Raw genomic sequence first — 113,520 nt, forward strand, 5'->3', positions numbered from 1 at the left:
GGCCCACCAGCGATGGTGTATTGGGCATGCTGCGAACCAGGCGGACTTCGCCCAGCCAGCGCTCATAACGACTAACCGGTAAACCGGCGGCTACGGTGACAAAGAGCTTTTCTTTAATTTCCGGTGCTCGCTCAATCAATTGCTGACAGACATCACCCATCATTTGCGGTTTTACCGCCAGCACAATGACATCTGCTTTTTGAACAGCTGCAAGATTATCCAGCGTGGTCTGAATGCCATAATCGGCAGCTAAAGCCTGTAATTTTGGTTCGGTTCGGTTGCTGGCAATGATGTTGCTGGCCGGGTAACCCGATTTCACCATGGCTGCGATCACGCAGCGTGCCATATTGCCGGCACCAATAAAGGCAACCATGTTGTCATTCATGTCGTTCATAATTCCTTGCGCCAAAAATTGCGGTGCCTAATCGTATCATAGTTGCGCCATATTTTAGAGCCAATGGCCAGTCATCGCTCATGCCCATCGATAGCTCCTTGGCCTGAGGTAAGATGGCTCTTAGAGCCAGACTAAGTTGCTGCATGCGGGCAAACGCTGGTTCTACCGGTTCATGCGCATCGGGCGCAGGGATAGCCATCAAACCTTTGAGCTCAAGGCCGGGCAGGGCAGCCACTTCTGTTGCCAGTGCTAGCACCTGATCTGGATTGATGCCTGCTTTGCTGGCTTCACCACTGATATTAACTTGCAGCAAGACCTTTAATGGCGGGAGTTGCTCCGGCCGCTGGGCAGACAATCGGCTGGCAATTTTTAGTCGGTCCAGGCTATGACACCAGGTAGCATGCTCTGCCACCAGCTTGGTTTTATTGGACTGCAAAGGGCCAATAAAATGCCAACAGATCCCTTCCTGTTGTGACAAAGCAACCGCTTTTTCTGCCAGCTCTTGCGGGTAATTTTCGCCAAAATGACGCTGACCGGACTGATAAGCAGATAAAATATCGGCAACAGCTTTGGTCTTGCTGACGGCAATTAATTGCACATCCGCTGGCTTTGAACCAAGCTTAGTGCATTGCTGTGCAATTTGTTGGTAGGCGCTTTGCAAGCGTTCTGCTATGGTGTTCATACATTCAATCGTACTAAGTGAGAATTGTCATGGATATTACTGAGTTACTGGCATTTAGTGTGCAACATAAAGCATCGGATTTACACCTCTCTGCCGGTGTGCCGCCATTGATTCGGGTGGATGGCGATGTTCGAAAACTCAATATTCCAGCCTTAAATCATAAAGAAGTTCATGCCTTAGTGTATGAAATTATGACTGATAAACAGCGAAAAGAATACGAAGAAAACCTGGAAACGGATTTTTCTTTTGAAGTGCCCAACCTGGCCCGTTTCCGGGTGAATGCCTTTGTGCAAAATCGTGGCGCTGCTGCTGTGTTTCGTACTATCCCCAGCGAGGTGTTAACCTTGGATGATTTGGCTGCGCCAGATATTTTTAAGAGCATAGCTGAAAATCCGCGTGGTCTGGTGTTGGTGACAGGGCCGACCGGCTCAGGTAAGAGTACCACCCTGGCGGCGATGATTGATTACATCAATACGACTCGTTATGACCATATTCTGACCATCGAAGATCCGATAGAATTTGTGCATCAGAATAAACTGTCGTTGATCAATCAACGGGAAGTCCACCGCGACACCCATAGCTTTAAAAATGCATTACGTTCTGCTTTACGTGAAGATCCGGATGTGATTCTGGTGGGTGAGTTGCGGGACCTGGAAACCATTCGACTGGCGATGACCGCAGCAGAAACCGGTCATCTGGTGTTTGGTACTTTGCATACCACCTCGGCACCGAAAACCATTGACCGTATTATCGATGTCTTTCCGGGGGAAGAAAAAGATATGGTACGTTCGATGTTGTCTGAGTCTTTGCGAGCTGTTATTTCTCAGACCTTACTTAAAAAAGTAGGTGGGGGCCGGGTGGCTGCCCATGAAATTATGCTTGGTTTGCCGGCTATCCGAAACCTGATCCGGGAAGATAAAATTGCCCAGATGTACTCGGTGATCCAGACTGGCGCAGCACATGGCATGCAAACCATGGATCAATGCCTGGTGAATCTGGTAAATCGTGGCATGGTGTCGCAAAGAGATGCCCAAAGCAAAGCTCAGGATAAAAACACTTTTGGCACCATGGGACGGATGTAAGGAGCTTGTATGCAACTGACTGAATTTTTGCAGACCATGGTGACGAAAGGGGCTTCCGATCTCTTTGTTACCGCAGGTATGCCGGTAGCGGCCAAAGTCAATGGCGAGCTGATCCCTATTGATGAACAACCACTGACGGAAGATGACTCCTTTCAGTTGGTTGTATCGGCGATGAATGAGAAGCAAAAGCAGGAATTTGTTACCAGCAAGGAATGCAACTTTGCCATTGCCAATCAGGCCGGACGTTTTCGGGTGTCTGCTTTTTGGCAGCGCGATCAGGCGGGGATGGTGATCCGGCGCATTGTGACAGACATTCCCAAAGCCGATGAGCTGGGGCTGCCGCCGATTTTAAAAGAAATCATCATGTCCAAGCGTGGTTTGGTGCTCTTTGTGGGGGGGACAGGTACTGGTAAATCCACCTCGCTGGCGGCGCTGCTGGGCTATCGAAATCGCAATGCCAAGGGCCATATACTGACCATAGAGGATCCTATTGAATTTGTGCACGAGCACCATAAAAGCCTGATCACCCAGCGTGAAGTTGGTATTGATACCGAATCTTTTGCTGCTGCGTTGAAAAGCTCATTGCGTCAGGCTCCGGATGTGATCCTGATCGGTGAGGTGCGCGATATGCAAACCATGGAGTATGCTTTGTCTTTCGCCGAAACCGGCCATTTGTGTGTGGCTACCCTGCACGCCAACAATGCCAACCAGGCTATTGACCGTATTATGCACTTGGTGCCGAAAGAAATGCATCAAAAGCTCTTATTTGATTTATCATTAAATTTACGTGCTATTGTAGCCCAGCAACTGGTGCCGACTGCTGACGGTATGGGTCGGGTTGCTGCTATAGAGGTACTGCTTAATTCGCCTTTGGTCGCGGACTTGATAGCCCGGGGACAGATTGGGGAAATTAAAGCTGTGATGACCAAGTCGCGTGAGTTGGGCATGCAGACCTTCGATCAGGCACTGTACGATTTATACGAACGTGGGCGGATCAGCTATGCCGATGCCTTGCATCATGCCGATTCACCCAATGATCTGCGTTTGATGATTAAATTACGCAGCAACGATACCCGGGGCTCTGGTTTATTATCCGGCGTCACTATCGAAGGCTTCGAAAAACCAGATGCATAAGCCCTGGAGCTTTGTTGAGGAGAGCTATGAGCCGGATTGGTGCTATTATGAGTCGGAAAGTGCTGACTACCAGCGAGGATGCCAGTTTGTCCTCGCTCAGAGAGGTGTTTTCTGCAGCAAAGTTCCAACACCTGCCAGTGGTGGATAGTTCAGCACGGTTGCAAGGTATTATTTCGGTGAAAGATTATTTCCGGGCGTTAAGCCCGGTCATGGATTCAGCTTTTGAAACCAGTGTAGAGAGTTATATCCGTAGTCGTAAAGTGCGGCATGTTATGACCTCACCGGTTGTTACCGTCACTGATAAAACCAGCATTAAAGAAGCTGCCAACCTTTTGCTGCAATACAACATAGGCTGTTTGCCCGTAGTGGATGCCGAGCATCGACTGCTGGGTATTGTATCGTGGAAGGATGTGCTGCGCTTTGCTCTGCAGCCGAAGACCACAGCACAACCGGCAGACCCATAGATAGTATGCAAAGCTTTGCAGACAGCTCTGACTTTTCAGCCGTTTCCGATATACTAACAAGGTTAGCCAACATTTTCTGAGATCTCCATTTCATGTCTGATACCAATTTGAAAACGCTGGTACTTGCAGTGCTTAGCGTATTACTGGCCATGGTTTGTATTCAATCTGGAGCCTCCATTGCGAAGCAGCTATTTCCGCTGATTGGTCCGGAGGGAACAACAGCACTGCGTGTTGGTTTTTCTGCTCTTATTCTCTGGTTGGTATTCCGGCCCTGGCGGCACTGGCCTAAGGGCCGCCAATGGCAAGCCCTGATTATTTACGGTGGTTGCCTGGGTGGCATGAATATCCTGTTTTATATGGCAATTGAACGGATCCCACTTGGTGTTGGGGTGGCGCTGGAGTTCACCGGGCCTTTAGCCGTGGCTCTGCTTTCATCCCGTCGGAAACTGGATGTTTTGTGGGTGGCTTTTGCACTGGCTGGGGTGTTGCTGCTGATGCCAGATATGCGTGGGGCGGATGCTCTGGATCCCGTTGGTGTGATGCTGGCTCTGGCTGCTGGTGGCTGTTGGGCTGGCTACATTCTATTTGGGCAAAAGGCGGGCAATTTAGCGCCTGGTGGTGCCACTGTTGCGTTGGGGATGACCATTGCTGCATTGTATCTGTTTCCTATCGGACTGGTGACTGCGGGCAGTGATTTATTCCAATGGCAGATCTTGCCGCTGGCACTTTTGGTGGCCGTGATGTCCAGTGCTTTGCCTTATTCCCTGGAAATGGTGGCATTAAAGCGTTTACCAGCTAAAAACTTCAGTGTCTTGATGAGTGTGGAGCCAGCAGTTGCGGCGCTGGCGGGACTCTTACTACTGGCTGAGTTTCTCAGCCTTTGGCAATGGCTGGCGATTGCCATGGTCATTACGGCATCTCTTGGTAGCAGTTTGACGAAGCCGAACAAAGTTTGATCTGTATCGGGAAAATTGTTTTGGAATTGACTAAGCTAGCACTAAGTCTGAACGAGGAGACCAGAGCATGACTGCAAAAACGGTAGCGGAGTTGATGACCGCGAATCCTTTATTTGTGCGCCGTGAGCAAAGCCTGAAAGATGCGCATGATCTAATGCGGAACAAGAATATCCGGCATATTCCTGTGCTGGATGAACAAGATAAATTGGTTGGGGTGCTGACCCAAAAAAAGATGATTGCGACGGTGATGGGGCTGCTGGCTAAATACGGCACCAGTGCGCTGGAGCGTAAAGAAAAGCAGCAAATCATTGGTGAGCTCATGGATACAGATTTTGCTACAGTGCAACCAGAACAGGCACTGGCAGAGGTCATCAGTTATTTTTTAAAAAATAAACACGGCTGCCTGCCAGTGGTGGATGCGGACGACCAGCTACTTGGTATACTCACGTCTTCAGATTTTGTCCGTTTGGCGGGGCAATTGCTCGGTGATTAGAGTACTAAAAACACATTTTCCAGATTAAATGACTTGTTTTTATTTTTAGATTGGCTATTATTTGCGCACTTTGCGTGACAACGTTGTCATTGCGCAGCAAAAGGAGTTCTTACCAATGCGTCTGATACAAGGATTGTTTGCAGTTTTCTGTTTAACTACATCGTCGCTGTCTGTTGCCAGCGTGTTTGATGTTGGCTCGCTGGCTGAGTTTGCGCTCTTTGCCGGAGCCAATGGCCAGAGTTCCCAGGCAGGCTACCTTGGTTTTGGCTCGGAAAGTGATGTGCATGGAAATGTGGCAGCACGAAACCCAGAGTTTGGTGCAGGAAGTCATATTCATGGGTATGCAGCAGGTGTTCAGGCCGGGGTCGGTGAGGGCGTAAGGTTAGATGGTGGTTGGCAGCAATGGCAAGAACATCACTTTAGCCTGCTGAATCAGCAATTGTTGCACTTGTCCCAACAGTTGCAGTCGTTGGGAGGACAGCAGACAAGTCTTCAGGCGCTCCATGGATACCAGGGAGTTGGTGGTTTAAATGTGTTTCAGTTAACCCCGGTGCAAATGGCGCATCAAAGGGTAGAGATCTATGGTAACGCCGATGATATTTTTGTTTTTAATATTGCCGACTTTTTTCTGATGGATGGCGGCGGTATTCTGCTGCATGGCATCAACCCCAATCAGGTGTTTTTTAATTTCCATCAATACAATACGGCAACTGAATACAGCCATCTGGCGGCTGCCAATATCGGTACCAGTTCCATTCAGGGCAACTGGCTGGCACCTAACATGATGTTCCAGATTGGTGATGGGGCTACTCTGGACTCAACCCGAGTCTGGGCTGGCGCTATGCAGCTAAATATACAAACTTTTACTCCTCCTGCGACAGAGCAACCGACTCCAGTTCCAGTGCCAGCGACTTTGATGTTGATGCTGTTTGGACTTCCTGCTGTACTGTGGCGTCTCAAGCGTTAAATTTTGGTGTTGAGCTTCGTTTTTGAAGGTGACCAGCGCAGGCCACCTTGTAATGATGGTTACAGGATTTAATCATACCAACTGGTTAGGCTGTGCTGTTTTTTGGCGGCATACATGGCAGCATCAGCCTGGCGTAACAACTCATCGCTACTGCTTTCTCCCATAAACAATACCAAACCGATGCTGCAGCTGCACTGGTGCATGCTGCCGCCAGGTAAAGGGTAAGGGTGCAGCAACCGTTGTTGGATTTTGCTGGCCAGTGCCTCCAGTTGCTGACGGGCTTTGTGTTTATCAGTATCCATATCGCGCAGCAGAACCACAAACTCATCACCGCCAAAGCGTGCTACGGTGTCGGCACTGCGGACGCTTAGCTGCAAGCGGCTGGCGACTTCGATAAGCAAGGTATCACCGGTTTTATGGCCATAAAGATCATTGACCGGTTTAAAGTTGTCCAAATCAATAAACATCAGGCCGGCAAATTTCTGGCTACGCTGGCTGGCTGCTATCACCTGCAACAGATGCTCTTCCAGCAAACGCCGGTTAGCCAGTTTTGTCAGGCTGTCGTAGAACGCCAGTTGGCGAATTTGCTGACTGCTAAGGCTGCGGCTAATGGCAAGTTCGGCCAACTTGCTGTAGCTGTCGATTTTTTGAAGCAAGGCTTCGGATGGCTCTGAGGGTTGCTGGTAATAGATGGCAAAAGTACCGAGCACTTTGCCCTCCGGGTTCAGCACGGGTTGCGACCAGCAAGCCTGAACGCCGGCCAGCTCCGCCAAAGCCAGGTAGGATTGCCAGTAGGGATGCTGCTGAATATGGCTGACTATCACCGTTTTTCTGGTAAAGGCAGCAGTGCCGCAAGAGCCGACCCCTTCCCCGATACGAACCCCATCAAGTGCCCGATTGTAAGCTTCGGGCAGCGAGGGGGCGGCGCCATGGCGCAGGGTCTGGCCATCGTTATCAAGCAACAAGATGGAACAAATCGCGCCTGGGTGCAGTGCTTCGACTTGCTGCACCAGATGCAGCAGCACAGTGGTAAGTGGGGCTCCCTCACTTATTTGCTGCAAGATGGCGTTCTGCATTTGCAGCTCCTGGGTTCGGGCAGTCACCAGTTGCTCGGTTTGCTGCAGACTTTGCTGGTAGCGGCTATTAAGCAAACTAAGCTGACTGATTTGCAGGGCCAGGGCCGAGAGCATATTGAGCAGGGCGGGCAGTTTGGCTTCATCCAGAATCGGCACTTCGTCAATGGCAGCTAAATATTCCGTGACATCAAAGCCGGCTTGCTCAGCTTGCTTGGTAAAGTAGGCGATATCAGGCTCGGTGGTAAAAAACTGACCGATAAAGAGGTTGGCGATATGGCGGTCTTCGAGCAAGATTGGGGTGGCGCAGTCAATCAGTCCATTACGGCAGCGGTACACCGAATAGTTTTTACCTTGCTCCAACTGCAACGCAAGATCCCGGTCACTTTCCAGGCAGCGGTTTAAGGTGGTGGGGGACTGGCGATGAAAGTGAGCACAGGCCTGTTGCCAGCGTGATGATGCCAATACCTTGCCTTGCAGGTCTATGAGTGCAATGGGAATGCCCATTACCTGCAAAAAATTATCGAACAGACTATTTAATTGGGAAAAGTCGATGGCGGCTACCAATTCTTCGGCAACCGTTTCATCGGGTGCAGCCAAAGCCTGATTCCAGTCGCTGTCTATTGGGTCTAGCATCTGGATCAGGTTGGCCTCACGGTGCAGGTGGGATTGTTTTTTTGTCATGACTTGTAAATTCTAGCCCAAGCTGAGCGCAAGGGAGCGATGCAAGCATTTTTACAGTGCGGCCTTTTGCGTGTAACTGTATGCCTTGCTTGCCAGTTAAGCAGTGTTATTTGCTCAGCGATGACGCTCTTTTAACACTGTCAGGACATCGTTTAACTCAAGCTGCTGACTTTGCAGCAACACCAGCAAATGAAACAGTAAATCGGCGGCTTCATTTTTCAGCTCTTCCCGATCGCCGGCCATGGCCGCCAGGGTGGATTCGACGCCTTCTTCACCGACCTTCTGGGCGATGCGTTTCACGCCCTTGGCAAAGAGGCTGGCGGTGTAGCTGCTGGCAGGGTCGGCCTCTTTGCGGCTTTGAATCACCTGCTCCAAATCGTACAAAAAGCTCAGCGCCGGGCTGTTGCTTTGGTTGTCGTGCCAGCAGGTTTCGGTGCCAACATGGCAGGTCGGGCCCTTGGGCATCGCCAGCACCAGGATGCTGTCAGCATCGCAGTCGCTGCTGATGGCAACCAAGTCCAGGGTGTGGCCTGAGCTTTCGCCCTTGGTCCAGAGCCGTTGTTTGCTGCGGCTAAAGAAAGTAACTTTTTCGCTACTCAGGGTGTGGCTGAGCGCTTGCTGATTCATATAGCCCTGCATCAGCACTTTGCCGGAGATGGCGTGCTGAACAATGGCTGGCAGCAGGCCGGTGTCGGGCCATTTGAGTTGGCTGATGGTGTCTTTATTCATGGTCGTTTCTCAAGTTTGTTTCATTTAGTTTATGGTTTCATTGGTTACACACCAAACTTTGCAAGCAACAGGAGCGGGCTGCTAAGCGGAGCTTCTTTGGCATGGATGCCAAAGCAGAGCCTACAGGGATGTATTTACGGCGTCTCCGTGTGCAGTCTGCTCTTGTTGCCAACACCGATGCATTCTAACCGGGCTGACCAATGGTGATTTTTTCGGGAAACGCTGTAAACCCATCCCTGGGCGCTCTTGAGACGCCGTCCGAGCGTCTCAGGTTCCCGGAAAAACACCATCTGGTCATCCCTGCATCGCGGTCTGCAAGCAACAGGAGCAGGCTGCTAAGCGGAGCTTCTTTGGCATGGATGCCAAAGCAGAGCCTACAGGGATGTATTCACGGCGTCTCCGTGTGCAGTCTGCTCTTGTTGCTTTAATAAATATCAAGGCCGAATCGACACCCCAGCCGCAATCAGCTGCGCTTTTAAGTCGGCAATCTCAATCACCGCTTTGTGAAACACACTGGCTGCCAGAGCGCCATCGACATCGGCTTGCTGGAACACCTCGGCAAAGTGCTCAATTGCCCCGGCGCCGCCACTGGCAATCAAAGGCACCTGACACAAAGCGCGAATGGCCGAGAGCTGGGCAATATCATAGCCTTTACGTACCCCATCCTGATTCATGCAGTTCAGCACAATTTCACCGGCACCCAGTTGCTGCACCTCTTGCACCCAGTCGCGGGTCAGCCAGCGGGTTTTTTGGGTGCGGCTCTCATCGCCGGTGAACTGGTACACCTGATACTGGCCACTGGCGACATCAAAGAAACTGTCGATGCCGACCACCACGCACTGCTGACCAAAGGTATCGTGCAGCTCGCGCACCAGCTCTGGCCTAAGCAGGGCAGGGCTATTGACCGAAATTTTATCGGCACCCATTTCCAGTATGCGACCGGCATCTTCGACGCTTTTGATGCCACCAGCGACGCAAAACGGAATATCAATCACTTCAGCGATGCGCTGCACCCAGCTTTTATCGACCACCCGGCCATCGCTCGAAGCGGTGATGTCGTAAAACACCAGTTCATCGGCACCGGCTTTGGCGTAGCGCTCTGCCAAAGGCACGATATCGCCGACAATTTCGTGGTTGCGAAATTGCACCCCTTTGACGACTTTACCATCCCGCACATCCAGGCAGGGAATTATCCGTTTTGCCAGCATGCTATGGCCTCCTCCAAGGTAAACTTGCCTTCCAGTAAGGAGCGGCCCAGGATCACACCGGCTACACCGGTGCCACGCAGGGCGCGGATATCGTCCAGACAGCCAATGCCGCCGGACGCTTGCCAGGCAATCTGTGGGTAGGCTTTGGTGAGCTCCTGATACAAAGCGACATTGGAGCCGCTTAAGGTGCCATCTTTGCTGATATCGGTGCAAAGCACATGCCTGGCGCCGGCGGCAATAAAGCCATCCAGCACCTGCTCTAAGGTCACATTGGAGGCTTCAATCCAGCCATGGCTGGGCAGGGTTTTCTCGCCTTCAGCGTTAATGGCCACATCCAAGGCCAGCACAATGCGTTCGCCACCGTATTCTTTGAGCCAACTTTGCACCAGTTCGGGCTGTCGAATGGCCAGGCTGCCAATCACTACCCGGCTGGCGCCAGCCGCTAACAGCTCTTGCACATCCTGCTCTGAGCGTACACCACCGCCGACCTGGATGTTAAGCGGGGCCTTGGTCATCAGCTCGGTCAGCAAGGCCAACTGGCGTTTGCTGGCATCTTTGGCGCCGGATAAATCCACCACATGCAACATGGGTGAGCCGGCAGCAGCGTATTGATCGCGCAGCGCCAGCGGGCTGAAACTGTATTCGGTGGTTTGGTCGTACGAGCCCTGATACAGCCGGACTATTTGGCCGTCGATTAAATCAATGGCAGGAATAATCATGGTTGCCACTCCAGAAAGTTTTGCAGTAAACGGGCACCGGTTTTGCCGGAGCGCTCCGGGTGAAATTGGGCACCGGCCACATTGCCTTTGCCAATCACCGCTGAAAAATCGTTGCCGTAATCGCACAGCGCTAAGCTGTAGCGGTTGGGAGCCACTCCAAAGCTGTGCACAAAATAGAGGTAATCCTGGGGATCAAAACCAGCCATCAGCGGGTGATCGCTGATGCTGTGCAGGGTGTTCCAGCCCATATGCGGCAGGCGCAGGCCATTGGCCTGCAGCGGCAGCACTTCACCCGGGATCAAATTCAGACAGGGCACATCGCCCTCCATGCTGTGGGCGGTCAGCAGCTGCATGCCAAGGCAAATACCCAGCAGCGGTTGCTGCACATTTTTCTGTACCGCTTGCAGACATTCAATCAGTTCACGCTGTTGCAGGTTCTGCATGGCCTGACGGGCACTGCCAACGCCCGGCAGCACAATGCGGTTGGCGGCTTTGATAGCGCGCGGATCCTTGCTGATGGTGGCGTCTGCGCCCAGCCGTTTAAAAGCAAAATACACCGAGCTGATGTTGGCGCAGCCGGTATCCACAATAACCAAACCGCTCATTACAGCACCCCTTTGGAGCTTGGCAGGGCTTCGCCACTGACAGCAATGGCCTGGCGCAGGGCCCGGCCAAAGGCTTTAAACAAGCCTTCCACCTGATGGTGTTTGTTGCCTTCGGTGATGCTCAAGTGCAGCGTCATCAGCATGGCATCGCTCAGTGAGCGGAAAAAGTGCGGCACCATTTCCAGATTCAGGCCACCGACCAGACCATCGCCCAGCTCGGCGTTGAATTTAAACAAAGGGCGGCCGGATAAATCCATCACACATTCGGCGCGGCACTCGTCCATCGGCAGCACAAAGCCAAAACGGTTGATGCCGCGTTTGTTGCCAAGGGCTTTTTTCAGCGCCTGACCCAGTGCCAGCGCCGTATCTTCCACGCTGTGGTGATCGTCGATGTGCAGATCGCCTTTTACCGTGACCTGCAACGAGAAGTTGCCGTGGGTGGCAATTTGCTCCAGCATGTGATCGAAAAAGCCAATGCCGGTATCAAACTTATTGTTGCCGGGCTGCTCCAGGTCCACCGCCACCCGGATATCGGTTTCGCGGGTGGTACGAACCACTTCGGCGCTTCGGCCCCGGCTTAAAATACGCCGGGTGATTTCGGCCCAACCCAGGCTGTCACGCTGGTATTGGAATGACGGCAGCCCCATGTTTTCTGCCAGCTGCACATCGGTCTGACGATCGCCAATCACATAGGAGTTGGTAAAATCGATTTTGCCTTGCTGCAGATAGTCTTTAACTAAGCCCAGTTTGGGTTTGCGGCAACTGCAGTTGTCGTGCTCAAAGTGCGGGCAAATCAGCACATCGTCAAACTGAATGCCCTGCGAAGTCAGCAGCTGCATCATCTTGTCGTGCGGCGCATCAAAGGTCGGGCGCGGGAAGCTGTCGGTCCCCAGGCCATCCTGATTGGTCACCATCACCAGCCGGTAACCGGCGGCCTGCAATTTCAGCAAGGCCGGCACCAGGCCGGGTTCGTACACCAGCTTTTCCAGGCTGTCTAACTGTTTATCGATGGCGGGCTCTTCCACCATGGTGCCGTCACGGTCAATAAAAAGGATCGGTTGGCCACTCATGCCGTTGCTTCCTGTGAATTGGGGGTGCGTGCACCCGTGTTGCTAAAATAGTCCTGCATCGCTTGTTGCAGTGCCTGCATCTCATCCGGGCTGCCAATCGACACTCGCACCACTTCCGACAAGCCAAGCTGTGCCGATTGGTTGCGGATCAAAATGCCCTGCTGTTGCAGTGCGCTGACGCAGGCGGCGGCATCCGGGACCTGCAGCAGCACAAAGTTGGCCTGGCTCGGCCAAACCCGCGATACACCGGGCAGTGTGCTGGCAAAAACGCTGAATTCAGCGCGCAGTTGATTGATGATGGCGACGCTTTGCTGCATGCGGGCAATGCCCTGCTCTGACAAAGCCTGCACCGCAATTTGCGCCACCGGCTCGGCAATGGGGTAGGGCGCGATCATTTGCTTTAAGGCGTTGATCACCTCGGGCGCAGCCAGGGTAAAGCCACAGCGCAGGCCAGCCAGCGCAAAGGCTTTGGATAGGGTGCGCAGGATCACCAGGTTTGGGTACTGTTGCAGTAAATCGACCACTGACCCTTGCATGGCAAATTCGATGTAAGCTTCATCCACCACCACCAAGGCGCTGCTGGCAAAGTGCTCCAGCACGCTGACAATTTGCTGGCGGCTAATCAGGTCGCCGGTCGGGTTATTCGGGCTGCAAATAAACACCAGCTTGGCTGCGACCTGCGTCAGGGCTTCGACATCCAGGCTGGCATCCGGTTGCAGCGGCACTATGACGGAGGCGACCTGATGGCTCTCGGCGCTGATGGCGTACATGCCGTAGGTCGGCGGGCAGATGGCAATCCGATCTTCGCCTGGCTCACAGAAACTGCGGATCAGCAGCTCAATGCCTTCATCGGCACCGCGACTGACCAGCACCTGCTCCGGGCGAACGCCGGCGTAGCGGGCATAACCTTCAATCAACGCAGCCGGTTGGCAGGAAGGGTAGCGGTTAAACTGCCCGCTGAGCTGGTACTCGCTCGCCAGTGCATTCTCATTGGCATTGAGCCAGCTGGCGCCACCACTCATGCTGCGTCTGGCCGAGGCATAGGGCACAATGGCCTGCACGGAGGCGCGGGCCAGTTCAGATATCTTAACGCTCATTCGAAGACTCCCCTTGTGCCAAGCCCTGCTGCATGTCAGGCTCAGGCAAATCGAGCTGTTGTAAACCCAGTTGTTGCAAACGAAGAGAGACCGCCAGCGCATGGGCACCCAGTTGCTCGGCTTCAGCCAGGGTCACAATGGCCGGGCCTATCGCCTGCATGCCCGCTGCCGTCAGTTTTTGCACGGTAAAGCGGCGGTAAAAATCCGTCAGTGACAAACTGGAAGCGGTTCGGCTGTAGCCATAGGTTGGCAGCACATGGTTGGTGCCACTGGCGTAGTCCCCGGCAGACTCTGGCGTCCAGGGGCCGACAAAGATGCTGGCAGCGCTGGTAAATTGCGGCACCAGGGCATCGTCGTCGTACGTTTGCACAATTAAATGCTCCGGCGCATAGGCATTGGTGACGGCTACCGCTGTTGCTAAGTCCGCAGTGCAAATCGCCCGGCTGTGACTGAGTGCCTGGCGGGCAATATCGGCCCGCGGCAGGATTTTGAGCTGCTGCTCCAGGTGCTGCAGCACTTTGTCGATCAGCGACTGACTGGGGCTGACCAGCAAGACCTGCGAGTCCGGCCCGTGTTCGGCCTGCGACAGCAAGTCGGCGGCGACAAAGGCCGGATTGGCGCTGTCATCGGCCAGCACCAGCACTTCGGAAGGCCCGGCCGGCATATCAATCATGGCGCCTTGCGCATCCTGACTGACTTGCTGCTTGGCTTCGGTGACATAGCGGTTGCCAGGGCCAAAGATTTTGTCGACCTTGGGGATGCTTGCTGTGCCATAGGCCAGGGCGGCAATGGCCTGAGCGCCACCAATGGTAAAGATTTGCTGAATACCACAAAGCTCAGCGGCATAGACAATTTCCGGGGCGATGTCCGAAGCCGAGGGCCGGCCCGGAGGCGTCACCAGCACGGTGCATGGGCAGCCGGCCAGTTGGGCTGGCACACCCAGCATCAGCACGGTGGATGGCAACGGAGCACTGCCACCCGGAATGTACAAGCCTACCGAGCCAATTGGCCGCTGGCGCAATTCACAGAAGACACCTGGCGTGGTTTCCACCTGAATATCGCTGGGCTGTTGGGCGGCATGAAAACGGCGGATATTGCCATAAGCCAGCTCAATCGCGGCTTTGCGCTCGGGCTTAAGCTCTGCTATTAAGGCTGCTCGCTGTGCTTGGGACAGCAATAAGGCATTGTCGGTCAGGCCATCAAACTGGGTGCTCAGACGTTTGAGCGCCGCATCGCCATCGCGGCGTACCTCGGCAATAATGCCTGCCACCGTAGTGGTAAGCCCCGCCGAGTCCGGAAGGCTGGGCCTGGCCAGAGCGGCGGTTTGTTCGGCAGCACTTAGCTGCTGCCAGTTCAGACACTGCGTCATGCCTTACTCCATCATCTTCTCTATCGGTAGCACCAAAATGGAGCTGGCGCCTAAGGATTTTAATTGCTCCATGGTTTCCCAGAACAGGGTTTCACTGCTGACCACATGCACCGCCATCTGATCGTCGTTGCCAGCCAGTGGCAGCAGGGTGGGGTTTTCCGCACCTGGCAGCAGCGCAATGATGTCGCTCAGTTTGGCTTTGGGCGCATGCAGCATGATGTACTTGCTTTCGTTGGCCTGCATCACCGCATTGATGCGTGGCATCAGGGTGTTGATCAGCGTTAACTGGGCGGCGTCGGCCAGATCTTTACGCTGAATCAGCACCGCCTTGCTGCGGTAAATGACTTCCACTTCTTTCAAGCCGTTGGCTTCCAGGGTTGCGCCTGTTGAAACCAGATCACAGATGGCATCGGCCAGGCCGGCCCGGGGCGCTACTTCGACCGACCCTTTTAAGGTGACGATGCGGGCTTGCACTCCTTGCTGCTTCAGGTAACGATTGAGTAGTCGCGGGTAGGTGGTGGCAATGGTTTTGCCGTTCAGGCTGGCCGGGCCATCGTAGGCCGACTCTTGCTGCACGGCGATGGATAAGCGGCAGCCGCCGAAATTGAGCCGGCTAAGCACGGCATAATCGCAAGGCTCGTTATCCAGCTGGCGCTGCAAGGACTCTTCTTCCAGCACGTTTTCGCCGACAATGCCCAGATCGCAAACGCCATCCATTACCAGGCCGGGGATGTCGTCGTCACGAACCCGCAGGATATCAATCGCCATGTTTTCAACATGCGCAATCAACCGCTGCTCACGTAAATTAATTTTCAGGCCGCAGCTGCCAAGCAGTGCCTGAGATTCCTGCGACAGGCGACCGGATTTTTGCATCGCAATCCGTAGGCGATTGGAATTTTGGTTAAACGTCATGCTGGTACTCCGAAATCAATAAGAAAAAACCCCAGGCTCTCCCGGGGTTTTTGCAAGCTGCCACCGGAGGAACCAAACATCAGCCCTCCGACAAAGCCGGATGGCTTAGTAATGATGATGGTGGTGGTGAATGAGATTCAGGCTCATCGCTTGCTCTTTGTTGTCTGGTTTTGATGCTATACAACTTATCGTATTGTGCGGCTGCTGACAAGTTGTTTTTAAAATCCAATGCAGGCGTCTGCTTCATTTAAGTTATTAATTTTAATTGCAATTTATTTTTATTGGTTTTCTGGTTATGAAAAATCAACCCTTTATCAGCGGTGAAACTTATTGGTTTTGTCTAAAAATTGCTCAGGCTGTATAGTCATCGTCTGTTTCCGGCTGCTGGGTTTGATTTTGTATACAATATTCCTTATTGTTTGCTAAGCCAATGCACTTTACGAGATACCAACGAAAATGAAAGACGCTCACTTGCAAAGCAACAGGATGCTCACTCGTGTGTTAAGCGCAGCTCTGTTTTGTATGGCGCTGCCAGTTCAAGCGGCACCTGATCGTGGCAGTATTGAGCAGGCACTGGATTTACGTGAGCGCTGGTTGCCACTTACCAGGGATGTAATGTTGGCCCCTGTTTGGGCATCCGATGGCGATACTTTTCATTACAAGCTGAGTGTCGAGGGGGGCTTCTATTTTTTTCGTCAATCGCTGACTGGCTCAGCACCGCAACTGGCTTTTGATCATGATAAGGTGGCCAGTGGTATATCGGCAGCAACCGGACACAGCTACCAGGCAGAGGTGTTGCCTTTTGAGCAGTTCCAGTTCACCGAGCAGATGGAGGCTATCACCTTTTACCTGAACAACGCCCGCTGGCAATGTCAGTTGCAAACGCCTGATTGTCGGGATATCACAGAACCACGACAAGGCAGTGCTTTTGGCGTCGTGCGGGATTTAAATCAGGATGTCGATGCCAGCCCGCTATGGTCGCCGGATGGCCGCTATCAGGCGCTGGTGCGGGGGCATAATCTGTTGTTGTTGGATCAGCAGGGGCGTTTGCTGCTAAAGACTGACGATGGCAATGGCAGCAACTTTTACGATCCACAGTCGATCCGCTGGGCGCCGGACAGTTCGGCGCTGCTGCTGGTCAGGGTGCAGCCTGGTACAGCCCGCTATGTCACCCGGGTATTGGCGGCACCTGAGGATCAACTGGAGCCCAAGGTCATTCAGCAGCTCTACCCTAAGCCCGGTGATGCAGTGGATATTGATCAGCCGGTGTTGATAAAGCTGCAAGCAAAAACCGTAACGCCGATTGAAAATGCACTCTTTGCCAACCCCTACCGGATTGACCAGTTGGTCTGGCAGCAGGATAGCAGTGCTTTTACCTTTCGCTACACCGAGCGCGGTCACCAGCGGATGCGGATTATCCACGTCGACGCGGCAACCGCGAAAGCCACTGCTTTGGTCACGGAAGATAGCCCCACCTTTGTTAATTTATGGGCGGCTTTTCATCAGCCCTTACAGCAGGGGGTGCAAGGTGTGGTCTGGTTATCGGAGCGAGATGGCTGGGCACATTTGTACCGTACGGACAGGAGTGGCAAGAAGCTTCAGCAACTGACCAGTGGCAACTGGCGGGTGCGTCAGGTGCTGGCGATTGATGAAAATGCTGGCCATGTCTGGTTTACCGCCAGCGGCTATTATCCAGAGCAGGACCCGTACTATGAGCAGCTATTTCGGGTCGATTTGGCTGGCGGCAATCTGACTGCACTAACAGAGCGCAATGCCCATCATGAAGTCGTGTTGTCGCCGGATCGCCAGCACTTTATTGTGCGCTACTCGCGGGTGGATTTGCCCTATGTGACAGAGCTGCGCCAAAGCAGTGATGGGGCTTTAATCCGTACTCTGGCTCAGGCAGATATCAGCCGGTTGACCGCTGCTGGCTTTCGGCCACCACAGCCGTTTGTCGCCAAAGGACGGGATGGTGCAACCGATATCTGGGGCTTAATCGTCAAACCGCAAAATTTTGACCCGGAAAAACGTTACCCGGTGATTGAAAATATCTACGCCGGCCCACACGACAGCTTTGTGCCCAAGAGCTTCTGGCCTTTTGGCTTTCATGCCGGTGGCGATAAAGTGATTGGCATGCAGGCGCTGGCGGATCTGGGTTTTATTGTGGTGCAAATCGATGGTATGGGCACCGCCAATCGCTCCAAGGCTTTCCACGATGTGGCCTGGCAAGACCTGGCGGACTCAGGCTTTCCCGATCGCATCCTGTGGCATCAGGCGGCAGCAGATAGTTTTCCCTGGTACAGCATCGAGGGTGGCATTGGCATTTACGGCGCTTCAGCTGGCGGTCAGAGCACGGTCGCTGCTTTGCTGTTTCATCCGGATTTTTACCGGGTCGGCGTGGCCTATGCCGGTTGTTACGATAACCGGATGGATAAAATCAGCTGGAATGAGCAATGGTTAGGTTATCCGGTGGGGCCCCAGTATGCCGCTTCATCGGTGGTGGAGCAGGCGCATTTGCTGCAAGGGCAGCTGTTGATTATCAACGGCGAGCAGGACAGCAATGTAGATCCGGCCTCGACCATGCAACTGGTGGATGCCCTGATCCGGGCGGATAAAGACTTTGATTTGCTGATTGTACCGGGTGGGGAGCACAGTGTCGGGCGCTCCAGTGGCCCGATTCGCTATGTGCAGCGCCGTCAGTTTGATTTCTTTATCCGGCACCTGCAAGGTGCTGCCACGCCGGATTGGAACCGGGTACACTAATGTTGCGGTAGTTATTAATACCAACAGTTAAACCTGGCTAACAGCAGATGAGGATGATATGGCCTTAGAGTACAAAACCCGTACCCAGGTTGTATTAGAGGAAATCCGCAACAGAATTTTAAGCGGGAAAATTAAAGCTGGAGAACCGCTTAGGCAGGCTGCACTGGCTGAAGATTTAAATGTAAGTCGTATCCCAATCCGCGAGGCTCTACTTCAACTCGAAGCTGAAGGTTTGGTTGTTTTTGAGCCTCACAGAGGAGCAACAGTAACCGAGCTTTCTTCAACGCAGGTTATGGAGTTGTTTGAACTACGGGCTTTGCTGGAAACGGAGTTACTGCGATTAGCAATACCAAAGCTGACTGAAACAGCATTGGCAGAAAGTGAGCATATTTTACAGCAAATGACACTAGCCTATCAGATGGTAGATACTTCAGGGAGTTGGAGTGAGCTGAATAGCCGCTTTCATTTAAGTTTGTACCTGGCAGCTGAGCGGCCAATGATGTTTGAAATTGTCCAGAACCTGAATAAAAACACGGATCGGTACATCAGGTTGCATCTATTGCTGGCTGGTGGCGTCACTAAATCAGATCCAGAGCACTTAACATTGTTAACGCTATGCAGGCAAAAGAATGTCGAGCAAGCTTGCATTTGGCTGCGACAGCACATTTTGGGAGCAGCCAGTGAAATTATTGAGCTGGTTAAGCAGCAATAACATGGAGTGGTATTTTCCTTACCGCTTCAAGGAAAAGAACAGGAGTCACTATGGCAAACGGCATCGGTGGAACAAGTAAAGAAGAAGCTTTGAATACTTTACATGATATGGCGGCCTCGGTGGCACCTATCGAAGTGAAAGAGTATCAACAACGGCTGGATAAAGCCCTGAGCCTGATGCAGCAGCATCAGCTGGATGCGGTGTTGCTAAACGCCGGTACCAACCTGCGTTATTTTACCGGCGTTGACTGGTACGCCAGTGAGCGGCTGGTGGCCGCCTTGCTGCTGCGTGATGGCCGTTTGCTTTATGTACTGCCGCATTTTGAGATTGGCAGCATCAAGCCCAGGATGCAGCTTGCAGGCGAGATCCTAAGCTGGCAGGAGCACGAAAACCCTTACCAGCTCTGTGCTGATGCTATCATGGCTTTGGCCGGCGAGCAGGCCCGGCTGGCGATTGATGAAAGCGCGCAGTTTTTTATTGCGGACGGTATCCAACAGGTGGCGGCCAGCTTTCAGCTGAGCAATGCCAAAGTGGTCACTGCTGGCTGTCGGATGCAAAAATCAGCAGCTGAGCTTGCACTGATACAGCGGGCGATGGATATGACGCTGGCGGTGCATCAGGCCACCGCCAGCATGCTGTATCCGGGTATCAGCACGGCAGAAGTCGAGCGTTTTATCGATCAGGCCCATCGCAAAGTCGGGGCATCGGGCTCGTACTTTTGCATTGTGTTGTTTGGTAGCGATACGGCATTTCCTCATGGCGTGGCCCATCCAAAAACACTGGAAGTGGGGGATATGGTGCTGATTGACACCGGTTGCCGTTTGCATGGCTATCTGTCGGACATTACCCGCAGTTATGTCTTTGGGGAAGCCACGGCCAAACAGCGCGCGGTTTGGCAGCATGAAAAAAATGCCCAACTGGCCGCTTTTGCCGCCGCCACACCGGGCACGGCCTGCCAGCAGGTCGACCGTGCTGCCAGAGCCTACTTGCAGCAGCAGGGCTATGGGCCTGATTATCAGCTGCCAGGCTTGCCGCATCGGACCGGCCATGGCATTGGGCTGGATATTCATGAATGGCCCTATCTGGTTGAAGGTAATAGCACGCCACTGGCAACTGGGATGTGCTTTAGCAATGAACCCATGCTGGTGCTGCCCGGTGACTTTGGAGTGCGGCTGGAAGATCACTTCTACATGGCCGAACATGGCCCGGTCTGGTTTACCGAGCCGGCGCACAGCATCGACAATCCGTTTGGTGTTTGAACCTGCGGAACCAATGGCTTGGTTGTTCTGTCTTAACTTAAGCAACAGTCGATTGAAGGCTGTTGCTTAAGCTTTGTGCTTTGTTGCCGATAACAAGCTAAGCTTGTAACGATTTTATCAACGGAGGCGGGCAATGGATGTCATTATTCCATTTTTGCAGCGCACCCCGGGTACGCCTGTCGAGCAGGAGCCCAGGGTGGTGCCTCCTGTGTTTAAAGAAGCGCGGTTAACCCCGTTAAAAAAAGAACGCGATCAGCGTGATGAGCGCTATGGCGGGAAAAAACGCCAGGCCGGCAGCTTGCCCGAAGCACCGGAAACCACGCCGGAGGAGCAACAAACCGTCGACGAGGACGGCCATGTCGATATCTATATCTAAGCCTTTTCTGCTACCATAGCGCCACAAAATTATCGTTACCTTGGTTAAGGCAGGCATGGCATCCATTCGCGCAGAAGTGGCAGCAGCATTTCGTCCGGCAGGGCCTTTGGCCCGGCAGATCCCAGGCTTTCGTGCCCGCGATGCCCAGTTGCAACTGGCCGATCGCATCGCCCATGCCATTGAAAAGCAAAGCGTGCTGCTGGCCGAAGCCGGTACCGGTACCGGCAAGACCTTCGCCTATCTGGTGCCGGCGCTGTTATCCGGCCAGAAAGTGCTGATCTCGACCGGGACCAAGAATCTGCAGGAACAACTGTTTCACCGCGATTTACCCAGCATGACCGCCGCTTTGGCCAGCCCTTTCCAGTTGGCCTTGTTAAAAGGCCGCGCCAATTATCTGTGCCTGTACCGGCTGGAGCAGCATGTGTCTCATGTGCCGGTGGCCGAGCCGCAGTTGATGCAGGATTTAAGTTTAATCAACAAGTGGGCAGCCGAAACCCAAACCGGCGATATCGGTGAGCTGACCTACATTGCCGAAGACTCCAAAGCCCTGCCCTATGTCACCAGTACCACCGACAACTGCCTCGGCAAAGACTGCCCGGTGTACGAAGACTGCCATTTACTGAAAGCCCGGAAAAAGGCCCAGGCCGCCGATCTGGTGGTGGTCAATCACCATTTGTTTTTTGCTGACTTGGCGATTAAAGACACCGGCTTTGGTGAGCTGCTACCGCAAATGGACGTGTTTGTATTCGATGAAGCGCATCAGTTGCCGGATTTAGCCTGCGATTACTTTGGCGAGCATGTCTCCAGCCGGCAGTTGCTGGAACTGTGTCGCGACCTGGATCTGGCCTGCAAAACCGAGCTGCGCGATCATCCTCAGCTGCGCAAAATCACCGACAAAGTTGCGCAGCAAGTGAAAGACTGGCGCTTGCAGTTCCCGGTAGAGCCCGAACGGGGCAATTGGCGTGAGCGCAGTCTGCAACCGCAGATGCAAAGCATGATGCAGCGTTTAACCGAGAGTATGGAGTTGCTGTATCAGGTACTGAAGGAAAGCCTGGGGCGCAGTGACGCCGTCGATCACTGCTTTGAGCGGTTGGCGCAAAACCGCAATCGCCTGCAAAAGCTGAACGACACCAGCAAGCCGGATGTCAGTCTTTGGTACGACACCAGCCGCCTGCATCTGACCTTGCACCTGACGCCGCTGAGCATTGCGGAAAAATTTCGCGAGGTGGTGTTTGCCGGCCAAAAAAGCTGGGTTTTTACCTCGGCTACGCTCTCGGTTGATGGCGGTTTTGCCCATTATCAGCAGCAAATGGGGCTGGAGCAGGCCGATACTCTGCTGCTGGACAGTCCCTTTGATTACCAGCAGCAGGCACTGCTTTGTGTGCCGCGCTATTTGCCGGAGCCGCATCAGCATCAGGCGATGCAGCAAGCCTTATTGAACACCGCCATACCGCTGATTGAGGCCAATCAGGGCCGCTGTTTTATGCTCTTTACCAGTCACCGCATGCTGAAGTGGATGGCCGAGGTACTGCCAGAGCAGATTCGCCAGCCGGTGCTGGTGCAGGGCCAAACCAGCAAGCGGGTGCTGCTGGATAAGTTTGTGCAGCTGGACGATGCGGTGCTGCTTGGTACCAGTAGCTTTTGGGAAGGGGTGGATGTGCGTGGTGATGCGCTGAGTCTGGTGATTATCGACAAACTGCCCTTCGCCAGTCCGGACGATCCTTTGTTGCAGGCCCGGATGGAAGCCAGCAGCAAGCAGGGCGTGGATCCTTTTGCTGCCGTGCAACTGCCGCAGGCGGTGATCAGCTTAAAACAGGGCGTAGGGCGTTTGATCCGTGATGTGACCGATCGCGGCGTGCTGGTGATTTGCGACAACCGGCTGGTGACCCGGCCTTACGGTGAGGTGTTTTTAAAAAGCCTGCCGCCGATGCAGCGAAGCCGCGATCTGACACGGACCTTGCAGTTTATTGCCGACAAAGCCAGCGCCAGCAAAGACGACTAACGGGCTATTTTCTCTGATGTAGAGCCTGTACTCTAAGGTCTGACCTCTTTATACTGCCAGCCTTTTGCTGTCGACAAGGCTGTATCTATGTTGAAAAAGTCCCCGTTTTCCCTGGCTGTGGTCAGTGCGCTGCTGTGTGGTTCGCTGCAGGCTGAAGGTTATAAGTTGTATGAGCAATCGGTCAGCAGCATGGGCACGGCCTATGCCGGCCGCGGTGCCCAAGTCACCGATGCCAGCCTGGTGTACTCCAACCCGGCGGCCTTAACCCGGTTGCAAGGCGCTCACTTTGCCGGTGGCATCAGCTTTGTTGGTGCCAGCAGCCGTTACTCGGATGCGCAAGCTTTCAGTGCCAATGGCCAGCCGGTGGCCGGGCGCAGCGATGGCAACAACAAGCTGCGTTCCGTGATCCCATTTTTGTTTTACAGCAACCATCTTAACGAGCGGCTGAGCTATGGGCTTGGTCTTTATGTGCCTTTTGGCATCGGTGCCGAGTACGACGATGATTTTGTCGGCCGTTATTTTGCCACTGAAACCGGCGTGCAGGTGGTGAGCGCTCAAGTCTCGCTGGGTTACCAATTGACCACTAACTGGTCGGTGGGCGCTGGTGTTTCGCTGAACCGGGTGAGCGGCGTCTTATCCAAATACAAAGATCACAGTGGCCTGTGCGAGTTAGGGGAAGCCGCAACCAATACGCTTTTTGGCGCGCCGGTCTACAACGATGCGTATTGCCACAGTCACTATGAGGTAAAAGGAGACGATCTGGCGCCTGGTTTTAGCTTAGGCCTGCATGGTGAGCCCTGGCAGGGCACCCGATTGGCCCTGATGTACCAATCGGCCATTCGTTTTACCCTGACCGGTGATTCGGTGATCAGCAATACTCCGATCACAGGTGCCAATGTGCAGGGGCATCCCGGCTATCTGGTGATCGCCCCACAGCTACCGGCCATTGATTTAACTACCGGCAAACTGGCCGCCATGCCACAGCTGACCGAAGCCAGCCAACTGGATTTAACCACGCCAGCCAGTGTTGCTTTTAGCCTGGATCAACAGTTGACTGAACTGCTATCGCTGCAGTTTAGCCTGGCCTGGACTGAGTGGAGCCGCTTTCAGAGCATTGATATCATCAGCGCCGACCAAAGCCCGAGCTTATCGCTGAGCACAGAGTTGCCACAAAACCTCAATGCGCCAGGCTATATTGGTTATATTCCGCAAAAATGGCAAAACAGCTGGTCCGCTGCAGTTGGGTTTAGCTTTCAGGCACAGCCGAACTTGCTGCTCAAAACCGGCCTGGCCTTTGATCAGAACCCGATCCGGCCCGAGCGCAAAACAGCGCGGATCCCAACCGATGACAGAACCTGGCTGACTCTTGGCGCCAACTGGCGTTTTTCTGCCAAAAGCAGCCTGGATGTCGCTATTGGCCATATGTGGATGCCCGGCGTTTCGGTCGATGAGTTTGAGTACAATGTGCAGGACCAGCCGTTGTACCAAAGCCGTTTTCAGGCCAACTACCGCAATAAGGCGCTGTTGATTGGTATGCAGTTCAATCGCAGCTTCTAAGGTGCTCTCATGGTATTTTGCTGCCAGCCAAGGTAAAATCCGCTGTCTTTTTGGCTGTGACCCCTGGAGTATGGCGTGAAATTACTGGCCCTGGATACCTCAACCGAAGCGTGCTCTGTGGCTCTGCTTGATGGCAGTGAGCTGCTTACGCTGGATGAAGTCTGCCCGCAGCAGCACAGCAAGCGGGTGCTGCCAATGGTGCAGCAACTGCTGACCGACAGTGGCCTTAGTTTAACTCAACTCGATGGCCTGGTGTTTGGCAAAGGCCCTGGCAGTTTTACCGGCGTGCGGATTGGCGTTGGGGTGGCGCAAGGGCTGGCCTTTGGTGCCGACTTACCGGTCTATGGTGTTTCGACCCTGGTTGCCATGGCGCAGGCTGCTTACCGGAAGTTACAGGCCAGCCAGGTGCTGGCAGCCATTGATGCCCGTATGGCCGAAATCTATTTTGGCCACTATCAGTTGGATGCCAATGGCCTGATGCAGCTGCAAGGGCAAGAGCAAGCGATTAAACCGGACCAATTGGCCCCGCTTGATTCCGATGAGGATTTTACTGCGGTGGGCACCGGCTGGCAGACTTATGCTGAAGTGTTGCAGCAATGGCAAGCAGCGCAAAGCAGCGATATTTTGTACCCATCGGCGCAGGATATGCTGCCGCTGGCCCGGCAGGCGTGGGATGCCGGTCACTTTGTGGCAGCAGAGCAGGCTGAGCCGAGCTATGTGCGGGATACCGTCAGCTGGCAAAAGCTGCCAGGGCGTTAGTGTTCTTTCTGGTTACTTGGCACTGCCGCCGACACTGGTTATACTTCAGCCAATCATTTATTCTTTGCTGAGCTACTGCCTTGAGTTTTAGTCTGGAAAATAATCTTGCTGCAACAGGCGTTGCCGGGATCTTTCGGGAGACCACGCCACGTCCTGACCGGCCGCAACAGCCAGCTGTTAACTCGGAACTACCGCAAGGGCAGGGCATCCGCCGCTCTGAAAAAGCACTGGATGCACTGGAGCAAAACCGCAGCCGGCAAAATGCCATGCCAGCTGGGGCTCAGGCATCCCAAAAAACTGCACTCTACCAGGATATTGCCAACCAGCAACAACGCTCTGAACTGCAATCCATGCTGGGCATTGACCTGTACGCTTAACTTTCCGTTTAAAGCAATCTGATCTTCTTGCTGGTCCCAATCGTAGAATGTTGCATTGCCTTCTATTGGATTGATCATGCCCTGTTGTTTAATTACTGGTGCCAGTTCCGGCATTGGCCGCCAGCTCGCCCTGGACTACGCCCGGGCCGGCTGGCAGGTGCTGGCAGTCGCCCGCTCAACCGATGCGCTGGAAACTCTGTCCGCTCAGCATAACGGCATCCGTCCCGTGGTGGCCGATCTGACCAGGGCCGAAGATGTGGCAGCGCTTTGTCAGAGCATCGCCGAATCAGGTCAGCCGCTTGATTTGGCGGTTTTAAATGCGGGGACCTGCATTTATGTCGATGCAGCCGACTTGCAGCTGCCAGACTTTGAGCAGACCTTTGCCATTAATTTCTTTGCCATTGTCCGGTTAAGCGCGGCCTTGCTGCCTTTGTTGCAGCAATCTGAGCAAGGGCGGCTGGCACTCGTAAGCAGCCTGGCGCACTATTTTCCTTTTACCCGTGCCGAAGCCTATGGGGCCAGCAAGGCTGCCGTCAGTTATTTTGCCGACAGTTTGCGAGTTGATTGGGCCGATAAGGGGGTGGCGGTGACTCTGATAGAGCCTGGCTTTGTCGATACGCCACTGACGCAGAAAAATGACTTTGCCATGCCGTTCTTACTCAGTGTCGACGATGCCAGCCAGCGGATGCTGACAGGGCTGAGCAAGGGCAAGCCTCGCATTCGTTTTCCTAAACGCCTGGTCTGGTCGCTGAATTTGCTACGGTTGCTGCCTTACCCGCTGCGGATCAGGGTAGCCGGGGGAATGAAACCATGAACTGGCGCGCCGTGATTGGTTTTGAACTTGGTTGGTTGGCACTGGTGTATTTTCAGCATCTGGCGATGCTGCCGGTGGCCATCTACCTGCTGTGGGCCTGGTGGCGCTTGCCGAGACCCAGGCAGATCCTGGTGTTGCAACTGGCGTTGTTAGGGATAGCTATCGACAGCGTCTTGGTGTTTACCGGGGTGTTGCAGTTTACTACTACCATCTGGTTGCCGGCCTGGTTTTTGTTACTCTGGTGTTTGTTTGCGCTGGCGGTAGTGGAAGCCTTTGCTGCCTTGCTCAAACCCCTTTGGCTGGCACCCATCCTTGGAGCTATTGGTGGGCCCCTTTCTTATCTGGGGGGAGCTGTACTAAGTGGTGGTCAGTTGCTGATGCCGTTGGGCTGGGTTTCCTGGGCTTGCCTGGTACTGATTTGGGCAGGGCTGGCCGCTTATTACGGTTCATTAAATAAGGAGCGATTGCATGCGCAAAAACTTGCTTAGTGTTGTTCTGCTGGCGTGGCTGTGGCCGGCTGCCGCCATGCCGGATTTGCAACTGGTTGGCGAGGGCAGTTTTCGCTATCTGTTCTGGCAACTGTACGATGCCCGCCTTAAAACCAGTGATGGTAGTTTCGATGGCTATCACAACAATGCACCGGTGCTGCTGGAGCTGACCTACAAACGCAACATCAGCCGTGACCAGTTTATTGATGCGACGGTGGATCAGTGGCAGCATCTGGGCCACAGCAGCACAGCGCAGCAGCAGGACTGGGCCAATCAGCTGAAAGGCATCTGGCAGGATGTCGGACGGGGCGATCGTTTGGCCGCTTTGTTGCAACCGGATATGACGGTGGATTTTTTCTTAAACGGCGAAGCGATAGGCAGTGTGACGGATACCGAGTTTGGCCCCTTGTTTTTTGATATCTGGCTGCACCCGGATACCAGTGCACCAGCGCTGCGCCGCCAACTGCTGGCGGCGCGTTAACCGGTTATTTGGCCGATTGCTGAATAAAGCTCATGATGCGTTTGGCAATATCAATGTTGTCCATAAAGCCGGTGAACTGCTCTGCGCCGGCGCCATAAGCCATCACAGGTACATCAGCGGCGGTGTGGCCTGAGGTGGTCCAGCCGGTACGGGTAGCCTGATTAATGTAGCCATTTAAAAGGCTGTACAGCTTGGGTTGATCGTGTTGCGCTGCAAGTACGGCAGTCAGTTGCTCGTCAGTAAGTGGCAAGCCGGTCCAATGCCGCCATTGATCGGCCAGTTTAGCCGGCTCCAACGCCATCAGGCGTTCGGTAATTTCCCGAACTGTGTACTGCACACCATAAATTAAATCGGCGCGCCATTCGTAAATGCCATCGGCTGCCAGCGCCAGGCCGCCGGTTTCATGATCGGCGGTGATAATCAATAAGGTATCGGGGTTGGCATCAACAAAGGCCTTGGCCGATTGGATGGCAAGTGCAAAATCGTGCATTTCGGCCATGGCACAGGCAATGTCATTGGCATGGCCGCACCAGTCGATTTGGCTGCCTTCGACCATCAGCACAAAGCCTTGTGGCTGGCCTGATAACAGCTCCAATGCTTTTTCGGTCATTACCTGTAAGGGTGCTTCCATCTCCTGGTTTAACACCGAAGGTAGACCACCATCGGCCAGCAATGCCAGCGCGGGTGCTTGCGACAGCTGTGTCAACTGCTGCCAACTGTCGGCGTACTGGTAGCCTTCGGCCTGAAACTCAGCCACCAGATTGCGATCATCGCGGATAAAGTGCGTCAAACCGCCACCAAGCATCACATCCGGCACCAATTGGCCCTCAATACGAATATCAAAGAACTGATCGGCAATGGCATCCATATTACGACGGCTTGGGTTGTGGGCTAAAAACGCCGCTGGGGTGGCATGGTTGACCTGCGAGCTGGCAACAATGCCGTTGGCTTTACCCAGGCGTTTTGCTTGTTGCATCAGAGTACCAATCGGCAGATGCTGTTGATCGACCGAGATAGCCCCATTAAAAGTTTTCACCCCTGTTGCCAGCGCCGTGGCACTGGCAGCGGAATCGGTGACCAGGGTTTGATCGTCTGGCCAGGTGCTGGAGATGCCGGTCCAGAGCTCATCGTAAATGGTGGGCTTGATTTGTTGCTGTTTGCCTTCGGCCAGAAAATAGCGGTAGGCGGTTAGATAATTGGCACCCATGCCATCACCAATCATAAAAATAATATTGTTGGGCGCTGCCTGCTCTGAAGGCGTTGGGGCTGGGGTTTGGGCGCAGGCACTCAGTAAGGCGATGGCCGCGAGCGGAAGGGTGAAGCGATACATAATGATTCCTGTCAGAAGACACAATGTGTTCAGTGTACAGAATTGTGGGCTATTCGACAAAAACATCGGCTAAACCCCACTTTTGTTGCGATAGTCAGAAAAAATGCAGTGATGTGCTGTATAAAAGTTGGACAGCCTGAACTTTCATGGCATGCTGTACTCAGATGATTTGTAAGAGTTTGTAATCACCATTTGATTTGAATGCAAGTCGATGAGGTTTGTATGACGCTACCAACAAAAATAATTCAAGCGTGCCTGCTTTGTTGTGCCTGCTTGCTGCTGCCACTTAAGGCTGAAATAGCGGCAGAGCAACAATCTTTCTACGAGCAACTTCGCTACTATGCTGAGCATCCGCTTCGCTCTGATGAACACAAAGCCCGAAACCCTCACCGTAACCCAGTGGACACGCTGCTGTTTTTTGATGTTGAGCCACAGCATCAGGTGTTGGAAATTTGGCCTGCTCGTGGTTGGTATACCGAGATCCTGGCGCCTTATTTAACAGAGCAGGGGCAATTGACCATCGCGCATCACCGCCAGTTGCAATTAGATGCGGATAACGAACGGCAACGCTTCTGGGCTCGTATCAGTCGCCAGTTGTCCGATCGCATCCAGCAACAGCCAGAACATTTTGGGGCCGTGAAGCAACTGGCGTTTGATCCGCCGGAACTGCTGCAACTTGGGCAAGAAGGACAGTACGACAGGGTACTGAGTTTTCGCAATGCGCATATCTGGGATCAGAACGGTACCTTGTTGCAGAGTCTGCAGGAGTTTTTCCGGGTGTTGAAACCAGGTGGTATCCTTGGCATGGTGGAGCACCGGGCCAGCCGGATATCCGATATTAGCAGCTTTGCCGGTGAAGGCTACCTGGATGAGGCCTACATTATTATGGTCGCTGAAGTTGCCGGCTTTGAGCTGCTGGATCGCAGTGAAATCAATGCCAATCCGCTGGATAGCCGTGATCATCCTCGTGGTGTCTACAGCTTACCGCCCACCCTAGCATCAGGCTCTGAAGATCGCGAGCGTTTTTTGGCCATTGGTGAAAGTGACCGTATGACATTAAAATTTATCAAACCAGAGTATGCTTCGCCCCCTCCTTATGCAGTACAGCCATAAGTTCTTGCTGAATAACCTTGAGTTGGCTGCGCTTAGTAGCAGTGAAACGCTGTCTGTCCAGCCGATACTCTGTTTGCATGGCTGGCTGGATAATGCAGCCAGCTTTGTGCCACTGGCACACCATTTGCCTCAGTTGCCATTATTGGCACTGGAGTTTCCCGGCCATGGTCATTCATCACACCGCAGCCCGGATGCAGCCTATTATTTTTTTGACTGGGTGCAGGACTTGGTTGTTCTTTGTCGACAGCAGCAATGGCAGAAACTGACCATCATCGGGCATTCGATGGGCGCTATGGTGGCAACAGCCCTTGCTGCCAGTTTTCCGGAGTTAGTCGCTCGGCTTGTGCTGATAGACAGCCTGGGTTTTGTGGTAGCGGACGAAGCAACCGCAGCTCGGCAATTGCGTGCTGGCATCGAATCACGTTTAAAGCCACGCTCAAGACGAAGCCCTTGCTACCCAAGTCTCAAGGCTGCAGCAGAAGCCCGGCAAAAACAAAGTGACTTTTCACTGAGCGAAGCTCTGCTGCTGGCTGAGCGTGGTACCGTGCAGCAAGCCGATGGTTTTCGTTGGCGGGCAGATATGCGACTAAAGCAACAGTCGGTGTATCGGTTAAGCCCGTCGCAGGCCCGCAATTTAATCGCGGCAGTAGCGTGCCCGGTACTGGCAGTTCTGGCGCAAGATGGTATGTTTAACAAGCAGACTGAAGCATGGCAGCATCATTACCAGCAGCTTACCGTAGATAGTGTTCCAGGTGGCCATCATTGCCATATGACTGCAGCCAGGCAGGTTGCCGCCAGTATTCAGCAATTTTTATCTGCCGCATCCTGAGGTAAGATAACAGCAAGCGGATTGTGGCCTGACCACTTTTGTGGGAAGATAATTGGCTAGAGTAAAAACTCTGAATGGGTGTTGCTGCATTGACAGCCAGAGCAAGCCATAATAAAACAGAATAAAACATTATTAAGACAAGAATTTTTAAGGAGAGGACGGTGGAGCAAGTTTGGTTAAAACGTTACCCAGCCGGCGTACCTGCAGAAATCAATGCCGATCATTATCATTCCTTGCTGGATATTATTGAGCAGAGCATCAATAAATTTCCGGACCATACGGCCTTTATTAATATGGGCAAAAGCATCACTTACCGTGAGTTGGATAAGTTGAGTAAAGCTTTTGCGGCTTATTTGCAAAAAGAGCTGGGGCTTGGCAAAGGCGATGCCGTGGCGATCATGATGCCAAACTTGCTGCAGAACCCGGTAGCTATCACCGGTGTATTGCGAGCTGGTTGTACCGTGGTCAATGTGAATCCTTTGTACACACCACGCGAGTTGGAGCATCAGCTCAATGACTCTAAAACGAAAGCCATCATTATTGTCGAAAACTTCGCACATACGTTGGCTGCTGTGCAGAAAAAAGTAAAAGTAGAGCATGTCATCCTGACCCGGATGGGCGATATGCTTGGTACGGTAAAAGGCACTATTGTCAACTTGGTGGTCAAGCACGTTAAAAAACTGGTGCCTGCCTACCAATTAAACAATGTGATTGCGTTCAAAGATGTATTGGAAAAAGGCCAGCATCTGAAGTATCAAATGCCGGATGTTGATGGCAGTGACTTGGCCTTTTTACAGTACACCGGTGGCACCACAGGCGTTTCCAAAGGGGCTATGCTGACACACCGTAACATGGTGGCCAACCTGGAACAGGCTTCAGCCTGCCTGGACCCAGTGCTGGAAGAAGGCAAAGAGCAAGTGGTGACCGCATTGCCGCTTTATCATATCTTTGCACTGACTGCGAACTTCCTGGTCTTTATGAAGTATGGCGGTACCAATTTACTGATCACCAACCCGCGTGACATGCCTGCTTTTGTGAAAGAGCTAAAAGCTTTTTCTTTTACCGCTTTGACCGGGGTGAATACCTTGTTTAATGGTCTGATGAACACGCCGGGTTTTACTGACATTGATTTTAGTCGGCTGAAAATTTCATTGGGTGGCGGTATGGCCGTGCAGCGGCCGGTGGCAGAGCGTTGGCAAAAGCTAACGAAAACCCGCTTGCTGGAAGGCTATGGGTTGACCGAATGTTGTCCATTGGTGACACTGACACCATACGATGTCGATGGTTTTACCGGTAGCATCGGTTTGCCGGCACCATCCACCCTGATCCGTATTGTGGATGAAGAAGGCAAGGACGTAGCAGCCGGCGAGCCTGGCGAAATGATCGTACAAGGGCCGCAGGTAATGAAGGGCTACTACAACCGCCCGGATGAAACCGATAAAACCATCAAAGATGGCTGGCTTTATACTGGCGACGTTGCTCGGATGGACGAGGAAGGCTTCTTCTACATCGTGGACCGCAAGAAAGACATGATCCTGGTGTCTGGCTTTAATGTGTTCCCGAACGAAATTGAAGAAGTGGCAGCCATGAACGATAAAGTGCTGGAAGTTGCTGCGGTTGGAGTGCCGAATGAAGCAGCAGGTGAAGTGGTGAAACTCTTTGTGGTGAAGAAAGACTCATCATTGACAGCCGAGGAACTCATTGCCCACTGCAAGCAGCATCTGACTGGCTACAAAGTACCGAAACAGGTTGAGTTTCGCGATGAGCTGCCTAAAACCAATGTGGGTAAAATTTTACGCCGGGAATTGCGGGAGTCTTAAGTTCTGATAAAGCCATTACTGCAACACAACGACAGCCTGCAGCAATTTTGCGCGCAGGCTGCAACCAAACCGTTTTTGCTGCTCGATACTGAGTTTATCCGCCAGAGTACTTTGCAACCTAAACTGGGTTTAATCCAGTTGTACGATGGTGAGGAACTGGTGCTGGTGGATCCTCTGGCCATCAGCGACTGGCAGCCGCTGCGAAACCTGTTAGCCAATACCCAAGTGACCAAAGTGATGCATGCTTGCATGGAAGATTTGGATGCTTTTCAAACCATAGGTATTGAGTGCATTGCCCCTTTAATCGATACTCAAATGGCTGCGTTATTGTTGGGGCAGGGTAGTAGTGTTGGCTTTGCTGCTTTGGTAGAGCAGGTCACCGGCACCAAACTGGATAAAGGGGAGTCCAGAACCAATTGGTTGGCACGGCCGCTGCGTGATGCACAGCTTAGTTACGCCGCCAATGATGTGCTTTACTTGTTGCCGGTTTATCAGCAGCTTGAGCAGCAACTTACGGCTGAACAGTATCAATTATTGCAGCAAGAGGCGGAGCAACTGCAACTCAGACGCAGTATGCAATGGCCTGATCAGCTTCGTTTTATTGATGTGAAGAATAGCTGGCAATTAGCACCTCGTGCTTTGGCCATACTACAGCAACTGGTGGTGTGGCGGCTGGATTATGCCAGAAGCAAAGATCTGGCCTTGGGGCTGATCTTTAAAGATGCTCAGCTGTTTGATATTGCCCGCAAAGCTCCGGCCAGCTTCGCTGCCTTGCAGGCAATTCCGGGACTGCCAGAGCGCGAGCTTAAACGTCATGGCCAAATGGTGCTGCGTATCGTGGCGCAAGTCTTAGATACCGATCCGGCCTTGTGGCCACAACCGGCTTATCACCGGGAACACTTTGCCGGGTACCGGGAAGTGACCGCACAAATCCGGGATAGCGTGCAGCAGGCCGCCAGACAGCATCAACTACCGGCTGAGCTGCTTGCGACTAAACGGCAACAAACCGAGTACCTGAACTGGTGCTGGCGAGTGTCGGATGCGGAGCGTCAAAGCCTGGCAGTACCAGAAGTAGTGCGTGGCTGGCGCCAGGCATTGCTGCAGCCTTTACTGCCCTGGCCTGCACATCTGAACCAGAGTTAAACGAATTTTATACGTACAAAGGCTGAGTTGGATCAGCCTTTTTTTTGCATTATAACAAGTTAATTTTTCAACTATTTTTCATGTGATCGTCTTTTTGAATGGTGGCGTAAAGTTTGAGCAACCTCCAATCAATAAGGGTATTTATATGAAAGGAATAACACGTCTTGCTATCTCTACAGCGATAGTCACTTCATTGGCTGCATGCAACAGCAGCTCCGATCGTACTGACCCGCCGCCACCACCACCACCACCTCCGGTTGTGGATGCATCTTTACGGGTTATACACGCTGTCTCTGATGCACCAGCGGTTAACATTGTTGCCAATGGCGATGTGGCAGTGGCGGGCCTGGACTACGCCGAAAGCTCAGAGCGGTTGGCGTTGGCGCCAGCTACTTATAGCATTGCTGTCGATGCGCTGTTACCAACTGATGAAGCACTCACTGTGATTGGTCCGGTGGAGCTGGCTTTGGAAGAAGCCACCAACTACAAAGTCTTTGCTGTAGGCTCTGTGGTGGCCGATAGTATTATGCCTGTGGTCGTGACCTCGGACATCGAAGACATCGCAGAGGGCAACATTCGTCTGCAGGTGGTGCATGCCGCTGCTGCCGCTCCGGCAGTGGATATCCATGTCACAGCTCCTGATGACGATTTAACCGCTCCACTTGCAACACTGGATTTTGCTGAATTTACCGGTGCAGTCGATGTACCTGCTGGGAATTACCGGGTGCGTATTACACTGCCTGGTGAAGATACCGTGGTGTTTGATAGTGGTGCTTTGGATTTAGCTGCCGGAACCGATCTGGTAGTTGCAGCCATCAATAGCCGCTTTGCTGGTGACTCACCGGTCTCTTTGCTGGCTGTAGCACCAGATGGTACTTTTTTTGATGTGCTGGATGCGAACAGCAAGTCCGCAGTACGGGTGATCCATGGGGTATCGGATGCACCGGCTGTCGATGTGTTGGTGAATGACAGTATACGGCTGGTCGAAGATTTATCTTTCCCGGATTTCACCGGTTACCTCACTGTTGATCCAGATGAGTACAATGTCAAAGTAGTGGCTAATGCAGATAACAGCATTGAAGCCTTTGGTGCGGACCTGAACTTAGCGGCGGGTGCCTTTTACAGCGTGCATGCTCTGGGTTCCTTCGGTGAAGGAGATATATCGCCTCTGGTATTGGCAGATACGCCGCGTCGTGTAGCAACCGAGGCCAAAGTGCGCATTATTCATGGCTCTTTCCTGGCTCCAAATGTGGATATCTATGTGACACCCACTAACGATATCAGCGATGCTGAGCCAGCCTTCAGTGACGTGCCCTTCCTGGCAGAAACCGGTTATGTATCCCTGCCAGCAGGTTCCTTTGTAGTCACAGTGACACCGACTGGCACCAAAGATGCCGCTATTGGTCCGGTTACGTTGGATCTGCAAGCCAATCGTATCTATACCGCTATTGCGCGTGACGGTGTCGATTTAACGGCAGACTTTGGTTTAATCCTGATGGACGACTTTGTGCCGGAAGATTAATTCTGTGCTGGCATCCTGACTGATGTGCAGTTTGGCCCACCGTAACAAGTGGGCCTTTTTTATGCTGTGTAATAGGAACTAACGCTTTTCATCCGGGAAACTCACGTTGAGTTCAAGCACCGAAAGCTCATCGGAGCGCTGCTCCAGCGAGACTGAGATTTGATCCGCTGGGATATCAACGTATTTGCGGATCACTTCCAGAATATCACGCTCCAGTTGAGGCAGATAATCCGGACCAGAACGCCGGTTACGCTCATGCGCGACAATGATTTGTAGCCGCTCTTTGGCGGTACTGGCACTTTTTTTCTTGGTGGAACGAAAATAATCCAATAATGACATCTAGCTAACCTCCAAAAATCCGTTTTAGCAGTCCTTTTTTCTCCACTGTTAAGAAGCGGAAATCGACGGTATTGCCAAGCAGGCGGCTCACTGTATCAAGATAAGCCTGGCCGGCATCACTGTCTTGATCCAGTGTGACCGGCTGGCCAGAGTTGGATGCGTTCAGAACGGCCTGTGATTCCGGGATCACACCAATTAACGGAATGGCCAGAATTTCCTGCACATCTTCCACACTGAGCATCTCGCCTTTGGCAACCCGCTCTGGGTTGTAGCGGGTGAGTAGCAGATGTTCTTTAATGGCATCTTCACCGCGCTCGGCTCGGCGAGACTTGCTGCTGAGCATGCCTAAAATGCGATCCGAGTCGCGCACGGAAGATACTTCCGGATTGGTGACTACCACGGCTTCATCGGCAAAATACAGCGCCATCATGGCACCGGCTTCAATGCCTGCGGGTGAGTCACAAATAATGAATTCAAAGTCTTTCGCCAGCTCGTGCAAAACTTTTTCGACACCTTCTTTGGTCAGGGCGTCTTTATCACGGGTTTGTGAGGCGGGTAAAATAAACAGGTTTTCGACCCGTTTGTCTTTAATTAAGGTTTGTTTCAGATTGGCTTCACCGTTGATGACATTGACGAAGTCATAGACCACACGGCGCTCACAACCCATAATCAGATCCAGGTTGCGTAAACCAATATCAAAATCAACAATCACGGTTTTGTGGCCGCTAAGCGCCAAGCCTGTGCCAATAGCAGCGCTGGAGGTTGTTTTGCCAACTCCGCCCTTTCCTGAGGTAACCACGATAATTTTAGCCATGGTAAAAGTTCCTTCCTACAAATCGGTCAATTATTAGTACAGCTCGCTAATAGCAATGCTGTCGTCCTGCATACGAATACAGGCTGCTTTATTCCAAAAATCACCCTGCAAACTGTCACTTAGCCAATAATGGCCGGCGATGGACACCAGCTCGGCTTGCAGGTTGTGACAAAAAATACGCTTGCTGGTGTCACCACTGGCACCGGCAATAGCTTTACCGCGCAAACTGCCGTAAATATGGATATTGCCATCGGCGATCACTTCAGCGCCGGCTCCCACCGCGCCGCGTACAATCAAATCCGCACCCTTGGCATAAATCTGTTGGCCAGAGCGAATGTTTTGCTCTACCACCTTGGTATGCATAGGGACCAGCTCGGTAGGTACTTCAGCAGAGTTTTTAACGGGCTCGGTTGCGACAGCCTTGCTGTCCTGGCCCAGCCGTAACACAGCAAGCCCCGCTTGCTGTGCCTGTTGCTTTTGTTCGGTATCGGCACCTGTTACTCCGACCAATACCAGCTTTAATTGTTCAAATAGCTGTTTTAGTGCTATAAAATCAACGGCCTGATGCTCGGGTGTCAGTTGGATCACCATGGCAGCCTGATGAAAAAAACCAGGTGCCTGAGCCAGCTTTTGTTGCAGGGAAGTGCGCAGGCCAGCAACCGACAAGTCGTGGCTACGGATGACCGACAGCGGGAACAGGCTGCCTTTCAGCTCAAAGAATGGTTCGGACATAGTTTGTAATGATCATCTCAATTGGTTGAATGCAGCGCACACTCAAAGTGTTGTTTTCATTGTCATGCAAGAGCAAGGCTGGCACCGCACACAGACATGCTGGAACAGTCGATGTGGTAAGGAACACCCTTTGGGTGAATTTCATCCTGTTAACTCAGCTTCAGGGCGGGAAGCGCGGTACAAGCCAATGGCTTCATGGTATAGTTTAGCGCTGTGTTAGGCAAGTTCGATTAGAGTGATTTTACGCCATGCTGTGTGCTATCTATAAAAGTCCAAACAAAGATCAGACCTATCTCTATTTGGAACGCAGGGATGATTTTGCTGCGGTGCCTGCGGCCTTGTTGGCCAGCTTTGGCAAACCTGAATTGGTGACACTGATTAATCTGGATAATCGAACTTCTTTGGCTTTGGCGGATCTGACTAAGGTAAAGGCAGAGCTAACCAACAAAGGCTACTACCTGCAGTTGCCTCCGCCACCAGAAGATTTGCTGGCAGAGCACAAAGCATTCATGCAAACAAGATCGTAAAAGGGAGTGTTATGCGGATAAATTCCTGGTTTAAAGCCACAGCTCTGAGTGCGTTGTTGGCTTTTCCTGTCCTGGCTAAACCTAGTTTCACCGAATATGCTGAAGGGTTGCAGCAAGAAGCTGTCGAGCGTGGCTATGATGCCGCTCTGATAGAGCAGGTTTTTGCCAGCCTGCAATACCACGAGCGGGTAGTGACGGCTGATCGCAATCAGCCGGAGCGAGTAGAAACCCTGGATACCTATTTACCTAAGCGGGTCAGTGAAACCCGTATTCGTATGGCGCGGGAACGTTATCAGCGCTATGAAGAGCAACTGAAGGAAGTGGAGGCGCGCTATGGGGTGCAAGGCCGCTTTATTATTGCTTTGTGGGGGCTGGAAAGCAGTTTTGGCCGTTTTATGGGCAATCATTCGGTGCCCTCATCGCTGGCGACCCTGGCCTACGAAGGCCGGCGCGAAGCTTTTTTCCGCAGCGAGTTTTTCCATGCGCTGGATATTCTGGCCGCGGGCCATATTGAGCTGGATGAGATGAAAGGCTCCTGGGCTGGCGCTATGGGGCAAAGCCAGTTTATGCCCAGTTCCTTCTTATCCTATGCTCAGGATTTCGACGGTGATGGCCGTAAAGATATCTGGGGCAATCAGATGGATGTGTTTGCCTCCATAGCCAATTATTTGAAAAGCCTGGGGTGGGATAACAGCCAGACCTGGGGGCGGGAAGTAAAACTGCCTGAGAATTTCTCGATGGAATACACCATTCCAAGAGGCACCCCCAACCGGGCAGCCTGGTTGCGGGAGTGGGCCCGGACCGAGCGCACCCTGGCTGAATGGCAAGCATTGGGGGTACGGCGGTTGGATGGTCGCGACTTACCGGAGCGTGATATCAAAGCTGCGCTGATCTTGCCGGATAATGAAGGTGGTCGTGCTTATTTGGCCTATGATAACTACAAGACCCTAATGCACTGGAATCGATCCTATTATTTCGTTACCAGTGTTGGTTACCTGGCCGATTTAATCATAGCGGACCAATAGGTCCTTAAGCAGCGGGTGGTGTATGTACCAGCATCGAACGATTTGTGGCGATAAGATTGACTTGCCCATTGGCAAAGTGATTTGTATTGGTCAGAATTATCAGGACCATATCGCTGAAATGAAAAGCCAGGTTGCTGCTGAGGCCTTGTTTTTTATTAAACCAGCCTCTGCCCTGGCAGATTTAACGCTACCGGTAGCCATTCCTCTGCAGCACGGTGCTGTGCACAACGAAACGGAACTGGCGGTGCTGATTCAAGCCCCGCTTCGCAAAGCGGCTGTCGAGCAAGTAGCACCGGCAATTTGGGGCTACAGTCTGGCACTGGACCTGACGTTGCGGGACATTCAAACCGAGCTGAAGCGGCTGGGCCGGCCCTGGGAAATAGCCAAAGGCTTTGATGGGGCTTGTCCGGTCGGGCCTTTTTTGCCCCAGGCCCAAGTGAAGCATCCGCAGCAGTTGGATTTCAGCCTGGCGGTCAATGGCGAGCTGCGCCAATCCGGCACCACCGCCACCATGATCCGTGGTATTCATCAGATGATCAGTGAAATGTCGCACTGGTTTAGTCTGCAGCCCGGAGATATCGTGCTGACCGGAACTCCTGCAGGCGTTGGGCCTTTGCAACCAGGCGATGAGTTGCAACTGCAACTGGCCGACTTACTGACCATTTCGACCAAAGTGGTGGCGGCATGAATCTGGCAGAGCGTTTCTGGGAGCATAAATCTCTGGCGGAGATGACACCGCAGGAGTGGGAAGCGGTTTGCGATGGTTGCGCCAAATGCTGCCTGAATAAATTCATTGATGATGAGGGGCCAGAGCTGGATTTTGCGCCGACCGATCAGCTGCATGACGATGAAGAAGTGCATTACACCAACATTGCCTGCCGCTATCTGAACTCGCACAAATGCGAGTGTACCGAATACCAAAACCGAACCGTGCTGGTGCCGGATTGCATTGAACTGACCAAAGACAATCTGAAAGACATCTTTTTTATGCCGCCCTCTTGCAGCTATCGTCGCTTGCATGAAGGCAGAGGTTTACCAAGCTGGCATCCACTGCTGAACAATGGTAAAAAAAGCCTGATGCATAAAAAACAAATGTCGGTGCGCAACAAAACCATTTCGGAAGCTCAGGTCGACATGCACGACTTTGAGGATTTCATTGTGCGCTGGCCACTGAACGACCTTGATTGAGGCTAAATGCGCTTAAAGCAGATCCGGCTGGCGGGGTTTAAATCTTTCGTCGACGCAACCTCGGTGCCTTTTCCACAGCAAATGACAGCAGTGGTTGGCCCCAATGGCTGTGGTAAATCCAATGTGATTGATGCGGTGCGCTGGGTGCTGGGGGAAAGCTCGGCCAAAAACCTGCGTGGCGATGCCATGACCGATGTTATTTTCAATGGCTCGTCACAGCGCAAACCCGTGTCTCAGGCCTCGGTTGAGCTGGTCTTCGAAAACACTCAGGGCCGGGTGCAGGGATCGATGGCTGATCGCAGTGAGATAGCCATCAAGCGCTTAGTGACCCGTGATGCCCAATCCAGTTATTTCCTTAATGGCAGTAAATGCCGCCGCCGGGATATCACCGATATTTTTCTTGGCACCGGCCTTGGGCCCCGCAGTTATGCCATCATTGAACAAGGCATGATTTCGCGACTGATTGAATCCAAACCGCAAGAGCTGCGGGTGTTCATTGAAGAAGCGGCTGGTATTTCCAAATACAAAGAACGGCGGCGTGAAACCGAAAATCGCATCCGTCACACCCGGGATAACCTGGATCGCTTATCCGATGTGCGGGAAGAGCTGGGTAAAAATCTCGATAAGCTCAAGCGTCAGGCCAGTGCGGCAGAGCGTTACAAAGAGCTGAAAGCCCGTGAGCGCACTTTAAAAGCGGAGGTGACCGCTTTGCGCTGGCTTAAATTCCATCAGCTGCAAACTCAGCTGGAGCAGCAACTGGCCGCAGAAGAAACCGAGCTGGAAAAATACCAGGCTGCGCAAATGGGCGATCAGCGGGTGTTGATTGAACTGAAAGAGCAGCAGCAGGATTTGCGCCAGCAACAAGCCATCGAGCAGGAAAGCTTTTATCGGTTGGGGGCGGAAGTCAGCCGTATCGAACAACAATTGTTGCACCAACGCCAGCAGCGTCAGTTGCGCAGTACCGAGCTGGATAAAGTGCGGCTGCACTTGCAGGATGCCAAAGCCCACTTGCTGTTGGAGCAGCAACAACTGGCAGAGCAGCAGGCACTGTTGGAAGAGGTACTGCCAGAACAGGCGATCTGTGAGGAGCAGGTCTGTCAGTTGCAGCAACAGCTGGAAACGCTGGAATTGGCACAGCAAGAAGCCGACCAAGGCTGGCAAAGCTGGCAGCAACAGCAGTTTCAGTTACAGCGACAGCAACAGCAGGTGCAACTGCAACTGGCCAATGCCCAGCAGCATTACCGTCAAAGCCAGCAACGCGCAGACAAGCTGCAGCAACAGCAATACGAGCTGCAAAGCCAACTGGCCGCTCAGACAGATACTGGCTTAGAGCAGCAATGGCTGCAGGCCAAAGCAGACACGGAGCTGCACGCAATCCGGCTGGAGCAGGCCAGTCTGGGGTTGCAGCAAACACAGCAGCAGCTGCAACAACTGGAGCGCCAGCACGACCGTCTGCAGTTGCAATGTCAGCAACTCAGGCAGGAGCAGCAGCGACTGGAGCAGGCGCAACAACAGGCCAGTCAGCAGCCATTGCTTAGCCAGTTGCAGGTGGAGCCTGGCTGGGCCGAAGCTGTGAGTCTGGCGCTTGGTGCCTTGCAGCAAGCCGCTTTACGTACTGGCTGGCCAGAGAGCCTGACACAGGCGATGCTGTTAACCGAGCCCCCAGCGCAATCGTTTCGTCAGTCGTCAGGCCCTTGTCTGGCTGATAAAGTGCAGGGTACCGCGATACCCGATTATTTTTACCGTATTCTGTTGGCTGCGGATGATGCCAGTGCGCAGCAGCAACTGGTGACCTTAACCGATGGCTACACCTTGATGACTGCCGCCGGCCATTGGTATGGCCGCAATTGGTGCCTGGTCGCAGGTCTGGATGAGCAGGACAGCTATCTGGCACGGGCTGAGCGTTTAATCGAGTTAACGGCGGAACTGACCAGATCGCAACAACAGGAAGACACTTTATCCGCGGAACTGTTAGCCACTCAGCAGCAGCTAAGTCAGCAGCAGCAAACCCTTGCATCTTGCCAGCAGGCGTACAAAGAGGCCGGGCAGCAAGAGCAGGAAGCCCGTACCCAGTGGTTGTTGCAGCAACAGCAAATGCAGCAATGGCAGCATCAGCAACAGCAGTTGCAGCAGGAGTTGCAACAACTGACCGCGGAGTTGGAAGAGTCTCTGATGCAACAAGAGGGGCTGACTGAACAGTTGCTGCACCATGAAGATGAGCTGCAGCAGCATCAACGCAATGAACAGCCGCTGGAATTGAAACGGCAGACAGTGCAGCACCAATTACGCCAGCATCGATCAGGGCTCGAACAGCAGCAACAACAGTTGCAGCAACTGAATGTGCAACTGGCCAGCAGCCAGCGTCAGCTGCAACTGCTTGAGCAAAGCCTGGTGCGCAGTCGTCAGCAACAGCAGCACTTACTGGAGCAAGAGCAGCAGTTGCTGTTGCACAGTGAGGATGACGAACCCGATATAGCACTGCACGAGGCGTTGCAGGAGACTTTATTGCAGCGTGAAGCCGTGGAGTTGCAGTTGCAACAGCTGCAAAATCAGTTATCGGATTGTGAGCAGCGCAGCCGGGAACTGGAGCAGGGGCAGCACAGTATTCTGCAACTGGTGAACCAAAAGCGTCAGCAGTTGGAGTCATTGAAGCTGGATGCGGAAGGGCATCGCATTCGTGCCAACAACATGCTGGAGCTGTTGCAAGAACAGCAGGTGCAGTTAAAGCAAGTACTGGAGCAACTGGCCACCGATGCGGATGAGAAATCCCTGCAGACGGAGCTGGATAAAACCAGCGATGCGATAGCGCGCTTAGGGGCTATTAACCTGGCCGCTATTGACGAGTACCAGCAGCAGGCCGAGCGAAAAAGTTATCTGGACAGCCAGCATCAGGACTTAACCGATGCACTGGAAACACTGGAAACGGCTATTCGGAAAATTGATCGGGAAACCCGTCAGCGGTTTAAAGACACTTTTGAGCGAGTGGATCAGGGGCTTCGTACCTTGTTTCCTAAAGTATTTGGCGGTGGCAGTGCCTATCTGGAGCTGACAGATGATGACTTGCTGGAAACCGGCGTCAGCATCATGGCAAGGCCTCCCGGGAAAAAAAACAGCACCATTCATTTGCTATCGGGTGGTGAAAAGGCGCTAACCGCATTATCATTGGTGTTTTCGATTTTTCAGCTGAATCCAGCCCCTTTTTGCATGCTGGACGAAGTGGATGCGCCCTTGGACGATGCCAATGTCGGGCGTTTCTGTAATCTTGTACGAGAGATGTCGGAAACGGTACAATTTATCTATATTAGTCATAACAAAATAGCCATGGAGATGGCAGCTCAACTGATGGGCGTGACCATGCAGGAGCCTGGCGTGTCCAGGGTGGTTGCAGTCGATGTTGATGATGCAGTAAAAATGGCTGAAGCCTCTTAGAATCAAAAGGATCCGGGAATGGCGAGTGAATTACGTATAGCGCTTTTTATTTTGATAGCCCTGGCCATCGGGGCTTTGTTGTTGCATGGGTTGTGGACGGTTCGCAAAAATGCCAGCCAGAAACACCGTTTTTATCCCGGTCGGGATGACAGCACGGCCAACGGATCTTCCGATGCAGCCGATGGTTTTGACGAGTTTGGTGTCGGCAAAGTTCGGGTGATTAAAAAAGCTCAACCGGAATCGAGTCCGCAGCAAGCGGCAGTGCAAAGCAGCGAGGATGAGCGGTCTGAAACTCAGAGTGAGTTTGATTTTCAGGAGCCAGCAGAGCCACAATTGAATTTCAGTGCTCTGGATGAAAACGATGAACCGCCGGTTCGTGCTGCGCCTGTTGCCAGCAGCAACTCTGAGTCGTCAGAGCCGGCAGATGAAAGCCAGTCCAAAGCAGAGTCGGCACCTTCTGAAGTGCTGATCCTCTATGTGTTGCTGCCAGAAGGGCGGGAAATCAAAGGTCAGGATCTGCTGCCTTTGTTACTGACGCTTGGTTTTAAGTTTGGCGAAATGGATATTTTTCACCGGCATCAGGACAGTGCGGGCTCGGGTGAAGTACTGTTTAGTCTGGCCAATATGTTTAATCCGGGTACCTTTGATATTGAGCAGATGGATAAAATCAGCACCCGCGGGATTAGCCTGTTTATGGCTTTGCCGGGGCCAGGTGAGCCGTTGCAAAACTTTAACCTGATGAACAATGCAGCCAAGAAAATTGCTGAAGAATTCTCCGGTCAGGTGTTGGATGGCCAGCGCAGTGTACTTACCGTGCAGACGGTACGCCATTATGTCGAGCGAATTCGTGAATTTCAGCGTCAGCAATTGATCCGCGGCGCCCGTTAACTTGCCACAGGCAGCCCAACGGGCTGCCTGTTTTATGCCTGGCTTTATAAGAGTGATCTTCCTGTCATGACAACTCCGACGCAGTTCGATGTCGAGCAATTGCAGCAGCAATTGAATCAATACAGTTATGAATATTATGTGCTGGATCAGCCGAGTGTGCCGGATGCCGAGTACGATCGATTGTTTCGACAACTGCAAAGCTGGGAACAGCACCACCCTGAGTGGGTGCGGCCAGATTCGCCGACCCAACGGGTTGGTGAAAAGCCGCTGGGGCAATTTGCTCAGGTGCAGCATCAGGTACCTATGTTGTCACTCGACAATGCTTTCGCGGATGAGGACTTTCACGCTTTTTGCAAGCGAATGGCAGACCGGTTGGATTACAGCGGCGACTTTCGCTTTTGCTGTGAGCCTAAGCTGGATGGCCTGGCGGTCAGTATACGTTACGAGCAAGGGCAATTGGTGCAGGCCGCCACCCGTGGGGATGGCAGTACCGGCGAAGATATCACCAGTAATGTCAAAACCATTCGGGCAGTACCACTGATGCTACGGGGTAAGGATTGGCCGCCAGTACTGGAAGTGCGTGGCGAAGTCTTTATGCCGCTGGCTGGCTTTGAGCGCATGAATGACATTGCCAGGCGCCAGGCGGACAAAGTCTTTGCCAACCCGCGCAATGCTGCTGCCGGTAGCTTGCGGCAGCTGGACCCGAAAATAACCGCCAGCCGGCCTTTGATGTTTTATGCTTACGGCATCGGTGATGTGCAGGATCCGGCAGCATGGCTGGATAGCCGCAGTCACTACCAGCGGCTGCAACAGCTCAAAGGCTGGGGATTTCCGGTTTGCCCTGAAATTGCTGAAGTGCAAGGGGCTGCTGACGTATTGGCCTATTATCAGCGAATTGCTGAGCGACGGGCTGAGTTGCCCTACGAAATTGATGGCGTGGTGATCAAGGTCGATAGTTTGGCACAGCAACAGGCGTTGGGTTTTGTCGCCCGGGCACCACGTTGGGCCATAGCCTTTAAATTTCCGGCTCAGGAACAACTGACCACCTTACTGGATGTGGAGTTTCAGGTAGGGCGCACCGGCGCCATCACCCCGGTGGCCCGGTTGGCACCTGTGCTGGTGGGGGGCGTCACCGTCAGCAATGCAACCTTGCACAACCAGGATGAAATCAATCGTCTGGGCGTGCGGATAGGCGATACTGTTACGGTACGTCGTGCTGGTGATGTGATTCCGCAACTTGTATCGGTATTGACTGAGCGTCGTCCAGCCAACAGCCAGCCGATTGTATTCCCAACCGAATGCCCGGTTTGTCAATCCAAAGTGGAGCGGGTTGAAGGCGAAGCTGTCGCGCGCTGTACCGGTGGCCTTTACTGTGGTGCCCAGCGGAAAGAAGCACTCAAGCACTTTGTTGCCCGTAAAGCACTGGATATTGATGGCATGGGCGATAAGTTGGTTGAGCAATTGGTCGATCAACAACTGGTGCAAACACCGGCCGATATTTTCAGGCTGGACCTGCCGGCGCTGGTTGGGCTGGAGCGGATGGCTGAAAAGTCGGCCAGCAAATTACTGCAGGCGATAGAAGCGGCCAAGCAGACAACCTTGCCCCGTTTTATTTATGCCTTGGGAATTCGTGAAGTAGGCGAAGCCACTGCACTTAACCTGGCGCAACACTTTGGTGAGTTAAGCGCCATCATGCAGGCCGATGAAGTCGCCTTGCAAGCGGTGCCGGATGTTGGCAGTGTGGTGGCACAGCATCTGGTGGCTTTTTTCCAGGAACCACATAATCAGCAAGTAATTGCTGCACTGCTGGCAGCAGGGGTGCACTGGCCGGTTATTCGTGTGCAAGCAGTCGGTGAGCAACCCTTGGCAGGGCAGACTTTGGTGCTTACCGGCACACTCAGCAGCATGGGGCGGGATGATGCCAAGGCACGCTTGCAACGCTTAGGCGCTAAAGTATCCGGCTCGGTCTCGAAAAAGACCTATGCGGTGATTGCGGGTGAAAATGCGGGCTCCAAGCTCAGCAAAGCGGAAGAGTTGGGCGTTGACGTCTGGGATGAAACCCGGATGCAGGCTTTGTTTGAACAATACGGAGTGCTTTGATGGATTGGTTGCAAGAGATGTTGTTGCAATGGGGCGCTTTGTTTCGTCCTTATGTGCGGGATATTGCGTTGGCCATGGTGGCAACATGCCTGGTGGTGTTTGGTGATGATATCAACCGCTTTATTCGGCGTCAGATCCATAGTCTGCACTTTATCTGGCGTACACTGATTTTTGTACTGGTTTGTGCTTTTGGCTATGGCGCCGTGACCCTGTTTTTGACGCCTATTGTTGCCAAACAGCTGGCAGGGCTCAGTAATCTGTGGTTGCCCTGGGTGACCCTGGGTATCTTTACCTTGCTGGGTATCCTGGCACAGCGCAGGCGTCAGGCCTGATGCCGTCACAGCCCCACTTATGGCCACTGGATGAAGACGGTTTGGTGGTCATTCCGTTGCGGCTCTATTTACTGATTTTGTTGTTGTTACGCCCTATAGTGAGTTGGGTGCTGGCATTGACTATGCCAGAGCAGAAAGGCGAGATGCTGGCTTTCTTTTACCCCGAGCAGCAGCAATTCTGGCTGGCTTGCCTGTTAGCCATACCAACGGTTCTGCTCTGTGTCGCTCTGACGCAGCGACGGCCAAAAGGTCAAGCCGGCTGGTTTCGTCTCTGGCGCTGGGGGAAATGGTTATTATTGCTTAATTTAATCCCTGATTTGCTGTTAACTATCCGTGCTTTACCCCCTTATGTTGCTGTCGAGCAGCCCTGGTTACTGCTGGCACCATCCTTGTTGTTTGTTGCTGGTCTCTGGCTGGTACGAAGCCGCCGTTTACCCCTTATCTTCTCCGAATGGCCAGAGCCTGCCGGCGCAAAGCACTAGCTTTTTTGCATCTTTCTTAGCGACAACTAAACTAAGAGTCTCAGGTCCGATACAGGATGTAGAGGTGAGCACTGCCATTGCTAACACCGATAAAACACTCTTTCAACTGGTTGCCAGGCTTTCTGCTGCATTAACCGGTGCCAGCAGCGCCCGGATGGATGAAGCCATTGAGCTGGCACTGGCAGCTATTGGCGACTATTTTTCTGCTGATCGCAGTTACCTGTTTGCCTTTAGTGCAGATCTGAAGTTGGCAAGAAATACCCACGAATGGTGTGCTGTTGGTGTGTGCAGCCAAAAGGCCGAGTTACAGCAACTGGATACTGCGCTCTTTGCCAGTTGGATGCATCAGATGCAGCAAGGGCTACCTGTAGCAATTGATGATGTGAGCCGCCTGTTACCCCAAAGTGCGGAGCGCTTGCTGCTGGAATCACAACATATCCAGTCGGTCATAATGTTGCCGATGATGGCGGCAGATCAGCTACTTGGTATCTTTGGTCTGGATATTGTTCGCAGCAGAGTGCAGTGGCCCCAGGAAACCATTGCTGCCTTACAGCTTATTGCTGGGAATATTGCCGGTGGTCTGATGCGTCAACAAGTGGAAACCAAAGCTGAGCGACTGGCTTTTTACGACGAGCTGACAGCTTTGCCAAACCGGCGGTTGTTGCATGAACTGGTGCAGCAAATGCTGGCAAGTTCAGCCCGTTCTGGTCAGTATGGTGCATTATTGCTGGTTGATCTGGATCATTTCAAGCGCCTGAATGAGAGCCATGGCCATCAGTCGGGGAATCAGTATTTACAAAGAGTGGCCGAGGTTATTCGTCACAGCGTACGCGACAGTGACGTGTTGGCACGTAGTGGGGGAGATGAGTTTGTTCTGGCTCTCAGTGAGTTGGGTGACACCAGCCAGGATGCAGCTTTGCATGCACGCAAAGTAGCTGATCAGTTGCTTAGCAGCATTAACTGCCCACTGCCGTTGCAGAACCATCGATATCAGGCTTCGGTAAGTATTGGTATCAGCCTATTTCAGGGCGACAAGGGCGGTGTGGATGAGCTGTTGAAACAGGTTGAAATGGCAATGTACCGGGCAAAAGCGGCTGGCAGAAATAGTGTCGAGTTTTTTGATAGCGATATGCAACGGCTGGCACAACAGCGTGGCCAGTTGGCGCAGGATTTACACCAGGCTATTCGGCAGCAGCAATTTCATTTAGTGTATCAACCGATTATCAGGCAACAACAGCTTGCCGGGGTCGAAGCCTTGATCCGCTGGCATCATCCAGAGCAAGGTTTTATTTCACCCGGAGTATTTATTCCATTTGCCGAGCAAACCGGCCTGATTGTTGCGATTGGTGACTGGGTGATGAAAGAGGCCTGTTTACAGCTGGTGCGCTGGCAACAGGATCGGCGTTTACGGCATCTTAACTGTGCCGTGAACATCAGTGCCTTTCAATTTGCACAGGATAATTTTGTCGAGAAAATGATTCAGTGCATGTTGGAGACTGGGGTGAATCCTGAGCGCTTGAAGTTGGAGTTAACCGAAGGCATGCTGGTGAATGATATTGAGGGCACCCGCGCGAAAATGGGTAAGTTGCAGACTCTGGGGGTAACATTTTCGTTGGATGATTTTGGTACAGGTTACTCATCACTAAGTTACTTGCATAAATTGCCACTCAGCCAGTTGAAAATTGACCAGCAATTTATTCGTCATATCGACACCAATGTGCAGAATAAAGCGATCACCAAAGCCATTATTGCACTTGCTACTAGTCTGGAGTTGGAGGTGGTGGCTGAAGGGGTAGAAACCCAGGCCGAACTGACTCAACTACAAGCCTTTGGCTGTGCATCATTTCAAGGGTTCTTGTTTAGCCGGCCACTTAGTCAGGGGGCCATTGCTGCATTGAGCCCATACGCTTTGGCTAAGGTCTTTGCGTAAGAAGGCTGTGGCTATCTATGAATTTAATGGGGTTGATTCCCCAAAGCGGTCCGGGTGCTTTTCTTTAAGTTTTTGGAAGCGTTTTAGCTGCTCAGGATTCAGCTTGCCTTGTTCAATAATATCCAGGCAACGCAGGATCAAGGTTTCCTGCTGGTTTTCGTTCAAGCCAGGTCGCCTGGGTGCAGATAAGATGGTTTGCAGTAAGTTAAGCGAGATAGCAGCACTTTTCGGCATAACCCGCAGCGCCAACTCAAAGGCTTTAAAGGCTTCCTGCCAGTTGCCATGCTGATACAGGTGTACGGCATTGTTGTTCAGCTCGCGTGCGCCATAAGGCATTCTGGCACGTTCCTGTTGTTCTTGCTGCAGGTAGGTACTGAAATAAGGATCAGCGCCTTCTCGCTGGCAGCGTTGGCTGATCTGGCGAAATAGTTTGTTAGCGGCTTCGCTCAGGCCAACTTCATGCAATGCTTTGGCTCTATCCAGCGCATCTTCTATCGAGTCATTATCCGGTACCTTTTGCTGCAGATCTTTTAGCAGTTGCTGCGCTTTATCTTTGTTATCTTTCAGGTACAGCAAACGTGCCTGAATAACTTCCTGCTGAAAGGCTTTATTGTTATCGGCAAACTGTTGGCGAATGGTGCTCAGGCACTGAGTGATTTGACGGTTCAACCGCATGTTTTGCTCATCATCTTGCTCCAGTGTCAGCGCAAAATCAATGCCAGCCCGAGCCATGTTCAAATACAGATCGGGTTGTTCGTGCATGGAATTACGAGAAAACTTCACCATACTCTTTGCTGCCTGGTATTGGGTTTCGTAATCGTGGTTGATGCGGGATAACTGCTGCAACTTTTGCTGACGAAGTAAGTTGCGGGGAGCCAAACTACTGGCTTGCTGTAAATACTGCTGAGCCGTATCAAATTGTTGTTGCCGAAACTCCAGCTCTGCCATGCAATCCAGTGCCTCAAGCCGGGTTTCAGGGCGCTTTGCTAACTGGTGCAGCAAGCCGATGGCTTGTGAGTCTTTATGTTGCAATAACAGTGCCCGCGCTAAGCCAATCCGGGCCCAGGGGAAAGGCTGGATATCCAACATGGAGTTGAAGAACTGTTCTGCGGCTTCAAGCTGGTCCAATTGCAACAATAAATCGCCTTTGACTTTAAGCAGCAGTGGATAAAAAGTACTGTTTGCTGATTTCGCCAGATCGTCGTTGATGCTATCCAGAGCTCGTTCAGGCTGGCCACTATCCAGCAACTGGTAGATAGGTTTAAGCCGTTGTTTGCGTTTTAACACACGCTCGATACGCACTTCCAAATCGCCGATAACAAAAGGTTTGGCTAAAAAGTCGTCTGGCTGCAATTCAATGACACTGTAAACCAGGGAGGGATCTGTATCGGCGCTGATAAAAATAAACCCGGTACTGAGTTTATGCAATCCACGGGTTTTTAACTCTTCGTACAACTGAAAACCATCTTTGCCTTTTTGCAGGTTATGGGCACAAATAATCAAGTCGTAGTGGCGGGTTTTGCACAACTGAATCGCATCCTGAGCCCGGTCTGCCACACTGATTTGTTGATAACCTAACCTTTCCAAAGCAAACTTCAGGTAGCTTTGTGCCAGCGATTGTTCATCAATGATTAGGATCTGCACATCTTGTGAAATTGTGTCTACCATGAAGTTATTAACATCCGGCCAGGAAGAGCAAGGCATGGATCAACTATAGCAAGAGATCGGTAAAGTATTGAAGCAAAAAGATGGTCTGGCTGATAATAAAAAGGTAATAAAAATGGGAAAAGTTCAGCTGCACATTAGGTTGAGAAATAGTGTATTTTAAAATTCGTCATGCGGGAAAAAAGAAAACTGCTTCCCTTGCGTGGGCAGTAGGCATGCGAGAAATGGTTGAGTACAGATAATCTGAAGGTGGTGCATGCTTGCAGTTGAAATGGTGGATGATACTGGGTTCGAACCAGTGACCCCCGCCTTGTAAGGGCGGTGCTCTCCCAGCTGAGCTAATCATCCACTCTGAGAGAAAACTAACGAATTGATGATGGTGGATGATACTGGGTTCGAACCAGTGACCCCCGCCTTGTAAGGGCGGTGCTCTCCCAGCTGAGCTAATCATCCGCTGCATCAATGGCGCTCATTATAGAGTTCGCTGATTGAGTGTCAACAGGAAATTTTGAAATACGAAGCGGTTGCTGTAAAAAGCGTCACTTTGCTGTCATAAAGCACAATTGACTGCTGCGTGAGGTCAAAATGGCTGCGCTGTTGGCAGCAAAACTTGCTACAATAACGCCATTTCATATTGTTTACAGGAATGCGTTATGTCGATTGTTACCCGTTTTGCTCCAAGCCCTACCGGTTATTTGCATGTTGGTGGAGCACGAACTGCGTTGTACAGCTGGTTATACAGCAAAAAAATGGGTGGCAAGTTTATACTGCGCATTGAAGATACCGATCTGGAGCGTTCTACCCAGGCATCGGTTGACGCCATTTTGCAGGGGATGGATTGGTTAGGACTGGATTGGGATGATGGCCCTTACTACCAGACCAAGCGTTTCGATTTGTACAAAGAGGTGATCCAGCAGTTGCTGGATGCCGGTAAAGCTTATAAATGTTTTTGCACCATTGAAGAGCTGGACCAGATGCGCGAAGCGCAGATGGCAGCCGGTGAAAAACCACGCTACAACGGCATGTGGCGAGACAGAACCGATCATCCAACCGATAAGCCTTACGTGATCCGCTTTAAGAACCCGCAGGATGGCACTGTGGTGATTGATGATTTGATCAAAGGCCGCATTGAAATCGCGAACAAAGAACTGGATGATTTAATTATTGCCCGCACCGATGGCTCACCCACCTACAACCTGACGGTGGTAGTCGATGATTGGAAAATGGGCATTACCCACGTGATCCGTGGTGATGATCATGTCAACAATACGCCGCGACAGATGAATATTCTGGCGGCGCTTGGTGCACAGATCCCGCATTATGCGCATGTCCCTATGATATTGGGTGATGATGGCAAGCGCTTGTCCAAACGCCATGGCGCTGTTGGGGTCATGCAATACCGTGATAATGGCTTTTTGCCGGAAGCTCTGCTCAATTACCTGGTACGCCTTGGCTGGTCGCACGGTGATCAGGAAATTTTCAGCAAAGCCGAGCTGGTAGAACTGTTTGATCTGAAAAACTGCAATCGGGCGCCTTCCGCTTTTAATACCGAAAAACTGATTTGGCTGAATCAGCACTACATCAAAACACTGCCTGCCGAGCGGGTGGCAGAGGAGCTTGCCTGGCACCTTAACGATCAACAACTGGATACCAGTAAGGGGCCAGCCATTACCGAAGTGATTAAAGTACAGGCCGATCGGGTAAAAACCTTAAAAGAGCTGGTCCAGGTAAGCCGCTATTTCTACGAAGATTTCCGTAGCTTTGAAGAAACAGCAGCCAAGAAACACTTACGGCCGGTTGCGGCAGAAGCGCTACAACTGGTGCAGCAAAAGCTCACAGCTTTAACTGACTGGACCAGTGAAGCCATTCAGCAGGCAATTCACACTGCCGCAGAAGAGTTGGGGCTTGGTATGGGAAAAGTCGGCATGCCATTACGGGTCGCCGTCAGTGGTGCTGGCAATTCACCATCCCTCGACCTTACCCTGGCACTGGTGGGTCGTGAGCGCACCCTGGCTCGTCTTGATATGGCGCTGTCCTTTATTGCTGAGCGGGCAGAGCAATCCTAATCTGCAAGGGCCGGTATGCCCAAAGTGTGCCGGCCTGCTTATCTTTCAGCCAATATAATTGGCAATTCATCGGTTCGTCAGCAAATTACGGAACCCTGGTGTTGGCGTACTGTCTGAAAAGCTTTACAATATTTCCCTTTTCAGTGGCAAGGATTTCAGGTGGTAGCAGTGCGTAATGTTGCTTTGGCAACAGTGTATATTTTGGGTGCGTTTTCTTTTGCAGTACAGGCTGCAACTGAGCTATCACAAACCGACCAGGCCATGTTGCAACCTAAGCTGGGTGGCGATGTTGAGTTGGGGTTGCTGTACAGCAGTGGTAACACCAAAGCGACTTCGGTCCGTCTAAACACTGAGCTGGTGCATGAAATCCCTTATTTTCGTAACCGCTATCAGGTTCAGGGCTTAACCCGAACCAGCAAGGTGCGTAATGCCGATGACGGTGGCTATAATCGCATTACCTCTGGTCAACGCATAGGTCTCACCGGCCAGAGCAACTACAAGTTTGCTGCCAGTAATCAAAGTGGCTTTGGCCGGGCTGCCTATTTAAATGATCGCTTTGGTGCTTTCCGGGAGCAGGCATCCATCGCGCTTGGCTACGCCAACCGGGTGTTTGACCAAAGTCCCAGTTATCTGGATCTGGAAACCGGCCCGGGTCTTGGCTATCAGCGTCGGCAAAATGGTGACAGTGAAGGCGGCCTGATTTGGTTTGCGGCGGCCAACCTGGAATACAAAGTGTACCAAGGCACCCGCTTCCGCCAGGCGCTGGAAACGATTCTTTCGCTGGATGGTGAAAGCTCCAGCGTACTTAGCCGAAGCAGTTTAACTGCCCAACTAAATGGCCGCTTGTCGATGCGCTTTAACTTTGTGGTGAAGTACGACTCTAAACCCGATCCGGGCCGCTTTAAAACCGATACCGAAACCTCTGCATCGGTGGTCTATTCCTTTTAAAACAATAAAACCGGCGCTGCAGCCGGTTTTATTGTTTAAGCATGTCACTTGTCACTTGTCACTTGTCGCAGCTCTCAATGCAATACCCGCGCCCGCAGGGTGCCTGGAATGGCTTTCAGTTCAGCCAGTGCCAGCTCATAATCAGCCGAGTCAATATCAATCACCACATAACCGATATCAGCGCTGGTTTGCAGGTACTGACCGGCAATGTTGATCTGATGACGGGCAAAGCTTTCGTTGATCTTGGTGAGCATACCAGGCTGGTTTTTGTGAATATGCAGTAAACGGTGGCGGCCGGTATGCTCTGGCAACGACACTTCCGGGAAGTTGACCGCCGACAGGGTGGAACCATTGTCACTGTATTTCACCAGCTTACCAGCTACTTCGTAGCCGATGTTTTCCTGTGCTTCCTGGGTTGAGCCGCCAATGTGTGGGGTTAGCAGTACATTGTCAAAAGCCCGCAGTGGTGAGCTAAACTCTTCGCTGTTGCTTTTAGGTTCAACCGGGAATACATCAATAGCGGCACCGTTCAGTTTTTTACTCTCCAGAGCCTGCGCCAGTGCCGGGATATCCACCACAGTACCACGGGAAGCATTGATCAGAATGGCGCCTTGCTTCATCAAGTCCAGTTCGGCTTCGCCAATCATGTTTTTGGTTTGTGGTGTTTCCGGCACATGCAGGCTGATCACATCGGAGGTTTTCAGCAGGGTAGAAAAATCCACCTGGGTGGCATTACCCAGCACCAGCTTGTCTTCAATATCGTAAAACTGCACCCGCATGCCTAAATGCTCGGCCATAATGCTCAGCTGGGTACCAATGTGGCCATAGCCGATAATACCCAGAGTTTTACCGCGGGCTTCATAGGAGTTGTTGGCGGTCTTTTGCCACTCACCACGATGGGCGGCAGCATTTCGGCCGGGGATACCACGCAGCAGCATAATAATTTCACCCAATACCAACTCAGCGACCGAACGGGTATTTGAGAAGGGGGCGTTAAAGACCGGAATACCACGCTCCAACGCCGCTGTCAGGTTCACCTGATTGGTGCCGATGCAAAAGCAGCCAATGGCCGTCAGCTTTTCGGCTGCGGCCAGCACCTTTTCGCTGAGCTGGGTACGGGAGCGAATGCCAATAAAGTGCACATCGCGGATTTTCTCAATCAGCTCGTCTTCAGGCAGGGAAGTTTTCAGGTACTCAATGTTGCTGTAGCCCTGGTTTTTAAAGCTTTGCACTGCACTTTGGTGCAGACCTTCCAGCAGTAAAATCTTGATTTTGTCTTTCGCCAGCGAAAATTTTTCCATGTTTTAGTCTCTTGTTGCAAAGTGCCTGTGGATGCAGACCCGCGGTTATTTACCCATACTGGCGTTAGCGGTGATGGGTATCATTTATTATTATTTTAAAATCGTGGTGCCGGCAGGGGTGCCCACCAACACTTTATCGGCAGCGCGAATGGCAAAAATGCCATTGGTTACTACCCCGACGATATTGTTTATTTGAGCTTCCAGCTGAATAGGGTGGCGAATCTCCAGATCATGCACATCCAGAATCACATTGCCATTATCGGTAGTGACACCGGCACGCAGCACGGCACGGCCACCAATTTTATTCAGCTCGCGGGCGACATAACTGCTGGCCATCGGAATCACTTCCACCGGCAGTGGAAAGCGCCCCAGCACCGGCACTTGCTTGCTCTCGTCGACGATACAGATAAAGGTCTCAGCCACAGCTGCCACGATTTTCTCGCGGGTCAGAGCGGCGCCGCCGCCTTTGATCATGTGTTTATCCGGGTTGATTTCATCGGCACCATCTACATAGACGGAAAAGCGGTCAATGCTATTCAGATCCAACACCGGAATGCCTAAGTCTTTTAGCTTGGCTGTCGATTGCTCGGAGCTGGAAACAGCTCCTTTGATCTCATGCTTGATGGTTGCCAGGGCATCAATAAAGTGATTGACGGTCGAGCCGGTACCAACGCCGACTACGGTATGGCGGGGGATAAATTCAAGCGCCGCCCAGGCCGCTTTGCGCTTCATATCATCAAGCATAAGGACACCTTAATTAGCCGTACAGATGGATATTTTTTAACTGGGCTATTATAGCGAACTGCGCGTCAGACAACAGCAGAATCGGGTCGATTATCGTAGAAAAATTGCATCCGGGGTACAAATGGCTGGCAAAGGAACATCCCAGGGTTCACTGGGGACAGCTGCTACTTGCTGACAGCTGTGGGCCAGGCCAATCAGCTTTGGCCGCTTATGGTTGCTCTGGTCATCGCTGTTTTGGGTAGGGTAATGTGCCAGGGTACGGTCATAAAAGCCGCCGCCCATACCCAGACGATTGCCAAGGGCATCGAAGGCAACCAGTGGGGTGCAAATCAGATCCAGTTGCGCCACCGGGCGTACATCCGGACAGCTCCAGTCTGGCTCTGGAATACCAAAACGGTTGGCACGCATGGGAGTATTGGCCTGAAAATACTGAAAAATAAGGTGACCGGATGTAAAAGGATGCAGCAATGGCAGGTACAGCTGTTTGCCTCGTTGCCACAAGGCATGGATCAGTGGCCAGGTATCGAGCTCACCATCATTGCTTAAATACAGGGCAATATGCTGACAGTCGGGCAAAAAAGACAAGCCACAAAAGCGTTCTGCCAGCTGATGCGCTGCCTGCTGCTGCTGTATGGTACTGAGTTGTTGGCGCCGCTGGCGGATCAGTTGGCGGAGTTCATGGCGACTTGGCACCCTTTGCTTCCCTGAAATTGCGAAGGTTATGTTCTCCGAAGCTGCCGTGTCGGATGGTAGCCCTTGAACCCTGGGTTCAAGGCGGGAGTCTGATGCCGCCGTAGGCTTCCCGGTACGGGCCGGGCTTGCACAAAAGCGACAAGGTGAATCCCTTGGCAATCTGAATATCGGCTCAGGGACGTCGATCCAATCACCAACAGCTCAGAGAACAATTCCAGTATAGCACTGGCTATGGTGACTACGAAAGGGGAGGGGGCTGAAAAGCTGTGCAATTAACAGTGACTTTTGGCAAGACTCTACGGAGCTAACTGAGTGTATTCACTTTGCCTTCGCGTGGTATGCTAGTAAGCTCGGTGTAGCATTACGACTGTGGAGTCAAACACTGCACCAATGTTTGACGGGGTAGCAGAATGAAATGGAAAGCGGGCTTTCGCACTATCCGGCTGCAATCAACTGGGTTAGCGACCTTGCAAGTAAATCAGGTACACACTTTAAAACCTCTTAAGTTAGGGATCCCTCAGGTAATTCACGATGAATGAACTACAGGTTATTGTGCTATCCATCCATTGTAATTTGGCCAGTCTTAATGTTCTGGTGAATGAGATCCCTTTGTATCAATCGTCTCCTTCCGAGCATAAGTTTTATGCGTCTTTTGTTCTGAACCCCCATCTGAAAGAGCATACAAATAGCCTGACCTTGACGGTTAAAAACGACTGGAGCGAGCCGGAGCGTGTCCATGCATTTTGCGCTATCGAGCTAATTGAGCAAATTGGTGACTCGACTAAGGTGCTGGAGACATGGCGTTACGCTGAGCTGGAAAGATCCATAAACTTTAAACCATTGACGGAAACCCTTACGTTTTCAACCGACACGGAAGTGTCCTCACTTTCGGTTGAAAGTATCTCAGCGGACAGCATTGACTTACTAATAGATGGCATAGCCGCTGCGATTGAAAGAAAAGATATTGATTTACTTTTAAATGGCTACCTGATTTCCGGGCTTTACAGTAAGTATCATCACTCTGGCTTAACATCTTCTCAATGGATGACCGCTGAAACTGCCTTATGGCGACATTGGCTAAGCGAACCCTTTAGCCTTGTGCAGAGCCGGGATACAAGGCTTGATTTCAGCCATGGCTTTTACACCCGGGTTGCTGGCGAAAATGGCAAAGAGCCGATTGTCTTGCAGTTTGATTGGGGAGCCATTGGTCTTGGCTTTATTACAAGCATGGACCATGATGCGCATCGTATCATCCGGCTTGATTACGCCATTACAGAGATTTGGAAAAAATGACAACAAAATTACTGATGGTTGTTTGTTTGCTCCTGATCACCCTGTTGGGGTTTTATGTCTGGCTATATTCTTTAAAAAACACAACTGTTCAGCTGGATAATTACGTCAAAACAAGCGGCTTGATTGTGTCGGTGACACTCTATCAGGAAGCCATTCAGAATCAGCTTCGTTCCTTTAACAGTGGTATCGCCCAAACCTCAACAACAGCGCACTGGAAGCTTACAGTAACGTATTCATACGACGTGAACGGTGACACTTTTTTCGCAGTCAAGACGATAATGGCCAATGAGTTAACCAACGCTTTAGTTAAAAAAGTGCTTGGAAAACCTGACGTTCGTGAGCTACAGCAGAAGATGTTGGCTTACACCCCGGGTTCTGCAATAGATGTGTATTACCGTTCAAACTGCAGCAAGACCTCGTACTTGCCGGGTATGGGCCAGCCGGTGTCAGCCAGGCAGGCGTCATTTTAATTTTTAGCTGCCTTGGCCTGACTAGTGCTCAAGTGGTAGGATAAGGCCATGCAAGCTTTTAGGTGATGTCAAAATGCCAACCCCTTATGTGTTGCCGTACGAGCAGTGGCTGCTTCGGATGGAAGAATCGCAGCTAATGGCCTCCCCAGCCGAGTTGCATGGCTTGGTCAGTGGTTTGTTGTCGGCCGGAGTACAGGCCGAGCAAAAGCAAATTCTGCCGGTATTGTACGATTTCCTCAACGACAGCCAGGCGGTACCGGTCGCGGTGCAAAAGCAGATTGTCGAGCTGATTGAAAAAACAGCCGAGCAATTGCAACACAGCGATTATTCTTTTGCCTTGCTGCTGCCAAGCGATGACGACAGTCTGATCGAGCGGTTGGAAGCGGTGGTGGAGTGGTGTCAGGCCTTTTTGGTGGGCTTTGCTGTACTGCAAACCGACTTATCGCTGGTGCCGGAGGATATTCGCGAAGCCATCGACCAACTGACCGAAATCACCCGGCTCGATGTGCACAGCAGCAGCGACTTTTCCGAGCAGGAAAACGAAGAGTCCTACTACCTGGTGCTGGAGCATATCCGCATTCTGGCGCTAAATTGCTTTCACGAAGTCGGCCTGAAGTACCAGCAAGGTGCGGCGCCGAAAAAGACCCTGCACTGAGCCGGCACTTATACCGGTGCTAAGGAAGAACCATGAACAGGCCCCAGGCTGAGCGTCGCCAGCGATTGCTGGCTGAGTTACCTGCCTCCTCGGTCGCGGTAATTGCCGCTGGCCATGAACAGACTCGTAGTCGCGATACAGAGTATCCCTTTCGTAGCAACAGTGACTTTTGGTACCTGACCGGTTTCCCGGAGCCTGATGCGCTGCTGATTTTAGCCAAAGATGCGGCCGGGAAGGGCAGCGAGCTGTTAGTGTGCCGCGATAAAGATGTAGAAAAAGAAGTCTGGCAGGGCCGGCGTTTTGGCCCCGAGCAGGCAGAGCAGCAATTTGGCATCGCGGCAGCCTCCATCAGCGAGCAGCAGGCGCAGTTAGTGGCTGCGATGAAAGGCAAACAGCAGTTGTGGTTTTGTTTTGGCGACGATCAAGCACTGATACACTTGCTGAACGAATGCCAGCAGCAGATCCGTACTACGCCACGCCAAAGCGAGCTGGCACCCCAACAACAGTGTAATTTACGGCCGCTATTGAGCGAGCTGCGGCTGTTTAAAGATGAACACGAAATCAAGCTGATGCAGCAGGCCGCCAGCATCAGCGCAGCCGCGCACCAGGCTGCTATGCAGTTGTGTAAGCCCGGCATGCAGGAATACCAACTAGAGGCCTGCATACAGTACCACTGCGCTATGCAAGGCGCTCGTCACCAAGCCTACAACGCTATTGTTGGCGGAGGCGAGAATGCCTGCATTTTGCATTACACCGAAAATAACGCCGAGCTTCGCGCTGGCGATTTGGTGCTGATAGACGCCGGCTGTGAATTTGGCGGCTATGCCGCCGACATTACCCGTACTTTTCCGGTGAATGGCCGCTTTAGTACTGAGCAGGCTGCACTCTATCAATTGGTGCTGGATGCTCAACTGGCTGCGCTGGCTGAGATTAAGCCCGGCAGCAGTTTTGCTCTGGCGACCAAAGCCTGTTACCAGATATTGACCGAAGGCCTGCATCGGCTTGGCATTCTTCAAGGCGAGCTGACGGAGTTAATCGAGGCCGAAGCCGCCAAACCCTGGATGATCCACAGCCTGGGCCATTGGCTGGGGCTGGATGTGCACGATGTTGGTTCTTATCAACCCAAAGGAGCCACGCCAGAGCCCGGCGCAAAAAACCGCCTCTTTGAGCCAGGTATGGTGCTGACGGTAGAACCCGGCCTGTACATTCCTAAAGGCAGTGATACCGATCCCAAATGGTGGGGCATCGGCATTCGCATTGAAGACGATGTGCTGGTCACCGCAGAAGGCCATCGCAATCTCACTGTCGCTGTGCCTAAAACCATCGCTGAGATTGAAGCCCTGATGGCCATGAATACCGCAGACGCAGGAAAGCAGTATGGCCAGTTTGACTGAGACTGCTGTGGCTGGAGCTGCCGTGTCGGAGGATATTGGTTCGAAAGTCGATATCGCCATCGCTGGTGGTGGTATGGCGGGGCTGACGCTGGCCTGGGCCTTGTTGCAGGCCCGGCCGACGCTGCGTATTGCGGTGATTGAGCAGCAGGCGGCGGTAGAGCGCTCGGTCAGTTTCGATAGTCGCAGCATTGCGCTGGCTGCCGCCAGTGTGCAGCAATTACAGGCCTGGCAACTCTGGCCGGAGCTTGGAGCCAAAGCCTGTGCCATTCGCCATATTCATGTATCGGATCGAGGGCACTTTGGTAAATGCTACCTGCAAGCCGACCAGTTTGGGTTAACCGAGTTTGGGGCTGTGCTCGAAGTCGAGCATCTTGGCCAGTTGCTGCAGCAGCGCTTGCGTACTGTGCCTACACAGCAACTTTTGATGCTGCAACCGGATCAGATAGCATCCTTGCAGCAACACAAAGACCAGGTAGAGCTGCAACTGGCCAGTGGCAAACAGCTGGCTGCCAGGCTTTTGGTGGTGTGCGAAGGCGGTCTGTCGCCCACCCGGCAACTGGCCGGCTTTACTCTTCGCAGCGAATACTACGAGCAAACCGCAGTCATTGCCAATCTGGCGCTGGCCGAGCCGCATCAGGAGCGTGCCTATGAGCGCTTTACCGCCGATGGCCCGATAGCGCTGTTGCCACTGCCTGGCAAGCGCTACTCGCTGGTCTGGACCAGCAGCCCGGTCCAGGCTGCCAGCCTGATGCAGCTAAGCGATGATAAATTTACCGCCGCCGCCCAGCAGGCTTTTGGCTACCGGGCCGGTGTTTTTGTCAAAAGCGGTGCCCGTGCCAGTTACCCGTTAACGCTGCGGCGCAGCGACAGCCCGGTGCGTCATCGCATCGCGCTGCTTGGCAACAGTCTGCACAGCCTGCATCCCATCGCCGGTCAGGGCTTTAATCTGGCACTGCGCGATATCGTGGCTTTGGTGCAGCTGGTGAAGCAGATGCCTGCAGCCGTGGGCGATTACGCCATGCTACGGCAGTACCAGCTGGTGCGCGAGGCCGATATGCAGCAGGTGATGACCCTGACCGATGGGTTGGTGCGGCTGTTTTCCAATCGCTCCCGGCTGGTGGCACTTGGCCGTAACCTGGGTTTGCTGGGGATGTTATTGAGCGATGATTTACAACAACCACTGGCCCGTCAGGCCATGGGCTACAGCGCTATGCAGCGGATGCAGGCGCAGCTGAAGGAGTACTCAAACGATGCAGCATTGTGATATCACCATCGTTGGTGCTGGCAGTGCCGGCCTTACCCTGGCGTTGTTGCTGGCTCCGCTGAAGCTGTCCATCCAACTGGTAGAAAAAGGCCCGGCTCCGGAACCTGCCGCTGCTGAGTTTCAGCGGGTCAGTGCGCTGAATCTGGCATCGCAGCGCCTGTTTGCCGAACTGGGGATCTGGCCGGGGCTCAGCGAACAGCTGGCCGCTTACCAGCAAATGGACGTCTGGCAAGCCGATAGCTTTGGCCGGATTGGTTTTTCCGCCGAAGAGCAGCAATTGCCAGCCCTTGGCTGGATCTGCGACAACGAACAGATTCGCCAGCAGCTATACCAGCGCGTTAGGCAAGCGCCGAATGTGCAGTGTCATTTCAACAGCCGTATTCAGCGCATCAGCCAGGGCGAGCAGAATGTAGCGTTGCAGCTTGATAGTGGTGAACTGCTGCTAAGCCGGTTGCTGGTGGCGGCCGATGGTGCCAACTCCTTTGTCCGTGAATCGCTGCAGTTGCCGCTGACGCACTGGGATTATCAGCACCATGCGCTGGTGGCGACCTTAACCAGCACCGAGCCGCACCAGGCCACGGCCCGTCAGGTATTCTGGCCGGATGGCCCACTGGCGTTGTTACCACTGCCGGATAGCCGCCAGGTGTCCATTGTCTGGAGTGTACCGCCCGCGCGGGCCCAGGAACTTCAGGCACTGCCAGCCGATGACTTTGCCAGGGCAGTCACTGCTGCCAGCCAATCGGTGTTGGGGCCGCTGCAGCTTGCCAGCACCCGGCAGTTGATCCCGCTGCGGATGCGCTACGCCAATCAGTGGGTGCAGGGCAGGGTGGTGCTGGTGGCCGATGCAGCGCACAGCATTCACCCGCTGGCCGGTCAGGGTATGAATCTGGGACTGATGGATGTGGCTGCATTAGCAGAACTAATCTCAGAGCAACTGGAGCAGCAGCTTGAATTCGATTGCCCACGCATGCTGGCCCGTTATCAGCGTTGGCGAAAATCTGAGGCACAAAGCCTGATCCTGGCGATGGAATCCTTTAAGCGGGGCTTTAGCGGTGCCGCCATGCTGCCGAAATTACTGCGGTCTGTCGGTATGACCTTGCTGGATCAGCAAGGCGGCCTGAAACAACGCATAATGGCGCTGGCCCTTGGTAATCAAGGCGATCTGCCCAAGTGCGTCCGGCCAGGTTTACGCCCGGCCAGCGGAGCCGTCAACCAGAGTAGGGCCCTTTGAGTAGATGCATTATAAAATCTAATTAAAAAGGGGCTGTTGGCACCTGGCTGCATCCGCTATAATCGGTGCATTCTTAGTCGGTCTGGCTGCATAAGCGGTTGCTATGCTGCCTTGATACCGCCGCTGCGATACCAAGCACAGGGAGCATCGAATGTCACAACAAGCTGCATCACAACACACCGTATTACACGCCAAGCATCTGGAAGCCGGTGCCAAGATGGTGGACTTTTTCGGTTGGCACATGCCAATCAACTACGGCTCTCAGATTGAAGAGCATCATGCAGTGCGCCAGGATGCCGGTATGTTCGATGTATCGCACATGACCATTGTCGATTTAACCGGTGCCCGTACCCGTGATTTCCTGCGTTTTTTGCTGGCCAACGATGTCGCTAAGCTGACGGTGCCTGGCAAAGCCCTGTACACCGCCATGCTGAATGAAGCCGGTGGTGTGATTGACGATTTAATTGTCTACTTCCTGCAAGAAGATTACTTCCGCATTGTAGTGAACTCCGCTACCCGTGCAAAAGATTTGGCCTGGCTGGACCAGCATGCGCCTGCTTTTGAGGTGACTGTGACCGAGCGGCCAGAGCTGGCACTGATTGCTGTGCAGGGCCCCAATGCCAAGGCCAAAGTGGCCACCTTACTGGATGCCGATCAACAGGCAGCTGTGGCCGGCATGAAGCCGTTCTTTGGCGTACAAAGCGGTGATTTGTTTATCGCCACTACTGGCTACACCGGTGAAGACGGTTACGAAATTGCTATGCCGGAAGGGCAGGCAGCCGATTTTTGGCAGCAACTGCTGGATGCCGGGGTAAAACCGGCAGGCCTGGGTGCCCGTGATACGCTGCGCCTGGAAGCCGGTATGAATTTGTACGGCCAGGATATGGACGAAAGCGTATCGCCCCTGGCGGCCAATATGGGCTGGACCATTGCTTGGGAGCCAGCCGATCGCAACTTTATTGGCCGTACTGCGCTCGAGCAGCAAAAAGCCGCCGGCAGCGACAAGCTGGTTGGTCTGGTGATGGAGCAAAAAGGCGTGTTGCGTCATGGCCAGCGTGTGGTGGTTGAAGGCGGGGAAGGCATCATTACGTCCGGTACTTTTTCACCCACTCTGGGCTTTAGCATTGCGATGGCGCGGGTTCCGGCCAGTACTGGCGACAGCGCCGAGGTGGATATCCGAGGCAAGCTGATACCGGTCAAGGTGATAAAACCGGCTTTTGTTCGCATGGGCAAAAAACTTATCTAAACTAACAAGTGGTTGTTTGTACAAAAGCTGTACAAGCAACCGCCTGCTGTATCACAATAACACTGAAACCGTCTGTGTACGCGGACAAACGACTAAAAGAACAACGTCAGGTAAGGAATTAAACATGAGCTCTATCCCTACAGAATTAAAATACGCTTCTTCGCATGAGTGGGTGCGTCACGAAGGCGATGGCATCTACAGCGTTGGCATTTCTGAGCATGCGCAGGAGTTGCTGGGTGATATGGTGTTTGTGGAGCTGCCGGAAGTCGGTGATACCGTCTCGCAGGGCGATGACTGTGCGGTTGCTGAGTCGGTAAAAGCGGCTTCGGATATCTATGCGCCGCTGTCTGGCGAAGTGGTTGAAGTGAATGAATCGCTGGCCGATGCGCCAGAGCAAGTGAACGCCAGCCCGTACCACGATGGCTGGATGTTCAAAATCAAAGCCTCTGATCAGGCCGAGCTGGATGAGCTGCTGGATGCTGAAGGCTACCAGAACCTTATCGACGAAGAGTAAAACCAATCTGTTACTGCGTAAGCCCCGTATAGTTCGGGGCTTACCTTTATTACGCTGTACATTTTTTGTCGCCATTGTATTTATAGGACACATCAAGCATGAGCAACCCTGCTGCTAAAACGCTGTCGCAACTTGCGAATCACCAGGAATTCATTCAACGTCATATTGGCCCGGATGCCAATGAAACCGCCGCCATGCTGGCCGAGCTGAATGTCGGTTCGGTGGAAGAGCTGATTGCGCAAACCATTCCGGCCGATATCCGTTTACCAAAGCCGCTTGCCATTGGAGACAGCCGCAGCGAGGCCGAAGCCCTTGCTTATTTGAAGTCCGTTGCTGCCAAGAACAAAATTTTTAAATCCTACATTGGTATGGGCTATCACCCGACACTGACGCCGAACGTGATCCTGCGCAATGTGCTGGAAAACCCGGGCTGGTACACCGCTTACACCCCGTATCAGCCGGAAATCGCTCAGGGCCGTTTGGAAGCACTGCTGAACTTCCAGCACCTGACGCTGGATTTAACCGGCCTGGAGCTGGCCAGTGCGTCTTTGCTGGATGAAGCCACCGCCGCTGCCGAAGCCATGGCGCTGGCCAAGCGGGTGTCGAAAAACAAAAAATCCAACAGCTACTTTATTGCCAACGATGTGCACCCACAAACACTGGACGTGGTGAAAACCCGTGCCGAGATGTTTGGCTTTGATATCGTCACCGGCCCGGCCAGCGACGCTGCCAAGCACGATGTGTTCGGTGCCTTGCTGCAATACCCAAGCAGCAGCGGTGAAGTCCGCGACGATACTGCCCTGATTGCCGATTTGCAGGCCAATAAAGCCATCGTTGCGGTTGCCACTGATATTATGGCGCTGGTACTGATGAAATCCCCGGGTCAACTGGGCGCCGATGTGGTGCTGGGCTCGGCGCAGCGTTTTGGGGTGCCGATGGGTTACGGCGGCCCGCACGCCGCTTTCTTTGCCACCCGCGATGCGTACAAGCGCTCGATGCCAGGCCGTATTATCGGTGTGTCGAAAGACCGGCTCGATAACAACGCCCTGCGGATGGCGATGCAAACCCGCGAGCAGCATATCCGCCGCGAAAAAGCCAACTCCAACATCTGTACCGCTCAGGTACTGCTGGCCAATATGGCGTCCTTCTACGCCGTCTACCATGGCCCGGAAGGCCTGAAAACCATTGCCGAGCGCATTCACCGCTCCGCCGATATTTTTGCTGCTGGCCTCAAAGCCAAAGGCGTTGAGCTTTTGCACAACCACTGGTTCGATACCATCAGCTTTAAAGTAGCCGATCGCGCTGCCGTTATTGCCCGCGCACTGGCCAAAGAAGTGAATTTGCGCACTGATCTGAGCGATAGCCTGTCAGTCAGCTTCCACGAACTGACCACAGCGGCTGATATCGCTGAACTCTTTGCCATTGTGCTGGGCGATAGCCATGGTCTGGATGTGGCGGCATTGGATGCTGAGCTGGTGCAACAGGGTTCTAGCTCAATTCCTGCCAGCCTGCTGCGTCACGATGCGATTTTGCAGCACCCGGTGTTTAATCAGTACCACTCAGAAACTGAGATGCTGCGTTACATCAAAAAGCTGGAAAACAAAGATCTGGCATTGAACCATTCGATGATTTCTCTGGGCTCCTGCACCATGAAGCTGAACGCCACCGCCGAGATGATCCCGGTCACCTGGCCGGAATTTGGCGCGCTGCACCCGTTCTGCCCACTTGATCAGGCACAAGGGTATGGCCAGATGATCACCGAGCTGGGCGACTGGCTGGTCAATATCACCGGTTACGACAACATCTCGATGCAGCCGAACTCCGGTGCTCAGGGCGAATACGCTGGCATGATTGCCATTCGCAAGTACCACGAAAGCCGTGGCGAAGGTCACCGCAATGTCTGTCTGATCCCGGTTTCTGCCCACGGTACTAATCCGGCGACAGCGGCCATGGCCAACTTTGAAGTGGTGCTGGTCGATTGCGACAAGTCCGGCAACATCGATATGGCCGATTTAAAAGCCAAGGCCGAGGAAGTATCGGATCGGCTGGCGGCCATTATGGTGACCTACCCATCGACCCATGGCGTGTTTGAAGCCAGCATTCGTGAACTGTGCGAGATCGTGCATGCGCACGGTGGTCAGGTCTATATGGACGGTGCCAATATGAATGCTCAGGTGGGGTTAACTTCACCAGGCTTTATCGGCTCGGACGTGTCGCATTTGAACCTGCACAAAACCTTCTGCATTCCGCACGGCGGCGGCGGCCCTGGCATGGGCCCCATTGGTGTGAAAAGCCATCTGGCACCGTTTTTACCGAATCACCCGGTGGTGAAAATCCCAGGTACCGGTGCGCAAAACGGTTCAGTATCGGCCGCGCCTTACGGCAGCGCTGGTATTTTACCGATCAGCTGGATGTACATCGCCATGATGGGCAGCGAGGGCTTAAAGCAAGCTACATCCATGGCTATTCTGAGCGCCAACTACATGGCGAAGAAGCTGGATCCGCACTTCCCGGTACTGTACCGCGGCAGCAACGGCCGGGTGGCGCACGAGTGCATCATTGATATCCGTCCACTGAAAGAAGCCAGTGGCGTTACCGAGATGGACATCGCCAAGCGTCTGATGGACTTTGGTTACCACTCACCGACCATGAGCTTCCCGGTCGCTGGTACCCTGATGATTGAACCCACCGAGTCGGAAAGCAAAGCCGAGCTGGATAAGTTCATCGAAGCCATGACCACCATTCGCGCGGAGATCGCCAAGGTGGAGTCCGGTGAATGGGCGCTGGACAACAACCCGCTGCACTTTGCCCCGCACAGCATGCAGGATGTGTTCAGCAACGACTGGAACCGTGCCTACGACCGTCAGGTTGCTGCCTTCCCGGCCGCCTTTGTCGCCGAGAACAAGTTCTGGCCAACGGTGACCCGTATCGACGATGTTTACGGTGACCGCAACTTGATCTGCGCTTGTCCTAGCCCGGAGGCTTATCGTTAATTCCGGCTTGCCTGTTGTTCCCATGAAATAAGTCGTTTAATGGGAATAAATAAGTCGTTTAAAAGCCCACTTCGAGTGGGCTTTTCGTTAGGTGAATTTAACTCGAAGGCTTTACAGTAAATAAGAGCTATTCAGCGGTTGCTTGATGCGGCAGAGAGAAATCCGCAAAATCCCCGTAAAGCAGATTTTCTTTGCATGGAGCGGCGATTGGCCTGAATATAGCACCATAATTTTCTGTCCGGATACCACCATGACTGAGTTAAATGAACTGCTGGATTTGCTGAAAATATTGATCCGCGAGCCTAGTGTGGTGGGCGCAGAGCATAGTTTTTTCAGGGTGCTGCAACGGGAACTGGAGGAGCGCGGCGCAAAGGTTACCTGGTATGAAGGCTTACTGGTCGCACAGGGCAATGCCCCCTTCAGCACCATGTTTTCTGCACATATTGATCGGCATGGGCTTATCTGCACGGGTCCCGATGAATTTCAGTACGCTGCTTTTGTGGCAGGAAACCGCTCCGATTTGCTGGGAAACTCCGTATCCGAGCAGTTGATCAATAAAATTGTTGATCGCTTTGATACTACGCCAGTGATGGCGTATGAGCCCTGGTCCGGTGCCTACCGCGGTAGCGGTAAAATTGCCTCAAGTTATGTCTGTGAGCGGCGTAACAACCTGATTTTCACCCTTGAGGGAATGTCCCATTTGGTCGCCGGTACGCCGGTGGCTTTCGCCGACAAACTCAGAATTGGTGCTGACAGCATCAGTGGTCAGCTGGATAACGTGCTCACTGCGGCCTATTTGGTGCATTTGTTCAGTTTAGGTTTTCAGGGCACCGCCTTTTTTACGGCACAGGAAGAGGCAGGGAAGAGCTGGCGCTATCTGCTGGAATGGTTCCGGCGCTTTGGCAACACCACCAACCGGCTGGTCGTGGTGGATACCAGCCCCTACCCGGACAGAAAGGAGGCAGATCGCCAGCAACTGGTATTGCGACACAAAGACGCCAACGCCAGTTTCGATGCGCAACTGACCGATACACTGGCCGCTTTGTGCCAGACAGCAGGAGTTAGTTACAGCTTCAAAGATGAATACATTGAACAGAAAAATGCGTTGTTAGCACCTGGGCAATCTGCTCAGTCACTTGGCAGCACCGAAATGGGCAGGATTATCGCCGCCTCAGCGGGCGCAGTCACCGGTACCACACTGCAGATCCCAACGACCGGCTACCACACCATGGAAGAAACCGCGTCAATGACATCCTGCGAGGGATTTCTGATCCTGCTTAAGCGTCTGGCCGGCCTGGCTTCGTGAATTTCTGACCCTATCGAAAACATACAGCGCAAAGCCAAGGGGGCAGAATGATGTATTCCGGGGGGCAGTGTACGTTAAGTCCCCGGAACAGGAGGGGACAGCTATTAAAGCAGCTTTAATAGCTGCTGCTCTATGGCAAATACATGCTCGTCCTGCTCATCCATCTCCCTCAGTGCTTGTGCCAGTTGCAAAAGGTAGTCGCTGTTGGGGCCACTTGGGCCTTCGCTGCTGGCAATATGGGCGGCAATAGCGGCGTCTGTGTCCGGGCCAAGGTAAGCCTCATTATCGGCGCTGGCTAAATACACCAGGCCTTGCGTTTGCCCTGGCTCGTCCAGCCAATGCAACTCAGTAAATACCCGCAGGTAGCCGTTTTTTTCACGGTGATCAAGGTGCTCAAAGGTATCGGGTGTTACTTCATAGGCCATGCCAGCGCAGCGGGCGCCTGGAGCCTCAATCAGGGTGAGCACCCGGCCTGGCGCCTGTGGCGTGCCACGATGATCATGCGAGCCCTGCCAGAAACGGCGTTGCCAGCCATAAATACAGGCGGGTTTGCACTGCAGGTAAGGAAAATCCGCCTTGTAAATCAGCGAGCCATAACCAAACAACCAGACGGAATCAAGGTGATCCAATGGCTGTAGCTGTTTGTTCAGGGCAATGGTGTTGTGCGACATAAAGCTCCACTCTGGCAGACAAAATCATGGCTGGTGCCTGACATAGTAACAATTTTATCGCCGGTCGTGATCATGCAGCTGCATTGCTGGTTAAAAACACTTTTAAAAACAATCGAACAGGGTTACTTTAGATCGATACTTTTCTATGGATGCACCTCAATGGATGCACCGAACAAGGACTAGGGTATGCTCACTAAGTTCGCTCGTTTAAGCCTGTTGTTGCTGGCCAGCCAGGTCAGCTTTATTGCCTCGGCCGATATCAGCCAGGCGCTGCAGCACGAAGTGCGCAGCGAAGCCAATAAAGTGCGGGACGAAGCTCGCAAACCAGAACAAACCCTGCGCTTTTTTGGTGTGACGCCGCAAAGCACCGTGGTGGAAATATGGCCGGGTGCTGGCTGGTATACCGAGGTGCTGGCGCCCTTGTTGGCAGAGCAGGGTAAACTATACGCAGCGCACTTCTCAGATGCTTTTACCTTGCTGAGCTCCAATTACATGCAAAGCGTTCGTTCGGACTACAGCAAGAAGCTGGCCAGCCACCCGGTGTATCAAAATGTCACCCTTACTGAGTTTGCGCCCATCGCCGATATGACGATAGCGCCGCCTGAAAGCGCTGATTTTGTGCTGTCTATCCGCAATCAGTTTTATATCTTTGAAGGCGAGCAGTCGCTGCGCCATGGCCTGGCCAGTTTTTACCAGGCACTAAAGCCGGGTGGGGTGCTGGGGGTGGTGGCACCGCTATTACCAGAAGATAAACTGGAAACCGATTGGCAAGGCTCTGGTTATGTGCCTAAACAGCTATGGCTGGATTTGGCGGCAGAAGCCGGTTTTCATTTCGAGGCCAGCAGCGACTTACTGCACAACCCGAAAGATACCGCCGACCACCCGGACGGGATCTGGTCACTGCCACCGGCTTTAGCGGGTGGTGAAACCGATAGAGAAAAATACCTGGCTATTGGTGAGGCTCACCAGATGGTGTTGCGGTTTAGAAAGCCTGTTGGTTAGGCGGTGGGAGGCACTATTAGGGATAAGATTAATTTTTTTCTGACCCCAAAATTAGAAACCGCCAAAATCAACGGACTGGAGCCCTACGATTACCTGTGCCGGTTACTGACTGAGCTGCCTAAGGTGACTGACAGCGAGCAACTGCAGAAACTCCTGCCTTACTGATCCGCAAAACCAATCACACCGCAGGTGTGGTTGGTGTTACGCTTACTGATCAAATTGAAAAAGAGCTGATACTATGAGCTTTAAATTCGTGGGGATCCCTCAGGTGAATATCAATCATTATTAAGTCTGAAAGGGTGATCACACGGAACTTGGCGTAATTTATAAGCTTTATCTATTTGATCATGATAGTGCTCATCTACGCTCATTAGCGGCCAGTTGCTCTCTTTTATTAGTTCAAGTTCATCAAGGGCACATGAAATTCGGGAGTTCAGTATAAGAACAATCTCATCATAAGATCTTTGACGTGACGCCACCACATAATAATCGACTGAGTTATTTACCGCATAAATTGTCTGAGTAACCATCAGCCTAGCAACAAAATAATAAGTAGTGGCTCCCCATGCCAAAAAAGCGCCTAATACAAATGCCACTACAAGTTTAAATTTTGATGTTATATTCATTTTTTACTCACTATGTTTGTAGATTGCCCCAATTAACTTAGTGCAAGTTAAATACAAATTAAATATCGGGGTCAAATTAAATATCGGGGTAAAATATCGGGGTAAATATCGGGGTCAGATAAAAATTAACCTCTTAGCTGTTCTTTAGGCCCGCAGGCCTAACTCAGGAATCGAGGTTAAGCTGCTTTTTGGCTGAGAATCTTTTGCAGTAGGGTGGCGGTTTATTTTCAACCTATTAATCCTACTGGATTAGGATGTATAGCAGCATTCACACTTAAATATCAGTTAATCCCACTGCAGTAGGATTTATCGATTCGACAGGTTAATCAAAACACTAACATCGAAGTACAAACATCTGATAAGCAAACTCAGCGCCGTACTGCCGGTAGATGTTGATTTCTTGCTGGGTATCCAGCAAAGCCCTTGAATTTGGTAGCTGCGGCTTCATCGCATCAATACGCTCTTGCAGCGGCTGGTAGTAATTCTGCCAGGCCTGGTCGCTGAGTGAGAACTGATCCACCAGCTGATAGCCTGCCTCCTGTATTCGTTTGATGCAGCAGGCGATGTTTCGCATATCCGGGTAGCCTTGCTGCCAGAAATCACGCGCTTCCGGGCTTGGTGTATCCGTTAGCCAGACCAGCTCACTAAGCACCAGATAACCGCCAGGCTTTAAGAATGTCTTCCAATAGCGCAGCGCCTGCACCAGCCCCATGATGTAGGCAGAACCTTCCGACCAAATCGCATCAAAGCTTTGTTTTGCAAAAGGCAGCTCCGTCATGCTGGCGCAAAGGACTGACACCCGTTTGGTGAACCCCAGCACTTCCAGTTGCTGCTGCAAAGCCTCCAGAGCCGTAGGCTCGTTGTCGATTGCGGTGATGCTGGCAGTGCTATGCTCAGCCAACAGGGTGGTGGCGATGCCCTTGCCGCAGCCAATTTCCAGCAGGGTAGCCGGTGGCGGTGTCAGCAGTGCCAGTGCCCGCAGGGTATCTTCTGCACTGCCTGGCGCCCAATACTTTAAGCCCTGGTAGACGGCCATAAAGTCCGCCATGTACTGTTCGTGTTCGTTCATATCGTGTGATAACCATTTTAAGCGCAAGGCTTCTTTTTCAGTGAAGCCCTGCTGTTTCAGCCAGGATAAATGAGCATCCGGTGCTGCTTTATCAACGGCCTGATGCCAGGCCCGCAGCGTAGAGTGCCCTAACAAGCTAGCCAGCAAATGCCGCGCCTGCTGTTTTTGCGCTATTTCGTGATCCAGTTTCTGCAGGCGGGCCTGCAGCAAACTCTGGTTTAACTTGGCATCGAGACAGGCTTTGCACTCGCTAAGCGATAAGCCACCCGCCTGCAGTTGTTGCAGCAAATACAGTCGCTGCCTGTCTTGCTCGCTATAGAGCCGATAGCCATTGCTTTGGCGTTGCGCGCGCAGCAATCCCTGCTTTTCGTAATACAACAAAGCGGTACGCGATAGTCCGGCCAGTTCAGATATTCGATACATCGCCGGTTCCTTTACCAAAGAAATTGCAGCATAAACTATAAAGTTATAGACAGGTCAAGCCATGATGTGTGTTTAGTAGTGCAGCAGCTGGCAATGAACGGCACTACTGACCATAATTTTACAAATTGGTCGGACTAAGTTGTGGCTTGGCCGGGTGAGTTCACACGATTACCGGAGGAAATCATGAGCGATTATCAAAAAGCACAAACACGGCTGGAGCTAACCACTGGTGACTCGGTGCGGATCCTTGCACCGCGTTAGCGTCCGCCCTTCAGGACGGACACTAGCTAAGCCCAAAAACATCCCGGTATTTGCTTTCTATTGCTTGCACCTCACTATCAGATAACGCAGCAAACTCCTTGCTTCTTGCCCGCTTCGATAGAGTGCCATTGCCTTGCCTTAAGAAGTTCAGTAGCAAGCTCAGACTCTTGTGAGGAAAGTCAAACCGATTATTTATGTATTCCCATACCTCGTCATATCTGGCAAGATACTGAACTTCTTCAGGAAGTACGGTTTCTACCGTATCTTTTATGCATTCAAATAAGAATACCACTTGATTAGTCATGTCGCCGTAGCGATAAAGATCAATGGTTTCGTTAGTCACATGAACATTATTGTCTGGAGTTGGGTGCCATTCAATGTAGTTTAAACGCGGTTTTGTAAACTGCTCCAACACAGCCTTGTATTCTTGTATTCGTTGTAAAATAACTGACGATACAGGGAAAACTACACCTTTTGGTGTAAATCCATTTTCAGCCAAAACATGATGGATCAGATAGCGATGAATTCGTCCATTACCATCCTCTAGCGGGTGAATAAATACAAATGAAAAAGCGATTGTTGTAGCCGCTAATACTGGATGAAAACCAGATTTCTTCATCAACTCATAGGTTTCGAAAAGCGCAGCTAGTAGTTTATCCAGATCTTCCGGCTTTGCTGATATATGCTCTGGTATTGGAATATTTGTTATTCTGTCATGCTCACCAACAAAGCCTCCAACACAGCGAATTCCTGGTACAATAAATCGACTATCTGGTATGACAACTTGTTGTAATCGCTCAATCTCCTCAACGGTTAACCTTTGCTGACCTGCTTGACCGATAATTTTCCCCCACCGCTCTATGCGGTTGTGGGGGGGGGCTTCTCCTTCAATCGTGTAAGAAGCCTTTGAATCTGACAGCAGCAAAAAAGCAGCAGCTCTTGCTATCAAATCACTATGTACATTGCCAAGATGTTGAGCAGCTGTCTCGTTAAAGCCTTGCTCTATAAAGTGGATAATTGCATCAGTTTTCCTAATCAAAGGGCAAAAACCACGAACACCCGGCAAGTTATTATTGATTCTTTGGCGCGGAACTTTTGTTGCGGAGCAACCGAACTGAAGCTTTTCATTTAGCGCGTCAACATAATTACCCGTGGTAACATCATCGATTGGCAGTAATTTTTCAGTAAGCCATTCATAGAAAAACCAAATTCTCCGACTATAAGAACCCGTAATTTCGCCCTCAATAGAATGCCTTATATCATCTTCTGCTAATGCATTAAATAAGCTTCTGATAACCGCTAAATCGACCCCTTCATATTTTAATGCGAATACTAATTGTGAAAACCAGTGGGGTTCTGGTTGATAGCGGCTCCCCAATAACTGCCACCTACCTTTACTGCGCTTGGCGCTTTTAGCCGCAACAATGGCATAGATGCTTTCCGGGGAGGGAACATTGAGTTGATATTCGCATATAAGCCATGAGTATCCTGCCAGCTCTGCGTTAGGCTCAGGAAATACCTCGCCATCAAAAAATTTTATTTCTTTATCGAATACCATAGTGCTCACGTGAAAAGCGATTAATGACCATGAAAATTAATTATTTTATCCTACATCACGTGAATATTGATTACAAGGGGGCGGGTAGTCTCAAATTGGTGGCATGAAAAAGTCTTACTGATCATGAAAAACGATTATTATTAATAGGTTCTCGTAATAAATGGTTATTTGCGGAGTTTTCAAGGTGGAGTGCTATTAAAATTGCGGGTGTATCAAAATAAAACCAGCAAATCGCAAGCTTCCCTGGAGTATTAGAGCAATTCAGCGGCAGAGGTGAGGGAACTGCCTGTGCGCCGTCGCTGAAGGTGATGGCTTCGCCGTTGTAGACCACTGCACTTTGCTTGAGGGCGGTATTGAATGCTAAGAAACGTTTTAATTTTTGTGTAAAACGGAAGTTGTATTTCACATTTACACGAATTCAGTTGGGATGCAAAGGTATTTCAGTCTTTAAGCCAACTGCTGATATTGCTGCAAAAAGTCGACAAAAGCGGTGACCCTGGCCGGGCGAAACCTGCCCGGTGGATAGACCGCATAGATACCGCCTTGCGCTAAGCGCCAGTGGGGCAGCAGCCTGACTAATTGGCCACTGTTGACCAGCTCGCGGGCGCTGTAGTCGGGCAGTATGCCGATGCCGGCTCCGGCCAGCATCAATGCGGTGATCGTTTGGGTCGAGCTGGTTTTAAAGGGCGCCTGCAAATACTGACTGTGTTGCACCGTCGCACCGCTCTTTGGATCGGTGTGACTAAAGCGCCACTGCTGTGGTTGCTGTAATGGCGTAAAGGCAATAAAGCGCAAGTCAGCCAATTCGGCCGGGTGCTGCGGTATGCCGGTTTGTGCCAGATAGGCCGGGGCGGCCAATAACCACTGCTCAAAACTGCCGAGTTTTCTGGCCTGCTGGCTGGAGTCTTTTAACCAGCCGGCGCGAATGGTTAAATCTATCCCTTCTTTAATCAGATCTTTCACCTGATCGCTGCTGCGAAACTCTACCTCCAGCGCCGGGTGCTGCGCCATAAACGCAACCACTGCTGGTGCCAGAATGCGGTTGTTGTAATCTTCCGGTGCACTGAGCACCAGCCTGCCTTGCAACACCTTGTCGCTGCTTTGCAACTGTTGCAAGGCCTGTTGCAGCTCATCGAGCAGGGGCAGGCAGTCGTGCAGCAGCTGCTCGCCGGCCTGGGTCAGGCTAAGTTGGCGCGTCGTGCGCCGAAACAACGCCACCCCTAATTGTTGCTCCAGCGCTTTTAACTGCAGGCTGATCGTGGTTTTGCTGCAGCCAAGCTGCTCGGCTGCCGCGGTAAAGCTCCCGGCCAGGTGAAGCTGCTGCACCAGTTGTAGGCTATTTAAATCGGCGTGATCCATGCTTATTGTTTTAATTAACCAAACAGTGATTTTAATATTAGGCTATTTTTCTGCGTTAATCGAGTGGGCATACTAGCGGCACACTGAAGGTGAATCACAAAGTAACGTTAGGAGCACAGTATGGAATTAGTCATTTTAGGCGCATCAGGCTTTATCGGCTCGGCCATTACGGCAGAGGCATTAAGCCGCGGCCATCAGGTAACCGCAGTGGTGAGCCGACCCGAGCGGCTTGAACCCAAAGCGGGCTTAACAGTGGTCGGGTTGGATATAAACGACACCGCAGCCTTAACGGCGTTATTGCGCGGCAAAGATGTGGTGATCAGCGCCTTTAGCGGCCATGCCCAGCAGGATGTAAAAGGCTACTATGTAAAAGCATTTCAGTCCGTATTTACTGCCGCAAGCACTGCCAAAGTAGGCCGTTTGCTGGTGGTCGGTGGCGCTGCTACCTTAACCCTGCCCGATGGCAGTCGCCTGCTGGATAGCCCGGATTTCCCGGCAGAATACCGCGCTACCGCTGAAGGTGCGGCAGAGGTATTGCAGCAATTACGTAGCCAGAGCACCCTGAGCTGGAGCTTTTTATCGCCGGCCGCCGATATTTTCCCGGGCGAAAAAACCGGAAGCTTCCGCCTGGGATTGGATGCTTTACTGACCGACAGTCAGGGGCAAAGTCGCATTTCTAATGGCGATTATGCGGTGGCGATGCTAAATGAAGTGGAGCAGCCACAGCATAGTAACCAACGTTTTTGTGTGGCCTATTAGAATTTGGCCAGGTAGAAATTAACCTCCCTCTCGGGTGCTGAATGGCGACATGAACAACAGCGAGCAACGGCTGGTTGCTGTCAGTCGAAAGGAGGCAAAACAAGCGCCATAGACTCAGAGATTGAGTATATAATGCTGGTTTTTCCTCCTCAGGTCGTTTTGTTGTGACTAGTCTTGAAAAAACAGTGGATTTGCCGCCCTCGCCGATAGCAACACCTTCGCCAATTTCTACGCCTGCGATAATGGTAGTGCCGGTGGTTGGTGCAGTGAGTGTGGTGCACTTGCTCAACGATCTGATCCAGGCGGTATTGCCAGCCATTTATCCGATGCTAAAACAGGATTATGCGCTCAGCTTTACCCAGATTGGCCTGATCACGCTGATTTTTCAGCTGACCGCTTCTGTGCTGCAACCTGCTGTGGGTTTTTACACCGACAAACACCCCAAGCCCGCTTTGCTGCCACTTGGCATGGTGTTTACTCTGCTGGGGCTGGCGCTGCTTAGTCTGGCCCAGCGTTATGATATGCTGCTGTTGGCATCGGCGATGATAGGGCTGGGCTCCTCAACCTTTCACCCCGAAGCCTCCCGGGTTGCACGGATGGCATCCGGTGGGCGCTATGGTTTGGCGCAGGCGATGTTTCAGGTAGGGGGCAATGCCGGCTCGGCGCTCGGGCCTTTGCTGGCTGCGATGATCATTATCCCGCGCGGCCAGGGCAGCATCGGCTGGTTTTGCCTGTTTGCCATTGCCGGCATTATGCTGCTGGCGTGGGTCAGCCGCTGGGTGGTGCAATCCAATGCCAGGCAACGGCTAGGCAATGCCGCGAGAAAGGGCAATGGCTTAAGCACCCGCCAAACCCGCCAGGCATTGGGGGTACTGGCACTGCTGATTTTCTCCAAATACGTCTATATGACCTGTCTGAGTAATTTCTACACCTTTTACCTGATTGAAAAATTTGAAGTATCGGTAGCCGACTCGCAGTTGTTTCTATTTTTGTTTTTGGCCGCCATCGCCGTGGGCACGGTGGCCGGCGGCCCCATAGGGGACAGGTTTGGCCGCAAGTGGGTGATCTGGGTATCGATTTTGGGCGCGGCACCGCTGGCGTTAATGCTGCCTTACAGCAGTTTATTAGGCGCGGCGCTATTAACGGTGCTGATTGGTCTGGTGATGTCGTCGGCTTTTTCGGCCATTATTGTGTTTGCTCAGGAACTGATGCCGGCCAGGGTAGGGATGATTTCCGGGCTGTTTTACGGTTTGATGTTTGGCATCAGTGGCATAGCCGCGGCCGTACTTGGCATGCTGGCAGATGTCACCAGCATAGGTTTTATTTTCAAGCTCTGTGCCTGGTTTCCCCTGCTGGGCATACTGGCATTCTGGCTGCCGGATATGCGCCGTACTGTTTAGCCAGGCCAGAACAAAATTATGATCGCTTTTCCCATCAGAGCGTATTGGTCTATTGGTTTTTAGCACCATCCGAATGTCTAACCAAAAGAAGTCATGCTTATGCGATATGTTCTGTTTGCTGCTGCGGCGGGAGCCGTGGTAGCGGCTGCTGTTTATGCGGTTACTGTGAGTGGCCGGGCACCGGTCAGTGCCCAGGATTTTGTCAATTTACAACAAGGCGACTCAATTCAGGCGGGTTTCAGGCGCGCTCACGCCAAGGGGTTTTGCATCAGTGGCGAGTTTCAGGCCTCCGGAGAATTAGCTGCTTACTCCAGTGCCAAAGCATTGCAGCCTGGCAGCTACCCCTTAATTGGCCGCATTTCAATTGCCGGGAGCAACCCAACGGCACCTGATTTACGCGCGCCTGTGCGCAGCCTGGCCTTAACCATTTTACCTGACACAGTGCATCAATGGCGCACGGCGATGAATACACCGCCGGTGATGGCGGTAGCTACGCCGGAAAAGTTTTATCAACAGCTGTTGGCCATTCAAAGCAATACCGTGCCGCAGTTTTTTGCTGATCACCCGGAAAGCGCGCATTTTCTACAATGGCGTAGCCACTATCAGCCAACCCAAAGTTATGCCACGGAGCGCTACCACAGCATTAATGCTTTTTATCTGGTTGACCGGCAAGGCAAACAGCAAGCAGTGCGTTGGGCGGCCTTACCACTGACGGATGATGCTGGCGTTATTGCGGACGAAGAAGCAGCAGATGCATTGCAGCAAGAGTTTTTCAGTCGGCTGCAGCAAGGGCCAGTGCGCTTTGACTTGCAGTTTACCCTGGCAACCGCCAAGGATGAACCGGCCGACGCCACCACTCCCTGGCCGGAAAGCAACCCACAGCTCAGTGCCGGTACTATCGTGATTGAGCAAGCCAGTGTGCAGCAAGAAGGCGCCTGCAATGCGCTTAATTTCGATCCCCTGGTGTTGCCCGCTGGCTTTGCACCATCGGCGGACCCGATTCTACGCGCCCGCGCAGCCGCCTATGCCGAATCGCACCGGCGCCGGGCCCGCGAAGTCTTGATGCAGCAGGTTGCCGGAGGTGCCAATGAATAAGCCGCAGTCTTATCCTCTTGCCATGCGGGTGATGCATTGGCTGATGGCAGCTCTAGTGCTCTGCCTGTTGTTTGCCGGTTTAACCATGGTCAAGTCACTGGGCCCCTGGCAGCAGCAACTGCTGGCCTGGCACAAAGCCATGGGGTTGATTGCCCTACTGGCGATTGTGGTGCGCCTTATCATTCGCCTGCGCTCAGAAAAGCCAACATTACCTGCTAGTGTGCCGAACATGCAGCAACTGGCAGCGAAGCTCACGCAACTTGGCTTTTATCTGTTGCTCTTTGTGATGCCGCTATCCGGCTATTTAATGCAAAACGCGGCCGGCCGGCCACTGAGCTTGTTTGGGCTGCCGCTGCCAAGCTTGCTTCATACCGATTTAGCCCTGTACGGCTTGTTCCGCGAAATTCATGGCTGGGCAGCGCTGCTGTTGGTGCTGCTGATCGTGGTGCATAGCTGTGCCGCCCTCTATCACGGCTTGATTAAGCGGGATGGGGTGTTTCGCAGTATGGTACGAAAATAGTTCATAGCGTGCGAGAAGGTCACTGCACCAAGCGATGCAGTGACTTTTCTCGGAAAAGAGTCAGTCTGAATTTTGTTGCATCAAGAACTCTGCCAATGCCTGATAAGCCGGTAACGAGGTTGCATCATTGGCGCTGTTGCTGGCAACCGGATGCGAGGCGAAACGCACAATCACCATGTCAGCGGTCGGGTCGATGTAAATGGTCTGGCCATGCACGCCCCGGGCAGCAAAAGCCTGATGCGGATTATGAAAGACCCACCACATACTGCGGTAACTGCCACCGGTTAAACTGCTAAAACCGGCCGCAAAGGCTGCTTTATCACCACCAGCCCGAATGCTGCGGGCCAGCTCTGGCGCTATGACCCCGGGTTTCCCCTGAGCTGCATCCAGCAGTGCTTGCCCCAAACGGCCCAAATCCCGCAGGGTGGCACTGATACCGCCACCGGCAAAGGGTGTGCCGAGCCCATCGACAGTCACGTAGGCATCCTGTTGCATCCCCAATGGCTGCCACAAGAGTTCAGACACCAACTGGTGATAGGGTTTACCGGTTACGGTGGCGAGCACCCAGCCCAATACATCACTGTTGACGGTTTTATAGCCAAACACCTTGCCATGCTCTCCCGCGGCCCGGACGGTCATCAGATACTCAAAATAACCCACTGGCCCCTGATAGCCGGCAGGCTTCGGCAGCGGGTTAGCCGCAGCACTGTATTGCCAGATATCCGCAGTTGGATCGGCATAATCTTCACTGTACTGAAGCGCAGTGGTCATATCCATCACCTGCCTCACCGTAGCATTGGCAAAGGCCGAACCCCGAAGTGCTGGTATCAGCTGACCGACCAGAGCGCTTTCATCCAGCAGCCCCTGTGCAATCAGCATTTCCGCCAATAAGCCGGTGATGGATTTGGTCATCGACATCGCGGCATGATGTTGTTGTGGGCCCAAACAGCCCCGATAGCTTTCGTACACCACCTTGCCGCGGTGGAGCACCAAAAGTCCATCGGTATAATTGGCCGCCAGGCTATCGTGCCAACTGATGGGCGTGCTGGCCCCTGTAGGAGTGAACTGCAATTGGTCAATCGACGCAATGAGTGCTTCTGGCAGTGGGGCATAGTGGTCGATGGCGCGCGGAATGGCTGCAGTAGGCAGTAACTCACGCATGTGGCACACGCTCCAGCGTAACTTAGGGAAACTAAAGAAGTTGCTATCGGGCTGAGTGATCCGTTTTTCTACCGGCGGCGGAAAACCCTGCATCCAACCGAGCGTTCGTGGATCGGATTGTTCGGCGTTTAATGGCTCCACTGATGAAGTCGCCGCTGTAACGGGCAAAACAGCAGTTGCCATCAACCCGATGAAAACAGATACGAAGATTCGCTTCGGACTCGCAAAACGCATAGCACTGCTCCTTATTAGGCGGCTTCATTCAGCTTAACAAGGAATAGCTGTCTGCTCCAGTGTTACTGGCTTGGAAGGCGCTACCAATCGCTAAAACTCAGAAGGAACATCCACAAACACGGGGCATTATTGAGTCAGCTTTGTGGCATGCAACTCAAATGCTGGTGCATGGTTTTGCAAGTGCCTGCAAATACTTGACTAAAATACTCGGATAAATAGTTGAGTGTTTTACTCAGGTATTGTACCATCGCCTTTTCTGGCGATTTCTCAGATTATCAAACAGCGCTAATGAATACAGCACATGCTGCGGCCTTGTTTGGTGGTTGTGTTAAGCATACTGATAATGAGGGGTTTATGCGAGGTACTATCACTGAAACGGTGACTCAGGTTCATCATTGGAACGATACGCTTTTTAGTATTAAAACCACACGACGCCCTGGCTTCACCTTTGAAAATGGTCAGTTCGTGATGATTGGCATCGAAGTGGACAACAAACCACTGCTACGGGCTTACAGCATTGCCAGTGCGAACTACGAAGATGAGCTGGAGTTTTTCAGCATCAAGGTACCGGACGGTGCCTTGACCTCGCGCTTGCAGCACATTCAGGTGGGGCAGTCGTTGCACATCTCGACCCGTCCAACCGGTACCCTGGTTGCAGGGCACCTGACACCAGGCGAAAACCTGTACCTGTTGGCCACCGGCACCGGTTTGGCCCCTTTTATGAGCATCATTAAAGATCCTGCTATTTACGAGCAATTTAACAAGGTGATTCTGGTGCACGGCGTGCGCACTGTTTCTGAGCTTGCTTATCAGGATGTGATCTGCAATCAACTGCCTAACAATGAGTTTTTTGGTGACTGGGTGCGGGACCAATTACTTTACCACCCAACAGTGACCCGTGAAGCGTACCGCCATGCCTTGCATCAGCAGCGGATCACCAGCTTACTGCAGTCGGACATCTTCACCGAGCACTTGGGCATGCCACCACTGAGCCCGGAGCGGGACCGGTTTATGCTGTGTGGCAATCAAGCTATGCTGGATGACACCATGGCCATTTTAAATGCCAGAGGCTTTAGCAAAGCCAACTCCCGTCAGCGAGGTGATTACGTCATCGAGCAAGCCTTTTTGGAAAAATAGTCTACTTGTTAGCAGCGGATGCCTCATCGCACTGCCAACAGGGTTGTACACGAGGTTTGTGCGGGCCTGAATTGCCGCAAATCCTTAAAAAATTGCATTGATTAACAACCCAACACACAGAATCACCATGCAACGTATTGATTGCATGGTGATTCTGAGATCGGCCTCTAACTCATTGCAGCACGCTTTTCGATATGTTCAAGCCATTCATTGCTGATGATAAGTTCACAGATCTATTTACTATACCAACCAGACGGTATATTATTCGCACTACTGTACCAACCAGACGGTTTTTTGAGGGCGAATGATGAACAAACGAGCCAAGGTAACCAAAGCGCAGATCATTGAAGCGGCGCTAAGCGTGGCAGCCGAAAAGGGCGCTGGCAGGGTAACGCTGGATGAAGTCGCCAAAGTCAGCGGTTTTAGCAAAGGCGGCTTGCTGTATCACTTTCCCAGCAAAGAAGCGCTGATAAGCGCTATGGTGCAGCAGTTGGTGGATAACACCGAAGCCGGCCGGCAGCAACTGCTGGCGCAAGGAGAAAATGCACTGACCGCTATGGTTAAGGCGCATGCCCTCTTATCCGAGCATCTTCAGGGCAATACCGCCATGGCCCTTTTAGCAGCAGCTGCTGAGCAACCTGGTTTGCTGAACCCGGTGCAGCAGGCCTGTCAGCTTTTGCTGCAGGATATTAACGCTGAGAGTGGCGATAACCCGGAAGCGGTATTACTGATGCTGGCCTGCGATGCGCTCTGGTTTCAGGATATGTTGTCAATTTCGCCCTTTACCAGCAAGCAAAAAGAGCAACTACAACACTACCTGCTATGTCGGGCTAAGGAGCTGATGCCATGAAAACTTTGTTGGTAAAAACACTGGTTCCTTTCACCTTGCTGTTAATGGTGTCACTTGGGTTGACGGCTTGCTCGAAAGCGCCGGATGAAGCCGACCAGCAGATGCCAGTGACGGTAAGGCTGGTGACGGTGAATGGCGATGCTCAGCACAGCAGCCGCAGTTTTGTTGGCCGGGTCGATGCGGTCAGCACCGTTGATCTGGCATTTCAGGTCGGTGGCCGGGTGACGGAATTGGCTGTACAGCAAGGCCAGGTGGTGCCGGCCGGTGAGCTGTTGGCGGCGTTGGACCCTGCCGATTACCAGTTGGCGTTGCAACAAGCCAGGGTGCAACTGGAGCAGGCGCAGCGCGATCTGGAAAGGGCCAGGCCGCTGCGGGAGCAGGGTATTTTAACGCCGTCGGATTTTGAGCAGCTGCAAACCAGTTACGATCTGGCCAAAGTAGCGCTGGATAATGCCCGGCGCAATGTGGAACATACCCGGCTGGAAGCACCCTTTGATGCGCTGATCACCCGCCGTTTGATTGAGCGTTATACCACAGTGGCGGCCGGCACGCCGGTGCTTCGGGTGCAGAATATCAGCGAACTTCGGGTGCATATCAATGTGCCGGAGCAATTGATGCGCCTGGTAAACGACAGTGCTGATTACCGTGTGTTGGTGCGCCTGCCGGGTCTGGCGGATGGGGTGGCGCTGCAGTACCGCGAGCATGCGACTGAGGCCGATGCCATCACCCAAACCTACCGGGTATCCTTTGCGTTGCAACCGGTGGCCGGGGTGAATCTGCTGCCGGGTATGACGGTGAATGTGGTAACCGAGCGTACCTTGCAGCAAAGCAGCTTATCGGTACCTTTGTCGGCGATTGATACCGGCACGCCGGAGCAGTTTTATGTCTGGCGTTACCTGAGTGACAGCCAGACGGTAGAGCGGGTTCAGGTCGAGCTTGGCCAAATCCACGGCCAGCAGGTCGATATTTTAAGTGGCGTGCAGTATGGCGATCAACTGGTATCGGCTGGTCTCGTGCATTTGCAGCCGGGGCAGCGGGTACGCCCCTTTCAGGCTTACTGAGCGAGGATAACGGATGAACATTGCCAGTTACGCCATTGATAAGCAAATCAGCACCTGGTTGCTGGTGTTGCTGTGTTTTTTGGGTGGTCTATGGGCCCTTAACACCATTGGCCGGTTGGAAGATCCGGCCTTTACCTTAAAAGAAGCCATTGTGATGACGCCTTATCCGGGCGCGACCGCCGAGGAAGTCGAGCGTGAAGTGACGGAGAAAATGGAGTCGGCCATTCAGCAGTTGTCGCAGTTAAAGCGCATCAGCTCGAAATCCATGCCGGGCATGTCGGAAATTAGGGTCGAGATTCAGGACAAATACGATGGCAGCCAAATGCCGCAAATCTGGGATGAGCTCAGGCGCAAAGTCACTGATATTCAGCCTGAGCTGCCCAGCGGTGTGCTGACTCCGATGGTCAATGATGACTTTGGCGATGTGTTTGGCATTTTTTATGCGGTAACGGCCGACGGTTTCAGCGATCGGGAGATCCGCGAGCTGGCGAGCTTTTTACGGCGGGAAATGCTGACGGTACCAGGGGTCGCTAAGGTACAAACCGCCGGTGAGCCGGAAGAAGCCATTTACGTTGAAATCCCGCACGAACGACTGCTTGGGCTGGGGCTACCGCCAGGGGTGATTGTTGATACGCTGCAATCAGAAAATGCGGTGGCCTCCGCTGGCTCGGTGCTGGTGGGCGATAAGCGGGTGCGGCTGGTCAGCAAGCCGGGGCTCGACTCTGTAGCAGCCATTGAAAACGTGCGCATAGGCAACCCCGGCTCGACCGAACAACTGAGTATTTACGATGTAGCCGAAGTGCGACGCGATGCGGTGGAAACACCGAGCGAACTCATTCGTTTTAACGGCAAACCGGCTTTTACCCTGGCGGTGGCAGGCTTAAGCGATGCCAATATTGTCGATGTGGGTAAAGCCGTTGATCAGCATCTTGAGCAGTTGCAGGCACAAATTCCGCTTGGGGTAACGCTGCAGCCGATTTACCAGCAGCATCTGGTGGTAGAAAAAGCCATCAACGATTTTATCGTCAATCTGGCGCTGTCGGTGTTGATAGTGATTGGCGTGCTGTGCCTGGCCATGGGCTGGCGGGTTGGGCTGGTGGTGGGAGCTACTTTGCTGCTGACGGTGCTTGGTACGGTATTTTTTATGCGGCTCTGGCACATTGAGATGGAGCGGATTTCGCTGGGGGCGTTGATCATTGCCATGGGTATGCTGGTTGATAATGCCATCGTGGTGGCTGAAACCATGCTGATCAATATGCAGCGTGGCCTGAGCTCGCGCCAGGCCGCCCGGGAAGCGGCAGGCCGCACGCAAATCCCGTTGCTGGGTGCTACCGTCATTGGCATTATGGCCTTTGCCGGCATTGGCTTGTCGCCAGATGCTACCGGCGAGTTTCTGTTCTCGCTGTTTGCTGTGATTGGTATTTCCCTGCTGCTGAGCTGGGTGTTGGCCGTCACCGTGACGCCGCTGTTTGGCCATTACCTGTTTAAGCCGGCCAGCGGGGCTTCGGCCGATCCTTATGCCGGGCGCTTTTATCGCCACTACGCTGTTTTGCTGCAGCGGGCGCTGCGTCATCGCTGGCTGACACTGGGTGGACTGGTATTGCTGACCCTGATTAGTGTGCTTGGTTTTGGCAAGGTGCCGCAGGTGTTTTTCCCTGCCTCGAACACGCCGATTTTCTACGTCAATTATTACCTGCCACAAGGCTCGGATATCCAGGCTACGTCGCGGGACATTGCCCAACTGGAAGACTTTTTACTGCAGCAACCTGAGGTGGAGTCCGTCAGCAGTTTTGTCGGTGGTGGTGCCAGTCGTTTTATGTTGACCTATGCGCCTGAGCTGCCCAATCCTGCCTATGGGCAACTGATTGTTCGCACCGGGCATCGTGATGAAATTCCACCCTTGATGCAGCGGCTGCGCGAGCAAATGCCGCCTGAGTTACCGCAAGGTACCATCTATTTGCAGCAACTGATGTTTGGTCCGGGGGCCGGTGCCAAGTTGCAGGTGCGGTTATCCGGTGCCGATGAAGCCGAGCTGCGTCGCTATGGCCAACAGGTGGAAGGCATCATGCGGGCCAGTGGCGTCATCACCGATATCCGGCAAAACTGGCGGCAGCGTGAGCTGGTGATTGTGCCGGATTTCAACGAAGAGCGGGCCAGGGTGGCCGGGGTGAACCGCACCGATGTGGCGCAAACGCTGGAACTCGCCACCACCGGGGTGCAAAGCGGGGTGTACCGTGAAGCCGATCGGCAAATTCCGATTGTGGTGAGGCCGCCGGCGCATGAGCGGCTGAGTGTCGATAACCTGCAGGATCGGATGATCTGGAGTTCGGTCGACAATAGTTACATTCCTATTACTCAGGTGATTGATGGTCTGTACACCCGCAGCGAAGAAGCCCGTATTCACCGCCGCGACCGGGTTCGCACCCTGACGGTGGAAGCCGAGCCGGTGCTTGGGATCACGGCCGACCAGGCGCTGCGGCAGATTAAAGATCAGCTCGAGCAACTGGCACTGCCAACAGGCTACCGTTTAACCTTAGGCGGAGAATACGAAGACTCGGCTGAAGCCCAGCAATCGCTGGCCAATCAGTTGCCACTCAGCTTTTTGGTGATGCTGGTGATTAGCATTTTGTTGTTTGGCTCGTTCAAGCAGCCGCTGGTGATTTGGCTGATTGTGCCGATGGCGATTTGCGGGGTGACGGCAGCACTGCTGTTGTCCGGCCTGCCTTTTGGTTTTACGTCCTTGCTGGGTTTTTTAAGTTTGTCGGGCATGCTGATGAAAAATGCCATTGTGCTGGTGGATGAAATCGATCTGCAACTGCAGCAACTGCCAGACAAAATTGAGGCCATTGTCCAGGCCAGCATCAGCCGGATCCGCCCGGTGATCCTGGCGGCACTGACCACCATTTTGGGCATGCTGCCGCTGCTGTGGGATGCATTTTTTAACAGCATGGCGGTGACCATTATGGGGGGCCTGGCTTTTGCCACGGTGCTGACGCTGGTGGCTGTGCCTGTGCTCTATGCTGTGGTGTTTTCTATTCAAAGTAAAAAAAGCAGTTAACCTGGCCGCACCATACCCCGGCTAATCCCCGGGGATGGTGCCTGTCTTTAACATTGAGCCCCTGTGTGGCTGCTAATTTGCATTAGATTTGTCAAAAATTGCAGATAGTGGCAGTTATCTTCTACGCTTCCATGTAGAATGCGCGTTTTCTAAGCGCAGCCAGATTTTCTGATGCAGTGCATATGGGTAGGATAGGTATGAAAAAGACATTCGCGTTAACGCATCCCAGGCTAAAACCAGCACGTTGGGTAGACGCCATTAAGCATGAAATTAGAAAGTACCTGAAGCGGGAGCGACGTAAAGCGCTGCCAGCGGGTATGGACTACTGGACCTTTGATTGCCGTTTTGGTGCCACTGAAGAAGTGGCCGTCAAAATTTTCACCCCGGACATCAATAAACAGATCGATGCGGCTGTGGCGCAAGACTTGCCAGGTTTTTATGTTGAAATTCTGGCCAGAGCCTGCCCGCATCAGCCACGCGATAGTCGTGACGATACAGATAGCGATTTTGACGGTGCCAGTGATTAATTTTTTTGTAAACTGTAGCTATTCTACAGAGGAACTCTTATGCAATTTTCATCTTTAGATTTAGCGGCAGACTTACAGCGCGCTTTGATCGAGTGCGGTTACAACGAGATGACGCCGGTGCAGGCTCAGGCCATCGTACCGGCCCGGCGGGGCAAGGATTTGCAGGTCACAGCGCAAACCGGCACCGGTAAAACGGCGGCTTTTGCTATCCCGGTGCTGCAGCGCATGCTGGACAACCCGAAAGCTAGCCAGTCGCGTCGTCCAAGGGCTTTGATTGTAACGCCAACCCGTGAGCTGGCCGAGCAAATTGGCACGGCCATTACAGCTTACGCGCAGTTTGTGCCGCTAAGCGTGACGGCATTGTATGGTGGCGTCAAAATGGGCGGCCAGGCCAGTAAACTGGCGGCTGGCGTCGATATAGTCATCAGTACCCCCGGCCGTTTGCTGGAGCATATGGCGCTTGGCAATGTGATGTTAGGCGATGTGGAATTCGTGGTGTTGGATGAAGCCGACCGCATGCTGGATATGGGCTTTAGCACCGATGTGCTGAAATTGCTGCAGATGACAGCCCGTAACCGACAAACCTTGTTGTTTTCTGCCACTACCTCGCCTGCGGTCAATGAGTTGTCGCATAAAATTCTGAAGAATCACCAGCAAATCCGGGTTACCAAAACCAACAGTGCAGCGGATACAGTCCACCACGTAGTGTATCCGGTGGAAGAAAGTCGCAAAATCGAGTTATTCGAACAGCTGCTGGCCGAGCAAAACTGGTTTCAGGTGTTGGTGTTTACCAGTACCAAAGACCAGGCAGACCGCTTATTAGCTGGCCTGCAGCAGCGCCGTATCGAGGCGGCGGTGTGTCATGGCGATAAAAGCCAGGGGGCACGGCGTCGGGCACTGGCCGATTTTAAATCGGCCAAGTTGCAGGTGCTGATTGCCACTGAAGTAGCCGCCAGGGGCCTGGATATTCAGGGGTTGGATTATGTGGTCAACTTTCATCTGCCGTATTTGCCGGAAGATTACGTGCATCGCATTGGCCGTACCGGGCGGGCAGGGGCTAAGGGCCATGCCATTTCCTTTGTCAGCCGTGAGGAAGAGCAAAGCTTAGAGCGCATCCAAAAATTAATGGGCAGTACCATTAAGCGCATTAGCAAACCAGGTTTTGAAGTCAGCACCCGCGATTCGCTGTTAAAAAGCATTTCGCGTAAAGTGCTGACCGGGCGTGCCAACAAAGCATCTGAAACCACCATCGACCTGGAGCGCTCAGGCAAGGCTGGCTCGAAAGCCAAGGCTAAGCCGAAAGCCTCGGCTCCATCACAAGCTAACGCCAGGCCAAAAGCGAACGCCAAGCCAAAAACCAAAGCAGGCCGAAGTAAGTAAGCTTTAGCCGCCATCATCCAGAGCTTATGCCTCTGGGTGATGGCGGGGCGATTTACCTCAGCGGTAGCTCTCACCAAGGCTGCTGTTCAAACCTTTGTACCAAAAAATCCAGCAATGCCCGTAAAGCGACCGGCATATAGCGCCGGGATGGGTAGAGGGCATGAATGTCCAGCTCTGGTAACGACCATTCAGGGAGAATCACCCTAAGCCGGCCTGATGCAATAAAATCTTTGACCAAATAGCTTGGTTGCATGGTCATGCCACCATCAGCCAAATTCCACTCAACTGATCGAAGCTTTGCAGCAGGCTTATCCTGAATTGCCGATTGATGATGGCCTTGTGATCAGTGCGAAGGTCAGTACTGGTGAAATGCAGTGGTAATTGCAGCTTGCTTTGGCAGCGAAATCTTGACAAAAGGCTGTTCCTTATATAGAACGTTCATTATAAGGAACAGCTGGAGTGGTGTGTGGATCTGGATTCGCTGACAACCCTGGGGCGGCATTTACAACAGTTGCGGTTTGCCAGTGGTTTATCGCTTTCTCAACTGGCGGCCGAAGCGGGTATCGCCAAGTCAAATTTATCGCGCTTAGAGCAAGGGCAGGGCAATCCTACACTGGATACATTGTGGCGGCTTGCTGTGCGGCTGAATGTGCCATTTGGCAATCTGGTAGCGCCAATCAGCGTTTCTTTGGGGGATGCCGGGGTCCAGGTGCGGCTGATTGATCAGGGCAAAGATAACCCAAAGGTGGATGCTTACTGGATGTCACTGTCACCTCATACGGTGCGGCAGGCGGAGGCGCACTCTGCTGGAACATCTGAGTTGATTACTGTGGTCAGTGGGCAATTGGAAGTAGGGAGTCTGGGCCAGACCAAGCAACTTAGTGCCGGGCAAAGCCACCGCTTTGCAGCCGACCAACCTCATAGTTATCGCACGGCCGATGCCTGGGCGACTGCACAGCTAACGGTGATTTATGCGGCCACTGAGAGGGCGTCATGAGTACATCGGGCCTGTCCGGCTCTTCTTCGCCTTGGTGGAGTGGCGCGCGTGAAGCCACTCCTTTACTGGGGGGCTATATTCCTGTCGCTATTTCCTTTGGTATGGTTGCGGTGCAAGCGGGCTTTAGTGTCTGGCAAAGCATCCTGATCTCGACCCTGATTTATGCGGGCGCTTCGCAATTTCTGTTTGTGGCTATGGTGGCAGCCGGGGCTCCCTGGGGCTTGGTGGTGGTGATGACTTTGTTGATCAATGCGCGTCATGTGGTGTATGGACCCAGCATCGCCCCTTGGTTGCCCAAAAGTCGCTGGTGGCCGTTTTTAAGCCACGGTCTGACCGATCAAATCTTTGCCCTGGCGCTAAGCCGTCTGCCACAATTGCCAGCTGAACAGCGATTAGGCTGGTACAGCGGTGCCATGTTGCTGGCCTGGTTTAGCTGGGTGGCTGGCACGGCGGCTGGAGCTATCGCCGGTGAAGAACTTAGCCGGCACTGGCCTTTGCTGGGCGAGATCATGCCCTTTGCTCTGCCAGCCCTCTTTCTGGTATTACTGGCACCGCGTTTTACCTCACGTACCTGGAGCATTGCGCTGGGCGCTACCATCGCTGTTGCCATGTTGCTTACCTTGTATGGCTTTACCAATGCGTCGATCCCGCTGGCAGCGGCATCCGGGGCTCTGTGCTTTTACCTGGCAAAGCTGACTATACGGGCTGGAGGGTATCGTAATGGATAATGGTTTTTGGCTTGCCTTGCTGTTGGTAAGCGCAGGCACCCTAGGTATGCGTTTCCTGCCGCTGCTCTGGATGCAGCGCCATCTGCTGAAACAAAAGAGCCAGGGAGGCCTGGCGTCGATCCCTGGCTGGCTGAGTGTGCTTGGACCCTTGATGATTGCCGCCATGCTTGGTGTCTCGCTGGTACCTGCTACTGCGGACTGGTCCACCTGGCTTGCCACCTTGCTGGGTGCTTTATCTGCCTTCATGGTTTGGTTATGGACCAAATCTCTGGGCTGGCCGGTACTGGCAGGAGTGAGTAGCTATGGGCTGGTGATTCTGCTGGTTCGTATCAGCACTGGTGGTTAAGGTGTTTTTGGTATCCATATCTGGTTACATTTTTATTGGTAACTAAATTCGGTTACATGCTTTACTTGTAACTTTTTTCGATTACAATTTAGGCTGTATCTAATTATGCAGCTCAGTTATGTCCGCACACGATGCCAGAAACTATGCTACTAACTATGCCGTTTTAACCGGCGATTTAGTTCAATCCCGCGCCATCAAGGCCGAGCAATACGATAGCGTGCTGTATCAGCTGGAACAGCTGTTTGCTTCGAAAGCCGAAGCCTGGGCGCTCAATTACAGTTTTTATCGCGGTGATGCCTTTCAGTTGCTGCTGGCGAAACCTCAGTATGGGGTGCGATTGGCGGTGTGCATTCGCTTAACGCTGTTGAGCCTGGGGCAGGATTGCAAACTAAGCATTGGTATCGGTGAAGTGACTAACTTACGGCAGGACATTAAAAGTGCCACCGGCCCGGCATTTACCTTATCGGGCACCGGCTTGGATAGCCTGAGTGGTGCCCAGCGTTTGCAACTTCGTTGTCAGTGGAGTGAGCTGGAGAACATTTTAGCCGTACCGGTTCAACTGGCCGACGCCATGTTGACCAAGCTGACTGCCCGCCAGGCGGAAGCCGTGTTGTTGCATCTGATTAATCCAGGGCTGGCGCATGAGGCCTTGGCCCAAAAGCTCGGTACCTCCAGAGCCAATGTCACCAAGCTGCTGAATAACAGCCATTTTGATTATCAATTGCTGCAGGCATTTCTGGCTTATTGCGAGCAGCATATTTGCCGGAGTATCGCATCATGACGGATCTGAGCTTATTGCTGAGTTTGCTGCTGGCCCATGTGCTGGCCGATTTCTTCTTTCAGCCCACCGCCTGGGTGCAGGCCAGGGCCAGCCAGCATTGGCGTGCTGCTGCACTCTATTACCACAGCTTGTTGCATTTTGGGTTAACTCTGGCAGTGATTATGCTGTGGCATTGGCTCAGTTGGTCGGCACTAAGCGGCTGGCTGCTGCTTGGCTCGGCGCTGCTGATTGCGGTTAGTCATTGCCTGATTGATTTAGCCAAATCCTATCTGCAGGGGTTTCGGTACTTTTTGTTGGATCAGCTGCTGCACTTGCTGGTGATAGGCCTGATCTGGTTGGTGTTAACAGATACCAGTATCACACAGTTGCTGGCTTTGTTAGCTGGCATGCTTAGCCCTAAGGTGTTGCTACTGGTGCTGGCGTATTTGCTGGTATTAAAGCCGGCATCGGTGGTGATTGGTTTTATCTTGAATCAAATCGCGACACCTGCGACCGGTGCTGGCTCGGGCTTACCGGCTGCCGGTCACTGGATCGGCATGATGGAGCGGGTACTGGTGCTGACCCTGATTTTAGTCGGGCAATACGGCGGTGTGGGTTTTGTGATCGCCGCCAAATCGGTGCTGCGCTTTAGCGATTTACGCAATGCCAATGATCGGGCCTTAACCGAGTACATTTTGCTTGGCTCTTTGCTTAGTCTGGGGCTAACTTTGCTGCTGGGCATTGGGGTGGTGCAGTTGCTGGGATAATGGAAAAGTAATTCGTACACAGGTGCCGGTAGCAGCGCTTTCGATGTTGCACTGCAGCTGCCATTTCTGGCACAAGCGGCTGACAATGGATAAGCCCATACCCAGGCCCTGACTTGTTGCGCCTTTGGTGCCGGGGCTAAATAACTGCGATTGCAATGCTGCCGGAATGCCGTGGCCGCTGTCCTTTACAAGAAGCTGCTGGTTCTGGTAGCTAATGTGGATACTGCCACTATCGGTGTAACTAAAGGCATTGGCCAGTAGATTATTCAGCAAAATCAACAGGGGCGCCTCGGCCATGGCCACCTCGCTAGTGTCAGGAATGGCCAGTTGCAGTTCAATATCTTTGCCGGCAAGCCGACTGTGTTGCTGCAGGATGCTCTGCTCAACCATTGGCAGCAACAGGCTGCGACCCGGCTCTGGCTGTTGCTCGCGGGCCAGCTCCAACAAGGTTTCCATTGACTGCGCTATTTGTTGTTGGGCGGCCTCCAGTCGGCCGACCAGTTCCTGTTGTTCTTTCTTCAAGGGCGTCGCTGCCAGCAAGCTAAGTGCCCCCTGGCTGATGGTGACCGGCGTTCGCAGTTCATGCGACAGATCACGGGTAAACAATTGCTCCCGCTCGATAAAAGCACTGGTACGGGCCCAACTTTGCTCCAGCGCTGTTGCCAGTTGGCCCATTTCATTGGGCTTAAAGCGGGCGGAAAATCCTGCAGGTAGCGATGAATGGGAGGCATTGTCAAGCAAGGTGGTGAGTTGTTGCAGTGGGCTAAGCAACTGGCGGCCCATCAGCCAGGCCATACCAGAGCCAAGCAGCAGGGTGATCAGCAGCAGTACCAGCAGGAATTTCAGCATCAAGGGGCGAAGCTCCCGTACCATCAAATGCTGGCTCACTTCCGCCAGCAAGAAGCCCTGAGACAGGCGCTGTAAATGATAGTGCCGCTGTTCCTGACCGCTAAACTCGGTGCGGTTCGGCTGGCTTTGTAGCATGCTTTGCAGCTCGTCTGGCAAAGCGGTCGCGTCCTTGTAGTAGCGAATGTAAGCAAGCTGGGGGTCGGGGTGTCCACCGGCTGCCAGTTGTTGCTCTGCATCTCTGGCTTCATCAGCCAGTTGGGCGGCAAAGAAACGATCTTCGATGTGGTAAGCAAATAAGAAGGTGGTGAGGCTAAACAGCAGGGCTATTAGCAGGGTCGTCAGCGCCAAAGCAGCCAGCATGCGCCGCTGTATCGAGTGCTTTTTAATCATCGCTGCTGAGCTCCAGGGAAAAACCAACGCCATGCAGAGTTTTTAGCATCGGCTTTGGAAACGGCTGATCCAATACCTTGCGCAATTGATACAAGTGCGATCGCAAAGCGTCCGACTCGGTAGGCTCATCCCCCCAGATCCGGCGGCAAAGCTCAGTTCGGCTCATTGGCCGGGGATGCGACTCCATCAGTAAACACAGGATTTGCCAGGCAATGGGTTTAAGCTGCAGTAACTGCCCCTGCCGGCTGATCTGACGACTTTGCTTATCGAGCAGTAGCTCACCCACACGCACCTGGTATGCCGGTGGCAGCGGCCTGCGGGCCAGTGCCTGACAGCGAGCCCATAGCTCCGGCAGGGCAAAGGGTTTGCTCAGGTAGTCATCAGCACCACAGGCAAAGCCGTGCAGCTTGTCATCCAGGGTATCACGGGCCGTCAGCATCAATACCGGTATATGGCGATTGGCCTGAGAGCGTAGTGCTTTGCACAGCGTCAGCCCGTCCATAACGGGTAGCATCAAATCCAGCACCACCACATCGTAGTAATGCTGCAAGGCCAGCTGCAGCCCTTGCTGACCTTGTATGGCATAATCCAGCACAGCGCCATGCTGGCTAAAATAATCGGCAATATTGGCGCTGATGCTGCTGTTGTCTTCAATCAGTAACACGCTGAGTGGCGCTGTCATCATGGCTAAACCAATCGTCAAGAATCTGCATATAGCTTGCCGGTAACAGGTGGCCGCCGTCAAAGGTAATGTGTTTTTTATCGGGGCTTGGTAAGGCGGCAAACAAGTGGCTGTTCTGCTTTTTGCTGGCGTATTCATCCTGGTTAGCACTGAGCAGCCAGACAGGATTACCGGCCAGCCCTGCCAGCATATTTTTCGGCGCCACTAGGGCTGTGGTGTTGTTGATATGCGGTGGTACGAGCGCCAAAACCCGGTTGATGCGGTTATCCGTGGCGGCCAGTAGCAAGCTAAGCTGAGCGCCCATGCTATAACCAGCGCTATGGATTTGCGTTGGATTGAATTGCGGCTGCTCTGTCAGCCAGTCCAGCAGTACTCTGTGATCACGCACCGTATCAATCAGCATGGCTTCGTAGGGTTCACGTTGCCCCCACCAGTGCAGGTTGCGGTAGAGCGCGGCTATCCCCAGTGCCGGATCTTTCCGCTCACCATGGTTGCGGGCATCGATGGTGACAACCGCATAACCGTTGGCCAGTGCCATAGCGGCTAGTTTGTCGGTATGCTCAAGTGTAGGACGATCATTGACACTGGCTTGCCACCAGCGTAGCTGTGAGCGCCCCATCGCATGGATACCAATCAGCACGGGCAGCGGTTCCTGGCTGTCATGCAGCGGCATCGGATAGCACAGCTGGCCATTGACCACAGCCCCGTCAAAGCTGCGATAGCTAAAGCTGAAATGAATATTGTCTGTGGTCTCTAACTGCATGGACATTGGCTGAACCATCGAATAGCTGTAGCGCTCAGCAAGTTGTGTGGGCGTGACGGTATAAGGTTTTAAGCCAAAGACACTGTACCAGGCGGCAGCCAGGGCCGCGGCTACTCCAACAATGGTGAGTAGTGTTGTTCTGATTTTGATGAGGTTCATGCATGGGTTCCTGTGCTAAATAGTCAGCTGTTGGTTTGAAAGGGGCAGCATAAGGGGGGAGCTGTGAAGCGGTTGTGAATTATGAGTGCCTATTTTTGTCCAGGTCCAGAAACATGCTTTGGCTTGCTTTTACCATAGCAACATGGAAGACTTTTGCGAAAAGTGATCCTTACAGCTACCGATTGAATACGATGCAAAAACTATTGATTGTCAGCGATATTTTTGGACAGTGCCAGGGGCTGCGGCAGCTGTTGCAGGATCTGGCGGTGTCCGAATGCAGCATCCGTGTGCTGGACCCTTATCAGGGGCAGCCGCAGTCGTTCAGCGATGAGCAGCAAGCGTATCAGGCCTACACCGAATGTTGTGGCCATCAGCATTATGCCAGCCTGGTACGGCAGACGTTGGCCGAATACACGGATCCGTTGGCACTTGCCATTGGCTTTAGTGCCGGTGCTAGTGCGCTCTGGCGTGCGTTGGCTAAGCCGGGTGCTAGCAAGGTACAACAAGCTGTACTGTTTTATCCGGGGCAGATTCAGCCTTACCTTACGTTTAGCACCGGCGCACCGGTACACGTTATTTTTGGTGGCAGTGAGCCGCATTTGGATGTTCGTGCAGCCTGTGCTGCTTTGTCACAGCTGCCGGGCGTTCAAGCCAGCAGCACAGCATGGCAACATGGCTTTATGAACCCGGCATCCAAAACTTACAGCGAGCCTGCTTATCAGCAATACCTTGAACTACTTAAGGCGTTGCTAAATGGCATGGACAGGCTGGCTTGACGTTATAACCATCGAATAAAAACTATTGATTTTTTTGCAGCAGCTGGCTAATTTGCTTGCAGCGAAGGTGATGGAAAGAAAGATCCTGGGTAGTGTGTGGTGGAGTGTTCAGTTTCCTGAAGCAGTCGACTCGCTATTGGTCATTAGGCCTTATTGAACAGGAGAATGTATGCGTACTTTGATTGCTTTAGCTATTGTTGTTGCCGGAGTTGCCGTTGCTGTTATCAGCCTTGCTAGCGCCTCAAAGCCAGCCATGAATACCATTGAACAGTGTGCCAGCTTGTTGCCGCAAGGCCAGGTCTACACCTTTGAAGTCATGGGCATTGTGGATACAACCAGCGGTTCGCCACAACTGTCGGGTGAAATGTCCATCTCTGATGGCACTGAGCAAGACCGCACGGCAGAGACCGAAGCTTTTGGCCAGTGCCTGGCCAGATTGATCCGTTAGTTGTTGCAGCTCAAACAGCCCTGCAGAAGGGTTACAAGCTGCCGGGCCCACCTGTGTGGCTCGGCAGCTTGTTTCACGTTCCGACCCGCCAGCCGGCATTCTATGTTGTGATCGCTTGGCTCAACTGGCCAGCTTCAATACCACCACGCCGCTGATGATCATCATGACCCCAAGGTAACGCAGTAGCGAGGTGGGATCACCAAAGAAATACACCCCGACCAAAAAGGTGCCGGCTGCTCCCATGCCGGTCCAGACGGCGTAGGCGGTACCAAGCGGTATGGTACGCTGTGCCAGAAACAGCAGGGTGCCGCTTACCACCATAAAGCCGACTGCAATCGCGATGCCGGTTAATTTATGCTGGCCACTTTGCGCTATTTTTAACCCTACAGGCCAGCCAATTTCGGTAAAACCAGCCAACAGTAAAAAAATCCAACTCATGATGTCCTCATCTTGTTTGCGCTATTGCCCTTGACAGAGTGGCTATAATATCTACTAATTAGATTTATCAAAGTTAGATACCATCGAATAATTTCATATGTTAAGTCTTGAACAGATCAGAATGTTTGTGATTGCGGCAGAGGAAGGCTCGTTTTCGGCCTGCGCCCGAAAAACCGGCAAAGTGCAGTCGGCCGTCAGTCATGGTATTAACACGCTGGAGCTTGATTTAAACCTGGAGCTGTTTGATCGCTCATCACGCAATCCACGTTTAACCCCCGCCGGAGAGCGTTTGTTGCGCCAGGCACGGGCCTTGCTACAGCAGGCTGATGAGCTGGAAAAAACCGCCCAGGCCATTGATAAAGAGCAGGAAACCCGCTTTACCATAGCGTTGGATGATGGTTTGTTGTTGCCGCAGGTGTTTACACTGCTTAAACAACTGGAGGAGCGTTTTCCTACGCTCGAGCTGGAACTGCTAACCCTGCCTTCGACCGATATGGCTGCGGCGGTGCGCAGTGGAGAGGTTCAGCTTGGGGTGATGTTCTCGGAAGTGGAAGCGGCCAAAACCACCGATTTTTGTTTTGTTGGCCAGTTGGAGATGATTGCTGTTTGTCATGTCGACTACCCATTGGCGGCGCTGGAGCGTATCAGCATTTCCACCTTGCTGCCTTACCGGCAAATTGCGGTGCGGGGCAAAGACAAGCGCGAATCGTCCTTACTGCTCAGCATTGCTTCCAAAGTCTGGTGGTGCTCCGGTTACAGCGAGGCGCTTTCTTTGGTTGAGCGTCAGTTGGGCTGGGCCTACTTACCGCGTTTTATGGTGCAGCACTTACTGAATAATGGGCAGCTGCACCGGATGAAGCTGGCGATTGATCATGCCACCTGGTCGGTACCGGTGGATCTTATTTTTAGCAAAGGTGAGCCGCATGGCCCGGTGTTTTCATGGCTGCTGGATGCAATGCAAAGGCTGTATGCCAGCCAGGCCAGGGATTAAATACGCTGCGAGCAGCTTCGCTAAACCGAGCTGTACGAAGATGGCCCCAAAAAGGACGCTATGACAAGCTGCCATGAGCGTCCGATCACAGGGGGCGGTTTGCATCAGCAAGGCTTAGCCCTGGGTGGTTTTTTCCAGCAGCGCATCATCCAGTTGATTGGCCCGGATGGCTGCCGGCCGGGCATTTAACCGCTCGGTATAATCCAAAAAGGCTGGCAGTGGCTCGATGGTTTTAAACATCAGGCCCCACATAATATGGCTGCCCACATAGACATCGGCGGCGGTAAACTGCTCACCACAGATATAGGGGCCATTGGCTAACGCTGTTTCCAGTGTATTGATTGTATCCTGATAAAAACCAGAACCCACTGCCGGCGCATTGTCAGCATCAATGCGCCAGTCGTAGGCTTTGGCGCTGGTTGCCATTTCCAGTGGCCCGGCAACAAAGAACAGCCAACGATAGTAGGCCGCCCGCTCCGGGCTTTGTGGATCGGGTGCCAGTTGCTTATCGGCAAAGTGATCGGCCAGGTAAGCACAGATGGCGGCGGCCTCGGTGACCACCACATTGCCGTGGGTGAGTGCCGGTACTTTGCCCATGGGGTTCAGCGCCAGAAAGTCGGCGGACTTCATGTCACCACCGTACTGCAGTAACTTCACCTGGTAAGGGACTCCCAGTTCTTCCAGTAGCCAGCGGACAATACGGCCGCGGGAGTTGGGGTTGGTGTATAAGGTTAATTCGTGCATTGCCATTGTGGTATTCCTTGTTGCTGGTAACTTTTGCACCTGGTCAGTGAGCTGGCCTGGCAGTGTGGCGGTTTTGCCGCTGATGCAAAGAATACGACCCATATAGGGCAGAATACGTCCTAGTTTTCGGCTATAGTTGTATTTTTATCGCATTCATAAAGTACAGTGATTGCTTTACAAAAGCAGCGGTTATTTTCACAAGTAATGGCGGGCAGTGGAGGCGGCTGGATGACGACAAGGCAGGTGTTATGAGTGGCCCTACGGTGCGGGTATTGACCTTATTGGAGCTGTTGCAATCGCATCCGCGTTTAAACGGCACTGAGATAGCGCAGCAGCTTGGCGTGGATAAGCGCACGGTGCGGCGCTATATTCAGGCGTTGGAAGCACTGGGCATACCGGTTACCACAGAGCAGGGGCGCGATGGCGGCTATATGCTGGTGGCTGGTTACAAATTGCCGCCGATGATGTTTACCCATGAAGAAACCCTGGCGTTATCACTTGGTTTGCTGGCCGCGAAAAAGTTAAACCTGGCCGAGACGGAAGCGGCTATCAGCAGTGTGCAGGCGAAACTGGAACGGGTGATGCCTGCGAAGTTGAAATCCCGTACCCGACTGATTGCCGATACCATCAATCTGATGTTGCCGGAGCCTGCAGCCGCCAGTCGGGGGCTGCCATTATCGCCGTTGCTGGATGCGTTGGAGCAGCAGCGTGCGGTGCAGATCCGCTATGCGTCCTATCATACCGAGCCGGTAGAGCGGCGGGTGGATCCCTATGGCTTGCTGTTTCGCCGTCAGCACTGGTACCTGAGCGGTTACTGCCATCTGCGCCAGGATCTGCGTATTTTCCGGTTGGATCGTATTCAGCAACTGGTATTGCTGGAGCAGACCTTTACCCGGCCGGCGAACTTTAATGCGGTAGAGCATTTTAATGCCAGTCTGAATCAGATGCCGGGTAATTTGTCGGTAAAAGTCATGCTGCATACCGACTTAACCACGGCTGCCGAGCAGCTCGGCTTAACTGCCTCCTTGTTAAAACCTCAGGTCGGTGGTTTGCTGCTGAGCTTTCAAATCGACAACTGCGATTGCATCGCCCTCTGGCTCAGCCAATTGCCGTTTGATTTCACCATTTTGGAGCCACCGGAGCTGAAACAAGCGCTTAACAAGCAGGCTCAGCGTTTGCTTCGACTGGCTGGTCATGCGCATTGAGTGGCGGTATGCCAAGTTGATGCTGCAAGGGCCCGGAAGTTAAAAGCTGCGGGCCTGAAAATTAATGCCTTCGCCAGACTCGCAATACTGTTTCAGGCTCAGTAAAAAGATGGCCCAGTTGTAGTTACAAAACCGATAGAAGTCGGTGAGTTCCCGCCAGTCGGCATGCTGCAAAGTGACGGCGGTTTTGCCATTGCTCTCTTGCAGTTCAAAGCAAACACGGGTACCTATCCATTCAGGATCTGAATCCAGACAAAGCCAGTCCATACGCTGATTCGGCGTGAGGGCGGTGATTTGCATTTTTGTGGGTGTTTCATCCCCAAACCGAAATTCATTGATGGCACCAGGCTCGGCGCTAAACGTCAGCTCTTTTGTCCAGATAGCGGCTAAACCAGCCGCTGTGGTGAGCACCTGATACACCTGCGATGCGGGTGCTTTGATGTACTGAATCTGTTCAATGTTGATCATAGGTGCTCCGGTAGTGATGGTGTGGATTGTGTTTTGGGGCATTCGTCGCCGTTAGCGCCAGTCGGGGAACAAGGATGCGTTGCCTTCCAGCAACGATTTAAGACCAGACAAAATCACTGGCCAGCCGTTACTCACCCCCGGAAGCACTTTACTGCCCGGTTCAAACTGATCATGCGTCAGGGTCAGCTTTACTTTGCCCAGGTATGGCTCTATCTCGAAAGTCACTCTGGATGGTTGTTCAGGCCGGGTCAGGTCCACTCTTTGCCCCTGGTAACCAGGCATCTCATCATCGGTGGCCGGGTGAAAGGTGTAACACAAGCGTCTGGGAGGCTCTGCTTCCAGCACCTGTCCAGACCAATCCAGTGAACCGTCTTCTTTTAGCAGTTGCACCACAGCACCGACTTGCCAGCTGGATTCAATGCCGCGTTGCCCCCAGTACTGCCGGGTGAACTCTGCACTGGTCAGTGCCTGCCACAGTTGCTCTGGGCTGGTATCGATATAGGTAACATAGACAAAGTTTGTGGTGGTCATGTTATTTGTCCTCCAGAGCTTGTTTTAAGGTGGCGAGTGCTTGCAGTCGCTGCGGTTCGAACTTGCCAAGCCAGCGCTGATAGATCTGCTGGATTGGCTCTGGGTTTAAGTAATGCAGTTTTTCTCTGCCGCGCCAAACCACCACCACCAGATTGGTGGCTTCGAGTAGTGCCAGATGCTTCGTGACGCCCTGACGGCTGATGGCCATGCGCTCACAGAGCGAACCGAGCGTCTGGCCGTTTTCTTCAGTTAAGCGATCAAGCAGCTCGCGGCGGCAGGGATCGGCCAGCGCTTTAAAAATGTCGTGTGCGTCTGATGTCATAGCTTTAATTATGCAACCATTCGGTTGCATGTCAAATGTTATGCACCAATTGTTTTGAATATGGTTGTGGCAGGCGTAGGGAATCAGGTCGAAATGGATGATTCCCTCTCAATCAGTTCTGGCATAAAAACGTTGTTTACCTCAACATTTTTGTTATACAGATTTTTTAACAACCATAAGGCTGCCATCTTGCCCATTTCGTGAATGGGGTTATTTACGGTGGTAAGTTTAGGGGACACATAGCGGGCGAAAGGAATATTATCATAGCCGACAAAAGATAAATCCTGCGGGATGCGCATGCCGCGCTCTAAGCACACCGAGATGGCGCCGGATACCATTTGGTCGTTGGCACACACTACTGCGGTAAAGGGCTTGTGCTGGCGCTGGGTGAGCAAATAGGTCATCCCATCGACACCACCTTCTTCGCGGTAATCTCCTTCGAAGCACAGCTTAGGGTCAAATTCGATGTTGAGTTCGCTCAGCGCCCGTTTATGACCCACTAAACGTTCAATGGCATCATGCTTTTTCGCTGGTCCGGAAATGTAGGCGATGTGACGATGCCCGAGGGACAGTAGATGTTTGGTGGCCATGTAGCCACCCAGCTCATTTTCCAGATAAATACAGCGCTCGCTGATTTGTTCGATATAGCGGTTAATTAATACAATGGTGGTAGGGCCTTTGCTCAGGTCAATCAGGTATTCATCGGATACGGCTTCGACATCCAGGATTAAGGCGTCACAACCACGATCCAGCAGAAACTCGACGCTATCCTTTTCCTGGTTGGCATCACTATGACCTACCGCGATGATCACATGTTTATTTTCTGCTCTGAGTGCGGCTTCTATTTCTGCCATCATCGGACCATAGTAGGGGCCGTCCAACTGCGATACCAACACACCAACACTGTTAGAGCAACTGGACGCCAACGACTGGGCAAAGGTATTTGGCCGATAGCCCAGCTTTTCCATAGCAACTAACACTTTTTGCCGGGTTTTCTCCCCGACATTGGTGTTTTTATTGATCACTCTGGACACGGTGGCTAAAGACACGCCAGCCAGCTGGGACACATCGTAAATGGTTGCCATAATATTTGCAGTTACTCGCTATTGAACTAAAGATGTCATAGTACAGGCTTACTGTTACGCCTGCTTCAACTCCTGACTGATTTGGCCAATTTTTTCATTGGTCAGGACGTACCAGCGCATTACCACGGCCACAATCACGGAACCTATTGCCGGGTATAGGCTGAATGCCAATAATAAACCAGCCCGGGTGGTTTCGGTTTGCACTGCACCCGCCTGATAACCCATACCCGCTAACAGCCAGCCTGCTGAAGCACCACCCACCGCAACGCCCAGCTTAATAAAAAATACAATGGATGAATAGACCATACCAGTAGTTCGAATGCCGGTGCGCCATTGGCCGTAATCGACCGTGTCTGCCATTTTGGCCCACAGCAGCGGTGTACCAGTGTTAAACACGGCATTCCATAGCACATACAGCGCAATAGCCAGTGCCACATTGGTATCCGCGACCAGGTAGCTGGCAACACAGAGTGCACCGGCCAGTAGCTGAATAACAATATACAGTTTAATTTTGCTGAACCGCTTTGCCAGTGGCTGCGCCATCAAACAGCCGATAATGCTGCCAACCATACCTAGTGTAATAATCAGCGAGATACTGTCGGGCTTTAGCAAGTAGTATTTAATGTAGTAAATGGCCAGAGTGGTGCGCAGCACAAAACCGCTCATTAAGCACAAGGTAGCCAGCGCCAGAACCCGCCATTGATCGTTTAACCAAAGAATTTTGAAGTTCTGCAGATAGGTGCCGGTATGCTCTTTCGGCGGGATCACCCGTTCTTTGGTGCCGTAAAAGCAGAGCAAAAACATCAGTACGCCTAAGGTACTCATGGCTAAAATAGTCAACTGATAGCCTTTGGCGTTGTCCCCCTGACCGAAGTAGGCGACCAATGGCAAGGTGCAGGCCGACACCAGTACGCCGCCAATAAAGGCAAAGACAAAACGATAGGATTGTATCGACACCCGCTCTTTCGGATCAGCCGTTAAGGCCGCACCCAGGGCACAATAAGGGATATTAATAGCGGTATACACCATCATCAGCAAAGTGTAGGTGACAAAAGCATAAATCATTTTGCCGGTATCTGAAAAATCGGGCGTGGTAAACGCCAACACGCTGATAACGCCAAAGGGCAGTGCAAACCACAGCAAATAAGGGCGGAATTTTCCATATTTGCTTTGGGTGCGATCGGCAAAGGCCCCCATGAGTGGATCGGTAATGGCATCAAGACAGCGTACCAGTAAAAACATGGTGCCGACAAAAGCCGGCGAAATGCCAAAAATATCGGTATAAAAAAAGGTTAAGAACAACATAACGGTTTGAAATACGATATTACTTGCTGTGTCGCCAAGCCCGTAAGCCATTTTCTCTCTGATGCTAACCATGCTTACCTTACCCCTGTTGTCTGGTGTTGTTTTGTTGTTTTTCTGCTGATTAACGTGAGGTAATCAGGTTTTTATAGGCAATACCGCTGTTTTTAATGGTGCGTTCCTGGGTGGCATAATCCACATAGACAATGCCAAATCGCTTCAGGTAGCCTTCGGCCCATTCAAAGTTGTCCATCAGGCTCCAGGCAAAATAGCCGGCAATATTTACGCCTTGCTCTATGGCATGGTGCACTGCCATCAAATGTTGCTGGTAGTAGTCAATGCGGTCTTGATCGTCCACCACACCATTGCTTAGTGTATCGGCCATAGCGGCGCCATTTTCGGTGATATACACTGGTGGCAACGGGTACTTGGTATGCAACGAGACCAGTAAATCGGTAAAGGCTTGCGGGTAAATTTCCCAGCCAATATCGGTTTTGGCCGCATTGACCATATCGACTTCGGTAAAGGCCTTGTCCGGTGCAGCCTTATACACAGTGCGGGTGTAAAAATTGATCCCCAAAAAGTCCAACGGGGCCTGCATAATGGCAAAGTCGCCATCCTGTATAACCGGTTTATCTTCATCAGACAACAGCGCAAAGCTGTCCGGGTAAGCACCATCAAACAGTGGCTTGATATACCATTGATTAAAATACTCATCTGCCAGCCGTGCTGCCGTGATATCGGCTGCGCTATTGCTATGGGCATAGGCCGGAGTAAAGTTCAGTACAATACCATTCAGGCTGTGCGGGCTGTTTTTTTGCAGTACCGGCATGGCTAAACCATGCGCCAGCAAAATATGGTGGGCAGCCTGGCGGCCATAGGCTTTTTTGGCCAGGCCTGGGGCATGAACACCGGTTTCATACCCCAGGTAAGAACTGCAAAAGGGTTCATTGAAGGTGGCGTAAGCATAGACTCTGTCACCCAATGCCCGGGTAATTTTATCGGCATAATCGCGAAACAAGTAGGCGGTTTCCCGATTTAACCAGCCGCCGTTATCTTCAATGTATTGCGGTAAATCCCAGTGATACAATGTGACGAAGGCTTTGATATTGTTTGCCTTTAGCGCGTCGAGTAAGCCAATGTAAAAATTAACGCCGTGCTGGTTCAGGCTGCCGTCTTGATGCATCACCCGGGGCCAGGAAATGGACAGGCGATAAGCATCTACCCCCAGCGAGCTGATCAGCTCAACGTCTTGCTGCCATAAATTGATGTGGTTACAGGCCACATCGCCATTGGAGCCATCGCGGACTTTGCCGGGGGTGGCACAGAAGGTATCCCAGATACAAGGCAAGCGGGATGCGGAGTCACCTTCAATTTGAAACGAGGCCGTTGCCACGCCGTAGATAAAGTCTTTTTTCAGCATTTTTGATGCTGCTGGTAAAGTGTATGCCATAATGTAATCGCTTTCATTTTGCGTTAAGTCAATCGATTTAGCGTGCCCTTGCATCTGGTGCCCGCTGCTGCTTATAAAAAACTGGTAAAAATATTGGCGGTAAGTCGCCCGCTGATCGGTGAGCTGTCAATATCGGTGCTGGTATTCACCAAGGTAGAATGCAGCAGGTTGCCCGGGTAGATAATCAGCCGGTTGGCCTGGTAAGGCACCTGGTGGTATAGCTCGAAATGGGCATCACTCTGAACAAAGTACTGCTGTGCGGGGTTACCATGCTGGTCAATAAAGTGCTGTGCTGCGTTAAAGTAGTGCTGCCGGCGCTGCTCGCTGATGCGCTCATAGCCGGTAGGGTTATGCCGGAAAAAACCGGTGCTGCCGTGTGGTTGTGGGTTTAAGTAGTGTAAAAAAGCAAAGTAATGACCATCTGCCGTATCAAAATGCGGCAGGCATTGCAGTGGTTGTAATGTGTCTTCGGTTTGATTAATCAGCGCAAAAAACAGGTTTTGTGGCTTAAGCCGCAGCTGTTTTGGTACCTGGTACACATCATAAATGAGTGGATACAGGGTGGTGAGGGTGGCGGCGACATAGTGTTTGGGTAATGGCGCTTTCAAACCCGGGTAATAAGCTGTGTGATCAGGATTAAACGCACTTTGCTGGGCCTGTTGGCGCAGTGCTGTAATATCGCTGACAAAATCATCAATGATCAACAAAGGGGTACGCTCTTGCCCCAGATAGATCACTTCGGGCCTTAGCGTGGGGTTTATTGCAAAGTCAGTCGTCTGCATGGTCAGTTTGCCACAGCCTGGCAGTAATGCCGGATAAAGTCCTGATGCGACGGATATTTGGCGACACTGCGCTGCACATTGCTCTGGATCTGCTGTAAAAAGCTGGCCAGTTCGTCATCGGACATTGCATCAACAATCGGATGATACTGCGCTGGCTGCAAGCCTTGCCCCAGCATCACCTGGATCCAGGAGCTTTCGCCAAACAACTCCTGAGCAAACTTGTACACTTTGCCGCTTTGCTGAAATAACGCGATACGATGGGCCAATGAATCGGGCACTTGCATCGAGCGGCAATAGCGCCAGAACGGCGTGTCGGTACGCTCGGTGACTTTGTAATGCAGAATAATAAAGTCGCGGATATTCAGCAGTTCGATTTCAGTTTGCCGGTTAAACTCGGCCACGTCGGCCGATTGAATGCCCTGGGCTGGAAACATTTGCAGCAGGCGAATGATACTGCGCTGGATCAGATGAATGCTGGTTGACTCCAATGGCTCCAGAAAACCCGACGATAAGCCGATAGCAATGCAGTTCTTTTGCCAGTGTTTACGGCGAGTACCGGTGCGAAACTTAATCAGTCGCGGCTCGGTCAGCATATCGCCTTCCAGATTATCGACCAGAGTTTGTCTGGCGTCGGCATCGCTTAAGTATTTACTGCAGTACACCAGACCATTGCCCACCCGGTTTTGCAGCGGAATACGCCATTGCCAGCCGGCCTGGCGGGCAATGGATCGGGTGTATGCCAGGGGGGGGGCCACGCTTTTGGTTTGTACCGCAATAGCACTATCGCAGGGTAACCAGTGGCTCCAGTCATCAAAGCCGGTATTTAGCGTTTGTTCAATCAACAAGGCACGAAAGCCGGTGCAGTCGATAAATAAATCGCCATCAATATGCTGGCCATCTTGCAGCACAAGCCCGGAAATATCGCCATGATCGTGCTGCTTCACACGGGCAATTTTGCCTTCAATCCGGTTTAAACCATGTTGCTGTGCGATGTTTCTCAGGTAGTTGGCATAGAGTGAGGCGTCCATATGATAGGCATGGTTCAGATCCTGATTCGGCAGTACAGCAAAGCGCCCTTGCCGCGCAGCCAGGTGTTCTACGCAATAGTCGCCAATGTCGGCGGCAATACCTCGTTGCTGCCCCTTCAACCAGAAGTGCTGAAAGCCGCAGGCCCAGCAATCTTTTCCTAAATAGCCGAAAGAATGCAGGTAGTTTTTATGGACGTCGTGCCAGTTTTCAAAGGCGATCCCCAGCTTAAAGGTAGCATTGGTCGCGGCCATGACCTCCGCTTCTTTCAGGCCGAGTAGCCGGTGAAAAATATGCAGGGTTGGAATCGTGGCTTCACCCACGCCGACCGTGCCAATTTCGTCCGACTCTACCAGCACCACCTCGATGGATTTCCCCATCAGCTTGGCCAGCGCTGCGCCGGTCATCCAGCCGGCGGTGCCGCCACCGGCAATCACTACTTTTTTAATCCGCTGCGCTTCGTTCATGCTGCCCCCTTGCTGGTGTCTGTTGGTATCATGGCGGTTCAACGCTTGAGTTTATTAAGCAGATCAGCGCGCAGCTGGCGCGCCTGCAGCTCGGAAATAGGTTTGGCCAGCATGGCCTGGGCAGCGTCCGGTATGTGCTGCTGCGATACTTCATCATGGTCAAAAATATAATGTTCAAACATGGCTTTCCATGCCTGGCGCTGGGCTTTAGGCAAGCTGCGTAAACTGAGGATACTCATCAACAGTGCATTGTTAGGGCGGCCAAGATAGGCCGGTGTATCGCGCCACCAATGGCTGAGCAATGCATTAAATGGTGTTAACGCTTTAACATGGTGCCACCACATGCTGGGAATAAATAATACGTCGCCCGGCGCTAACGTGGCGGTTTGGGCTGCTGCCAACGCCTGGGTAAAGCGTGGAAATTGCTGCAAATCGGGCTGCTCGAAATCGACCATGCTAATGTCCTGGCCGCCCGGGGCAAATTCCATCGGGCCAGGATAGAGGTTGGCAATTTGCTCCGGTGGAAACAGGGTGAAAGTGCGGCTGCCAACCACATTGCAGGCCAGATTATGCGGAAAATCATAATGTGCCGCGATCCGTGACTGGTTACCAATCCACAGGCTGGTCAGCGGTGTGATACCTGGCAAGACAATGCTGTTCTCCTTGGCCAGGCCGTTAAACCAGCGCTGAATGTCGGTGGAGCCCATATACCATGTACTGGCGTCATCCGCTGCCTGTGCCAGCAGGCGGTCAAGAAACTGGTTAAAGTCAACTTTACCGGCCTGAAAGTTAAAGCCGGTACAATCCTCATTATAAAACACTCGGCCCTGGTGCCCGGCAGGCACTAAGCAGGCATTGACCGGCTCACCCTGATAAAATTGCCGCAGATAATCAGCCGCGGCGGCGGCACTGTCTAGCCCTGCCTGTACCAGCGGCCAGTGTAAACATTGCTGTTGAAACACCAGTGGCGTGGTGGCTGTGGCAATGATCTGCTGCAAGCTGGCACTGTCGCAAGCCGGCAGGGTTTTTATCGGGGTGAGGGCTGCGGTCATGGTGGTTACCTTCCGCTTAAGCCACAGTGCTGGCGTTCAGCTGGTTTTTTAACCGCAACAGACTGCGGATATTCGACTGTGACGCAATCGCCATATAGATGGCCTCTAAATAGCCCTGGTTATGTAATTGAGCCAACACCTCGGCAGGTAATGCCGCCAGGCTGTCTTCGTTAATGGTATAAAAGCCCATCATCTGGTGTTTGCTGCCGTCATCCAGCTGAATATCCAGGGTGAACGATTCCAGCAGCTTGTGTTGCAGCAATAAATCGATAAAGGCCGTGTTGTCCTGCAGGCCCTGATGAATGGTTTGCAGCATGGCGGATACGTCGTCTAGATAGGGGCTGCTGCCACCCAGCGGTAAGAACAGTGCTTCGCCCTGCTCTTTGTTGACCCGCGGACTGTCCAGATCAAGATGGATCATATGTTGGATGTGCTCGACCCCGTCTTCGACTACCGCTTGCTTGCCAATTAAAAACGGGTGGCGGCGAACGGTCAGTGGCAGGTAATACCCCTGCCAGTTGTTGTCCTGTAAAAACAGGTTTTCCTGGTGGGTAAAGCCAAATACCGCCACCGAAAAAAACTGGCCGGTGGCGGCATCTTTATGGAAGAAAATCGGGTAATGCGCCTGGACACTGCGAAATTCTTGCGGGAACGTCGGGGTAAACCAGACATTGTCGCCAAATTCAGCGCCGCGGCTGGTGATGACTTTCAGATCCAGATGCTCGACGCTGTTTAGTAGTACATGCTTGCTCATCATTCTATCCTGTTGCGTAGGTTATTATTGTTATTCGTTAAATAGGTGGTAAGCCATACTGGCGTATTTTGTTCAGTAACTGCCGGTTATCGGGTAATGCCGCCGCCTGGTGGGCTCTGCGCTTGGCGTTTTCAGCAAATAACTGATCGGCTTGTTGCACCAGCGATGGCTTTAAGTGGCTATAAGGCTGGGTATTCATATGCATACCGTACACAATGTACTGGTAACTGGCCGCCGGAAACAGCACATCGCTGTGGGTAATATCCTGAGCTGATGGTACTTTGTGTTGCCATAGCTGCACCAACTGTTGCAACGGCTCGGGTATGCTGGAGGATTCACGATGATCATGCCAGTAAGCATGATCGCTGCGTTTACTCAGTACATAATGCAACTTTAAAAACTCAATAATTTGCTGCCAATGCCGGGTAAAAGCCTGGTTCATCCGTTCGGCAGCCAGCGTTAGCAAGGAGCCGGGCAGGGGCAATTGGGCAGAAAGGTAGTTGGCGCTCCACTCTACCAAGGCTAAGGCAGATGCCTCCAACGGCTCGATAAAACCGGCTGCCATCCCAATAGCGACACAATTGTGGTGCCAGCATTTGTTGTAGTGTCCAGGCTTAAAGCTAAGTTTGCGCCAGTTAAGCTGGGCGGTATTGGTCACCCCGGATTGGTGCAAATAGCGCTGCAGCTGTTGCTCGGCCTGCTCGTCAGAGCAATGGGCGGAGGAATACACATGGCCCACACCGCGGCGTGACTGCAGCCCTATGTCCCACACCCAGCCAGAGGGCTGAGCGGTAGAGACGGTACAGGAGGCGATAGCGGCATCAGGCTGATCATAAGGTACTTGCAGCGCCAGGGCTGAATCGTTAAATAGCCGGTGTTGTTGCGGGACAAAAGGCACGGCGTAATGTTTGCCTAGCAGGAGCGAAGCCGAACCGCTGCAATCGATGAACAGGTCGGCACTTATTACCGTGCCATCTGCGGTAACGAGAGTCGCAATATCACCGTTGGCGTTGTTGGTGATCTGCGCTATATGCGCTTTCACATGGTGTACACCAAGCTTCTCAGTTGCATGTTGTTGTAACAGGTTACTGAATTTTCCGGCGTCCAGGTGATAACCATAATTATTGATAAAGCTGTATTCGGCGGTGGAAATTTGCTTTGGTGCCAGGCCGGCCGCACAGAGCCGGGGTTGCGGGCTGACGGCGTCAGCAAAAGCAACCTGCTGGCGAAAAGGTAACCAATATGGGCAAATAGCCATCTCGGCTGTGCCTATCGGCAGACTGAAAGGATGAAAATAACTATCGGTGGTGTTCGTGCACCAATTAATAAACTGCGAACCCTGCTTAAAGCTGGCATCGCAGCTGTTTAGAAAATCGGTTTCGCTGATGCCAATACGTTGCAGTGTGTTGCGCATGGACGGCCAGGTGCCTTCACCTACACCAATAGAGGCAATATCGGGCGATTCAATCAGGGTAATCTGCAGCGTGGCAGGCGTGAGTAAGCGTCCCTGATCGGCATTGTGGTCAGCAGCCAGTATGGCCGCAGTTAACCAGCCTGCGGTTCCTCCACCGACAATCACTATCTGTTTAATCACTGTATCCATCTGATCATTACCGCTGTGAAGACCTGGTCAGGGCCTGGCTGTTATGCAGAACATAGTCAAGATAACGTATCTGCTGGCAGCATTGAAGTTATCGGTAAATAAAAGGCCATAATGCTATGGCCTTGTTGGGTAGCGCCATCTGGTCAGAACACGTAACGGGCACCAATGCTGTAGCGTGGGCCAGTTTCCACCAGGCTTAATACCTGCTCTTTAGCGCGGCCATGGATACGTTGGTATTCATTGGTGATATTTAATGCTTCCACATACAGGCTTAGCCCTTGTACCATTGGCAAGTCATAGCTGGCTGACACGTCAATCTGGGAATAAGCCTCGGTATACTGCGGATTTGCACCGGTCTCCTGGCCACGTGAACTTAAGAACTGGTCCCGCCAGTTATAGGCGATACGAGCCTGAAAACCATTTTTTTCATAAAACAACACTGCGTTCGCCGTATCACTGATCCCCAGGATAGCCGGCTGATCTGCCAGAATAAAGTTGTTGTAATCATTCTCACTGTTCACCAGGGTGTAGTTGGCAAGTATCCCGAAGCCAGAGTCGCCAAACACATGTTGAATGGCAAACTCCCAGCCATCAATGACTTCAGATACACTGCTGTTTGATGGGGTGTCGATCCTAAACACCAGGTCATTGTCTTCGCCGGCTACCCCGCTGATCACACCATTGGCGACATCAACACCCGGAGCATTCGGATAATTGGCGAAAATCCAGTTGCGGATAGCCTGTGCATCTGAACCGACCGCAGCTATAGCTTCAGCATATTTAGGGCCATTGACCGGGTTAGGAATATTGTAAATCGTCGATTCCACCACGGTGTTGCTGATAAAATTGGAGGTGTTTTTGCGGAAGTAACCCACAGAGACATAGCTTGAGGGAGCAAAGTACCATTCGGCCGAGAAGTCGATATTTTTTGACTCCAGTGGCAGCAGGCTTGGATTCCCCGCTGAGCCTCCACCACCACCGCGGTTGGCCAGGGTGTTCACCACGGTACCCCCTTGAATGGCTACATAGTCTGGGCGGCCAATGGTTTCACTGTAGGCGGCGCGCAATATCACATCGTCAATGATTTCAATATTGAAATTAATACTTGGCAGGAAGTAATTGTAGCTGCCTTTTTGGGTCTGGAGTTCGCGCAGGCCGCTGGCTTGCAATTCAATTTCGGTTTCAGCAATCCAGTTGGCACCATCGTAGCTGGCTACCGCAGAGGTAGAAGTGACGTTGGTTTTTTCGTAACGCATACCAATATGGAAATCATACTGCCGGCCATTGAAATCGGACTCGTAGTTGTACTGTAAAAACACCGACTGTGATTTCTCTTTGGTGTAACGGTCCACGTCGCTGGCGTAGTCCGTCGATGGGCAAAAATCGGTACCGCAATCTCCCGCACCCACATACCCGGCTGGTGTGTATAACATTTCAGCCCGATCTCTTAGCATGCCAAAGTTCCACATGAAAATACGATCTAGCACCTCGAACGTCTGGCCGGGTGCCAGTGAGAAATCACCGGTGCTGGTACTAAATTTATCCTGAATGGTCTCTGCCGGAAAGAACGATTCGTCAAAGTCGCCGGCCTGACCAACACCACCCCAATCGTTACGCTGGACATTTACGGAGCGGGAGCGGTTATCCACATTGTTCAGTGCGATGCCAAAATCAATGCTGCCTCTTTGCTCAAACACATATTCACCGGTTAACTGATATTGACCGATTTCAGATTTATTGGTGGCGTTACCAAATACGCTACCGGTCACCATCATATCGGACGGTTGTACACTGTTGCCGCCACCGACAGACAGCAAGGGCCGGGCGCCACTGAAATCTGTAGCTGCGCTGGTGCGAATAAATGCAGCAGTGCTCAGGGTATTATCTGAACCAAAGGCATTATTCGGTTTGAACTCGGCTGTGGATTGATGGGCATCAAAGGTCAGTTTCAGCGCATTGCTGGCTTGCCATTCGATGTTAAGACCCAGCGAGCCACTTTGGTTACGCACGCCATAATCGCCTGCGGCCATCGACAGGTCTGCTGCCGTATCATAGGTTTCAGAGTAAATCAGTGGTGATGCAACTGGCCCGTCAGTCCAGACGTTTTGTGATGGGGCAAAGGTAAACCACGCCGACACGTCGTTGTATTGCGTGTCGATGTCATTGCGCATATAGGTGTAATCCAACGTTGTTTTGAGGGTATCGGTCGGCGCATATTGCAGCACTAACTGACCATTGGTACGTACCCGCTGCTGTTCTTCAAATTTGTATATGGTGGTTTGTGGTACTGAATACACATCATTCGGGCCCGGACGGTTCACCTGGTTTTGCTGTGGCACGCCCCCCCAGTCGGCATTATCGCCTGACCAATCATTGTCGGTGATCCCGGGAAAGCTACGCCAGCCGGTACCCACGTTGGCTTGTTGACTGCCACTGTCACGCTCCTGATAGCTGGCTGCAATCAACACACCAAACTTATTATTATCAAAGGTTGTTGAATAAATGCCCGAAAGCTCTGGTGTGATCGATGAGCCTCGTTCTGATGAGGTGTCATGCACACCGGCAATACTCAGCAGAGCTCTGTCACCACCGGCCGACAGTGGCCGCAATGTTTGAATATCAATGGTGGAACCAATACCACCTGTTGGGTTGGAAGCGAAACTGGTTTTATGGACTTCAGCCCCGCTGATTAAATCTGAGGCGATGTTGGCAAAGTCGAATGACCGTGAGCCGGTTGTGACCGGCATTTGTCGGCCATTGAGTGTGACCAGATTGTAGTCGGCGCCAAAGCCCCGAACAGACACTTTGCTGCCTTCGCCATTGACGCGATCGATGGACACGCCACTGATCCGTTGCAGCGATTCTGCCAGATTGGTGTCGGGAAATTTACCGATATCTTCTGCTGAAATGGCATCAACGATACCGGTTG

The 113,520-nt window shown here is 52.6% G+C and carries 108 protein-coding genes, 2 tRNA genes, 1 other RNA gene and 1 pseudogene (2 of these 112 running past the window's edge); 65 read left to right on the forward strand and 47 right to left on the reverse strand.

All coding sequences use genetic code 11. The features are described from left to right. On the reverse strand, positions 1-385 hold the beginning of the coding sequence (proC, locus tag QWF21_RS10810; RefSeq protein ID WP_330088066.1) for a pyrroline-5-carboxylate reductase. Its footprint begins 431 nt before the window's first position; only the first 385 of its 816 coding nucleotides appear in the window; its start codon is at positions 383-385; the stop codon falls past the left edge of the window. Then, positions 378-1,076 carry a YggS family pyridoxal phosphate-dependent enzyme gene (locus QWF21_RS10815; protein ID WP_330088067.1) on the reverse strand — a complete coding sequence of 233 codons (699 nt, stop codon included), beginning with the start codon at positions 1,074-1,076 and terminating at the stop codon, positions 378-380. The genes proC and QWF21_RS10815 overlap by 8 nt, the downstream gene beginning before the upstream one ends. A gap of 29 nt (positions 1,077-1,105) precedes the next feature. Between QWF21_RS10815 and QWF21_RS10820 the strand changes: the two genes are divergently transcribed. The 6 genes from QWF21_RS10820 to QWF21_RS10845 all read left to right on the forward strand — a co-directional run bounded on the left by QWF21_RS10820 (position 1,106) and on the right by QWF21_RS10845 (position 6,172). After that, complete coding sequence (locus QWF21_RS10820; protein ID WP_330088068.1) at positions 1,106-2,158, forward strand: type IV pilus twitching motility protein PilT; 1,053 nt, start codon at positions 1,106-1,108, stop codon at positions 2,156-2,158. A gap of 9 nt (positions 2,159-2,167) precedes the next feature. Next, positions 2,168-3,292, forward strand: a complete 1,125-nt coding sequence (locus QWF21_RS10825; protein WP_330088069.1) for a PilT/PilU family type 4a pilus ATPase — start codon at positions 2,168-2,170, stop codon at positions 3,290-3,292. Positions 3,293-3,339: 47 nt separating this feature from the next. Beyond that, positions 3,340-3,756, forward strand: a complete 417-nt coding sequence (locus QWF21_RS10830; RefSeq protein ID WP_330088070.1) for a CBS domain-containing protein — start codon at positions 3,340-3,342, stop codon at positions 3,754-3,756. Positions 3,757-3,848: 92 nt separating this feature from the next. Next, positions 3,849-4,712 (forward strand): DMT family transporter, encoded by an 864-nt coding sequence (locus tag QWF21_RS10835; protein WP_330088071.1) that lies wholly within the window; start codon positions 3,849-3,851, stop codon positions 4,710-4,712. 67 nt (positions 4,713-4,779) lie between these two features. Beyond that, positions 4,780-5,205, forward strand: a complete 426-nt coding sequence (locus tag QWF21_RS10840; RefSeq protein ID WP_330088072.1) for a CBS domain-containing protein — start codon at positions 4,780-4,782, stop codon at positions 5,203-5,205. A 115-nt stretch (positions 5,206-5,320) separates the two neighbouring features. Next, positions 5,321-6,172, forward strand: a complete 852-nt coding sequence (locus tag QWF21_RS10845) for a hypothetical protein (RefSeq protein WP_330088073.1) — start codon at positions 5,321-5,323, stop codon at positions 6,170-6,172. A 68-nt stretch (positions 6,173-6,240) separates the two neighbouring features. Here the strand turns inward: QWF21_RS10845 and QWF21_RS10850 are convergent, their stop codons facing one another. The 9 genes from QWF21_RS10850 to hisG all read right to left on the reverse strand — a co-directional run bounded on the left by QWF21_RS10850 (position 6,241) and on the right by hisG (position 15,638). Continuing rightward, positions 6,241-7,929, reverse strand: a complete 1,689-nt coding sequence (locus tag QWF21_RS10850) for a PocR ligand-binding domain-containing protein (RefSeq protein WP_330088074.1) — start codon at positions 7,927-7,929, stop codon at positions 6,241-6,243. A 114-nt stretch (positions 7,930-8,043) separates the two neighbouring features. After that, positions 8,044-8,658, reverse strand: a complete 615-nt coding sequence (gene hisIE / locus QWF21_RS10855; protein WP_330088075.1) for a bifunctional phosphoribosyl-AMP cyclohydrolase/phosphoribosyl-ATP diphosphatase HisIE — start codon at positions 8,656-8,658, stop codon at positions 8,044-8,046. 434 nt (positions 8,659-9,092) lie between these two features. After that, complete coding sequence (hisF, locus tag QWF21_RS10860; RefSeq protein ID WP_330088076.1) at positions 9,093-9,866, reverse strand: imidazole glycerol phosphate synthase subunit HisF; 774 nt, start codon at positions 9,864-9,866, stop codon at positions 9,093-9,095. Then, positions 9,848-10,585 (reverse strand): 1-(5-phosphoribosyl)-5-[(5-phosphoribosylamino)methylideneamino]imidazole-4-carboxamide isomerase, encoded by a 738-nt coding sequence (hisA, locus tag QWF21_RS10865; protein ID WP_330088077.1) that lies wholly within the window; start codon positions 10,583-10,585, stop codon positions 9,848-9,850. Before hisA ends, hisF begins: the two co-directional genes overlap by 19 nt. After that, a complete protein-coding gene (gene hisH / locus QWF21_RS10870; RefSeq protein WP_330088078.1) occupies positions 10,582-11,190 on the reverse strand; it encodes an imidazole glycerol phosphate synthase subunit HisH in 609 nt (202 codons plus the stop codon). The genes hisA and hisH overlap by 4 nt, the downstream gene beginning before the upstream one ends. Further along, positions 11,190-12,260, reverse strand: a complete 1,071-nt coding sequence (gene hisB / locus QWF21_RS10875; protein WP_330088079.1) for a bifunctional histidinol-phosphatase/imidazoleglycerol-phosphate dehydratase HisB — start codon at positions 12,258-12,260, stop codon at positions 11,190-11,192. Before hisB ends, hisH begins: the two co-directional genes overlap by 1 nt. Beyond that, positions 12,257-13,357, reverse strand: a complete 1,101-nt coding sequence (hisC, locus tag QWF21_RS10880) for a histidinol-phosphate transaminase (protein WP_330088080.1) — start codon at positions 13,355-13,357, stop codon at positions 12,257-12,259. The genes hisB and hisC overlap by 4 nt, the downstream gene beginning before the upstream one ends. After that, positions 13,347-14,726, reverse strand: a complete 1,380-nt coding sequence (gene hisD / locus QWF21_RS10885) for a histidinol dehydrogenase (RefSeq protein ID WP_330088081.1) — start codon at positions 14,724-14,726, stop codon at positions 13,347-13,349. Before hisD ends, hisC begins: the two co-directional genes overlap by 11 nt. 3 nt (positions 14,727-14,729) lie before the next feature. Continuing rightward, complete coding sequence (hisG, locus tag QWF21_RS10890; protein ID WP_330088082.1) at positions 14,730-15,638, reverse strand: ATP phosphoribosyltransferase; 909 nt, start codon at positions 15,636-15,638, stop codon at positions 14,730-14,732. A gap of 486 nt (positions 15,639-16,124) precedes the next feature. Between hisG and QWF21_RS10895 the strand changes: the two genes are divergently transcribed. The 11 genes from QWF21_RS10895 to QWF21_RS10945 all read left to right on the forward strand — a co-directional run bounded on the left by QWF21_RS10895 (position 16,125) and on the right by QWF21_RS10945 (position 27,226). Then, positions 16,125-18,401 (forward strand): S9 family peptidase, encoded by a 2,277-nt coding sequence (locus QWF21_RS10895; RefSeq protein WP_330088083.1) that lies wholly within the window; start codon positions 16,125-16,127, stop codon positions 18,399-18,401. A gap of 58 nt (positions 18,402-18,459) precedes the next feature. Continuing rightward, positions 18,460-19,113: a GntR family transcriptional regulator gene (locus QWF21_RS10900; RefSeq protein ID WP_330088084.1), complete on the forward strand. Its 654-nt coding sequence runs from the start codon at positions 18,460-18,462 to the stop codon at positions 19,111-19,113. 50 nt (positions 19,114-19,163) lie between these two features. After that, complete coding sequence (locus QWF21_RS10905; RefSeq protein ID WP_330088085.1) at positions 19,164-20,372, forward strand: M24 family metallopeptidase; 1,209 nt, start codon at positions 19,164-19,166, stop codon at positions 20,370-20,372. Positions 20,373-20,505: 133 nt separating this feature from the next. Beyond that, positions 20,506-20,748, forward strand: a complete 243-nt coding sequence (locus QWF21_RS10910) for a hypothetical protein (protein WP_330088086.1) — start codon at positions 20,506-20,508, stop codon at positions 20,746-20,748. Between the two features lie 55 nt (positions 20,749-20,803). Next, positions 20,804-22,750, forward strand: coding sequence for an ATP-dependent DNA helicase (locus tag QWF21_RS10915; protein WP_330088087.1), 1,947 nt, complete (start codon positions 20,804-20,806; stop codon positions 22,748-22,750). 87 nt (positions 22,751-22,837) lie between these two features. After that, positions 22,838-24,307, forward strand: coding sequence for an OmpP1/FadL family transporter (locus tag QWF21_RS10920; protein ID WP_330088088.1), 1,470 nt, complete (start codon positions 22,838-22,840; stop codon positions 24,305-24,307). Positions 24,308-24,382: 75 nt separating this feature from the next. After that, positions 24,383-25,066, forward strand: coding sequence for a tRNA (adenosine(37)-N6)-threonylcarbamoyltransferase complex dimerization subunit type 1 TsaB (tsaB, locus tag QWF21_RS10925; protein ID WP_330088089.1), 684 nt, complete (start codon positions 24,383-24,385; stop codon positions 25,064-25,066). Between the two features lie 80 nt (positions 25,067-25,146). Then, positions 25,147-25,443, forward strand: a complete 297-nt coding sequence (locus tag QWF21_RS10930; protein ID WP_330088090.1) for a hypothetical protein — start codon at positions 25,147-25,149, stop codon at positions 25,441-25,443. 76 nt (positions 25,444-25,519) lie between these two features. Then, on the forward strand, positions 25,520-26,257 hold the full coding sequence (locus tag QWF21_RS10935; protein ID WP_330088091.1) for an SDR family NAD(P)-dependent oxidoreductase: 738 nt from the start codon (positions 25,520-25,522) through the stop codon (positions 26,255-26,257). After that, the gene (locus QWF21_RS10940) at positions 26,254-26,745 is read left to right on the forward strand and encodes a DUF2878 domain-containing protein (protein ID WP_330088092.1); all 492 of its coding nucleotides are present in this window, start codon (positions 26,254-26,256) and stop codon (positions 26,743-26,745) included. Before QWF21_RS10935 ends, QWF21_RS10940 begins: the two co-directional genes overlap by 4 nt. Then, on the forward strand, positions 26,726-27,226 hold the full coding sequence (locus tag QWF21_RS10945) for a chalcone isomerase family protein (protein WP_330088093.1): 501 nt from the start codon (positions 26,726-26,728) through the stop codon (positions 27,224-27,226). Before QWF21_RS10940 ends, QWF21_RS10945 begins: the two co-directional genes overlap by 20 nt. Before the next feature lie 4 nt (positions 27,227-27,230). On the opposite strand, the gene QWF21_RS10950 is transcribed toward QWF21_RS10945, so the two are convergent. Beyond that, positions 27,231-28,556: an alkaline phosphatase gene (locus QWF21_RS10950; protein ID WP_330088094.1), complete on the reverse strand. Its 1,326-nt coding sequence runs from the start codon at positions 28,554-28,556 to the stop codon at positions 27,231-27,233. Between the two features lie 222 nt (positions 28,557-28,778). Here QWF21_RS10950 and QWF21_RS10955 point away from each other — a divergent pair, with 222 nt between their 5' ends. The 5 genes from QWF21_RS10955 (at position 28,779) to QWF21_RS10975 (ending at position 34,983) form a co-directional block, all read left to right on the forward strand. Beyond that, positions 28,779-29,669 (forward strand): class I SAM-dependent methyltransferase, encoded by an 891-nt coding sequence (locus QWF21_RS10955; RefSeq protein ID WP_330088095.1) that lies wholly within the window; start codon positions 28,779-28,781, stop codon positions 29,667-29,669. 4 nt (positions 29,670-29,673) lie between these two features. Further along, complete coding sequence (locus QWF21_RS10960; protein WP_330088096.1) at positions 29,674-30,498, forward strand: alpha/beta fold hydrolase; 825 nt, start codon at positions 29,674-29,676, stop codon at positions 30,496-30,498. Between the two features lie 161 nt (positions 30,499-30,659). After that, entirely contained in the window at positions 30,660-32,318 is a 1,659-nt protein-coding gene (gene fadD / locus QWF21_RS10965; RefSeq protein WP_330088097.1) for a long-chain-fatty-acid--CoA ligase FadD, read from the forward strand. Between the two features lie 18 nt (positions 32,319-32,336). Then, positions 32,337-33,461 carry a ribonuclease D gene (gene rnd / locus QWF21_RS10970; RefSeq protein WP_330088187.1) on the forward strand — a complete coding sequence of 375 codons (1,125 nt, stop codon included), beginning with the start codon at positions 32,337-32,339 and terminating at the stop codon, positions 33,459-33,461. A 145-nt stretch (positions 33,462-33,606) separates the two neighbouring features. Continuing rightward, the gene (locus QWF21_RS10975) at positions 33,607-34,983 is read left to right on the forward strand and encodes a DUF4397 domain-containing protein (protein WP_330088098.1); all 1,377 of its coding nucleotides are present in this window, start codon (positions 33,607-33,609) and stop codon (positions 34,981-34,983) included. Positions 34,984-35,061: 78 nt separating this feature from the next. Here QWF21_RS10975 and minE read toward each other — a convergent pair whose 3' ends face one another. Genes minE through minC form a run of 3 tightly spaced genes read right to left on the reverse strand, consistent with a single transcriptional unit; the run spans position 35,062 to position 36,868 of the window. Beyond that, the gene (minE, locus tag QWF21_RS10980; RefSeq protein WP_228591508.1) at positions 35,062-35,322 is read right to left on the reverse strand and encodes a cell division topological specificity factor MinE; all 261 of its coding nucleotides are present in this window, start codon (positions 35,320-35,322) and stop codon (positions 35,062-35,064) included. 4 nt (positions 35,323-35,326) lie between these two features. Then, positions 35,327-36,136: a septum site-determining protein MinD gene (gene minD, locus QWF21_RS10985; RefSeq protein ID WP_330088099.1), complete on the reverse strand. Its 810-nt coding sequence runs from the start codon at positions 36,134-36,136 to the stop codon at positions 35,327-35,329. A 33-nt stretch (positions 36,137-36,169) separates the two neighbouring features. Continuing rightward, complete coding sequence (gene minC, locus QWF21_RS10990; protein WP_330088100.1) at positions 36,170-36,868, reverse strand: septum site-determining protein MinC; 699 nt, start codon at positions 36,866-36,868, stop codon at positions 36,170-36,172. A gap of 248 nt (positions 36,869-37,116) precedes the next feature. On the opposite strand from minC, the gene QWF21_RS10995 reads away from it, so the two are divergent. From QWF21_RS10995 to QWF21_RS11040, 10 genes are all read left to right on the forward strand, one after another. After that, positions 37,117-37,395 (forward strand): YcgL domain-containing protein, encoded by a 279-nt coding sequence (locus tag QWF21_RS10995; protein ID WP_330088101.1) that lies wholly within the window; start codon positions 37,117-37,119, stop codon positions 37,393-37,395. 11 nt (positions 37,396-37,406) lie between these two features. Further along, positions 37,407-38,420 (forward strand): lytic murein transglycosylase, encoded by a 1,014-nt coding sequence (locus tag QWF21_RS11000; RefSeq protein ID WP_330088102.1) that lies wholly within the window; start codon positions 37,407-37,409, stop codon positions 38,418-38,420. 22 nt (positions 38,421-38,442) lie between these two features. Then, complete coding sequence (locus tag QWF21_RS11005) at positions 38,443-39,108, forward strand: fumarylacetoacetate hydrolase family protein (protein ID WP_330088103.1); 666 nt, start codon at positions 38,443-38,445, stop codon at positions 39,106-39,108. Continuing rightward, complete coding sequence (locus tag QWF21_RS11010; RefSeq protein ID WP_330088104.1) at positions 39,105-39,608, forward strand: YcgN family cysteine cluster protein; 504 nt, start codon at positions 39,105-39,107, stop codon at positions 39,606-39,608. The genes QWF21_RS11005 and QWF21_RS11010 overlap by 4 nt, the downstream gene beginning before the upstream one ends. A gap of 6 nt (positions 39,609-39,614) precedes the next feature. Continuing rightward, entirely contained in the window at positions 39,615-43,037 is a 3,423-nt protein-coding gene (gene smc / locus QWF21_RS11015) for a chromosome segregation protein SMC (protein ID WP_330088105.1), read from the forward strand. Between the two features lie 18 nt (positions 43,038-43,055). Then, positions 43,056-43,925, forward strand: coding sequence for a cell division protein ZipA (gene zipA / locus QWF21_RS11020; RefSeq protein WP_330088106.1), 870 nt, complete (start codon positions 43,056-43,058; stop codon positions 43,923-43,925). A gap of 66 nt (positions 43,926-43,991) precedes the next feature. After that, positions 43,992-46,025, forward strand: a complete 2,034-nt coding sequence (ligA, locus tag QWF21_RS11025) for an NAD-dependent DNA ligase LigA (protein WP_330088107.1) — start codon at positions 43,992-43,994, stop codon at positions 46,023-46,025. Next, positions 46,025-46,357 (forward strand): DUF3392 domain-containing protein, encoded by a 333-nt coding sequence (locus QWF21_RS11030; RefSeq protein ID WP_330088108.1) that lies wholly within the window; start codon positions 46,025-46,027, stop codon positions 46,355-46,357. The genes ligA and QWF21_RS11030 overlap by 1 nt, the downstream gene beginning before the upstream one ends. Beyond that, entirely contained in the window at positions 46,357-46,839 is a 483-nt protein-coding gene (locus QWF21_RS11035; protein ID WP_330088109.1) for a DUF2919 family protein, read from the forward strand. The genes QWF21_RS11030 and QWF21_RS11035 overlap by 1 nt, the downstream gene beginning before the upstream one ends. A 64-nt stretch (positions 46,840-46,903) precedes the next feature. Next, positions 46,904-48,769, forward strand: a complete 1,866-nt coding sequence (locus QWF21_RS11040) for a putative bifunctional diguanylate cyclase/phosphodiesterase (protein WP_330088110.1) — start codon at positions 46,904-46,906, stop codon at positions 48,767-48,769. A 15-nt stretch (positions 48,770-48,784) separates the two neighbouring features. Here QWF21_RS11040 and QWF21_RS11045 read toward each other — a convergent pair whose 3' ends face one another. The 3 genes from QWF21_RS11045 to QWF21_RS11055 form a co-directional block, all read right to left on the reverse strand. Then, positions 48,785-50,437: a response regulator gene (locus tag QWF21_RS11045; protein WP_330088111.1), complete on the reverse strand. Its 1,653-nt coding sequence runs from the start codon at positions 50,435-50,437 to the stop codon at positions 48,785-48,787. Between the two features lie 269 nt (positions 50,438-50,706). Next, positions 50,707-50,782, reverse strand: a tRNA-Val gene (locus QWF21_RS11050). A 29-nt stretch (positions 50,783-50,811) separates the two neighbouring features. Continuing rightward, a tRNA-Val gene (locus QWF21_RS11055) sits at positions 50,812-50,887 on the reverse strand. A gap of 200 nt (positions 50,888-51,087) precedes the next feature. On the opposite strand from QWF21_RS11055, the gene gltX reads away from it, so the two are divergent. Both gltX and QWF21_RS11065 read left to right on the forward strand, forming a co-directional pair. After that, positions 51,088-52,500 carry a glutamate--tRNA ligase gene (gltX, locus tag QWF21_RS11060; protein WP_330088112.1) on the forward strand — a complete coding sequence of 471 codons (1,413 nt, stop codon included), beginning with the start codon at positions 51,088-51,090 and terminating at the stop codon, positions 52,498-52,500. A gap of 159 nt (positions 52,501-52,659) precedes the next feature. Further along, positions 52,660-53,448, forward strand: a complete 789-nt coding sequence (locus QWF21_RS11065; protein WP_330088113.1) for a DUF481 domain-containing protein — start codon at positions 52,660-52,662, stop codon at positions 53,446-53,448. A gap of 74 nt (positions 53,449-53,522) precedes the next feature. On the opposite strand, the gene serA is transcribed toward QWF21_RS11065, so the two are convergent. The 4 genes from serA to ssrS form a co-directional block, all read right to left on the reverse strand. Beyond that, a complete protein-coding gene (gene serA, locus QWF21_RS11070; protein ID WP_330088114.1) occupies positions 53,523-54,749 on the reverse strand; it encodes a phosphoglycerate dehydrogenase in 1,227 nt (408 codons plus the stop codon). Between the two features lie 90 nt (positions 54,750-54,839). After that, entirely contained in the window at positions 54,840-55,493 is a 654-nt protein-coding gene (rpiA, locus tag QWF21_RS11075) for a ribose-5-phosphate isomerase RpiA (protein WP_330088115.1), read from the reverse strand. Positions 55,494-55,583: 90 nt separating this feature from the next. Further along, entirely contained in the window at positions 55,584-56,186 is a 603-nt protein-coding gene (locus QWF21_RS11080; protein WP_330088116.1) for a 5-formyltetrahydrofolate cyclo-ligase, read from the reverse strand. Positions 56,187-56,214: 28 nt separating this feature from the next. Beyond that, positions 56,215-56,397: non-coding RNA, 6S RNA (gene ssrS / locus QWF21_RS11085), on the reverse strand. Between the two features lie 320 nt (positions 56,398-56,717). Between ssrS and QWF21_RS11090 the strand changes: the two genes are divergently transcribed. The 10 genes from QWF21_RS11090 (at position 56,718) to QWF21_RS11135 (ending at position 68,552) form a co-directional block, all read left to right on the forward strand. Then, positions 56,718-57,479 (forward strand): hypothetical protein, encoded by a 762-nt coding sequence (locus QWF21_RS11090; protein WP_330088117.1) that lies wholly within the window; start codon positions 56,718-56,720, stop codon positions 57,477-57,479. Then, on the forward strand, positions 57,476-57,949 hold the full coding sequence (locus QWF21_RS11095) for a hypothetical protein (protein WP_330088118.1): 474 nt from the start codon (positions 57,476-57,478) through the stop codon (positions 57,947-57,949). Before QWF21_RS11090 ends, QWF21_RS11095 begins: the two co-directional genes overlap by 4 nt. Before the next feature lie 73 nt (positions 57,950-58,022). Next, complete coding sequence (locus QWF21_RS11100) at positions 58,023-58,604, forward strand: UPF0149 family protein (RefSeq protein ID WP_330088119.1); 582 nt, start codon at positions 58,023-58,025, stop codon at positions 58,602-58,604. A 32-nt stretch (positions 58,605-58,636) separates the two neighbouring features. After that, the gene (gene pepP, locus QWF21_RS11105; RefSeq protein ID WP_330088120.1) at positions 58,637-59,998 is read left to right on the forward strand and encodes a Xaa-Pro aminopeptidase; all 1,362 of its coding nucleotides are present in this window, start codon (positions 58,637-58,639) and stop codon (positions 59,996-59,998) included. Beyond that, entirely contained in the window at positions 59,982-61,262 is a 1,281-nt protein-coding gene (gene ubiH, locus QWF21_RS11110; protein ID WP_330088121.1) for a 2-octaprenyl-6-methoxyphenyl hydroxylase, read from the forward strand. Before pepP ends, ubiH begins: the two co-directional genes overlap by 17 nt. Then, entirely contained in the window at positions 61,249-62,493 is a 1,245-nt protein-coding gene (locus QWF21_RS11115) for an FAD-dependent monooxygenase (protein WP_330088122.1), read from the forward strand. Before ubiH ends, QWF21_RS11115 begins: the two co-directional genes overlap by 14 nt. Before the next feature lie 151 nt (positions 62,494-62,644). Continuing rightward, the gene (gene gcvT / locus QWF21_RS11120) at positions 62,645-63,739 is read left to right on the forward strand and encodes a glycine cleavage system aminomethyltransferase GcvT (RefSeq protein WP_330088123.1); all 1,095 of its coding nucleotides are present in this window, start codon (positions 62,645-62,647) and stop codon (positions 63,737-63,739) included. 124 nt (positions 63,740-63,863) lie between these two features. Beyond that, on the forward strand, positions 63,864-64,253 hold the full coding sequence (gene gcvH, locus QWF21_RS11125) for a glycine cleavage system protein GcvH (protein ID WP_330088124.1): 390 nt from the start codon (positions 63,864-63,866) through the stop codon (positions 64,251-64,253). 98 nt (positions 64,254-64,351) lie between these two features. Next, entirely contained in the window at positions 64,352-67,246 is a 2,895-nt protein-coding gene (gene gcvP / locus QWF21_RS11130) for an aminomethyl-transferring glycine dehydrogenase (protein ID WP_330088125.1), read from the forward strand. Positions 67,247-67,496: 250 nt separating this feature from the next. Next, entirely contained in the window at positions 67,497-68,552 is a 1,056-nt protein-coding gene (locus QWF21_RS11135) for a peptidase M42 (protein ID WP_330088126.1), read from the forward strand. Between the two features lie 104 nt (positions 68,553-68,656). Here the strand turns inward: QWF21_RS11135 and QWF21_RS11140 are convergent, their stop codons facing one another. Further along, positions 68,657-69,223 carry a gamma-glutamylcyclotransferase gene (locus QWF21_RS11140; protein WP_330088127.1) on the reverse strand — a complete coding sequence of 189 codons (567 nt, stop codon included), beginning with the start codon at positions 69,221-69,223 and terminating at the stop codon, positions 68,657-68,659. Positions 69,224-69,409: 186 nt separating this feature from the next. Here QWF21_RS11140 and QWF21_RS11145 point away from each other — a divergent pair, with 186 nt between their 5' ends. Both QWF21_RS11145 and QWF21_RS11150 read left to right on the forward strand, forming a co-directional pair. Continuing rightward, positions 69,410-70,225, forward strand: coding sequence for a class I SAM-dependent methyltransferase (locus tag QWF21_RS11145; RefSeq protein WP_330088128.1), 816 nt, complete (start codon positions 69,410-69,412; stop codon positions 70,223-70,225). Positions 70,226-70,276: 51 nt separating this feature from the next. Next, positions 70,277-70,390 (forward strand): annotated as a pseudogene (locus QWF21_RS11150) (transposase domain-containing protein); the annotation flags it as partial. 110 nt (positions 70,391-70,500) lie between these two features. Here QWF21_RS11150 and QWF21_RS11155 read toward each other — a convergent pair. From QWF21_RS11155 to QWF21_RS11175, 5 genes are all read right to left on the reverse strand, one after another. Then, positions 70,501-70,851 carry a hypothetical protein gene (locus QWF21_RS11155; protein WP_330088129.1) on the reverse strand — a complete coding sequence of 117 codons (351 nt, stop codon included), beginning with the start codon at positions 70,849-70,851 and terminating at the stop codon, positions 70,501-70,503. Between the two features lie 334 nt (positions 70,852-71,185). Further along, complete coding sequence (locus tag QWF21_RS11160; RefSeq protein ID WP_330088130.1) at positions 71,186-72,343, reverse strand: MerR family transcriptional regulator; 1,158 nt, start codon at positions 72,341-72,343, stop codon at positions 71,186-71,188. A 283-nt stretch (positions 72,344-72,626) separates the two neighbouring features. Continuing rightward, positions 72,627-74,162: a Fic family protein gene (locus tag QWF21_RS11165; RefSeq protein WP_330088131.1), complete on the reverse strand. Its 1,536-nt coding sequence runs from the start codon at positions 74,160-74,162 to the stop codon at positions 72,627-72,629. A gap of 121 nt (positions 74,163-74,283) precedes the next feature. Further along, entirely contained in the window at positions 74,284-74,568 is a 285-nt protein-coding gene (locus QWF21_RS11170; RefSeq protein WP_330088132.1) for a hypothetical protein, read from the reverse strand. Between the two features lie 41 nt (positions 74,569-74,609). After that, positions 74,610-75,521 carry a LysR family transcriptional regulator gene (locus QWF21_RS11175; protein ID WP_330088133.1) on the reverse strand — a complete coding sequence of 304 codons (912 nt, stop codon included), beginning with the start codon at positions 75,519-75,521 and terminating at the stop codon, positions 74,610-74,612. Positions 75,522-75,641: 120 nt separating this feature from the next. On the opposite strand from QWF21_RS11175, the gene QWF21_RS11180 reads away from it, so the two are divergent. From QWF21_RS11180 to QWF21_RS11195, 4 genes are all read left to right on the forward strand, one after another. Then, positions 75,642-76,280, forward strand: a complete 639-nt coding sequence (locus QWF21_RS11180; RefSeq protein ID WP_330088134.1) for an NAD(P)-dependent oxidoreductase — start codon at positions 75,642-75,644, stop codon at positions 76,278-76,280. A gap of 242 nt (positions 76,281-76,522) precedes the next feature. After that, on the forward strand, positions 76,523-77,680 hold the full coding sequence (locus QWF21_RS11185; protein WP_407935288.1) for an MFS transporter: 1,158 nt from the start codon (positions 76,523-76,525) through the stop codon (positions 77,678-77,680). A gap of 99 nt (positions 77,681-77,779) precedes the next feature. Further along, entirely contained in the window at positions 77,780-78,775 is a 996-nt protein-coding gene (locus QWF21_RS11190; protein ID WP_330088135.1) for a catalase family peroxidase, read from the forward strand. Then, complete coding sequence (locus QWF21_RS11195; protein WP_330088136.1) at positions 78,768-79,295, forward strand: cytochrome b; 528 nt, start codon at positions 78,768-78,770, stop codon at positions 79,293-79,295. Before QWF21_RS11190 ends, QWF21_RS11195 begins: the two co-directional genes overlap by 8 nt. A 60-nt stretch (positions 79,296-79,355) precedes the next feature. Here the strand turns inward: QWF21_RS11195 and QWF21_RS11200 are convergent, their stop codons facing one another. Further along, positions 79,356-80,639 carry a serine hydrolase domain-containing protein gene (locus QWF21_RS11200; protein WP_407935287.1) on the reverse strand — a complete coding sequence of 428 codons (1,284 nt, stop codon included), beginning with the start codon at positions 80,637-80,639 and terminating at the stop codon, positions 79,356-79,358. A 405-nt stretch (positions 80,640-81,044) separates the two neighbouring features. Here QWF21_RS11200 and QWF21_RS11205 point away from each other — a divergent pair, with 405 nt between their 5' ends. The 6 genes from QWF21_RS11205 (at position 81,045) to QWF21_RS11230 (ending at position 88,703) form a co-directional block, all read left to right on the forward strand. Beyond that, a complete protein-coding gene (locus QWF21_RS11205; protein WP_330088138.1) occupies positions 81,045-81,827 on the forward strand; it encodes a ferredoxin--NADP reductase in 783 nt (260 codons plus the stop codon). Positions 81,828-82,131: 304 nt separating this feature from the next. Next, a complete protein-coding gene (locus QWF21_RS11210) occupies positions 82,132-82,677 on the forward strand; it encodes a TetR/AcrR family transcriptional regulator (RefSeq protein WP_330088139.1) in 546 nt (181 codons plus the stop codon). Then, the gene (locus tag QWF21_RS11215) at positions 82,674-83,738 is read left to right on the forward strand and encodes an efflux RND transporter periplasmic adaptor subunit (protein ID WP_330088140.1); all 1,065 of its coding nucleotides are present in this window, start codon (positions 82,674-82,676) and stop codon (positions 83,736-83,738) included. The genes QWF21_RS11210 and QWF21_RS11215 overlap by 4 nt, the downstream gene beginning before the upstream one ends. Before the next feature lie 13 nt (positions 83,739-83,751). After that, positions 83,752-86,796 carry an efflux RND transporter permease subunit gene (locus QWF21_RS11220; RefSeq protein ID WP_330088141.1) on the forward strand — a complete coding sequence of 1,015 codons (3,045 nt, stop codon included), beginning with the start codon at positions 83,752-83,754 and terminating at the stop codon, positions 86,794-86,796. Between the two features lie 197 nt (positions 86,797-86,993). After that, complete coding sequence (locus tag QWF21_RS11225; protein WP_330088142.1) at positions 86,994-87,323, forward strand: DUF6172 family protein; 330 nt, start codon at positions 86,994-86,996, stop codon at positions 87,321-87,323. A gap of 39 nt (positions 87,324-87,362) precedes the next feature. Next, positions 87,363-88,703: a DEAD/DEAH box helicase gene (locus QWF21_RS11230; RefSeq protein ID WP_330088143.1), complete on the forward strand. Its 1,341-nt coding sequence runs from the start codon at positions 87,363-87,365 to the stop codon at positions 88,701-88,703. A gap of 70 nt (positions 88,704-88,773) precedes the next feature. Here QWF21_RS11230 and QWF21_RS11235 read toward each other — a convergent pair whose 3' ends face one another. Then, the gene (locus QWF21_RS11235) at positions 88,774-88,956 is read right to left on the reverse strand and encodes a LysR substrate-binding domain-containing protein (protein WP_330088144.1); all 183 of its coding nucleotides are present in this window, start codon (positions 88,954-88,956) and stop codon (positions 88,774-88,776) included. Between the two features lie 213 nt (positions 88,957-89,169). Here QWF21_RS11235 and QWF21_RS11245 point away from each other — a divergent pair, with 213 nt between their 5' ends. From QWF21_RS11245 to QWF21_RS11265, 5 genes are all read left to right on the forward strand, one after another. Next, complete coding sequence (locus QWF21_RS11245) at positions 89,170-89,700, forward strand: helix-turn-helix domain-containing protein (protein WP_330088145.1); 531 nt, start codon at positions 89,170-89,172, stop codon at positions 89,698-89,700. Beyond that, positions 89,697-90,428 (forward strand): AzlC family ABC transporter permease, encoded by a 732-nt coding sequence (locus QWF21_RS11250; RefSeq protein WP_330088146.1) that lies wholly within the window; start codon positions 89,697-89,699, stop codon positions 90,426-90,428. Before QWF21_RS11245 ends, QWF21_RS11250 begins: the two co-directional genes overlap by 4 nt. Further along, a complete protein-coding gene (locus QWF21_RS11255; RefSeq protein ID WP_330088147.1) occupies positions 90,421-90,774 on the forward strand; it encodes an AzlD domain-containing protein in 354 nt (117 codons plus the stop codon). The genes QWF21_RS11250 and QWF21_RS11255 overlap by 8 nt, the downstream gene beginning before the upstream one ends. Before the next feature lie 118 nt (positions 90,775-90,892). Further along, positions 90,893-91,555 (forward strand): hypothetical protein, encoded by a 663-nt coding sequence (locus tag QWF21_RS11260; RefSeq protein ID WP_330088148.1) that lies wholly within the window; start codon positions 90,893-90,895, stop codon positions 91,553-91,555. Beyond that, positions 91,552-92,301, forward strand: coding sequence for a DUF3307 domain-containing protein (locus QWF21_RS11265; protein WP_330088149.1), 750 nt, complete (start codon positions 91,552-91,554; stop codon positions 92,299-92,301). The genes QWF21_RS11260 and QWF21_RS11265 overlap by 4 nt, the downstream gene beginning before the upstream one ends. Here the strand turns inward: QWF21_RS11265 and QWF21_RS11270 are convergent. Genes QWF21_RS11270 through QWF21_RS11280 form a run of 3 tightly spaced genes read right to left on the reverse strand, consistent with a single transcriptional unit; the run spans position 92,257 to position 95,144 of the window. Next, complete coding sequence (locus tag QWF21_RS11270; RefSeq protein WP_330088150.1) at positions 92,257-93,540, reverse strand: sensor histidine kinase; 1,284 nt, start codon at positions 93,538-93,540, stop codon at positions 92,257-92,259. The two genes, QWF21_RS11265 and QWF21_RS11270, sit on opposite strands and share 45 nt — an antisense overlap. Beyond that, positions 93,533-94,225 carry a response regulator transcription factor gene (locus QWF21_RS11275; RefSeq protein WP_330088151.1) on the reverse strand — a complete coding sequence of 231 codons (693 nt, stop codon included), beginning with the start codon at positions 94,223-94,225 and terminating at the stop codon, positions 93,533-93,535. Before QWF21_RS11275 ends, QWF21_RS11270 begins: the two co-directional genes overlap by 8 nt. Further along, on the reverse strand, positions 94,191-95,144 hold the full coding sequence (locus QWF21_RS11280) for a dienelactone hydrolase family protein (RefSeq protein ID WP_330088152.1): 954 nt from the start codon (positions 95,142-95,144) through the stop codon (positions 94,191-94,193). Before QWF21_RS11280 ends, QWF21_RS11275 begins: the two co-directional genes overlap by 35 nt. A 191-nt stretch (positions 95,145-95,335) precedes the next feature. On the opposite strand from QWF21_RS11280, the gene QWF21_RS11285 reads away from it, so the two are divergent. Together QWF21_RS11285 and QWF21_RS11290 are read left to right on the forward strand one after the other, a co-directional pair. After that, positions 95,336-95,920: a dienelactone hydrolase family protein gene (locus QWF21_RS11285; protein WP_330088153.1), complete on the forward strand. Its 585-nt coding sequence runs from the start codon at positions 95,336-95,338 to the stop codon at positions 95,918-95,920. A 169-nt stretch (positions 95,921-96,089) separates the two neighbouring features. Further along, on the forward strand, positions 96,090-96,368 hold the full coding sequence (locus QWF21_RS11290) for a hypothetical protein (RefSeq protein WP_330088154.1): 279 nt from the start codon (positions 96,090-96,092) through the stop codon (positions 96,366-96,368). A gap of 120 nt (positions 96,369-96,488) precedes the next feature. Here the strand turns inward: QWF21_RS11290 and QWF21_RS11295 are convergent, their stop codons facing one another. Beyond that, positions 96,489-96,806, reverse strand: coding sequence for a DMT family transporter (locus tag QWF21_RS11295; RefSeq protein ID WP_330088155.1), 318 nt, complete (start codon positions 96,804-96,806; stop codon positions 96,489-96,491). Between the two features lie 97 nt (positions 96,807-96,903). Between QWF21_RS11295 and QWF21_RS11300 the strand changes: the two genes are divergently transcribed. Continuing rightward, positions 96,904-97,797 (forward strand): LysR family transcriptional regulator, encoded by an 894-nt coding sequence (locus QWF21_RS11300; RefSeq protein ID WP_330088156.1) that lies wholly within the window; start codon positions 96,904-96,906, stop codon positions 97,795-97,797. Between the two features lie 114 nt (positions 97,798-97,911). Here QWF21_RS11300 and QWF21_RS11305 read toward each other — a convergent pair whose 3' ends face one another. Continuing rightward, positions 97,912-98,541, reverse strand: coding sequence for a glutathione S-transferase family protein (locus QWF21_RS11305; protein ID WP_330088189.1), 630 nt, complete (start codon positions 98,539-98,541; stop codon positions 97,912-97,914). 248 nt (positions 98,542-98,789) lie between these two features. Between QWF21_RS11305 and QWF21_RS11310 the strand changes: the two genes are divergently transcribed. Then, positions 98,790-99,746: a helix-turn-helix transcriptional regulator gene (locus QWF21_RS11310; protein ID WP_330088157.1), complete on the forward strand. Its 957-nt coding sequence runs from the start codon at positions 98,790-98,792 to the stop codon at positions 99,744-99,746. Between the two features lie 39 nt (positions 99,747-99,785). Here the strand turns inward: QWF21_RS11310 and QWF21_RS11315 are convergent, their stop codons facing one another. The 12 genes from QWF21_RS11315 to QWF21_RS11370 form a co-directional block, all read right to left on the reverse strand. Further along, positions 99,786-100,214 (reverse strand): SRPBCC family protein, encoded by a 429-nt coding sequence (locus tag QWF21_RS11315; RefSeq protein ID WP_330088158.1) that lies wholly within the window; start codon positions 100,212-100,214, stop codon positions 99,786-99,788. A 51-nt stretch (positions 100,215-100,265) separates the two neighbouring features. Next, positions 100,266-100,745 carry an SRPBCC family protein gene (locus tag QWF21_RS11320; RefSeq protein ID WP_330088159.1) on the reverse strand — a complete coding sequence of 160 codons (480 nt, stop codon included), beginning with the start codon at positions 100,743-100,745 and terminating at the stop codon, positions 100,266-100,268. A gap of 1 nt (position 100,746) precedes the next feature. Next, on the reverse strand, positions 100,747-101,067 hold the full coding sequence (locus tag QWF21_RS11325) for an ArsR/SmtB family transcription factor (protein ID WP_330088160.1): 321 nt from the start codon (positions 101,065-101,067) through the stop codon (positions 100,747-100,749). 83 nt (positions 101,068-101,150) lie between these two features. After that, positions 101,151-102,152: a LacI family DNA-binding transcriptional regulator gene (locus QWF21_RS11330; protein WP_330088161.1), complete on the reverse strand. Its 1,002-nt coding sequence runs from the start codon at positions 102,150-102,152 to the stop codon at positions 101,151-101,153. 54 nt (positions 102,153-102,206) lie between these two features. After that, complete coding sequence (locus QWF21_RS11335) at positions 102,207-103,529, reverse strand: glycoside-pentoside-hexuronide (GPH):cation symporter (RefSeq protein WP_330088162.1); 1,323 nt, start codon at positions 103,527-103,529, stop codon at positions 102,207-102,209. A 49-nt stretch (positions 103,530-103,578) separates the two neighbouring features. Next, positions 103,579-104,907, reverse strand: coding sequence for a GH1 family beta-glucosidase (locus QWF21_RS11340; protein WP_330088190.1), 1,329 nt, complete (start codon positions 104,905-104,907; stop codon positions 103,579-103,581). A gap of 71 nt (positions 104,908-104,978) precedes the next feature. Continuing rightward, complete coding sequence (locus QWF21_RS11345) at positions 104,979-105,689, reverse strand: DUF6445 family protein (protein WP_330088163.1); 711 nt, start codon at positions 105,687-105,689, stop codon at positions 104,979-104,981. A gap of 2 nt (positions 105,690-105,691) precedes the next feature. After that, positions 105,692-107,182, reverse strand: a complete 1,491-nt coding sequence (locus QWF21_RS11350; RefSeq protein ID WP_330088164.1) for a tryptophan halogenase family protein — start codon at positions 107,180-107,182, stop codon at positions 105,692-105,694. Between the two features lie 38 nt (positions 107,183-107,220). Then, positions 107,221-108,234: a cupin-like domain-containing protein gene (locus tag QWF21_RS11355; protein WP_330088165.1), complete on the reverse strand. Its 1,014-nt coding sequence runs from the start codon at positions 108,232-108,234 to the stop codon at positions 107,221-107,223. A gap of 16 nt (positions 108,235-108,250) precedes the next feature. Further along, complete coding sequence (locus QWF21_RS11360) at positions 108,251-108,988, reverse strand: SapC family protein (protein ID WP_330088166.1); 738 nt, start codon at positions 108,986-108,988, stop codon at positions 108,251-108,253. 37 nt (positions 108,989-109,025) lie between these two features. Beyond that, positions 109,026-110,591 (reverse strand): tryptophan halogenase family protein, encoded by a 1,566-nt coding sequence (locus QWF21_RS11365; protein ID WP_330088167.1) that lies wholly within the window; start codon positions 110,589-110,591, stop codon positions 109,026-109,028. Positions 110,592-110,734: 143 nt separating this feature from the next. Next, positions 110,735-113,520, reverse strand: partial view of a TonB-dependent receptor gene (locus QWF21_RS11370; RefSeq protein ID WP_330088168.1) — the 3' portion only. It continues 187 nt past the right edge of the window; the window shows 2,786 of its 2,973 coding nt (coding positions 188-2,973); the start codon falls outside the window, past its right edge; the stop codon is at positions 110,735-110,737.

It is taken from the genome of Alkalimonas mucilaginosa, assembly GCF_036327005.1.
GTDB lineage: Bacteria > Pseudomonadota > Gammaproteobacteria > Enterobacterales > Alteromonadaceae > Alkalimonas > Alkalimonas mucilaginosa.

Bases quoted from the DNA above. Each gene is read 5' to 3' on its own strand.
- QWF21_RS10815 (WP_330088067.1), bottom strand. From the start codon at position 1,076: ATGAACACCATAGCAGAACGCTTGCAAAGCGCCTACCAACAAATTGCA.
- QWF21_RS10820 (WP_330088068.1), top strand. From the start codon at position 1,106: ATGGATATTACTGAGTTACTGGCATTTAGTGTGCAACATAAAGCATCG.
- QWF21_RS10825 (WP_330088069.1), top strand. From the start codon at position 2,168: ATGCAACTGACTGAATTTTTGCAGACCATGGTGACGAAAGGGGCTTCC.
- QWF21_RS10830 (WP_330088070.1), top strand. From the start codon at position 3,340: ATGAGTCGGAAAGTGCTGACTACCAGCGAGGATGCCAGTTTGTCCTCG.
- QWF21_RS10835 (WP_330088071.1), top strand. From the start codon at position 3,849: ATGTCTGATACCAATTTGAAAACGCTGGTACTTGCAGTGCTTAGCGTA.
- QWF21_RS10840 (WP_330088072.1), top strand. From the start codon at position 4,780: ATGACTGCAAAAACGGTAGCGGAGTTGATGACCGCGAATCCTTTATTT.
- QWF21_RS10845 (WP_330088073.1), top strand. From the start codon at position 5,321: ATGCGTCTGATACAAGGATTGTTTGCAGTTTTCTGTTTAACTACATCG.
- QWF21_RS10850 (WP_330088074.1), bottom strand. From the start codon at position 7,929: ATGACAAAAAAACAATCCCACCTGCACCGTGAGGCCAACCTGATCCAG.
- hisIE (WP_330088075.1), bottom strand. From the start codon at position 8,658: ATGAATAAAGACACCATCAGCCAACTCAAATGGCCCGACACCGGCCTG.
- hisF (WP_330088076.1), bottom strand. From the start codon at position 9,866: ATGCTGGCAAAACGGATAATTCCCTGCCTGGATGTGCGGGATGGTAAA.
- hisA (WP_330088077.1), bottom strand. From the start codon at position 10,585: ATGATTATTCCTGCCATTGATTTAATCGACGGCCAAATAGTCCGGCTG.
- hisH (WP_330088078.1), bottom strand. From the start codon at position 11,190: ATGAGCGGTTTGGTTATTGTGGATACCGGCTGCGCCAACATCAGCTCG.
- hisB (WP_330088079.1), bottom strand. From the start codon at position 12,260: ATGAGTGGCCAACCGATCCTTTTTATTGACCGTGACGGCACCATGGTG.
- hisC (WP_330088080.1), bottom strand. From the start codon at position 13,357: ATGAGCGTTAAGATATCTGAACTGGCCCGCGCCTCCGTGCAGGCCATT.
- hisD (WP_330088081.1), bottom strand. From the start codon at position 14,726: ATGACGCAGTGTCTGAACTGGCAGCAGCTAAGTGCTGCCGAACAAACC.
- hisG (WP_330088082.1), bottom strand. From the start codon at position 15,638: ATGACGTTTAACCAAAATTCCAATCGCCTACGGATTGCGATGCAAAAA.
- QWF21_RS10895 (WP_330088083.1), top strand. From the start codon at position 16,125: ATGCTCACTCGTGTGTTAAGCGCAGCTCTGTTTTGTATGGCGCTGCCA.
- QWF21_RS10900 (WP_330088084.1), top strand. From the start codon at position 18,460: ATGGCCTTAGAGTACAAAACCCGTACCCAGGTTGTATTAGAGGAAATC.
- QWF21_RS10905 (WP_330088085.1), top strand. From the start codon at position 19,164: ATGGCAAACGGCATCGGTGGAACAAGTAAAGAAGAAGCTTTGAATACT.
- QWF21_RS10910 (WP_330088086.1), top strand. From the start codon at position 20,506: ATGGATGTCATTATTCCATTTTTGCAGCGCACCCCGGGTACGCCTGTC.
- QWF21_RS10915 (WP_330088087.1), top strand. From the start codon at position 20,804: ATGGCATCCATTCGCGCAGAAGTGGCAGCAGCATTTCGTCCGGCAGGG.
- QWF21_RS10920 (WP_330088088.1), top strand. From the start codon at position 22,838: ATGTTGAAAAAGTCCCCGTTTTCCCTGGCTGTGGTCAGTGCGCTGCTG.
- QWF21_RS10935 (WP_330088091.1), top strand. From the start codon at position 25,520: ATGCCCTGTTGTTTAATTACTGGTGCCAGTTCCGGCATTGGCCGCCAG.
- QWF21_RS10940 (WP_330088092.1), top strand. From the start codon at position 26,254: ATGAACTGGCGCGCCGTGATTGGTTTTGAACTTGGTTGGTTGGCACTG.
- QWF21_RS10945 (WP_330088093.1), top strand. From the start codon at position 26,726: ATGCGCAAAAACTTGCTTAGTGTTGTTCTGCTGGCGTGGCTGTGGCCG.
- QWF21_RS10950 (WP_330088094.1), bottom strand. From the start codon at position 28,556: ATGTATCGCTTCACCCTTCCGCTCGCGGCCATCGCCTTACTGAGTGCC.
- QWF21_RS10955 (WP_330088095.1), top strand. From the start codon at position 28,779: ATGACGCTACCAACAAAAATAATTCAAGCGTGCCTGCTTTGTTGTGCC.
- QWF21_RS10975 (WP_330088098.1), top strand. From the start codon at position 33,607: ATGAAAGGAATAACACGTCTTGCTATCTCTACAGCGATAGTCACTTCA.
- minE (WP_228591508.1), bottom strand. From the start codon at position 35,322: ATGTCATTATTGGATTATTTTCGTTCCACCAAGAAAAAAAGTGCCAGT.
- minD (WP_330088099.1), bottom strand. From the start codon at position 36,136: ATGGCTAAAATTATCGTGGTTACCTCAGGAAAGGGCGGAGTTGGCAAA.
- minC (WP_330088100.1), bottom strand. From the start codon at position 36,868: ATGTCCGAACCATTCTTTGAGCTGAAAGGCAGCCTGTTCCCGCTGTCG.
- QWF21_RS10995 (WP_330088101.1), top strand. From the start codon at position 37,117: ATGCTGTGTGCTATCTATAAAAGTCCAAACAAAGATCAGACCTATCTC.
- QWF21_RS11000 (WP_330088102.1), top strand. From the start codon at position 37,407: ATGCGGATAAATTCCTGGTTTAAAGCCACAGCTCTGAGTGCGTTGTTG.
- QWF21_RS11005 (WP_330088103.1), top strand. From the start codon at position 38,443: ATGTACCAGCATCGAACGATTTGTGGCGATAAGATTGACTTGCCCATT.
- QWF21_RS11010 (WP_330088104.1), top strand. From the start codon at position 39,105: ATGAATCTGGCAGAGCGTTTCTGGGAGCATAAATCTCTGGCGGAGATG.
- smc (WP_330088105.1), top strand. From the start codon at position 39,615: ATGCGCTTAAAGCAGATCCGGCTGGCGGGGTTTAAATCTTTCGTCGAC.
- zipA (WP_330088106.1), top strand. From the start codon at position 43,056: ATGGCGAGTGAATTACGTATAGCGCTTTTTATTTTGATAGCCCTGGCC.
- ligA (WP_330088107.1), top strand. From the start codon at position 43,992: ATGACAACTCCGACGCAGTTCGATGTCGAGCAATTGCAGCAGCAATTG.
- QWF21_RS11030 (WP_330088108.1), top strand. From the start codon at position 46,025: ATGGATTGGTTGCAAGAGATGTTGTTGCAATGGGGCGCTTTGTTTCGT.
- QWF21_RS11035 (WP_330088109.1), top strand. From the start codon at position 46,357: ATGCCGTCACAGCCCCACTTATGGCCACTGGATGAAGACGGTTTGGTG.
- QWF21_RS11045 (WP_330088111.1), bottom strand. From the start codon at position 50,437: ATGGTAGACACAATTTCACAAGATGTGCAGATCCTAATCATTGATGAA.
- gltX (WP_330088112.1), top strand. From the start codon at position 51,088: ATGTCGATTGTTACCCGTTTTGCTCCAAGCCCTACCGGTTATTTGCAT.
- serA (WP_330088114.1), bottom strand. From the start codon at position 54,749: ATGGAAAAATTTTCGCTGGCGAAAGACAAAATCAAGATTTTACTGCTG.
- rpiA (WP_330088115.1), bottom strand. From the start codon at position 55,493: ATGCTTGATGATATGAAGCGCAAAGCGGCCTGGGCGGCGCTTGAATTT.
- QWF21_RS11090 (WP_330088117.1), top strand. From the start codon at position 56,718: ATGAATGAACTACAGGTTATTGTGCTATCCATCCATTGTAATTTGGCC.
- QWF21_RS11095 (WP_330088118.1), top strand. From the start codon at position 57,476: ATGACAACAAAATTACTGATGGTTGTTTGTTTGCTCCTGATCACCCTG.
- QWF21_RS11100 (WP_330088119.1), top strand. From the start codon at position 58,023: ATGCCAACCCCTTATGTGTTGCCGTACGAGCAGTGGCTGCTTCGGATG.
- pepP (WP_330088120.1), top strand. From the start codon at position 58,637: ATGAACAGGCCCCAGGCTGAGCGTCGCCAGCGATTGCTGGCTGAGTTA.
- ubiH (WP_330088121.1), top strand. From the start codon at position 59,982: ATGGCCAGTTTGACTGAGACTGCTGTGGCTGGAGCTGCCGTGTCGGAG.
- QWF21_RS11115 (WP_330088122.1), top strand. From the start codon at position 61,249: ATGCAGCATTGTGATATCACCATCGTTGGTGCTGGCAGTGCCGGCCTT.
- gcvT (WP_330088123.1), top strand. From the start codon at position 62,645: ATGTCACAACAAGCTGCATCACAACACACCGTATTACACGCCAAGCAT.
- gcvH (WP_330088124.1), top strand. From the start codon at position 63,864: ATGAGCTCTATCCCTACAGAATTAAAATACGCTTCTTCGCATGAGTGG.
- gcvP (WP_330088125.1), top strand. From the start codon at position 64,352: ATGAGCAACCCTGCTGCTAAAACGCTGTCGCAACTTGCGAATCACCAG.
- QWF21_RS11135 (WP_330088126.1), top strand. From the start codon at position 67,497: ATGACTGAGTTAAATGAACTGCTGGATTTGCTGAAAATATTGATCCGC.
- QWF21_RS11140 (WP_330088127.1), bottom strand. From the start codon at position 69,223: ATGTCGCACAACACCATTGCCCTGAACAAACAGCTACAGCCATTGGAT.
- QWF21_RS11145 (WP_330088128.1), top strand. From the start codon at position 69,410: ATGCTCACTAAGTTCGCTCGTTTAAGCCTGTTGTTGCTGGCCAGCCAG.
- QWF21_RS11155 (WP_330088129.1), bottom strand. From the start codon at position 70,851: ATGAATATAACATCAAAATTTAAACTTGTAGTGGCATTTGTATTAGGC.
- QWF21_RS11160 (WP_330088130.1), bottom strand. From the start codon at position 72,343: ATGTATCGAATATCTGAACTGGCCGGACTATCGCGTACCGCTTTGTTG.
- QWF21_RS11165 (WP_330088131.1), bottom strand. From the start codon at position 74,162: ATGGTATTCGATAAAGAAATAAAATTTTTTGATGGCGAGGTATTTCCT.
- QWF21_RS11175 (WP_330088133.1), bottom strand. From the start codon at position 75,521: ATGGATCACGCCGATTTAAATAGCCTACAACTGGTGCAGCAGCTTCAC.
- QWF21_RS11180 (WP_330088134.1), top strand. From the start codon at position 75,642: ATGGAATTAGTCATTTTAGGCGCATCAGGCTTTATCGGCTCGGCCATT.
- QWF21_RS11185 (WP_407935288.1), top strand. From the start codon at position 76,523: ATGGTAGTGCCGGTGGTTGGTGCAGTGAGTGTGGTGCACTTGCTCAAC.
- QWF21_RS11190 (WP_330088135.1), top strand. From the start codon at position 77,780: ATGCGATATGTTCTGTTTGCTGCTGCGGCGGGAGCCGTGGTAGCGGCT.
- QWF21_RS11195 (WP_330088136.1), top strand. From the start codon at position 78,768: ATGAATAAGCCGCAGTCTTATCCTCTTGCCATGCGGGTGATGCATTGG.
- QWF21_RS11200 (WP_407935287.1), bottom strand. From the start codon at position 80,639: ATGGCAACTGCTGTTTTGCCCGTTACAGCGGCGACTTCATCAGTGGAG.
- QWF21_RS11205 (WP_330088138.1), top strand. From the start codon at position 81,045: ATGCGAGGTACTATCACTGAAACGGTGACTCAGGTTCATCATTGGAAC.
- QWF21_RS11210 (WP_330088139.1), top strand. From the start codon at position 82,132: ATGATGAACAAACGAGCCAAGGTAACCAAAGCGCAGATCATTGAAGCG.
- QWF21_RS11215 (WP_330088140.1), top strand. From the start codon at position 82,674: ATGAAAACTTTGTTGGTAAAAACACTGGTTCCTTTCACCTTGCTGTTA.
- QWF21_RS11220 (WP_330088141.1), top strand. From the start codon at position 83,752: ATGAACATTGCCAGTTACGCCATTGATAAGCAAATCAGCACCTGGTTG.
- QWF21_RS11225 (WP_330088142.1), top strand. From the start codon at position 86,994: ATGAAAAAGACATTCGCGTTAACGCATCCCAGGCTAAAACCAGCACGT.
- QWF21_RS11230 (WP_330088143.1), top strand. From the start codon at position 87,363: ATGCAATTTTCATCTTTAGATTTAGCGGCAGACTTACAGCGCGCTTTG.
- QWF21_RS11235 (WP_330088144.1), bottom strand. From the start codon at position 88,956: ATGCAACCAAGCTATTTGGTCAAAGATTTTATTGCATCAGGCCGGCTT.
- QWF21_RS11250 (WP_330088146.1), top strand. From the start codon at position 89,697: ATGAGTACATCGGGCCTGTCCGGCTCTTCTTCGCCTTGGTGGAGTGGC.
- QWF21_RS11255 (WP_330088147.1), top strand. From the start codon at position 90,421: ATGGATAATGGTTTTTGGCTTGCCTTGCTGTTGGTAAGCGCAGGCACC.
- QWF21_RS11260 (WP_330088148.1), top strand. From the start codon at position 90,893: ATGTCCGCACACGATGCCAGAAACTATGCTACTAACTATGCCGTTTTA.
- QWF21_RS11265 (WP_330088149.1), top strand. From the start codon at position 91,552: ATGACGGATCTGAGCTTATTGCTGAGTTTGCTGCTGGCCCATGTGCTG.
- QWF21_RS11270 (WP_330088150.1), bottom strand. From the start codon at position 93,540: ATGATTAAAAAGCACTCGATACAGCGGCGCATGCTGGCTGCTTTGGCG.
- QWF21_RS11275 (WP_330088151.1), bottom strand. From the start codon at position 94,225: ATGATGACAGCGCCACTCAGCGTGTTACTGATTGAAGACAACAGCAGC.
- QWF21_RS11280 (WP_330088152.1), bottom strand. From the start codon at position 95,144: ATGAACCTCATCAAAATCAGAACAACACTACTCACCATTGTTGGAGTA.
- QWF21_RS11285 (WP_330088153.1), top strand. From the start codon at position 95,336: ATGCAAAAACTATTGATTGTCAGCGATATTTTTGGACAGTGCCAGGGG.
- QWF21_RS11290 (WP_330088154.1), top strand. From the start codon at position 96,090: ATGCGTACTTTGATTGCTTTAGCTATTGTTGTTGCCGGAGTTGCCGTT.
- QWF21_RS11295 (WP_330088155.1), bottom strand. From the start codon at position 96,806: ATGAGTTGGATTTTTTTACTGTTGGCTGGTTTTACCGAAATTGGCTGG.
- QWF21_RS11300 (WP_330088156.1), top strand. From the start codon at position 96,904: ATGTTAAGTCTTGAACAGATCAGAATGTTTGTGATTGCGGCAGAGGAA.
- QWF21_RS11305 (WP_330088189.1), bottom strand. From the start codon at position 98,541: ATGCACGAATTAACCTTATACACCAACCCCAACTCCCGCGGCCGTATT.
- QWF21_RS11310 (WP_330088157.1), top strand. From the start codon at position 98,790: ATGAGTGGCCCTACGGTGCGGGTATTGACCTTATTGGAGCTGTTGCAA.
- QWF21_RS11315 (WP_330088158.1), bottom strand. From the start codon at position 100,214: ATGATCAACATTGAACAGATTCAGTACATCAAAGCACCCGCATCGCAG.
- QWF21_RS11320 (WP_330088159.1), bottom strand. From the start codon at position 100,745: ATGACCACCACAAACTTTGTCTATGTTACCTATATCGATACCAGCCCA.
- QWF21_RS11325 (WP_330088160.1), bottom strand. From the start codon at position 101,067: ATGACATCAGACGCACACGACATTTTTAAAGCGCTGGCCGATCCCTGC.
- QWF21_RS11330 (WP_330088161.1), bottom strand. From the start codon at position 102,152: ATGGCAACCATTTACGATGTGTCCCAGCTGGCTGGCGTGTCTTTAGCC.
- QWF21_RS11335 (WP_330088162.1), bottom strand. From the start codon at position 103,529: ATGGTTAGCATCAGAGAGAAAATGGCTTACGGGCTTGGCGACACAGCA.
- QWF21_RS11340 (WP_330088190.1), bottom strand. From the start codon at position 104,907: ATGGCATACACTTTACCAGCAGCATCAAAAATGCTGAAAAAAGACTTT.
- QWF21_RS11345 (WP_330088163.1), bottom strand. From the start codon at position 105,689: ATGCAGACGACTGACTTTGCAATAAACCCCACGCTAAGGCCCGAAGTG.
- QWF21_RS11350 (WP_330088164.1), bottom strand. From the start codon at position 107,182: ATGAACGAAGCGCAGCGGATTAAAAAAGTAGTGATTGCCGGTGGCGGC.
- QWF21_RS11355 (WP_330088165.1), bottom strand. From the start codon at position 108,234: ATGACCGCAGCCCTCACCCCGATAAAAACCCTGCCGGCTTGCGACAGT.
- QWF21_RS11360 (WP_330088166.1), bottom strand. From the start codon at position 108,988: ATGAGCAAGCATGTACTACTAAACAGCGTCGAGCATCTGGATCTGAAA.
- QWF21_RS11365 (WP_330088167.1), bottom strand. From the start codon at position 110,591: ATGGATACAGTGATTAAACAGATAGTGATTGTCGGTGGAGGAACCGCA.